This window comes from Pseudomonas sp. DD1 (genome assembly GCF_044510355.1).
GTDB lineage: Bacteria > Pseudomonadota > Gammaproteobacteria > Pseudomonadales > Pseudomonadaceae > Aquipseudomonas > Aquipseudomonas shahriarae.
In genome coordinates, this window is the sequence record NZ_MSAJ01000035.1 from 226,599 (window position 1) to 341,941 (window position 115,343).

General features: G+C 59.0%; 109 protein-coding genes (1 of these 109 only partly in view). 55 read left to right on the plus strand and 54 right to left on the minus strand.

From position 1 onward, the window contains the following. From PSFL_RS22525 to tsaA, 4 genes are all read left to right on the plus strand, one after another. Window positions 1–107, plus strand: partial view of a GNAT family N-acetyltransferase gene (locus tag PSFL_RS22525; RefSeq protein ID WP_315492349.1) — the 3' portion only. It extends 364 nt beyond the left edge of the window; the window shows 107 of its 471 coding nt (coding positions 365–471); the start codon falls outside the window, past its left edge; it ends in the stop codon at window positions 105–107. A 128-nt stretch (window positions 108–235) separates the two neighbouring features. Next, entirely contained in the window at window positions 236–946 is a 711-nt protein-coding gene (locus PSFL_RS22530; RefSeq protein ID WP_057439365.1) for an rRNA pseudouridine synthase, read from the plus strand. A gap of 66 nt (window positions 947–1,012) precedes the next feature. Beyond that, window positions 1,013–1,474, plus strand: a complete 462-nt coding sequence (locus PSFL_RS22535) for a DUF1456 family protein (RefSeq protein WP_057439364.1) — start codon at window positions 1,013–1,015, stop codon at window positions 1,472–1,474. A 3-nt stretch (window positions 1,475–1,477) separates the two neighbouring features. Continuing rightward, window positions 1,478–2,173 (plus strand): tRNA (N6-threonylcarbamoyladenosine(37)-N6)-methyltransferase TrmO, encoded by a 696-nt coding sequence (gene tsaA / locus PSFL_RS22540; RefSeq protein ID WP_115128864.1) that lies wholly within the window; start codon window positions 1,478–1,480, stop codon window positions 2,171–2,173. A gap of 148 nt (window positions 2,174–2,321) precedes the next feature. Here tsaA and fpr read toward each other — a convergent pair whose 3' ends face one another. After that, window positions 2,322–3,101 (minus strand): ferredoxin-NADP reductase, encoded by a 780-nt coding sequence (gene fpr, locus PSFL_RS22545; protein ID WP_003172178.1) that lies wholly within the window; start codon window positions 3,099–3,101, stop codon window positions 2,322–2,324. A gap of 126 nt (window positions 3,102–3,227) precedes the next feature. Between fpr and PSFL_RS22550 the strand changes: the two genes are divergently transcribed. Beyond that, window positions 3,228–4,154 carry a LysR family transcriptional regulator gene (locus tag PSFL_RS22550; protein ID WP_032858383.1) on the plus strand — a complete coding sequence of 309 codons (927 nt, stop codon included), beginning with the start codon at window positions 3,228–3,230 and terminating at the stop codon, window positions 4,152–4,154. Here the strand turns inward: PSFL_RS22550 and PSFL_RS22555 are convergent. The 3 genes from PSFL_RS22555 to PSFL_RS22565 all read right to left on the minus strand — a co-directional run bounded on the left by PSFL_RS22555 (window position 4,151) and on the right by PSFL_RS22565 (window position 6,112). Continuing rightward, complete coding sequence (locus PSFL_RS22555; protein WP_169959843.1) at window positions 4,151–4,519, minus strand: diacylglycerol kinase; 369 nt, start codon at window positions 4,517–4,519, stop codon at window positions 4,151–4,153. The genes PSFL_RS22550 and PSFL_RS22555 overlap by 4 nt on opposite strands. Before the next feature lie 72 nt (window positions 4,520–4,591). After that, entirely contained in the window at window positions 4,592–5,239 is a 648-nt protein-coding gene (erdR, locus tag PSFL_RS22560; protein WP_057439361.1) for a response regulator transcription factor ErdR, read from the minus strand. Between the two features lie 162 nt (window positions 5,240–5,401). Further along, window positions 5,402–6,112 carry a tRNA-uridine aminocarboxypropyltransferase gene (locus PSFL_RS22565; protein ID WP_057439360.1) on the minus strand — a complete coding sequence of 237 codons (711 nt, stop codon included), beginning with the start codon at window positions 6,110–6,112 and terminating at the stop codon, window positions 5,402–5,404. Between the two features lie 192 nt (window positions 6,113–6,304). On the opposite strand from PSFL_RS22565, the gene PSFL_RS22570 reads away from it, so the two are divergent. Together PSFL_RS22570 and PSFL_RS22575 are read left to right on the plus strand one after the other, a co-directional pair. Then, a complete protein-coding gene (locus tag PSFL_RS22570) occupies window positions 6,305–6,739 on the plus strand; it encodes a PA3611 family quorum-sensing-regulated virulence factor (protein ID WP_057439359.1) in 435 nt (144 codons plus the stop codon). A gap of 355 nt (window positions 6,740–7,094) precedes the next feature. Further along, a complete protein-coding gene (locus PSFL_RS22575; RefSeq protein WP_057439358.1) occupies window positions 7,095–8,207 on the plus strand; it encodes a TIGR00730 family Rossman fold protein in 1,113 nt (370 codons plus the stop codon). 107 nt (window positions 8,208–8,314) lie between these two features. Here PSFL_RS22575 and recX read toward each other — a convergent pair whose 3' ends face one another. The 23 genes from recX to PSFL_RS22690 form a co-directional block, all read right to left on the minus strand. Further along, window positions 8,315–8,782 carry a recombination regulator RecX gene (gene recX, locus PSFL_RS22580; protein WP_057439357.1) on the minus strand — a complete coding sequence of 156 codons (468 nt, stop codon included), beginning with the start codon at window positions 8,780–8,782 and terminating at the stop codon, window positions 8,315–8,317. A gap of 8 nt (window positions 8,783–8,790) precedes the next feature. Beyond that, window positions 8,791–9,849 carry a recombinase RecA gene (recA, locus tag PSFL_RS22585; protein ID WP_029295312.1) on the minus strand — a complete coding sequence of 353 codons (1,059 nt, stop codon included), beginning with the start codon at window positions 9,847–9,849 and terminating at the stop codon, window positions 8,791–8,793. Between the two features lie 83 nt (window positions 9,850–9,932). Then, window positions 9,933–10,433, minus strand: a complete 501-nt coding sequence (locus PSFL_RS22590; RefSeq protein ID WP_397470497.1) for a CinA family protein — start codon at window positions 10,431–10,433, stop codon at window positions 9,933–9,935. A gap of 81 nt (window positions 10,434–10,514) precedes the next feature. Beyond that, window positions 10,515–11,018 (minus strand): lysis system i-spanin subunit Rz, encoded by a 504-nt coding sequence (locus tag PSFL_RS22595; protein ID WP_057958627.1) that lies wholly within the window; start codon window positions 11,016–11,018, stop codon window positions 10,515–10,517. Continuing rightward, a complete protein-coding gene (locus PSFL_RS22600; RefSeq protein ID WP_397470498.1) occupies window positions 11,009–11,560 on the minus strand; it encodes a glycoside hydrolase family 19 protein in 552 nt (183 codons plus the stop codon). The genes PSFL_RS22595 and PSFL_RS22600 overlap by 10 nt, the downstream gene beginning before the upstream one ends. Window positions 11,561–11,577: 17 nt before the next feature. Next, complete coding sequence (locus PSFL_RS22605) at window positions 11,578–12,588, minus strand: contractile injection system protein, VgrG/Pvc8 family (RefSeq protein ID WP_057439356.1); 1,011 nt, start codon at window positions 12,586–12,588, stop codon at window positions 11,578–11,580. A 9-nt stretch (window positions 12,589–12,597) separates the two neighbouring features. Continuing rightward, entirely contained in the window at window positions 12,598–12,810 is a 213-nt protein-coding gene (locus PSFL_RS22610; RefSeq protein ID WP_057439355.1) for a tail protein X, read from the minus strand. Further along, window positions 12,803–13,186, minus strand: coding sequence for a phage tail protein (locus PSFL_RS22615; RefSeq protein WP_115128871.1), 384 nt, complete (start codon window positions 13,184–13,186; stop codon window positions 12,803–12,805). Before PSFL_RS22615 ends, PSFL_RS22610 begins: the two co-directional genes overlap by 8 nt. Further along, window positions 13,186–14,550 (minus strand): tail tape measure protein, encoded by a 1,365-nt coding sequence (locus PSFL_RS22620; RefSeq protein WP_397470499.1) that lies wholly within the window; start codon window positions 14,548–14,550, stop codon window positions 13,186–13,188. Before PSFL_RS22620 ends, PSFL_RS22615 begins: the two co-directional genes overlap by 1 nt. Window positions 14,551–14,678: 128 nt before the next feature. Beyond that, complete coding sequence (locus tag PSFL_RS22625) at window positions 14,679–15,245, minus strand: phage tail assembly protein (protein WP_057958624.1); 567 nt, start codon at window positions 15,243–15,245, stop codon at window positions 14,679–14,681. Between the two features lie 169 nt (window positions 15,246–15,414). Continuing rightward, complete coding sequence (locus PSFL_RS22630; protein ID WP_120734072.1) at window positions 15,415–15,921, minus strand: phage major tail tube protein; 507 nt, start codon at window positions 15,919–15,921, stop codon at window positions 15,415–15,417. Beyond that, the gene (locus PSFL_RS22635) at window positions 15,921–17,087 is read right to left on the minus strand and encodes a hypothetical protein (RefSeq protein WP_057439351.1); all 1,167 of its coding nucleotides are present in this window, start codon (window positions 17,085–17,087) and stop codon (window positions 15,921–15,923) included. Before PSFL_RS22635 ends, PSFL_RS22630 begins: the two co-directional genes overlap by 1 nt. A gap of 2 nt (window positions 17,088–17,089) precedes the next feature. Further along, window positions 17,090–17,293, minus strand: coding sequence for a hypothetical protein (locus PSFL_RS22640; protein WP_057444703.1), 204 nt, complete (start codon window positions 17,291–17,293; stop codon window positions 17,090–17,092). 92 nt (window positions 17,294–17,385) lie between these two features. Further along, the gene (locus PSFL_RS22645) at window positions 17,386–17,655 is read right to left on the minus strand and encodes a hypothetical protein (RefSeq protein ID WP_057439350.1); all 270 of its coding nucleotides are present in this window, start codon (window positions 17,653–17,655) and stop codon (window positions 17,386–17,388) included. A gap of 2 nt (window positions 17,656–17,657) precedes the next feature. After that, complete coding sequence (locus PSFL_RS22650) at window positions 17,658–18,503, minus strand: hypothetical protein (RefSeq protein WP_057958620.1); 846 nt, start codon at window positions 18,501–18,503, stop codon at window positions 17,658–17,660. 39 nt (window positions 18,504–18,542) lie between these two features. Next, window positions 18,543–19,073, minus strand: coding sequence for a phage tail protein (locus PSFL_RS22655; protein ID WP_397470500.1), 531 nt, complete (start codon window positions 19,071–19,073; stop codon window positions 18,543–18,545). Next, window positions 19,070–19,708 (minus strand): phage tail protein I, encoded by a 639-nt coding sequence (locus tag PSFL_RS22660; protein ID WP_397470501.1) that lies wholly within the window; start codon window positions 19,706–19,708, stop codon window positions 19,070–19,072. Before PSFL_RS22660 ends, PSFL_RS22655 begins: the two co-directional genes overlap by 4 nt. Next, window positions 19,705–20,700: a baseplate J/gp47 family protein gene (locus PSFL_RS22665; RefSeq protein WP_057439348.1), complete on the minus strand. Its 996-nt coding sequence runs from the start codon at window positions 20,698–20,700 to the stop codon at window positions 19,705–19,707. The genes PSFL_RS22660 and PSFL_RS22665 overlap by 4 nt, the downstream gene beginning before the upstream one ends. Next, entirely contained in the window at window positions 20,697–21,029 is a 333-nt protein-coding gene (locus PSFL_RS22670; protein ID WP_038442971.1) for a phage baseplate protein, read from the minus strand. The genes PSFL_RS22665 and PSFL_RS22670 overlap by 4 nt, the downstream gene beginning before the upstream one ends. Before the next feature lie 9 nt (window positions 21,030–21,038). Further along, a complete protein-coding gene (locus PSFL_RS22675; protein ID WP_057958617.1) occupies window positions 21,039–21,650 on the minus strand; it encodes a phage baseplate assembly protein V in 612 nt (203 codons plus the stop codon). A gap of 4 nt (window positions 21,651–21,654) precedes the next feature. Next, complete coding sequence (locus tag PSFL_RS22680) at window positions 21,655–22,167, minus strand: hypothetical protein (protein WP_170060129.1); 513 nt, start codon at window positions 22,165–22,167, stop codon at window positions 21,655–21,657. 21 nt (window positions 22,168–22,188) lie between these two features. Beyond that, a complete protein-coding gene (locus tag PSFL_RS22685; protein ID WP_057439345.1) occupies window positions 22,189–22,533 on the minus strand; it encodes a phage holin family protein in 345 nt (114 codons plus the stop codon). 599 nt (window positions 22,534–23,132) lie between these two features. After that, window positions 23,133–23,861: an XRE family transcriptional regulator gene (locus tag PSFL_RS22690; protein WP_081044189.1), complete on the minus strand. Its 729-nt coding sequence runs from the start codon at window positions 23,859–23,861 to the stop codon at window positions 23,133–23,135. 188 nt (window positions 23,862–24,049) lie between these two features. Between PSFL_RS22690 and PSFL_RS22695 the strand changes: the two genes are divergently transcribed. The 13 genes from PSFL_RS22695 to gmtX all read left to right on the plus strand — a co-directional run bounded on the left by PSFL_RS22695 (window position 24,050) and on the right by gmtX (window position 42,335). Continuing rightward, complete coding sequence (locus tag PSFL_RS22695; protein WP_397470525.1) at window positions 24,050–24,775, plus strand: zeta toxin family protein; 726 nt, start codon at window positions 24,050–24,052, stop codon at window positions 24,773–24,775. Then, window positions 24,775–24,942, plus strand: coding sequence for a hypothetical protein (locus PSFL_RS22700; protein ID WP_169864438.1), 168 nt, complete (start codon window positions 24,775–24,777; stop codon window positions 24,940–24,942). Before PSFL_RS22695 ends, PSFL_RS22700 begins: the two co-directional genes overlap by 1 nt. Window positions 24,943–25,158: 216 nt before the next feature. Beyond that, window positions 25,159–27,750 (plus strand): DNA mismatch repair protein MutS, encoded by a 2,592-nt coding sequence (mutS, locus tag PSFL_RS22705; protein ID WP_169959697.1) that lies wholly within the window; start codon window positions 25,159–25,161, stop codon window positions 27,748–27,750. Between the two features lie 142 nt (window positions 27,751–27,892). Beyond that, window positions 27,893–28,216 (plus strand): ferredoxin FdxA, encoded by a 324-nt coding sequence (gene fdxA / locus PSFL_RS22710; RefSeq protein ID WP_003222178.1) that lies wholly within the window; start codon window positions 27,893–27,895, stop codon window positions 28,214–28,216. Window positions 28,217–28,762: 546 nt separating this feature from the next. After that, window positions 28,763–29,335, plus strand: a complete 573-nt coding sequence (locus tag PSFL_RS22715) for a hypothetical protein (protein WP_397470502.1) — start codon at window positions 28,763–28,765, stop codon at window positions 29,333–29,335. A gap of 507 nt (window positions 29,336–29,842) precedes the next feature. After that, entirely contained in the window at window positions 29,843–30,412 is a 570-nt protein-coding gene (locus PSFL_RS22720; protein WP_397470503.1) for a hypothetical protein, read from the plus strand. Window positions 30,413–32,086: 1,674 nt separating this feature from the next. Beyond that, window positions 32,087–33,283: a class I SAM-dependent DNA methyltransferase gene (locus tag PSFL_RS22725; protein ID WP_397470504.1), complete on the plus strand. Its 1,197-nt coding sequence runs from the start codon at window positions 32,087–32,089 to the stop codon at window positions 33,281–33,283. Beyond that, window positions 33,280–34,995: a restriction endonuclease subunit S gene (locus tag PSFL_RS22730; RefSeq protein WP_397470505.1), complete on the plus strand. Its 1,716-nt coding sequence runs from the start codon at window positions 33,280–33,282 to the stop codon at window positions 34,993–34,995. The genes PSFL_RS22725 and PSFL_RS22730 overlap by 4 nt, the downstream gene beginning before the upstream one ends. Next, window positions 34,985–36,553, plus strand: coding sequence for an AAA family ATPase (locus tag PSFL_RS22735; protein WP_397470506.1), 1,569 nt, complete (start codon window positions 34,985–34,987; stop codon window positions 36,551–36,553). Before PSFL_RS22730 ends, PSFL_RS22735 begins: the two co-directional genes overlap by 11 nt. Beyond that, the gene (locus PSFL_RS22740) at window positions 36,550–37,356 is read left to right on the plus strand and encodes a hypothetical protein (protein ID WP_397470507.1); all 807 of its coding nucleotides are present in this window, start codon (window positions 36,550–36,552) and stop codon (window positions 37,354–37,356) included. Before PSFL_RS22735 ends, PSFL_RS22740 begins: the two co-directional genes overlap by 4 nt. A gap of 308 nt (window positions 37,357–37,664) precedes the next feature. Further along, complete coding sequence (gene gmtY / locus PSFL_RS22745; protein ID WP_397470508.1) at window positions 37,665–39,065, plus strand: gamma-mobile-trio recombinase GmtY; 1,401 nt, start codon at window positions 37,665–37,667, stop codon at window positions 39,063–39,065. Between the two features lie 9 nt (window positions 39,066–39,074). Next, a complete protein-coding gene (locus PSFL_RS22750; protein WP_397470509.1) occupies window positions 39,075–41,651 on the plus strand; it encodes a VPA1269 family protein in 2,577 nt (858 codons plus the stop codon). 21 nt (window positions 41,652–41,672) lie between these two features. Continuing rightward, window positions 41,673–42,335, plus strand: coding sequence for a gamma-mobile-trio protein GmtX (gmtX, locus tag PSFL_RS22755; protein WP_397470510.1), 663 nt, complete (start codon window positions 41,673–41,675; stop codon window positions 42,333–42,335). Window positions 42,336–43,052: 717 nt separating this feature from the next. Here the strand turns inward: gmtX and apbC are convergent. Further along, the gene (gene apbC, locus PSFL_RS22760) at window positions 43,053–44,147 is read right to left on the minus strand and encodes an iron-sulfur cluster carrier protein ApbC (protein WP_057958615.1); all 1,095 of its coding nucleotides are present in this window, start codon (window positions 44,145–44,147) and stop codon (window positions 43,053–43,055) included. 171 nt (window positions 44,148–44,318) lie between these two features. Here apbC and metG point away from each other — a divergent pair, with 171 nt between their 5' ends. From metG to PSFL_RS22800, 8 genes are all read left to right on the plus strand, one after another. Beyond that, window positions 44,319–46,370 carry a methionine--tRNA ligase gene (gene metG, locus PSFL_RS22765; protein ID WP_115128891.1) on the plus strand — a complete coding sequence of 684 codons (2,052 nt, stop codon included), beginning with the start codon at window positions 44,319–44,321 and terminating at the stop codon, window positions 46,368–46,370. Between the two features lie 105 nt (window positions 46,371–46,475). Then, entirely contained in the window at window positions 46,476–47,027 is a 552-nt protein-coding gene (locus PSFL_RS22770) for an Rnf-Nqr domain containing protein (RefSeq protein ID WP_115128892.1), read from the plus strand. Next, a complete protein-coding gene (rsxB, locus tag PSFL_RS22775) occupies window positions 47,024–48,232 on the plus strand; it encodes an electron transport complex subunit RsxB (protein ID WP_397470511.1) in 1,209 nt (402 codons plus the stop codon). Before PSFL_RS22770 ends, rsxB begins: the two co-directional genes overlap by 4 nt. Beyond that, on the plus strand, window positions 48,219–49,184 hold the full coding sequence (locus PSFL_RS22780) for an RnfABCDGE type electron transport complex subunit D (protein ID WP_390897833.1): 966 nt from the start codon (window positions 48,219–48,221) through the stop codon (window positions 49,182–49,184). The genes rsxB and PSFL_RS22780 overlap by 14 nt, the downstream gene beginning before the upstream one ends. After that, window positions 49,181–49,786: an RnfABCDGE type electron transport complex subunit G gene (locus PSFL_RS22785; protein WP_115128895.1), complete on the plus strand. Its 606-nt coding sequence runs from the start codon at window positions 49,181–49,183 to the stop codon at window positions 49,784–49,786. The genes PSFL_RS22780 and PSFL_RS22785 overlap by 4 nt, the downstream gene beginning before the upstream one ends. Continuing rightward, window positions 49,779–50,282 (plus strand): Rnf-Nqr domain containing protein, encoded by a 504-nt coding sequence (locus PSFL_RS22790; RefSeq protein WP_397470512.1) that lies wholly within the window; start codon window positions 49,779–49,781, stop codon window positions 50,280–50,282. Before PSFL_RS22785 ends, PSFL_RS22790 begins: the two co-directional genes overlap by 8 nt. Window positions 50,283–50,298: 16 nt before the next feature. Then, complete coding sequence (nth, locus tag PSFL_RS22795) at window positions 50,299–50,937, plus strand: endonuclease III (RefSeq protein WP_397470513.1); 639 nt, start codon at window positions 50,299–50,301, stop codon at window positions 50,935–50,937. Between the two features lie 107 nt (window positions 50,938–51,044). Continuing rightward, window positions 51,045–51,227 (plus strand): PA3496 family putative envelope integrity protein, encoded by a 183-nt coding sequence (locus PSFL_RS22800; RefSeq protein ID WP_057439336.1) that lies wholly within the window; start codon window positions 51,045–51,047, stop codon window positions 51,225–51,227. Between the two features lie 61 nt (window positions 51,228–51,288). Here the strand turns inward: PSFL_RS22800 and PSFL_RS22805 are convergent, their stop codons facing one another. The 3 genes from PSFL_RS22805 to PSFL_RS22815 form a co-directional block, all read right to left on the minus strand. After that, on the minus strand, window positions 51,289–51,921 hold the full coding sequence (locus tag PSFL_RS22805; RefSeq protein WP_032858436.1) for a response regulator transcription factor: 633 nt from the start codon (window positions 51,919–51,921) through the stop codon (window positions 51,289–51,291). A 628-nt stretch (window positions 51,922–52,549) separates the two neighbouring features. Then, a complete protein-coding gene (locus tag PSFL_RS22810; RefSeq protein ID WP_029295244.1) occupies window positions 52,550–53,767 on the minus strand; it encodes an argininosuccinate synthase in 1,218 nt (405 codons plus the stop codon). 129 nt (window positions 53,768–53,896) lie between these two features. Then, a complete protein-coding gene (locus PSFL_RS22815; RefSeq protein ID WP_057439335.1) occupies window positions 53,897–54,805 on the minus strand; it encodes an OmpA family protein in 909 nt (302 codons plus the stop codon). A gap of 156 nt (window positions 54,806–54,961) precedes the next feature. On the opposite strand from PSFL_RS22815, the gene pyrC reads away from it, so the two are divergent. Next, entirely contained in the window at window positions 54,962–56,008 is a 1,047-nt protein-coding gene (gene pyrC / locus PSFL_RS22820) for a dihydroorotase (protein WP_120734085.1), read from the plus strand. Then, complete coding sequence (rnt, locus tag PSFL_RS22825) at window positions 56,005–56,676, plus strand: ribonuclease T (RefSeq protein WP_057958607.1); 672 nt, start codon at window positions 56,005–56,007, stop codon at window positions 56,674–56,676. Before pyrC ends, rnt begins: the two co-directional genes overlap by 4 nt. Before the next feature lie 71 nt (window positions 56,677–56,747). On the opposite strand, the gene PSFL_RS22830 is transcribed toward rnt, so the two are convergent. After that, window positions 56,748–57,350 carry a peroxiredoxin gene (locus PSFL_RS22830; protein WP_003172097.1) on the minus strand — a complete coding sequence of 201 codons (603 nt, stop codon included), beginning with the start codon at window positions 57,348–57,350 and terminating at the stop codon, window positions 56,748–56,750. A gap of 235 nt (window positions 57,351–57,585) precedes the next feature. Between PSFL_RS22830 and PSFL_RS22835 the strand changes: the two genes are divergently transcribed. Together PSFL_RS22835 and bfr are read left to right on the plus strand one after the other, a co-directional pair. Further along, entirely contained in the window at window positions 57,586–57,804 is a 219-nt protein-coding gene (locus PSFL_RS22835; protein ID WP_057958606.1) for a bacterioferritin-associated ferredoxin, read from the plus strand. A 201-nt stretch (window positions 57,805–58,005) separates the two neighbouring features. Next, complete coding sequence (gene bfr, locus PSFL_RS22840) at window positions 58,006–58,476, plus strand: bacterioferritin (protein WP_057439332.1); 471 nt, start codon at window positions 58,006–58,008, stop codon at window positions 58,474–58,476. Between the two features lie 66 nt (window positions 58,477–58,542). Here the strand turns inward: bfr and grxD are convergent, their stop codons facing one another. Beyond that, on the minus strand, window positions 58,543–58,881 hold the full coding sequence (gene grxD, locus PSFL_RS22845; protein ID WP_032858447.1) for a Grx4 family monothiol glutaredoxin: 339 nt from the start codon (window positions 58,879–58,881) through the stop codon (window positions 58,543–58,545). Window positions 58,882–58,984: 103 nt separating this feature from the next. Then, complete coding sequence (locus PSFL_RS22850) at window positions 58,985–61,093, minus strand: molybdopterin oxidoreductase family protein (protein ID WP_216311867.1); 2,109 nt, start codon at window positions 61,091–61,093, stop codon at window positions 58,985–58,987. A 435-nt stretch (window positions 61,094–61,528) separates the two neighbouring features. Between PSFL_RS22850 and argF the strand changes: the two genes are divergently transcribed. After that, the gene (gene argF / locus PSFL_RS22855) at window positions 61,529–62,449 is read left to right on the plus strand and encodes an ornithine carbamoyltransferase (RefSeq protein WP_115128901.1); all 921 of its coding nucleotides are present in this window, start codon (window positions 61,529–61,531) and stop codon (window positions 62,447–62,449) included. Beyond that, window positions 62,446–63,555 carry an ATP-binding cassette domain-containing protein gene (locus PSFL_RS22860; protein ID WP_057439331.1) on the plus strand — a complete coding sequence of 370 codons (1,110 nt, stop codon included), beginning with the start codon at window positions 62,446–62,448 and terminating at the stop codon, window positions 63,553–63,555. The genes argF and PSFL_RS22860 overlap by 4 nt, the downstream gene beginning before the upstream one ends. A gap of 159 nt (window positions 63,556–63,714) precedes the next feature. Here PSFL_RS22860 and ybaK read toward each other — a convergent pair whose 3' ends face one another. Beyond that, a complete protein-coding gene (gene ybaK / locus PSFL_RS22865; RefSeq protein ID WP_057438370.1) occupies window positions 63,715–64,185 on the minus strand; it encodes a Cys-tRNA(Pro) deacylase in 471 nt (156 codons plus the stop codon). A gap of 371 nt (window positions 64,186–64,556) precedes the next feature. On the opposite strand from ybaK, the gene PSFL_RS22870 reads away from it, so the two are divergent. The 11 genes from PSFL_RS22870 (at window position 64,557) to PSFL_RS22920 (ending at window position 77,021) form a co-directional block, all read left to right on the plus strand. Then, window positions 64,557–65,411 (plus strand): MIP/aquaporin family protein, encoded by an 855-nt coding sequence (locus PSFL_RS22870; protein WP_057444414.1) that lies wholly within the window; start codon window positions 64,557–64,559, stop codon window positions 65,409–65,411. A gap of 78 nt (window positions 65,412–65,489) precedes the next feature. Beyond that, on the plus strand, window positions 65,490–66,995 hold the full coding sequence (glpK, locus tag PSFL_RS22875; protein ID WP_057438368.1) for a glycerol kinase GlpK: 1,506 nt from the start codon (window positions 65,490–65,492) through the stop codon (window positions 66,993–66,995). A gap of 95 nt (window positions 66,996–67,090) precedes the next feature. Continuing rightward, window positions 67,091–67,846: a DeoR/GlpR family transcriptional regulator gene (locus PSFL_RS22880; protein ID WP_057438366.1), complete on the plus strand. Its 756-nt coding sequence runs from the start codon at window positions 67,091–67,093 to the stop codon at window positions 67,844–67,846. A gap of 232 nt (window positions 67,847–68,078) precedes the next feature. Beyond that, window positions 68,079–69,617, plus strand: coding sequence for a glycerol-3-phosphate dehydrogenase (gene glpD, locus PSFL_RS22885; RefSeq protein ID WP_057438364.1), 1,539 nt, complete (start codon window positions 68,079–68,081; stop codon window positions 69,615–69,617). Window positions 69,618–69,994: 377 nt separating this feature from the next. Beyond that, window positions 69,995–70,927, plus strand: coding sequence for a glutamate/aspartate ABC transporter substrate-binding protein (locus PSFL_RS22890; RefSeq protein WP_029295166.1), 933 nt, complete (start codon window positions 69,995–69,997; stop codon window positions 70,925–70,927). 195 nt (window positions 70,928–71,122) lie between these two features. Then, window positions 71,123–71,869, plus strand: coding sequence for an amino acid ABC transporter permease (locus PSFL_RS22895; RefSeq protein WP_057438362.1), 747 nt, complete (start codon window positions 71,123–71,125; stop codon window positions 71,867–71,869). Further along, window positions 71,869–72,540: an amino acid ABC transporter permease gene (locus PSFL_RS22900; protein WP_057438361.1), complete on the plus strand. Its 672-nt coding sequence runs from the start codon at window positions 71,869–71,871 to the stop codon at window positions 72,538–72,540. The genes PSFL_RS22895 and PSFL_RS22900 overlap by 1 nt, the downstream gene beginning before the upstream one ends. After that, window positions 72,537–73,271, plus strand: a complete 735-nt coding sequence (locus PSFL_RS22905) for an amino acid ABC transporter ATP-binding protein (RefSeq protein ID WP_057438360.1) — start codon at window positions 72,537–72,539, stop codon at window positions 73,269–73,271. The genes PSFL_RS22900 and PSFL_RS22905 overlap by 4 nt, the downstream gene beginning before the upstream one ends. Window positions 73,272–73,433: 162 nt before the next feature. Continuing rightward, window positions 73,434–75,335, plus strand: a complete 1,902-nt coding sequence (locus PSFL_RS22910) for a sensor histidine kinase (protein WP_115128904.1) — start codon at window positions 73,434–73,436, stop codon at window positions 75,333–75,335. Beyond that, window positions 75,332–76,672 carry a sigma-54 dependent transcriptional regulator gene (locus PSFL_RS22915; RefSeq protein WP_057438358.1) on the plus strand — a complete coding sequence of 447 codons (1,341 nt, stop codon included), beginning with the start codon at window positions 75,332–75,334 and terminating at the stop codon, window positions 76,670–76,672. Before PSFL_RS22910 ends, PSFL_RS22915 begins: the two co-directional genes overlap by 4 nt. A 10-nt stretch (window positions 76,673–76,682) precedes the next feature. Further along, window positions 76,683–77,021 carry a GlpM family protein gene (locus PSFL_RS22920; RefSeq protein ID WP_057438356.1) on the plus strand — a complete coding sequence of 113 codons (339 nt, stop codon included), beginning with the start codon at window positions 76,683–76,685 and terminating at the stop codon, window positions 77,019–77,021. A 927-nt stretch (window positions 77,022–77,948) separates the two neighbouring features. Here the strand turns inward: PSFL_RS22920 and PSFL_RS22925 are convergent. The 6 genes from PSFL_RS22925 to PSFL_RS22950 form a co-directional block, all read right to left on the minus strand. Beyond that, complete coding sequence (locus PSFL_RS22925) at window positions 77,949–79,346, minus strand: sigma-54 dependent transcriptional regulator (protein ID WP_057958591.1); 1,398 nt, start codon at window positions 79,344–79,346, stop codon at window positions 77,949–77,951. After that, the gene (locus PSFL_RS22930) at window positions 79,336–81,114 is read right to left on the minus strand and encodes a HAMP domain-containing sensor histidine kinase (RefSeq protein ID WP_057438354.1); all 1,779 of its coding nucleotides are present in this window, start codon (window positions 81,112–81,114) and stop codon (window positions 79,336–79,338) included. The genes PSFL_RS22925 and PSFL_RS22930 overlap by 11 nt, the downstream gene beginning before the upstream one ends. Continuing rightward, window positions 81,111–82,238 (minus strand): GNAT family N-acetyltransferase, encoded by a 1,128-nt coding sequence (locus PSFL_RS22935; protein WP_200659055.1) that lies wholly within the window; start codon window positions 82,236–82,238, stop codon window positions 81,111–81,113. The genes PSFL_RS22930 and PSFL_RS22935 overlap by 4 nt, the downstream gene beginning before the upstream one ends. 84 nt (window positions 82,239–82,322) lie before the next feature. Beyond that, entirely contained in the window at window positions 82,323–83,204 is an 882-nt protein-coding gene (locus PSFL_RS22940; protein WP_170044110.1) for a carboxylesterase, read from the minus strand. After that, window positions 83,201–84,595, minus strand: a complete 1,395-nt coding sequence (locus tag PSFL_RS22945) for an aspartate aminotransferase family protein (protein ID WP_057438348.1) — start codon at window positions 84,593–84,595, stop codon at window positions 83,201–83,203. Before PSFL_RS22945 ends, PSFL_RS22940 begins: the two co-directional genes overlap by 4 nt. After that, a complete protein-coding gene (locus PSFL_RS22950) occupies window positions 84,588–85,286 on the minus strand; it encodes an MtnX-like HAD-IB family phosphatase (protein ID WP_057438346.1) in 699 nt (232 codons plus the stop codon). The genes PSFL_RS22945 and PSFL_RS22950 overlap by 8 nt, the downstream gene beginning before the upstream one ends. Window positions 85,287–85,516: 230 nt before the next feature. On the opposite strand from PSFL_RS22950, the gene PSFL_RS22955 reads away from it, so the two are divergent. Beyond that, a complete protein-coding gene (locus tag PSFL_RS22955; RefSeq protein ID WP_057438345.1) occupies window positions 85,517–86,281 on the plus strand; it encodes a MipA/OmpV family protein in 765 nt (254 codons plus the stop codon). Between the two features lie 114 nt (window positions 86,282–86,395). On the opposite strand, the gene PSFL_RS22960 is transcribed toward PSFL_RS22955, so the two are convergent. The 5 genes from PSFL_RS22960 to PSFL_RS22980 all read right to left on the minus strand — a co-directional run bounded on the left by PSFL_RS22960 (window position 86,396) and on the right by PSFL_RS22980 (window position 90,022). Next, window positions 86,396–86,809, minus strand: coding sequence for an EamA family transporter (locus PSFL_RS22960; protein WP_057438343.1), 414 nt, complete (start codon window positions 86,807–86,809; stop codon window positions 86,396–86,398). Further along, complete coding sequence (locus PSFL_RS22965) at window positions 86,806–87,186, minus strand: transporter (protein ID WP_057438341.1); 381 nt, start codon at window positions 87,184–87,186, stop codon at window positions 86,806–86,808. The genes PSFL_RS22960 and PSFL_RS22965 overlap by 4 nt, the downstream gene beginning before the upstream one ends. Continuing rightward, entirely contained in the window at window positions 87,183–88,103 is a 921-nt protein-coding gene (locus PSFL_RS22970; RefSeq protein WP_273872451.1) for an arginase, read from the minus strand. Before PSFL_RS22970 ends, PSFL_RS22965 begins: the two co-directional genes overlap by 4 nt. Before the next feature lie 184 nt (window positions 88,104–88,287). Beyond that, window positions 88,288–88,941 (minus strand): DsbA family oxidoreductase, encoded by a 654-nt coding sequence (locus PSFL_RS22975; protein ID WP_057438339.1) that lies wholly within the window; start codon window positions 88,939–88,941, stop codon window positions 88,288–88,290. A gap of 61 nt (window positions 88,942–89,002) precedes the next feature. Then, a complete protein-coding gene (locus PSFL_RS22980; RefSeq protein WP_170044108.1) occupies window positions 89,003–90,022 on the minus strand; it encodes an alpha/beta fold hydrolase in 1,020 nt (339 codons plus the stop codon). Window positions 90,023–90,204: 182 nt separating this feature from the next. Here PSFL_RS22980 and metR point away from each other — a divergent pair, with 182 nt between their 5' ends. Then, a complete protein-coding gene (gene metR, locus PSFL_RS22985) occupies window positions 90,205–91,122 on the plus strand; it encodes a transcriptional regulator MetR (protein ID WP_032859924.1) in 918 nt (305 codons plus the stop codon). A 4-nt stretch (window positions 91,123–91,126) separates the two neighbouring features. Here metR and PSFL_RS22990 read toward each other — a convergent pair whose 3' ends face one another. The 3 genes from PSFL_RS22990 to PSFL_RS23000 all read right to left on the minus strand — a co-directional run bounded on the left by PSFL_RS22990 (window position 91,127) and on the right by PSFL_RS23000 (window position 93,716). Continuing rightward, on the minus strand, window positions 91,127–91,765 hold the full coding sequence (locus PSFL_RS22990; RefSeq protein WP_057438335.1) for a LysE family translocator: 639 nt from the start codon (window positions 91,763–91,765) through the stop codon (window positions 91,127–91,129). 25 nt (window positions 91,766–91,790) lie between these two features. Further along, on the minus strand, window positions 91,791–92,204 hold the full coding sequence (locus PSFL_RS22995) for an NUDIX domain-containing protein (RefSeq protein WP_057438333.1): 414 nt from the start codon (window positions 92,202–92,204) through the stop codon (window positions 91,791–91,793). A gap of 165 nt (window positions 92,205–92,369) precedes the next feature. Continuing rightward, window positions 92,370–93,716, minus strand: coding sequence for an HD domain-containing phosphohydrolase (locus PSFL_RS23000; protein ID WP_057438331.1), 1,347 nt, complete (start codon window positions 93,714–93,716; stop codon window positions 92,370–92,372). Between the two features lie 252 nt (window positions 93,717–93,968). Between PSFL_RS23000 and PSFL_RS23005 the strand changes: the two genes are divergently transcribed. The 4 genes from PSFL_RS23005 (at window position 93,969) to PSFL_RS23020 (ending at window position 100,053) form a co-directional block, all read left to right on the plus strand. After that, complete coding sequence (locus PSFL_RS23005) at window positions 93,969–95,843, plus strand: bifunctional diguanylate cyclase/phosphodiesterase (RefSeq protein WP_057444419.1); 1,875 nt, start codon at window positions 93,969–93,971, stop codon at window positions 95,841–95,843. A 63-nt stretch (window positions 95,844–95,906) separates the two neighbouring features. Beyond that, complete coding sequence (locus tag PSFL_RS23010) at window positions 95,907–96,848, plus strand: cytochrome-c peroxidase (protein WP_181818304.1); 942 nt, start codon at window positions 95,907–95,909, stop codon at window positions 96,846–96,848. After that, window positions 96,845–98,650, plus strand: a complete 1,806-nt coding sequence (locus PSFL_RS23015) for a DAHL domain-containing protein (protein ID WP_273879172.1) — start codon at window positions 96,845–96,847, stop codon at window positions 98,648–98,650. Before PSFL_RS23010 ends, PSFL_RS23015 begins: the two co-directional genes overlap by 4 nt. 2 nt (window positions 98,651–98,652) lie before the next feature. Then, a complete protein-coding gene (locus PSFL_RS23020) occupies window positions 98,653–100,053 on the plus strand; it encodes an ATP-binding protein (protein ID WP_397470514.1) in 1,401 nt (466 codons plus the stop codon). Window positions 100,054–100,065: 12 nt separating this feature from the next. On the opposite strand, the gene PSFL_RS23025 is transcribed toward PSFL_RS23020, so the two are convergent. Further along, complete coding sequence (locus PSFL_RS23025) at window positions 100,066–100,338, minus strand: type B 50S ribosomal protein L31 (RefSeq protein ID WP_057958577.1); 273 nt, start codon at window positions 100,336–100,338, stop codon at window positions 100,066–100,068. 233 nt (window positions 100,339–100,571) lie between these two features. On the opposite strand from PSFL_RS23025, the gene PSFL_RS23030 reads away from it, so the two are divergent. Both PSFL_RS23030 and PSFL_RS23035 read left to right on the plus strand, forming a co-directional pair. Then, complete coding sequence (locus PSFL_RS23030) at window positions 100,572–102,191, plus strand: FMN-binding glutamate synthase family protein (RefSeq protein ID WP_057438323.1); 1,620 nt, start codon at window positions 100,572–100,574, stop codon at window positions 102,189–102,191. A 12-nt stretch (window positions 102,192–102,203) separates the two neighbouring features. Continuing rightward, the gene (locus PSFL_RS23035; protein ID WP_057438320.1) at window positions 102,204–102,488 is read left to right on the plus strand and encodes a putative quinol monooxygenase; all 285 of its coding nucleotides are present in this window, start codon (window positions 102,204–102,206) and stop codon (window positions 102,486–102,488) included. A gap of 4 nt (window positions 102,489–102,492) precedes the next feature. On the opposite strand, the gene PSFL_RS23040 is transcribed toward PSFL_RS23035, so the two are convergent. Genes PSFL_RS23040 through PSFL_RS23050 form a run of 3 tightly spaced genes read right to left on the minus strand, consistent with a single transcriptional unit; the run spans window position 102,493 to window position 105,387 of the window. Beyond that, window positions 102,493–104,082, minus strand: a complete 1,590-nt coding sequence (locus PSFL_RS23040) for a glycosyltransferase family 39 protein (RefSeq protein WP_397470515.1) — start codon at window positions 104,080–104,082, stop codon at window positions 102,493–102,495. After that, window positions 104,069–105,016, minus strand: coding sequence for a glycosyltransferase family 2 protein (locus PSFL_RS23045; protein ID WP_397470516.1), 948 nt, complete (start codon window positions 105,014–105,016; stop codon window positions 104,069–104,071). Before PSFL_RS23045 ends, PSFL_RS23040 begins: the two co-directional genes overlap by 14 nt. Then, window positions 105,013–105,387: a GtrA family protein gene (locus tag PSFL_RS23050; RefSeq protein ID WP_115128917.1), complete on the minus strand. Its 375-nt coding sequence runs from the start codon at window positions 105,385–105,387 to the stop codon at window positions 105,013–105,015. Before PSFL_RS23050 ends, PSFL_RS23045 begins: the two co-directional genes overlap by 4 nt. A 262-nt stretch (window positions 105,388–105,649) precedes the next feature. Between PSFL_RS23050 and PSFL_RS23055 the strand changes: the two genes are divergently transcribed. After that, a complete protein-coding gene (locus PSFL_RS23055) occupies window positions 105,650–106,786 on the plus strand; it encodes an OpgC domain-containing protein (RefSeq protein ID WP_115128918.1) in 1,137 nt (378 codons plus the stop codon). A 62-nt stretch (window positions 106,787–106,848) separates the two neighbouring features. After that, window positions 106,849–113,337, plus strand: coding sequence for an NEL-type E3 ubiquitin ligase domain-containing protein (locus PSFL_RS23060; RefSeq protein WP_397470517.1), 6,489 nt, complete (start codon window positions 106,849–106,851; stop codon window positions 113,335–113,337). Between the two features lie 51 nt (window positions 113,338–113,388). On the opposite strand, the gene PSFL_RS23065 is transcribed toward PSFL_RS23060, so the two are convergent. Continuing rightward, the gene (locus PSFL_RS23065; protein WP_057958570.1) at window positions 113,389–114,807 is read right to left on the minus strand and encodes an amino acid permease; all 1,419 of its coding nucleotides are present in this window, start codon (window positions 114,805–114,807) and stop codon (window positions 113,389–113,391) included. Between the last annotated feature and the right edge of the window lie 536 nt (window positions 114,808–115,343).

A 115,343-nucleotide genomic window follows, 5' to 3' on the forward strand; every position in this document is an offset into this window, starting at 1 on the left:
AGCAGGGTTTTGAAGTGATCGGGCGCACCGAGCATGACGGCATGGGCCAGCCCTATCCGTTGCTGCATATGCGTTTGCGCCAGGTGCAGCAAACACGCAGCGGCTGACACAGCCCAAATCAAATGTTGGCGCTGGCTTGCCTGCGCCCACAAAAAGCAACTGCGGCGAAATGGGGCCGGGATTAACCGGCGCCAGGCAGGTACAATAGCTGCCCCCTTTTGTTACGGCCCTTGTCATGACTGACCCCATACGCCTCTCCAAACGCCTTATCGAACTGGTCGGTTGCTCCCGTCGGGAGGCCGAGCTGTTCATCGAAGGCGGCTGGGTCTCGGTAGATGGCGAAGTGATTGATGAGCCACAGTTCAAGGTCACGACACAAAAAGTCGAACTTGATCCCGAGGCCAAGGCCACGGCTCCAGAGCCTGTGACTATCCTGTTTCATGCACCGGTTGGTGTGGATGTCGACAGCGCGATGCAGTCCCTGAGCGCCGAAACCCTGTCTGAAGAGCACCGCTTCAGCAAGCGCCCGCTCAAGGGCCACTTTCTGCGCCTGACCGCCAGCGCCGACCTGCAGGCCAAGGCCAGCGGCCTGTTGGTGTTTACCCAGGACTGGAAGATCCTGCGCAAGCTGACGGCCGATGCCGCCAAGATCGAGCAGGAGTATGTGGTTGAGGTCTCCGGCGACGTGGCAGAGCATGGCCTGAACCGCCTCGCCCATGGCCTGATGTACAAAGGCAAGGAATTGCCTGCGGTCAAAGCCAGCTGGCAGAACGAGAACCGCCTGCGCTTTGCCCTGAAAAACCCGCAGCCCGGCATCATCGCCCTGTTCTGCGAAGCCATTGGCCTGAAGGTTGTGGCCATTCGCCGCATCCGCATTGGCGGCGTGTCCATCGGCAAGGTGCCGGTCGGCCAATGGCGCTACATGTCCGGCAAGGAAAAGTTCTAAGCCACCCTATTTCTCGAGATCGCCCGCCCGGGCGATGTCTACAGTCGAATACCAGGATTGCCCACCATGATTCACAACGACGTACTGCGCAGCGTGCGCTACATGCTCGACATCAGCGACAACAAGATGGTCGAGATCATCAAGATCGGCGGCATGGAAGTGTCCAAGGACGACCTGCTGACCTACCTCAAGAAAGACGAGGAAGAAGGCTTTGTGTTCTGCCCCGACGAAGTCATGGCGCACTTCCTCGATGGCCTGGTGATCTTCAAGCGCGGCAAGGACGAAAGCCGTCCCCCGCAGCCGATCGAAACCCCGGTGACCAACAACATCATCCTCAAGAAGCTGCGCGTGGCCTTCGAGCTCAAGGAAGACGACATGCACGCCATCCTCAAGGCGGCCGAGTTCCCGGTGTCCAAGCCGGAATTGAGCGCACTGTTCCGCAAGTTCGGCCACACCAACTATCGCCCGTGCGGCGACCAGTTGCTGCGTAACTTCCTCAAGGGCCTGACCCTGCGGGTTCGCGCGTAAGCTATGAATTACAACGTCTCACCCGTAGGTTTCGTGCGCTCCTGCTTCAAGGAGAAGTTCGCCATCCCGCGCCAACCCCAACTGGCGCCCGCCGCCAGGGGCGTGCTGGAGCTGGTGGCGCCGTTCGACCAGGGTGAGGCCGTACAGGGCCTGGAGCAGGTCAGCCATGTGTGGCTGCTGTTCCTGTTTCATCAGGCCCTGGAAGACAAGCCGCGCTTGAAAGTGCGCCCGCCGCGCCTGGGTGGCAACACGTCCATGGGCGTATTTGCCACCCGCGCGACCCATCGCCCCAATGGCATCGGCCAGTCGGTGGTGAAGCTGGACAAGGTGGAGCCGGGCCGGCTGTGGATTTCCGGGATCGACTTGCTCGATGGCACGCCGGTCTTGGATATCAAGCCGTATGTGCCCTATGCCGACATCATCGACACGGCCACCAACCGCATCGCAAGCAGCGCGCCACAGCTGATTCCCGTGCAGTGGCTGAAGACCGCGCTGCACCAGGCACAAGGCCACGCCCAGCGCCTTGGCGAGCCGTTGGTGGAGCTGATTGAGCAGTGCCTGGCACAGGACCCCCGGCCGGCGTATCAGACGCCAGGGCCGGAGCGCGAATATGGTGTGCGGTTCTGGGATGTGGACGTGCGTTGGCACTATCCCGAGACTGGGGTGATTTGCGTGCTTGAAGTGGTTGCGGCCGAATAAACGCCAAAAACAAATATGGGAGCTGGCCGGTGTGAGAGCTGGCTTGCCTGCGATATAGGCACCTCGGTGTATCAGCTACACCACGGTGATGCCATCGCAGGCAAGCCAGCTCCCCCACCGGGCAGCTCCCACATTTTTATAGTCGCGCTTACTTCTCGACGAACGCACGCTCGATCAAGTAGTCACCCGGCTCACGCATGCGTGGCGAAACCTTCAGACCGAAGCTGTTCAGCACTTCGCTGGTCTCGTCGAGCATGCTCGGGCTACCGCACAGCATGGCGCGGTCGTCTTCAGGATTGATCGGCGGCAGGCCGATATCACTGAACAGCTTACCGCTGCGCATCAGGTCGGTGAGGCGGCCTTCGTTTTCGAACGGCTCACGGGTCACGGTCGGGTAGTAGATCAACTTTTCACGCAGCGCCTCGCCGAAGAACTCGTTCTGCGGCAGGTGCTCGGTGATGAACTCGCGGTAGGCGACTTCGTTGACGTAACGCACGCCGTGGCACAGGATCACTTTTTCGAAGCGCTCGTAGGTTTCCGGGTCCTGGATCACGCTCATAAAGGGCGCGAGGCCCGTACCGGTGCTGAGCAGGTACAGGTGTTTGCCCGGCTTCAAATCGTCCAGCACCAGGGTGCCCGTCGGTTTTTTGCTGATGATGATCTCGTCGCCTTCCTTCAAGTGCTGCAATTGGGAAGTCAGCGGGCCATCCGGAACCTTGATGCTGAAGAACTCCAGATGCTCTTCCCAGTTCGGGCTGGCGATGGAGTAAGCGCGCATGAGCGGGCGGCCATTGGGCTGTTGCAGGCCGATCATCACGAACTGACCGTTCTCAAAGCGCAGGCCCGGGTCGCGGGTGCACTTGAAGCTGAACAGAGTGTCGTTCCAGTGATGAACACTGAGGACACGCTCGTGGTTCATGTTGCTCATGTACGGGGAACTCCTGGAAATGGGTCAGCGCCAAAAATGATAGGTGCGCAATTGCACAGTATTCTAATGGCGGCGACAATATCTGTTAACTGGATTATTAAGATAAGGGTTATCGGTTATATAGATATGCGATTTACTCTCCGTCAACTGCAAGTCTTCGTCGCCGTCGCCCAGCAGGAAAGCGTGTCTCGCGCTGCTGGCCTTCTGGCCTTATCTCAATCCGCCGCCAGCACCTCGATCACCGAGCTGGAGCGCCAATCCAGCTGCCAATTGTTCGACCGCGCCGGTAAACGCCTGAGCCTCAATGCCCTGGGTCATCAATTGCTGCCCCAGGCGGTGGCGCTGCTGGACCAGGCCAAGGAAATCGAAGACCTGCTCAACGGCAAGTCCGGCTTCGGCTCCCTGGCGGTCGGCGCCACCCTGACCATCGGCAATTACCTGGCGACGCTACTGATCGGCAGCTTCATGCAGCAGCATCCCGAGAGCCAAGTGAAGCTGCATGTACAGAACACTGCACATATCGTGCATCAGGTCGCGCATTACGAAATTGATCTGGGTCTAATCGAGGGTGACTGCAGCCACCCGGACATCGAGGTGCAAACCTGGGTCGAGGATGAACTGGTGGTGTTCTGCGCGCCCCAGCACCCCCTGGCCCTGCGCGGGCAGGCGACCATGGAGCAGTTGACCCATGAAGCCTGGATCCTGCGGGAACAGGGCTCCGGGACGCGCCTGACGTTTGATCAGGCTATGCGCCATCATCGCAGCGCGCTGAATATTCGCCTGGAGCTGGAGCACACCGAGGCGATCAAGCGCGCAGTGGAGTCAGGATTGGGGATTGGTTGCATTTCCCGGCTGGCACTACGGGATGCGTTCCGGCGCGGCAGCCTGGTGCCGGTGGAGACCCCGGACCTGGACCTGGCCCGGCAGTTCTACTTTATCTGGCATAAACAGAAGTACCAGACCTCGGCCATGCGCGAATTCCTCGAGCTGTGCCGCGCCTTTACCGCCGGGGTGCAGCGCAGTGACGAGATCGTGCTGCCGAATATCGCCTAGATCAGGATGACTGCCCACACCACGGTGATCATGGTCAGCGCCACGAATTGCGCGGCGCTGCCCATGTCCTTGGCGTTTTTCGACAGCGGGTGGCGATCCAGGGAAATCCGATCAATCGCCGCCTCCACGGCCGAGTTGAGCAACTCGACAATCAGCGCCAGCAGGCACACGGCAATCAACAGTGCGCGCTCTACGCGGCTGACCGTGAGGAAGAAGCTCAACGGAATCAAGATCACGTTGAGCAGGACCAACTGGCGAAAGGCCGCCTCGCCGGTGAAAGCCGCACGCAAACCATCCAGGGAATAGCCCCCGGCGTTGAAGATACGTTTGATACCGGTTTGACCCTTGAACGGCGACATAGGCAGGCAACTGAGCAAAAAATGATGGAAGGAAGCTAGAGCACGTCAAGTCAAAAAAGCGTGAACAGCACCGCTCTATTAATGGGAAATTGACTCAAGCTGTTGCAAGAGCAGCGCCGCCTGGGTGCGGGTGCGCACGCCCAGCTTACGGAAAATCGCGGTGACGTGCGCCTTGATGGTCGCCTCGGATACGCTCAGCTCATAGGCGATCTGCTTGTTCAGCAAGCCTTCGCAGACCATGGTCAGCACACGAAACTGCTGGGGCGTCAGGCTGGCGAGCCCTTCCTGGGCGGCCTTGGCTTCGGCAGACACGTTGATTTCTTCAAATGCCTGGGGCGGCCATGAGACATCACCGTCCAGCACCGTACGCACCGCAGCTCGAATCTGCTCCATGGAACTGGACTTGGGGATAAAGCCACTGGCCCCGAACTCACGGGAGCGCACTACCACGTCTGCCTCTTCCTGGGCCGACACCATCACCACCGGAATCTGCGGATATTGCCCGCGCAACAGTACCAGGCCGGAAAACCCGTAGGCGCCGGGCATGTTCAGGTCCAGCAGCACCAGATCCCAATCAGTCTTGTCAGTGAGCTGGGTTTCCAGTTCAGCGATGCTGCCCACTTCAACCAGGCGTACATCCACGCCCAGCTCCAGCGTAACCGCCTGGTGCAGCGCGCTACGGAACAGCGGATGGTCATCGGCAATCAGGATTTCGTATGTGGCCATTTATTAAATGATCCTGTTTTTTATGGGAGTACCGATGGGTTCGGTGCTCACCAACGTACGAGGTGCCAGCCAGCGGCTGTCACGAACAGTTACGCTTGATGGCATTTTAGCCGCCTCAGGCGATGCAGTGCCATCATGCAAATGTCATCTGGCCGCGAAGTCCTACAGATAAGGTGCAAGACGGGTATGGACACTGTCCGTCGGATCCAGCGCTAACTGGAACTTGGCCGCCAGGTAATGGGTACTGAAAACATCCAGGTAGGCGTCCAGCACTTCGCTGGCCTGCTGGTCCTCGGCCAATTCCAGGCACAAGGCAGCCACTTCGGCAGTGCAGAAATGATCATCGCGCTTGGAGCGGCGCAACTTGTAGCGCGATAACTGCTCCGGTTCCAGGCTCAGTACCGGCAGGTGCTCCAGATACGGGCTCTTGCGGAACATCTTGCGCGCTTCGCTCCAGGTGCCATCCAGCAGGATAAACAATGGACGCTTGCCATCCGCCACCTTGACCTCGCTGACCACCCGCTGCGGCGCTACAAACTCGCCGGGGAAGACGATATAGGGCTGCCATTGCGGGTCGGCCAGCAGCGCCAGCAGCTCAGGTTCGACGGCCGTGCGCGCCCAGGGAAAAGCACTTGTATCGTCGATTACATCCGCTATCAGCCAACCGGTATTACTCGGTTTCATCGGTTCCACGTCATGCATCAACAGGCACATGGCCGACCTGGCCTGGACCTTGGGGCGCCACGCACACAAGCAGTATTCGGGGATGACCCGGCATCTGGGGCAACGTTCGGCACGCGAGCCGCGTGCGACAAAGGGGCTGACGGCACGGGCCAGGCGTTGGGTACGCAGACGGAAGACCGCATGACTCATAGCGGGTGCCGTTGTGAAACGATGAAAATCGACACGGGCAAAACTCGGGGCAGCAAAAGTGCCGGCAGTTTACCAGAGCCGCCCAACCAATACGCCTGGCCGTCGCGGCGACAGGTCACCTATAATCCCGCGCCACTGAACGCATAGCGCAGTGACGGGTCTATGGACCAGTAACCGAATCAGGAGAGTTTCATGCTGCGTCTTATGTTGCGTCTTGCCGCCCCGACCGTCGCCCTGGCGCTGGTATTACCCGTCGGCGCCCAGGCAGCCTCCCTGGTGGAGCTGCAAATGAACAAGAAACTGCAAAGCGTCGCGGCAGAAAGCAACAAGGACCTGCCCAGGGAAATTGATGAACAAACCCTGGAAGTGGCCTACACCGTCGAAGGCATGCAACTGATTGACCACCTGAGCGTCCTGCCAGAACGCGCCGAACAGATGCGCGCCAACCCCAAGGCCGTGTATTTCCAGCTGGGACAGAGCGTCTGCCTGAACAAAGGTTATCGCGAGTTGATGGCCAAGGGCGCGGTGATGCGCTACGAAATCACCGAAAACAAGACCAACCGCCCGGTGGCGTCGGTCAAGTTCGTCGAAGCGGATTGCCCGGCTCCGGCCAAGAAGAAAAAGTAAGTCCCTCCCCAAGCGCCAACATGGCCCCTGTTGAGCTGTGCAGCAGCCCTGAAACCTGAGTTGTCGGCCTATCTGCCAGACCTCAGGGGGGCTGCTACGCAGCCCAACGGAAGACAAGCCTCCTCGCCACAGCCCTTCCTGCAAAACCTTGATCAATCCCTATTAAGTTATTGCCAGACAAGACTTTAGGGGCTCATGATCGAGCCATCCGGTAACATTTCCAGGGCAAAAAAGGTTGCCCTCGCGCGACTTGCAGTGCAAAGGTTTTTAATCACAAGGAACATACAGAGCCTGTTTCGTCGCCGTCAGCAGCCTGCAATAAGACGCCGGGGCTCTGTAACGAAGGAGAAGCTGAATGCCTGATCAACCGAATGACCTGCTGAATCGTCATTTTCCAGGAAACGGGACCGACCTCGCCCAGCAGGTCGAAGCGCAACTCAACCTGATTGCCCCCAGTAGCCCGAATATTTCGCTGTATCGCGACATGATCCTCACCGTGCTGCGCATGGCCCAGGACGACCGTGACCGCTGGAACGCCAAGATCACCTTGAAAGCAATCAATGAACTGGACCACGCGTTTCGTGTGCTCGAACAGTTCAAAAGCCGCCGCAAGGTCACCGTCTTCGGTTCGGCCCGCACCCCAGTGGAAAGCCCCCTCTACGCCCTGGCCCGCGAAGTGGGCGCGGCCCTGGCCCGTTCGGACCTGATGGTCATCACCGGCGGCGGCGGCGGCATCATGGCTGCCGCCCACGAAGGCGCCGGACTGGCCCACAGCCTGGGGTTCAATATCACCCTGCCCTTTGAACAGCATGCCAACCCGACCATTGATGGCACGGAAAACCTGCTGTCGTTCCACTTCTTCTTTACCCGCAAGCTGTTTTTCGTCAAGGAAGCCGATGGGTTGGTGCTGTGCCCGGGTGGCTTCGGCACCCTGGATGAAGCCTTGGAAGTCTTGACCCTGATCCAGACCGGCAAGAGCCCGCTGGTTCCAGTAGTACTGCTGGACGAGCCCGGCGGTGGATTCTGGCAAGGCGCCCTGGACTTTATTCGCAGCCAACTGGAGGCCAACCGCTACATCTTGCCCACCGACCTCAAGCTGGTGCGCCTGGTGCATAGCGCCGAAGAGGCAGTGAACGAAATCAACCAGTTCTACGCGAACTTCCACTCCACCCGCTGGTTGAAACGCCAGTTTGTGGTGCGCATGAACCACCCTCTCAGCGAGCGTGCGTTGGCGCATATACAGACGGCATTCGCTGACCTGCGGCTGAGTGATGACTTCCAGCAATTGGCCTATGGGGGCGAAGAGCACGATGAAGCGCACTTCAGCCACCTGACGCGACTGGTGTTCAACTTCACCGGGCGTAATCAGGGGCGGTTGCGGGAGTTGGTGGATTACATCAACTTGCCGGAGAACTGGGCCCAAGCCCAGGGTAAAACACAGCAACGCGTAGCGCCGGAACCGGCGTGAGGCCGTAAAACGCAAAAAAGGCCCGCTATTTTCATAGCGGGCCTTTTGTTTTAGTGCTGTTTTAGGTGGGAGCTGTCGAGCCCCTTTGATCGCCGCTTGCCGAAGAATCAGTCGTCCAGATCTCGACCGCTCAACAAGCGGCTGATCATCTCCATTGAAAACCCGCGATAGCTCAAAAAGCGCCCTTGCTTGGCACGCTCACGGGCATCAATCGGCAGATGGCCGGCAAACTTGCGACGCCAGGTGTCTTCCAGTTGCGTTTGCCAACTGATGCCACACTCACGCAACGCCAGTTCAATATCGGCGCGCTGCAAGCCCCGCTGACTCAGTTCCTCGCGAATCCGCGCAGGGCCGTAGCCCGAGCGTGCCCGGTAGGAAACAAAACTTTCGAGATAACGGGCTTCGGAAAGCAGCCCCTCTTCCGTCAAGCGGTCGAGGGCTGTTTCGATCATTTCGGGAGGGGCGCCACGCTGACGCAGTTTACGCGTCAGCTCGACACGACCGTGCTCGCGTCGTGCGAGCAGGTCCATTGCCGTACGCCGTACGGCAACCAGCGTATCGAGTACAACTGTCATCGTTGGACTCAGATATCAGCGTCGGCTTCTGCCATGTCATCAACAGGTTCGCGGTTGGCTGCTGCCTTGACGTCTGGCGCCGGGGTCAGCAGCTTGTCGCGGATCTGCTTCTCGAGGGTCGCCGCGATATCCGGGTTGTCCTGCAGGAACTTGGCCGAGTTGGCCTTGCCCTGACCGATCTTGCTACCGTTGTAGGCATACCAGGCACCGGACTTCTCGACAAAGCCGTGCAGCACGCCCAGGTCGATCATCTCGCCGTTCAGGTAAATACCTTTGCCGTAGAGGATCTGGAACTCAGCCTGACGGAATGGCGGAGCCACCTTGTTCTTCACAACCTTGACGCGGGTTTCGCTACCGACAACCTCGTCACCTTCCTTCACCGCGCCGGTACGGCGGATGTCCAGACGGACCGAAGCGTAGAACTTCAGCGCGTTACCACCGGTGGTGGTTTCCGGGCTGCCGAACATCACGCCGATCTTCATCCGAATCTGGTTGATGAAGATCACCAGGCAGTTGGCGTTCTTGATGTTACCGGTGATTTTACGCAGCGCCTGAGACATCAGACGGGCTTGCAGGCCGACGTGCATGTCGCCCATTTCGCCTTCGATTTCAGCCTTTGGTACCAGGGCTGCCACGGAGTCGACCACGATCACGTCGATGGCGTTGGAGCGCACCAGCATGTCGGTGATTTCCAGGGCTTGCTCGCCGGTATCCGGCTGCGAAACCAGCAGGTCGTCGACATTGACGCCCAGCTTGCCAGCATATTCAGGATCCAGGGCGTGCTCGGCATCGACGAACGCACAGGTGGCGCCCATTTTTTGTGCCTGGGCAATCACCGACAGGGTCAGGGTGGTTTTACCAGAAGACTCCGGACCGTAGATTTCAACGATACGGCCTTTTGGCAGGCCGCCAATGCCGAGCGCGATGTCCAGACCCAGAGAGCCAGTGGAAATAGCCGGGATCGCCTGACGGTCGTGATCGCCCATACGCATTACGGCACCCTTGCCGAATTGACGTTCGATCTGACCCAGGGCCGCAGCCAAGGCTTTCTTCTTGTTGTCGTCCATTAAAGTCCTCACGTAATCAATAAGGCCTGACGGCCAACACCTGTATAAGTAGACAGTATTGTTCCATAAAGATCGGGGATCGCCTACCCCTGATTTTCTATTTCTGCTGCAGCTCGTCGCAACAGCCCCTCTAATGCGGCTTTTACCGTTTGTCGGCGGACCTCGTTGCGGTTGCCGGGGAAGTGCTGGCACTCAGCCGTAACCTCGTCACCGACACCCCAGGCCAGCCAGACAGTACCCACCGGTTTGTCCAGCGAGCCGCCATCGGGGCCCGCCACGCCGCTGACCGCCACCGCAAACCGCGCCAGGCTTTTTTCCTGGGCGCCCCGGGCCATGGCCTCGACCACTTCACGGCTCACCGCGCCGACCTTGGGAAACAACCCTTCCGGCACATTGAGCTGACGGGTCTTCTGGCGATTGGAATAGGTCACATACCCGGCCTCGAACCAGGCCGAACTCCCCGGAATACGGGTGATGGCTTCGGCGATGCCGCCACCGGTGCAGGATTCGGCGGTGGTGACGTGGGCATTGAGCACCTGCAAACGTCGGCCAAGTTCGGCGGCGAGTTGGGTAATTTCCTTCACGGTCGTCTCCAGGAAAGTGCGGGGGTTTGCCTACCCTACAGGAGCCCATCGGCCACGCAAGCAGCAGACGGCTTCAACAGATTACCGGGTGATGGCACTTACATACGCCTGGCAGGCCCGCAACGCGATCAGTCCGTTATCGCCGGCATCGGTGATGCCGATAATTCGTTGAGCATGCGCCGGGTCAAGTCGACCTCGCGGGGCTCCATGAACCACGCTGCCGGCGGCGGTGGCCGGCATTGCGCGGCCATTGGCGGGGTCGGTGGCGTCGAGAAGGACTGACAAGCGCACATCAGCAGTGGCCAACCGATCGCGCAGATAAACCTGGTGACGCTGTGCATCGCTCAACTCCCGCGTGTGTTGTTGATCGCTGGCGTGAAGCTGTTGCTCCAACGCCCGACGCCTGTCCTGTTCGGCCCGGTATTGGCCCTGTGCTTCCTGGCTTTGCCGGTTGAGCAGGGCTGAATGCCGTGCGGCCTGGCGCTCAAAGGCCAGGCCATGACGCCAGGCCTGGACCTGCCAACTGGCTGCCGCCGAGATAGCCATCAGCAGGGCAACCGCCCATATGCGCCCGCTCAACGGCATAACACCGCCCTCGCCTTTTCCCACAGATGTTGGCGGTGCTCCAGTCCGTTGAGGCCACCATTGATACGGCGGGTGATGGTGGTGAATTGGTCCTGGTCGGCCAATTCATTCAAGCCATTGCTGTGCCAGAACCAGGCGGCGGATTCGGCCGCCCATTGCGGCTGCTCCAGCAGTTCGGGGAAATGCAGCAAACGTTCATCGCCAAACAGCGCCCGGCTGCAGGCCAGGTAATTGCGCCGCCCGGTAATCTGGATCAAGCCGCGGCCCCGGTACTTCTGGCCGTCACCGTCGGCGTCGGGAGTGTTGCCCAGGCGTGCAGCCAAGGCGCCCGTGTCGTATTTGCTCAGGTAGTGCTCGCCGCCCAGTTCACGCACGTAACGCAGCTCACCGGACTCGTGCCCGACCTGGGCGATAAAAGCCGCCATCCGCTTAGGCCCGGTGATGTGTCGATGGAGCATGGCGGCGTTCAGCGCCAGAATAAAAACGCCCGCTTGGGCGCGGGCGTTAGGCAGGATCTGTTGCAACTGCTTCAGCGTGATCATCCTTGATCTCCAACCATTTAAGAGGCCAATCCACGGGCCATGATCGAACTGCGATACCCCGTCGTCGTGTCGCCTACATGGGTCACCTTGTCAATCGACCAGCGCCCCTGCATATAGCCCGGCCAAGTTTCATCCAGCAACAACAGGCCTTCGGCGGACAGCAACGGGTTACCAGGGCAGTCGATGGTGATGCTCAAACCTTCACGCCCCACCCGGCGCAACTCGCCCTGTGCCACTGAGCGCGCTTCGGTTTCACTCTGGCACCGTTGGCGCAACGTCTTGAACGGCGCGATCCCCACCTCGACCACGCGCTGGCGAGAGGCCGCGGCATCCCACCAACTGACACGGCACCCCTGGTATTTGGCCCGCGCATTTTCATCAACCCGGGCACTGATAAACGCCTGCTCGCCGGGACGGTTGTCATGGGTCACCGACAGCCGCACATCCGGCAGTTGCTGGCCCGAGAGCGACTTGACCTGGCCGCTTTCCGCCAGCACATACAGCTCGTTGACCGGCTTGGTCACCGCGTTGTAACGCCCGGCCAGGCGGGTGATAAAGCCCATGTCCGTCTCGTTGGACTGGTCGATATGATCAATCGCAATCCCATCCAGCGACGGCGCCACCCTGGGCGAAAACCCATGCCGCGTCGCCAGTTGGCGAAACAGCGCACCGAGGGTCGTGGGCCCATGGCTGGCGGAACGGCGCTGGCGGTAGCCACTCTGGTCCATCACGCTGAACGGCGCCGCCGTGGCCACGATCACCAGGCGCATGGGAAACAGGTAAGGCGTGCGCTGGGTAATCACAAACTCGCCTTTTTCCACCAGCCCCGACTCGCGGTAACCCACGCGCAAACCGATCTTGGCGCCCAGGCTCGGCAGGCCTTCCAGGCCCTCGATATTGATGGTCAGTTCGAGGCGGTCGGATTCGATCCCCGCCGCGTCGGTGTGCTTCCACTGCATCAGCCGTGGGTTGATCAAGGCCGCGTTGGCGCCATAAATCTCCACGACCGGGGTAAATCCCATTGCCATGTTGCCTCCTTAATCCCAGGCCGAAACCGGCTTTGCAACACCCGGTTGCGCGTCCATCTCGGGCACGATTACCCCGATGCCCGCCGGCAACACTGGGCCATACTCGGCAAGCCCGGGGTTCAAGCGCCAGAGGGTTTCTTCGGCCGCGTCATCGCACCGCCCCAGCTCACGGTAGAGCAGGAGGTTGACCGAATCACCGGCAATACTTCGGACTCTACGCATTGATAAATTCCTCCAGCACCAGCGTCCACTTGATCACCATGGCAGTGCCGTCATCAATCACGCTGGCCTGGTTTTCCGTGACCGCCGTAATGCGCCACAACCCCCAATTGCGGCCGATGCCATCGACCAGCGGCAGCGGTGCCCGTGCATCCTGCAAGGCGCGCAATTGGTCCAGGCGCTGCATGCCGACGGCCGCCATGGCGGTTCCATTGAAGGTCAGTTTTTCCAGCTTCTGACCGTTCTGTCGCGACTGGGGCTTGCTGGCAATAATCTCCAGGTCGCCCCAGCCACCATCACTGCTGCGCTGGAGCGCGGAATAGGCGAACCCTCGGGACAGCCCGAAAATAAAGTCGCCCAACACCATCTGCTGTCGCATCAATCACCTCCGTCGGTCAGTGCCGCATTGCGCCGAACCGCCAGTGAATCGCTGAGCATCGGCACGCATTGGTTTTGCAGGCTTTGCAGGACCCGGTCGACCACCTGCTGGGCGTCGGCAGGGTTGACGCCGGTGATCTGGATGCTCGGCGCCAGGGTGACCTGGACGTTGTCCGAGCGGGCGCTGTTGAGCTCTTTGCTCACGGCATCGGGCGATGGCAGGCGATCACTGGGGCCGAACAATTTTTCACCGAACCAACTACCGCCCTCGCCGCCCAACAGGCCACCGATAACGCCGCCCACCGCAGTGCCCACGCCAGGGAATACCAGGGTGCCAAGGGCCGCCCCGGCAGAAGCGCCGGCCCATGCGGCACCGGCGGTACCGAGGCCGCTGCCGACGGCTCGCATGTTGCCGCTGCGCACGCCCCGGACGACGTTGATGGCCGCCTCGGCGGAGCGCAATGGCGTCAACCTGCGCACGCCTATAGACCCCAGCCGGCTCAGGGTTGGGACCAGGCGGGAGGCTGGGGCCTTGCGCAGGCCGAGGGCTGATGCACTCTTTAATAGCAACGCCTTGCCTGTGTTCAACGCACGGGTAGAAACCCTTCGCAGGCTAGCGCTTACCGAAGTCACCCGCGCCAGGAACCCCGTTTTCAGGCCGTCAAACACCTTGCCTGCGCGCTCGCCCAGGCTTCTCATGATTGCCATGGGCCCAGTGGCGCTCCTGCCGGTCCCTGAGGTTTTTCTCGGCATCGGTGGGCTTGTGCGGCCAGTGCCGTTTTGCCTCACCGTTTTTCGTGACCCTTTGGGCCCGTAACGAGCCCGCCCGGTCAAGGGTTCGCTGGCGCCTGGGCAGCAGCAGTCCTTGCTATCGTCCCGGAACAATTTCCCGACGTAGGGCAACTTGCCCAGCGTTGCATCGACTACCTTGCCCGATACCCGGCTCTTGACCGTATCAAGCAAGCTTTCACCCACCCATTTGGAGCTCTTGCTCAACCAGGACTCAGTCGCCGAGGCCTTGTCTTCGGACGCAGCTTGCGGCGCACTGGTCATGGCTTCAGCGACCGTGCCGCCCAGCGGCCCACCCGTGATAAACAGGGTGCCATTAAGGGTTTCCAGGCTCTCGCGCAGGCGCACCTGTTCCTCGGTCAACGCGTGGATATGCAGGCTGGCGTTGGCCAGGGCCAGGCTCAGCTCAGACGGCGGCTCGGTTGCGCCGCCCACACTGGAGGCGCCAACCAGACTTTCGTCCTGTGCTTCAAGCAGGCCCGGCAGTTGCAAGGCGCCACTTTCGGCCAGTGCGGGAAAGGTCATCCAGCGTTTGTCTTCGTCGGCGAGCTTGAGCGTATATCGAGGGTCTTGCATCTCGCTCTACTCCTATTTGACGCCAAGGCGATTGATCGCGATGTCGTAGCGGCGCAATGCTTTTGCGGCATCCCATTCGAGGATTTCCGCTTCGTTTACCGAGTAAACCAGCGGTACAACGTCGAGGATTACTTCGATGTCGCGCTGCGAAAGAAGTCCGCCGGTTTGTTTAAAAAATCGTCAATGCGCTCCTGCAATTCCGTCCAATCAGGCACCGTCAGGCCGTCCAGATCGGGGATCATCAGGCCGGTGCAGTGCGAGGTGATGAACTCGGCGCGCTCTTTGTTGGTGGCGAGTTTTTTCATCACTTTGGTGGCACGCAGGGCAGGCATTTCCAGGGTGACGCTGGTCAATACGCGGCCGGCCACTTCCAGTGGCAGCAGCAGTTGCACTTGCTCGCCGGGCTCGGTGGAACCTTCCAGAAAGAACGAAGCCGGGCGCGTCGACAGGTCGTGCACGTACTGGACGATGCTCACGTAGTCCGGGCGCTTGAGTTGGTCGAGTTCCTTTTCCGAGAGGCCGGTGGCCAGTTTGGCCAGCTCGAAGAACTGGTCGTCCTCATCGTCGCCCGCACGGGCCAGGGCCTGTTTTTGTGGGGCGTAGAACAAGGGTTTGAGTTGGATCTGCTCGATCGTCGCACCGCTGTCGGCGGTGATGGGCGCCAGCAGGATATGCAGGGGTGGCTTCCAGGCCATGGGCGAAATTCCTTGATGAACAATGTTGAACACGTGGACACGGTCAATGTGGAATCTGGCTTGCCTGCGATCGCGCTGTGTCAGCAGCCTCATTTGTCACTGGTAGACCGCTATCGCAGGCAAGCCAGCTCCCACACTGGCCGTGCCTATTTCCGATTTGTGGAAGGGCTTACGGCATCAACACCGCACGCCGGGCATCGCCGAGGATGTCGACGCCGTTGAGTACGAACTTCTGGGTGCGCACGTCGATGTCGATCACCGGCACGCCGTTGTCCAGGCGATGGTAGGTGCGGCAGGACAGATCCAGGGTGGTGGTGGCCTTTTCGCCCATCTTCAGCTTGGCTTCCTCCAGGGATTTGAGCTTGCCGCCGACGGTGTGGTAGGTGAAGTAGGTCTTGCCGTCCTGGTCCTGGCCCGCTTCGCGCACGTTGAGCAGGATGTCTTCGCCCAGGCGCACGCCCAGGGCCAGCATGATTTCGGGACCGGCGCCTTGCAGCACCAGCTTGGCGTTCAGCACCTTGGCGCTCTTGGCCATTTCTTCGGCGATAAAGCGCCCGCCGGACATGGGCTCCATCTCGAACTCGATCTTCGGCGGGCTGAATTCCTCAACGGTCGCCGACAGCGGCAGGCCCTGGAGGGTGGCCGCAATGGCCTGTCTGACTCGGTTGGTAAACATTAGAGAACGTCCTCCAGGAATTGCTCGATGATTTCATCGCGGGCATTGAGTTGATAAACCATGTGTTCGTTCGGCGCGTAGCGGCCGTAGTCGATCACGATGAACCAGGTGCCGTTCTTGTACTTCTCGACACTGTTGAGTTCCGGGTGCAGGTACACGCTGCCACCAGGGATGGTTTCGTCGGCCACCAGGGTTTGCAGCCAGTCGTTGATGCGCTTGACCTCCTGGTCCATGAACGACTTGGTCAGGTTGTGCGCCATGGCTTTCTGCCCGGCCTTGACCAGCTTGCGGCTGATGGCGTCTTCCAGGCCGACATAGCTGATGAACTTGCCGGTGATGGAGCGGTTACCCAGCAGCGAGAAGCCGCCGAGGATGGTGCGCGCGTAGTAGCTCACGCCGTAACGGTTGAGCAGGTCGCCTTCGGTGGAGGTATCGAGGATGTTGTACTCGACCACGCGGGACACGTCTTCGGCGAAGGTCACCTGGTTGCCCGGGCTTTCCCATTGCTTGACCTTGGCCAATGCGGCGATGGCCAGGGACGACGGCGCGAGGAATACGTTTTTCTTCGCCGCCTTGGAGTACACCGACGGCATGTTGTGCACCAGCAAGCAGCGGTCGAAACCCAGGTCGGCACCACCCAGCTCGCCGCTGTAGGTCACTTGGTCGGCGACACTGGCGTCTTTGCCGTCCAGCACCACACGGGCCTTGATGCGCTTGCCGAACGCGGCAAATTCACCGGCCACCGCCTTGGTCCCGGTAAAGCCCGGGGCGCCGATGATGGTCAGGTCTTCGGGGACGCTGCTCAGCGCCGCGAGGCCCAGTTTGCGACCGGTTACCGGCTCGTTGCCGCCGATCACGTTGTTGAGGGTATCGGCCGGGGTCGCGCCCTCTTCGACGATCACCACATACACCGGCACCTTGACCACTTTGAGGATCTGGTACACCGCATGAAACAACGTGCCCGACTCGGCGCCGGTCGGGTCCAGCAGCGCCTGGGCGGTGAAGCTGTTGATGCGAAACGGGGCGTTTTTCGGGATCGACAGGTGCGCATTGGGCGCGGTGCCGACCAGACCGATCACGTTGTCACCCAGGCCACCCATGGCCTCGGGGGATTCGCTGGCATTGACGGTGATGCCGTTATGCTCGAAGTTCAAAACCTCAGCCATGATTATTCAGCCTTCTTGGTGACGGCCTTCTTGGCCGGTGGGGTGTCTTGGGCGGCAGCCAGCACGCTGGTCAATTCCAGGCGGCCGGCGGTGCGCAGGGCGGTTGCTTCGACGTCCAGCAGGTCCAGTTCCTGGCCGACGGCGGACCAGTGGCCACCTCCGGTGGGGAATGGGATGAGGACGGTGTAGGTTTGGCGGTTGGCCATGGGGGGACTCCAGAAATGCGAAAGCCCCAGCGATGGGGCTTTCTTGGATGCGAAAAAAAACCGCTTTCGCGGTGTTTATGATTGCTGCCGGATTACTCACCTGGCAGTGGGTAACGAGCCTTGATTTCGGCGACTTTAGCCCGCCATGCGTTCTCCTTAGCCTCGGTTTGATCGTACTGCCACTCCATATAGAGCGGGTCCGAATCTGTTCGGTAAGCCAGGCGCCGATTGAAAGCTATATCAGCGGCCTGTTCGACCTGCAAAGCGGCGTCGACTTCGGCTTTAGAAAACCCCATCTCAAGCAACTGCTCTACAGTCACATTGTAGAAAGTCTGATCTTTATTTCTGAATTCTTTAATCATCATCAAACTCCAGCAGCCACGACGTTGCCAACATTACTCAGCAAATTAGACAGACTTCCTCCGGAGTCCTTTACCAAACCAGTCACAAGGTGCGACCAAGTTTTATTTCCTGTAATCGACGAGGCAAATACCGACAACAACATCGTAGCGCCGGCCAACTCAGCAAATTTCGTTGAAAACTCCGCATCCACAACGGAGGACGTAAGCTCCACCTTATAGTTAGCAGAGTACCCGGAGTAAAAAACGTTTACCGCACCCAACGTCAGCTTACTCCCCGAGAAGGTAACCGAGCCCTGCACGGAAGCGGCCGGACCATGTGCGCGATGAAACAGAGACGAAGCAAAGGAATACCAACCAGACGTTCCTGCTTTTAATACAGTCGGCATAACAACATCAACGAATCGAAAGTAGACACTGCCACCCTCGAGCGACAAGAAGTGAATATTTGAGCTACCAGCCATATATTCGCCAACCTTCGGAGAAAAAACCGGGTTACTCCCTGAACCATACCTCATGAAAACCAGCTTATTCGCGATTGACCAGTAAGGGGTTTGCTCAGTAGGAGCCGCATACTCATGCGTCTGAGCTGCCTTCAGGTAAATCGTTACATAAGGGGTAATATTAGATCGCCCCATCGCCTCTTTAATAGATTTGAGCGGGGCCTCCACCGATCCCAAGGCCAGATCGCTACCACCTACCGCATCGACATAAAATGACCGGGACATTTCAGGAATTGCACGAACCGCCGCCAAAACAGAAGCATCTATTTCAGCGACCTTCCCATTTATCGCACTGGTTAACTTATTTGCAGCCGCGACCAAACTAGTGATCGTAGTTTCCATACTCATATTCAACTCCCTATATTGCTTATCTTATGAATCAGCTCGTCACTTGGCTTCCAGAGCCATGACTCGAAATAGCACACCAACATGCCGAGCCATATTGTCAACGCTGGCCGTGGCAAGCTCTGCAATCTCCTCGGTCAACAACACATTCAAGTTCTCACTCCCCACCACAATCGTCACGCTATCCGCCGGCAACGGCGAAATATCCAACGTAAACTTCTGCAGCACCCGAGCAGCCGCCGCCTTATACGTCAGCAACTGCCCCGCCACCGAATACACGGCCAACAACGTCCCACTGGCGAGATAAAACCCAAACTCGCCAATCTCATACTCGCCATCGCCATCAAACAGCGCGGCCATGCGCAGTTGGCGCTGGCCCAGGTCTTCGTAGTCCACAATCGCCACCCGCTGGCGCTCATTGCGCAGGGCGGTTTCGTTGCCGCTGGGGTTGTAGCGGCCGGTGCCGGCGGCGATGTGGGTGATTTCGCCTTTCAAGCCTTGGTTCTTTGCCTGCAGCACTTCATCCAATCCCTTGGAGGTGAAGCGCACCAGGCGCGTGATGTCATCGGTCATGGCTGCGCCCTGAGGTCGTAGTCGTTAATGGTGTAGTGCTGGGCCACGCCCGCACTGTTAAGCCTTGAACTGAGCATCAGTTCCGGCAGCGCGCCCCACAGCGACAACTCGCCGTCGCTCAACGCCCGGTGGGCGGCGCCGGTCATCGGCAGCCCACCGTGCACTTCATGCACCAGGGTGATGGTGGCCAGGTCGCGCTCGCTCTTGGCCGCGTTGATACGGCGGATCAAGCGGTTGTGGTCGCCACTGGACCAACTGCGCCCGATGATCGCCTGCACGTCGAAGGTGTAGGGCTGGGCCTGCGGGCGCTGTTGGTACCAGGCCAGAATATTGGGGGTAAACCCCAGGGATTCGACCGCGTGGCTCAACGCCTTGGGCGTGCCGGCCTGGCGCTGGATTTGCCAGGACAGCGCCACCGTGAGGCGTTTTTCGGTTTCGTCGGCAGAGGCATTCCACTCACTGACGCCACGGTCGGCGGCCAGGTAAGGCAGGAACGGCGCAGGCGTTTGCAGCGGGTTCATCAGCGCCGGGAAGGACGGGACGACCCGTTCGAGCAGTCGACCAAAGCCCAGGTCCAAAGCCTTCTCCAGCGGTGAGCTGTTGGCAGGCAACAGGCTGGGAGATTGTTCAGTCATAAGCTGCGCACCTCCACCTCGACACCCGTGCAGTACGGGGCCTGGAACGCCGTGGTGATGATCGGCGCCAGCGGCTCGAGAATCTCCAGCTGCGCCGCCCCGGCGGTGTGGATGGTGTAGTCGATCCAGCTCGGGTCCACGCGCCCTTCCAGGCAGTGACAGGACTCGGCATAGGTCTGCAGCAACTGCTGGGCCGCCACTTGTGTCAGCCCCGAGTCCGGGCCGGCGTTGATCTTGGCCACCACGCGGATCTTGTACGGCACGATCTGCGCGCCCTGCACCGTGACCCAATCGGTTTCCGGGCGTACATCGGGCCGGGCGAAATGGCGCCGCACCCCTTCAAGCAAATCCGCCGACGGCGTGCCATTGCCGGTGCGGGACAGCACGGTGACCATGACTTGCCCAGGCGCGGTGCGCCGGGCGTTGCCGTCCTTGACCTGGGCGGCATAGCCATCCGGGTCGAAGGTATAGCTGACCGTCACCACCCCCGCAGCCGTACCGTGGACTTTCACCGCCGGCCGCTCGCCGAGGGTAAAGACCTCGCGCCGATACTGCATGCGCGAACCGGCAGCCGGTGCGTGGGGGGCCAGGTAGTAACGCAGACGGGCATCATCATCGCTTTCCAGGGTCGGCGGCACGGGCGGGAATGCCGCCGGGTCGCCGGGGTCGAGCACCTGGCGCTCCAGGCCCATATCGGCCAGGCGCGCATCCAGGTTGCTGCCGGTGGCCCACCACGCCAGCATCTGCTGGATGCGCGCGTTGTACTTACGCTCATGGGTTTGCAGGCGCACACAAAACGCTTCCAGGGCCAGGGTCAGCAACTCGCTTTCGTTATCCAGGCTGACCTTGAGCTTGGCCGCGCTTTGCGGGGCGCGGGCGGCGACATAGTCGACGACAAACGCCTTGAACTGCGCCAACAGCGGCTCGAACTCGTCGACGGCGATCAGGTCGGGCGGCGCCAATTGGTTCTGCCCGGGGATCAACATGCTCATGTCACCACCTCGAAGGATTGCTTGCGGTTTTTCCAGGTGCCGGCAAACCGCAGCAACAGGCCAGCGCCCTGGCGATTGGCGACGATGACTTGCGGAACAAAATCGGCGATGCCGTTCTGTGGGTTGTAAAAAGCCTGGGCAGCGTGGCTTTGGGCGAGGATCAACAGGTCGTCGCCCAGGTTCTGCCCCAGCAGTTGCGGGATCAGCGAACCGTACAGCGGGCGTTTCTGCCGTGTGCCCAAAGGTGTGGTCAGGGCCCGGGTGGCGCGCTGGACAAATTGCGGCCAGTCGTCCACCACGGCTCCGGTGTTTCTCTCTATTCCGATCATGGCAAATCCTTATGCCGTGCTGATAACTCGACCCTGGTGGTCCACCACCGGGCCACTCAAGTGAACGCCGGACGCATCCAGCAGCAGGCCGACTGCACCGACCTGCACGCTGATGTTTGCGGCGGTCATGACCAAACGGGCAGCGCCCAGACTCATTTCCACCTGCTCGCGAGAGCCAGTGAATGCCGTGGGGCCGTTGCTCCAATCCAGCACATGACCGGCGGCGTCGTAGGCGCTTTGCGTGCCGTCCGGGTAACGCCGGCTCGTCAGGCTGGCGACACTGGACAGCGGCGGGAAGCGATCACTGTTCAGGCCAAACAGCGCCACCGACTGCCCCCCGCCCTCGCCGCCGCCGTAGTTGAGCAGCAGGCATTGCTCCCCCACCGTGGGGATCCGCGTTTCGGTCTGCGCCCCGGCGCTGGGGTTGAAAAAGCGAATCGCCGGGGTCAGCAACTCGCCATGCCTGACCTTGCAGGTGTTGCTGGCCGCGTCGACCTCCTGGCACACGCCGATCCGGCAAAAGCTCTCGGCCCGCCGATAGAGGTCTTCAAGCTGGGTTTCCATCTGCGCCAGGCGCTCGACGATGGGCGCCAATTGCAGGCGTAACAGTGCGTCGAACATGGGGCTACTCCTGCAGGGGCCGGTATTGATCGGGGTCGTCGATATTCGACACCTCCCAGGTGCGGGCAAACAGCGGCTTGCCCATAGGGTCGTCAAGCAGCGGCGGGCCGATGTAGAGGGTTTGGTTGAAGGACACGGTCCAACTGTCGTACTGGGTGTCGGCCCCCGCCAGGGTCGATGGCAGCGCGACAATGTTGACTGGCACATCGCACTGGGCCGCCGGCAACTGCCAACGGTTATCCAGCACCAGGTCCATCAGCCGGCTCGCCAGGTCACAGGCGTCAAAAGCTTGCGCGCCTTCGGCGGCCATGACCTTGAGCGAGATCGACAACACATGGGCCTTGCGTCCTTCAAGGGAACGTACGCCCGGGCCATTACGCTCGACTGTGATTGCCACGGCGGTTTCATCCGCCGCCAGGATGCCCGGCGGGCTGCCCACCCGTAACGCCGGGAACGCCGTACGCAGGGCCTGGCCGATGGCTATTGGCAGTTGTGACGGTTTTTCAATGAGGGTCATGGTGTGGCTTCCTTGCAACGATCACTTTGAGTCCGGGGGCGAACCGGGCGGCTCATTCACCCCGATGCGCTTGGCGGCCCAGCGCTCGTAGAGGCCGATGGCGACGTCGGCACCCGCCATGGCGGTCAGGCAGCCGAGGGCGCCCGCCGTCCAGATCGACATGCCGGCGGCGTACAGCAGCATCAACGCCGACACCCCGCACACCATGCACGCCCCGGAACGCAGGGCCAGGCGGCGGACCAGCGACCAACCGCGGGCACCCTCCTTGTCGGCGCGCCACATCTCCCCGGACACGCCGCCGATCAGGGCCAGAATAATCACCAGCCAGATAGGCATTTCTGCCAACGCTTGCTGCTCGTTTGTCATGTCACGCCTCCTGGAATGCGTAAAACCGGCAGGTGGCCGGTGCTTTGATAAATAGATGGATGGGTGTGTCGGTAGGCATTCCAAAAAGCCCGGTAGCCCGGGCTTTTCAGTAATGCGGTCCTTGGATCTTTCGGCGCTACTGGCGCGGTACGGATCTTTCCTCGATGTTTTTCCGACCACGATCCCTGTCTGCCGGATAACTGCTTGTGGTGCTTTACGCTGCACACCCGGGTCAGTTGCCAACCCTCTGAACCGTCAAGGCCGGTTCATCGCTGCCTGTTGTAAACCGTGAAACTAAAGAGCGTCGGCATCCTTGCCGGTATTGCCTGGCGTCCTTGCCATCACTCGGTGGCGTCCATGCCAGTGTTGCGTGCCTTCCTTGTCTTCCTTGGCAGCATCCTTGCCGCCTCCACCAGACCTTGTTGGCTGGCTTGAGATGGAGAATATGCATGTATGCATATACAGTCAATGCACAAATGCATTTATTTTTACTCGGATAATGCATTGGCGCATAAACCCCTTGAGTGGTGGGCCCTGGGCGGTTTTCCATAGGCGAAAAAAAGCCCGCTCTCAGGCGGGCTGTTTCTTACAGAGAAGGGTTAGCGGGCGTACATGCCCCACCAGAAAACGTGACCGAGGATGCTGATCTGCTCTTCCTGGATATCCTGGAAGCTGTAGTCCTCATCCGGGTGCTCATCACGATTGAAACTGCGCAGGCGGATCCCCGAAGGCAGACGATAGAGCTGTTTGACCCGCAATTGACCGTTGTGATTGATGGCATACAAGTCGCCATCGACGATATCGCCGATCCCGCTCTTGCCGGCATTCACCCCCACCGTGGCGCCATCACGCAACACCGGCAGCATGCTGTTGCCGCGTACCGTCACACACTTGGCCTGGTCGAACTGCACACCGTTATGCCGCAGGCTGCGCTTACCAAAACGCAGGCTGGCCTTCTCGCTTTCCTCGATGACGAATCTTCCTGATCCAGCAGCCAATTCAACCTCGCGCAAAAAGGGGATCGACACCTCGTCATCATTAACGGGCGTGTCGTCGTCCCACAGGCTTATATCCTTGAGCTCCGAATGCATCGGGTCGCGCTCATCCTGCCACGCCGACCCCGCGCGCCCGCGCAACTGGTCGGTGCTCACCCGGAAGTAATCGGCGATACGCGAGATGTGCTTGTCCGACGGATCAACGATCTTGCCGCTGAGAATCCGTGACAGAGTGGATTGAGGCACGCCAGTACGCCGGTGAAGCTCCGTGGGGGAGATCCCGTCGCGATCGAGCAGCTCTCTTAAGACGATTGAAACGTTGCGTTTTTGCATAACGGGGATAGTGACGGGAGTTTTTGGGGTTGGCAAATGCTAATTTGCATATTTTGTGCATGGGGTATGTGGATGTACTGGCCGTTTGTGAACTGCGAAGCACGGACCTTGCATGTTAACCTTGCCGCCATCGCAAAAAATGCAGAGTCAGTTTGATGGAGAACGGTGCAGACCCAAGCGATCAACTGATGACGCCGAACGAGAGACGAATCTCGGACGACGCCTTGAGCTTTGCTCGTTCAAACAAGAAATCCATCGCCAAACGCCTGACCGATAAGAATATTTATCTACCAGAGGAAGCTCCGGTCTCCGTCTATATGGCGGGCTCACCTGGTGCCGGAAAAACCGAGGCATCAATTGCCTTGGTAAATCTGTTTGCCGATAGCCAGATCCTGCGAATTGATCCTGATGAACTGCGTGGCGAATTCGCGGCCTATACAGGCGCAAACTCATGGTTGTTTCAACGCGGCGTTTCGATTCTCGTTGAAAAAATCGTGGACTTTGCAATGGACCAACAGCAGTCATTTCTACTCGACGGCACATTCTCGAACATTGAGGTCGCCAGAAGAAACGTAGAGCGCTCCTTGAAAAAGGGAAGATTCGTCCAGATATTGTATGTCTACCAAGATCCAATGCTTGCGTGGGGTTTCGTAAAAGCCCGCGAGGCCGCTGAAGGAAGAAAAATTCGCAAAGAACACTTCATCGAGCAGTACTTCGCTGCACGTGACGTGGTCAACGCACTTAAGCTAGAGTACGGAAGCGATATTCATGTGGATTTGCTGCTCAAGCATATCGACAACTCGGGTCGGCTCTACAAAGCTGGCGTCGAAAAAATTGACTACCATATCCCTGAGCGACACTCGCGGGCTGACCTAAAAGCCAGGCTCGAACTACCACCATCGGGAGCGCAATAATGATTTCGATCAAGCTGGGCTTGTCCAAAGGTGCGAAAAGCCCCTTTGCTGACTTTATTCGTAACGCAAAATCGGATCAAAAAAAGCGCGTCTACAGCCAGGTGCTAATCGAAGCCACCAAGCAGCAGAATCTCGTCATGATGCAGGCAGAGGCAAAGCGAACCTGACGTCTATCCCGCCTATGGACAAAAGCCCGGCCCAGTGTCGGGCTTTTTATTGGTCACACCATTTAAGTAAATGGGTCATCTCTTTTTACGTTTGACCTAGCCGTTTGCAACCTGCGAACGGCCGACCTTGCATGTTAACCTTGCCGCCATCGCAAAAAATGCTGGGCCAAGCGCCCCCTTTGCCCCATCACTTTCAACGAATTTGCCTACTATCCAATGAGTAAAAACACCTCCGATCTGTCCTCCCACACCCCAATGATGCAGCAGTACTGGCGCCTGAAAAACCAGCACCCTGATCAGTTGATGTTCTATCGCATGGGCGACTTCTACGAGATCTTCTATGAAGACGCGAAGAAGGCCGCCAAGCTGCTGGATATCACCCTGACCGCGCGCGGGCAGTCGGCTGGGCAGGCGATTCCGATGTGCGGGATTCCTTATCATTCGTTGGAAGGTTATCTGGCCAAGCTGGTCAAGCTCGGTGAGTCGGTGGTGATCTGTGAGCAGATCGGCGACCCGGCGACCAGCAAGGGGCCGGTGGAGCGTCAGGTGGTGCGCATCATTACCCCGGGGACGGTGAGTGATGAGGCGCTGTTGGATGAGCGGCGGGACAACCTGATCGCGGCGGTGCTGGGGGACGAGCGATTGTTCGGCCTGGCGGTGCTGGATATCACCAGTGGCAACTTCACGGTCCTGGAAATCAAGGGCTGGGAGAACCTGCTGGCGGAGTTGGAGCGCATCAATCCGGTGGAGCTGATGATCCCGGATGATTGGCCAAAGGATCTGCCGGCGGAAAAACGCCGTGGGGCCAAGCGCCGTGCGCCGTGGGATTTTGAGCGCGATTCGGCGCTGAAAAGTCTGTGCCAGCAGTTCTCCGTACAGGATCTGAAGGGTTTTGGTTGCGAGACCCTGACCCTGGCCATCGGCGCCGCCGGTTGCCTGCTCAATTACGCCAAGGAAACCCAGCGCACCGCCCTGCCGCATTTGCGCAGCCTGCGCCATGAGCGCCTGGACGATACGGTGGTGCTCGATGGCGCCAGCCGGCGCAATCTGGAGCTGGACACCAACCTGGCCGGCGGGCGCGACAATACCCTGCAGTCGGTGGTGGACCGTTGCCAGACCGCCATGGGCAGCCGTCTGCTGACCCGTTGGCTGAACCGTCCGCTGCGCGACTTGACCGTATTGCAGGCGCGCCAGTCGTCCATTACCTGCCTGCTGGACGGCTACCGCTTTGAAAAGCTGCAACCGCAGCTCAAGGAAATCGGTGATATCGAGCGGATTCTTGCGCGGATCGGCCTGCGTAACGCCCGCCCGCGTGACCTGGCGCGCCTGCGTGACGCACTGGGTGTGCTGCCCGAGTTGCAACAGGCGATGACCGAACTGGACGCGCCGCACCTGCAACAACTTGCTGTCACGGCCGGCACCTACCCGGAACTGGCTGCGCTGCTGGAAAAAGCCATTATCGACAACCCGCCCGCGATCATCCGCGACGGCGGCGTGCTTAAGACCGGTTACGACAGCGAGCTGGATGAGCTGCAAGCCTTGAGCGAGAACGCCGGGCAGTTCCTGATCGACCTGGAAGCCCGCGAAAAAGCCCGCACCGGCCTGGCCAACCTGAAGGTCGGCTACAACCGTGTGCACGGCTACTTCATTGAGTTGCCAAGCAAGCAGGCCGAGCAGGCACCTATTGATTATCAGCGTCGCCAGACCCTTAAAGGTGCCGAGCGCTTTATCACCCCTGAGCTCAAAGAATTCGAAGACAAGGCGCTGTCGGCCAAGAGCCGCGCCCTGGCCCGGGAAAAAATGCTCTATGAAGCCCTGCTCGAAGACCTGATCGGCAAGCTGGCACCGCTGCAGGACACCGCTGCGGCCCTGGCCGAGCTGGATGTGTTGAGCAACCTTGCCGAGCGCGCCCTGAACCTTGACCTGAACTGCCCGCGTTTTGTCAGCGAGCCGTGCATGCGCATCGTCCAGGGTCGCCACCCGGTGGTGGAGCAAGTGCTGACCACGCCGTTCGTGGCCAACGATCTGTCGCTAGACGACGATACCCGCATGCTGGTGATCACCGGTCCGAACATGGGCGGTAAATCCACCTATATGCGCCAGACCGCCTTGATCGTGCTGCTGGCGCATATCGGCAGCTTTGTGCCGGCGGCCAGTTGCGAGCTGTCCCTGGTGGACCGCATCTTCACCCGGATCGGTTCCAGCGATGACCTGGCCGGCGGCCGTTCGACCTTTATGGTGGAAATGAGCGAAACCGCCAATATCCTGCACAACGCCAGCGACCGCAGCCTGGTGCTAATGGACGAAGTGGGGCGCGGCACCAGTACCTTCGACGGCCTGTCCCTGGCCTGGGCTGCTGCCGAGCGCCTGGCCCACCTGCGGGCCTACACGCTGTTCGCCACCCACTATTTCGAACTGACCGTGCTGCCGGAAAGCGAGCCGTTGGTGGCTAACGTGCATCTCAATGCCACCGAGCACAACGAGCGCATCGTGTTCCTGCACCATGTGCTGCCAGGGCCGGCCAGCCAGAGTTACGGCCTGGCCGTGGCCCAGTTGGCCGGTGTGCCGAACGATGTGATCCTGCGCGCCCGCGAACACCTCAGCCGCCTGGAAACCACCGCCCTGCCCCACGAAACCGTGGTTGCAAGCCCAGCCAAGGCCACCAGCAAACCGGGTGTGCCCATGCAGAGCGATATGTTCGCCAGCCTGCCCCACCCGGTACTGGATGAGTTGGCAAAGCTTGACCTGGACGACTTGACTCCACGAAAAGCGTTGGAATTGCTCTATGCACTGAAGACACGGGTCTAACGCAGACGCGTGCAAGCTGATAGAATCTCGCGCGGTTTGGGATGCTGCGGGCTTTTAGCCTGGCCTGCAGACTATCGCTCCCAAACCTCGCGAGCCCTGCCAGAAGGGGTTTCGCTGCCGCCGCCTGAGGAGAAAACTAGAAATGACCTTCGTCGTCACCGACAACTGCATCAAGTGCAAGTACACCGACTGCGTAGAAGTGTGTCCGGTGGACTGCTTTTACGAAGGCCCGAACTTCCTGGTAATCCACCCGGATGAGTGCATTGACTGCGCCCTGTGTGAGCCAGAATGCCCGGCCGTTGCGATTTTCTCCGAGGATGAAGTACCGGAGGACATGCAGGAATTTATTCAGTTGAACGTCGAGCTGGCGGAAATCTGGCCCAACATCACTGAGAAGAAAGAATCGCTTCCAGATGCGGAAGAGTGGGATGGCGTTAAAGGCAAGATCAAAGACCTCGAACGCTAACAGCGTCGCGCCCCTCTAAAAGGCCCCTTGCGTTATTCCCCCCACCGGGAAATACATAGTTAGGGCTTTTTTGGCATTTACCGCATAAATACCCCTCTTCGAGGGGTATTTTTTTGTTCGCAAATATGAAAGCTATACCATGATTAAGCATGGCATGTAGGCGCGATTCAAAGTTTAGACAATCCAATACCATTTCGCCCTGTCTGGTTTGAAAGCGCCTCCTGGTGGAGACGCCTTAAAGATCAAAGATCTCCGAGTCATTCCTGAGGCCAGCACCAACCGTTCAAGTCCGATGCCGAACCCAGCTCCTTCTCGATAGGCACCGCCGCCGACAACTTGTTGTTGTGCGCCCAATTCGGGGCCACGCCAGATGACTGGCAGAGGGCGCTGAAGGGAGCGTTTGAGCAACTGGCTCAAGATATTCCTCAAAGCAATACCGTATTGGAGGATCGTAAAGCTGGTTTACTTTCAAGGTCACGGTGATGAACCTTGACGACGATAAGCCCAGCCTTGCCATTCCGCCCCAAGTTTAAGGGAAAAACGACGATGCCCACCCAGCCTATTGAGCTTATCCAGCGAGTGATCGCGCTTTCGCAGCATGAAGCGGCACACTGGATTATTGCGGTTGCATTGGGTTTTGAGGCGCAAGAAATCAAGCTGGAAATCCAATCCCTAGAAGCCCATAGGGGTAAGGCCAATACTACTTTTTATGCGCGCCTCGACACGATGGAAGAGATGCGTGATGTGGTGCGGCGGCGAGCACTGATTAAGCTAGCGGGAGCGATGGGCGAAGCCTTAGATCGTGGACAACAGAACGTTAATGCCCAAGCAGCACATCTAATCCTTGAGAGTGGAGAAACAGGCGCAGGCGAGGATTATGCAGTAGCACGTGAGCTTACAGTGTTGCTCCACAATTCGAAGCCGATCAGCGACGGCTCTTCGTCAAGAGATTTGCTGATCGAGCTTCTGACTGATGCATTGACTTTGGTCACACTCAACATGAAACCAGTATGTGACCTAGCAGACGCGTTGACCCAAAAGGTTACGGCTGGGAAGGGGGTGGGAGAGGTCAGCAAAGATGAGATCCATCAGCTTCAGCTCTACTGCCAATTGCGATAGGAAATCCTTAGCGTACGATTTTTTCCGAATTCTCTAGCCCCCCCTTCTGAACGTGACAAAGGCACATGGCCATGTCTAGAATGGGTGCTTTTATGGCACCCTTGAGCAAGACAATGACCGATGTTGTGAGCTATCCGAAAGACGACCTGCGGCGCATGCTGTCTGTGCGGCTGCAATTGACTCTGTGCCCGACGCAACCTTGGTAAAAGTTGTAGCCAGGACTGGTCTTGATAAAAAAACGGTTACCAATTTGATCGCGCAAGCAGGCGAACAGGCTGGGGTCAAAATAATCAAGACAGGACCGGTTTACACTCTGGAAGATTGGGGACCGGTTTTTAAGCGAAGCGGCGCAAAAATGGCTTTGATAGGCGCCTTTAACGCACCTAAAATCAAGCCGTAGCAACCACTATGGTAAGTCCGGTAATGCACGATAGCTGGGTTTCAAGGCATAGTTAAAAATCGGTAACGACTGAGAACTTTGCCGCTATTATTTTTTTAGAGGGAACTATGAAAAGTAAGCAATTAGAATATGGTTTAGAGCTTGATCCAAATGCCTGCTATAAGATGGAGTCTATCCATAATCAATCAAAAGAAAATTTCGAATCAGTAGTTAATTGGTTGTATCTTGGCGCTGATCTTTATGATAGTGGATATGCCAAGATAGGGTTAACTATGGGAGACCTTAGGACTAGGTCATCCAGCTCAGCGAATCCAAACTTTTATATATTCTGCGCTTTTAAATGCAAGAGCAATATAACAAAATCTGAAATTAATGAAATAGAGAAAAATACTTTAAAACATCTTGAAAGAGTGTTCACCTACGATAACGGGTCTACTAAACGTGCATCGCACGCTGACTCAGGTCGAATGTCAGAATGTTTTTATCACATAGATTTTATTGAGGTATTTACTGAGTTTCACAACTATCTGTATGACCATTACGCCAATTACTTCAATCGTGCTGGTTTTGAATCATATCCAGATGTTTATGAGGGCGAATATTTATTTTGCCAATTCACTGATCGTATATCACTGGATGAAACTAATAGATACATCAGAATGCTTCTTCAAAATTAATCTGTGTTTATATATTTTTTGTAAAAACATACCGCCGTACTTCACGCAGTTCGGCGGTACTAGGGCGTGAATTTAGCGGCCACGAAATAATAGGGGTCGGCATGTCACCCAAAAATATGCTTTTCACCACTCTTGCTGCCGCACATTGATTGTTACAATATTGGTAGTTGGAATTCCAATGTATCTGGAGCATCGAACGTATAACGCAGGCCATCCATTTATCAATGGTAGAGAAACCGGTAACGTTTGGTGCATTTCCTGCTGAAAATCTAGCTAAACGTGTCGAGATTCTTAGCACATCCCCAGGTTCGGATGGAAAAGCCAAAGCTATTGCAATGCTTACTTATGAGGATGGGCGTCGGGAAGAATGCACACTCAGAATGGTGCTTGGACCAGTTAGCGGAGGTGTAAACGTCACTGCCCAGAGCCGCATTTGCAAGCCGGCAACTACCAATTGACCTGGATCGTTGTTAGGGGGGATTTAGATATTGCGTCGATTATCCTTATTATTGATTACATGCAGACACCTTGGCGCGACGTGCCGAAAGATAAGGGAATAGTTTGCTGCATACCACCGACCCTTGATTGTTATCCCCCCCATAATAGGATGCTATAGTTAGGTCATTTTGAGATCGGCACAATATAAATACCCCTCACCGAGGGATATTTTTTTATTACAAAATACGAGATCTATACCTTGGTTCTGCATAGGTAGCAGAAGTTAACATCTAGAATGACAATGCGGTGGTACACCCCAGGTCTGTAGGATTCGGAGTGGTAAAACGCAAGTGCAAAGTGGCACTTAGCGCTTCAAGAAGTGCTCGGCTATCTGCTGCTTGTGTCTGATAAACAGATGGAGTCGATGCCGTAAATTATTGCCGCTTTGCACCTCACCAGTCAGATCGGACGCTGCGGGGCAATCACACCGACCTTGAAGCTGACTTTGCCGCGATTGTCGCCAGAGCCTTAGTCGGAGTCGTATTGACACGATCCCTATCAACCCAAGCGCGTGCAAAAATCGCTCACAGATCTCTAGGGAACGGCTGGTCCCACTGTAAATTTTGTGCGGGTCGAGCTAAACATCCTCGTGCTTGAGGGGAATGGTGTGGAAAATCGCCTAGAAACCAGCTTCATCGCCTAAATAAGCGCCGGGGTGAATAGGATTTCTGCACCTTCAGACCATAAAAAACCTGCGCCCATTTGGATGTCTGTCTGCTCAGTGAAAGAGATTACCTGAGCTGCTATCAGGCTTATCCTTGTTTGCAATTTATGATAATGGCATGATATCTGCAATAATTGAACGCTCGCGATCAGCGCCCTGCGACCGACTGATCTGGTTCTCCAATTGGGTATTTCGCATAGCCGGATGCTCGGGCCTCCGGGCCACCGACCTACAAAGGATGCTGCTTCTTGACTAACTCCTCCTCCGCGTTAGTGTCTCGACTTTGGAGGCTATGTAGCCTACTCCGAAAAGATGGAGTTACCTATCCCCAATATGTTACCGAGCTAAGCTACCTAATTTTTTTAAAGCTGGCCTCCGAGCTCGCAGGAGATACCTTAGACATACCTTCGGGTTACGACTGGCAGAGTCTATTGGCACAACCAGATGAATTACTACTCGACCGATATCGGGCTACGTTGTCTCTACTCGGAAAATCGAAAAAAAGTCGCGCAATGCAAGCGGTGTTCTCTGGAGCGCACACCGTAGTAAGAGAATCAAGCACGCTCAGACGACTGATTGAAGCAATCGACGAATCAGGATGGCATTCTGACGAAAGAGACACATTTGGAGATGCATACGAAGGCTTATTACAAAAAAATGCGGAAGAAACGAAGAGGGGTGCCGGCCAGTACTTTACGCCTCGATCTCTAGTTAATGCGATTGTGGAGATATTGGACCCAAAACCTAGTGAGATCATACAAGATCCAGCGGCGGGTACTGGGGGTTTTCTAATTGCTGCTAATCGCGCAATAAAAGATAAATACAGTTCATTATCATCGAGCAAGCAACGCTTTCAAAGTAAACTTGCTCTAAGAGGCGTTGAAAACGTCCATGATACATATCGATTGCTCTGTATGAACTTATACCTTCATAACATCGAAGCAGATCATATTTTTATGGGAGATACTCTCTCACACCTTGGTGAAGATGGATCCCTCAAGAACGCTGATATAATTTTGTCAAACCCGCCATTCGGCCCCTCCGGTAGCACGCCAACCCGAACCGATTTACCAATTACAAACAAATCAACAAACTTTCAGCTTCCGTTTGTTGAACACTGCATGAACGCGTTAGCTCCAGGAGGAAGGGCTGCTGTAATTGTTCCAGATAACATACTGTTCGAGGGTGGACGTGGCAGAGAGCTTCGTCGGGAGCTAATGCGGAACTTTGAACTTCATACAATTCTTCGCCTTCCAACTCGTATTTTTTACGCTCAAGGTGTAAGGACAAATGTACTATTTTTTTCGCGCCCACTAACACAGCCCAATATAGACGCGACGAAAGACGTGTGGTTTTACGACTTAAGGTCGCAATCTGACTCAGCTCTAAATTCGGCGGCATTCGAAAACGGATTACGTGAATTTGTCACTGCCTATGGAACTGATCCTAATGGGGGTTCTGCTAGGATTGATGGAACGGACAATGGAAAATTTCGTTGTTTTAGCCGAGAATACATTGCTGAAAGAGATGATGACTTGTACATCGCTTGGTTAAGTGATGACGAAAATAGCGAAAACGAACTAGAGCTAGCGGCACCAGATATAGTTGCAGAGGTGGTCGAGCGCCATCTAATATCAGCTCTTAGCGAAATAAGAGCTTTAATGAGCGAGCTCTGTGAGGACGGTTTGACCACGGATGAAGAGCCATGAATCTACCAAGTGACTGGGTAACTTGTAAGTTTGAAGACTTGCTGGCAGCAGAACCCAACGCATTGGCGGACGGTCCATTTGGGAGCGCCCTAAAATCGTCTGACTATACTGAAACCGGATGTCGTGTAATTCGTCTAAATAACGTCGGTGTTGGTGTTTTTTTAGGCGAGAATAAAGCATTTATTGAAATGCAGCGGATTGCGGATCTTAAACGCCATGAAGCAAAACCTGGTGATTTAATTACAGCAGCACTTGGCGACCCTCTTGGAAGAACCTGCCAAGTCCCCATTGATATCGGTCCGGCTATTGTGAAAGCGGACTGTTTTCGATCTAGACTTCACAAACGAATTGATTCTGAACTAATAAAATTCTGGCTCAATAGCAACATTCTCGCACGCTATTTCGACGAAAATAGCAAAGGTGTAGGGCGAGTAAGAATCACGCTTTCGGTCCTTCGCAATGCAATAATTCCACTGCCTCCCGAGAAAGAACAGAAAAGGCTGGTAATCAAGCTTCGTTCAATACTGGATCGGTCTGCAATTGCCAAATCTGAGGCCCAGCGCGCATCAACGGCTGCAACTGCGTTGAAAGTTAGCGGATTAAGATCGGGAGTAACAGGTCTACTTACGAATAAGTGGCGTGATAAAGAACCGTCCGTTGAGACCGCTGCACAATTGCTAGCACGGGTCGCACCGCCTCAGCAGGCACGCGGAGGCCGCCAAGCGACTGAAGTTAAAATGTTAGGGGTCGCAGGAATTGCAGTTAACACTCCTGACATTGAGATTCCAGAAGGTTGGTCATGGACACCACTATATTTGGTAGCAAGACAGGAGACAGGCCACACCCCAAGCCGTCAACATCCTGAATACTGGGATGGCGATATTGGATGGCTAGGCATTAAGGATGCCCGCATTCATCACGGCTCGGTTATAAATAAAACCATCCAAAAAATCACTTCCGCAGGACTTGCAGGCTCCTCCGCGCGAATTCTGCCTGCTGGCACTGTGTGCCTTTCGAGAACGGCATCTGTTGGCTATGTGACAATACTCGGCACCCCCATGGCAACAAGCCAGGACTTTGTTACTTGGACATGTACGCCGGCCCTACTACCAGAATACCTCATGTACGCGCTGATGGCCGAAGGTAAATCCATAAGGCGCTTTGGTCGAGGATCCACCCACACTACCATTTATTTCCCTGAGCTTCGGGCGCTAAACATAGCGTTACCTCCCATTCGAGAGCAAAACGAAATTGTCGCCAGACTCAACCGCTTGCTTCAACACGCAGACAACCTAAAAAAACAAGCAGATCGTTCGATAAAAGCTGCGGAGGACTTGGCATCTAAATCCATTACACATGCGATGTCAGGCAAATTCAGTGTGTCATCAAGCGACAACTCCGAAGTAACCGCACTATTACGTACTATCTCGGAAGAGCGTGAAGCTACAGGGAAAAGGAGGAAGAAGATGGAAATTACGGAGGCTTCATTGAACAATCACGCTACGGAGTTAAGCTCAGGAAGTAACTTAAGGGAAGAAAAAGCGCTTACGCTTCGTAGCATCGTGCTTAAGGTAGGGGGAACGATCTCACCCAAAGCTCTTTGGAAACGCACGGATTTAACCATTGAGGAGTTTTATCGTTGCTTACGTGATGAAGTCAATGCGGGCCAGATTCACGAATCAGAAGATAAGGAGCATCTTCATGCGCATTGATTATTTGGCCGTCCGCAACTTCAAAAATTTAACTGACATTTCGCTAGATTTTGACACGACAAGATTGGAGACAGTCATAATCGGCCAAAATGGCACCGGAAAATCGAACGTACTTGAAGCGCTTGCAACAATATTCAGAGATTTAGACGACCCCAAACGAGAAACAGAATTTTCTTATATCGTTGTCTATCAATGTAAGAAGCATGTTGTAAGAATTGATCATAGACATTCAGACTCTGAAAAAATTGAAGTTACGATTGACGGATCACCAAGTACCATTAATGTTATTCGCCGAAAAGACAGCGAGTACCTCCCCAATCATGTTTTTGGCTACTACTCTGGCGAATCTAACCGTTTCAGAGATATATTCGATCTTCCTCAGCGGCGATACTATGACGCAGCTATAGAGGCTGGCGCCGAAGAGCATATAGATCCACTTAAATCCGAGATTCGACGCCTATTCTACGTTCGAGAACGCTATGGAGCATTAGCACTTCTCACGTACTTTGCTTTTGCAAAGACAGACGCACAAGAATTTTTGAGACAGCATTTAGGGGTTGATCGATTTGATTCAGCCTTGCTTACGTTACGTCAAACAACCTGGGGGAAACGTAAACCAACAGGAGAAATGCTGGAAAAGTCTGACCCTCGCTTTTGGCATGCAAGAGGAATTGTAAGGAAACTTCTTGATGGGCTTTGGAAGCAATCATTAGCTCCCATAAGACATAAAGCCACCGTACGAGAGAATTACCGTAGCCAAGGCTCTAGTGAAGAACAACTATTTATTTACTTAAAAGACGAAGCTTCATTAATTTCATTAGCAGAACCGTTTGGTGATGAGCAGTCTTTCTTTGCCTATCTTGAGACTCTAGATCTTTCTGATCTGATTCGAGATATACGTATTTGGGTTGAGCGCGAAGGGGCGACTACGGCTGTACCATTTCATGAAATAAGTGATGGAGAGAAGCAGTTACTGAGTGTGCTTGGCATGATGCGATTTGCGGCCCACCACGAGTCGCTATTTTTGCTAGACGAGCCCGACACTCATCTAAACCCCGCTTGGAAATGGAACTATCTTTCTTTTATCAAACAAGTAGCTGGAAAGAACGAAAATTGCCATGTAATTATGACAAGCCACGATCCTCTTACAATAGCGGGGCTTGAGAAATCACAAGTCCAAATACTTTATCGAGATCAAAATGGCACTGTCAGCTCTGGCCAACCTCAAGTAGATCCCAAGGGGCTCGGAGTAGCTGGCGTGCTTCGTCAGATTTTCGGGATGCCAACTACGCTAGATCCAGAGACGCAGGAGCTTGTAGACGAGCGGAATACGCTTCTTTCAGCCCAAGGCCGTAGCAGTGACGATGAGATTCGACTGCACGAGCTAAATAACCAGCTGGATGCATTCGGCTTGTCCTATCAAAGTACAGATCCCAGTTACGATGATTATTTACGGCAACTACATAGAACAGATCGAAAAAAAGATCGTATCTATACGCCAGAAGAGATAGAAGCCCAAAACTTATTCATGCAAAGGATTGTGGAGAGCATTCGGTGAAATACATAATATTTCCGATAACATCAATAGACCCAAACTGGCAAGTCAAAGCCAATAACGCTAGCGTTACAGCCTCGCAAAAAAATGGAAAAGATCGTGATGAATATATTTCCGGTCGGAATAGTGTTTGGGCGGAGTTGAAGCCAACGCTTGAGCTATTGTCAGATGGAAAGTGTTGGTACACCGAAGCTAGAGATAAGGTTTCCTATTGGCAAGTTGATCACTATCGTCCGAAAAGCATCTACCCCTGGCTAGCTTTTGATTGGCGGAACATGCGTCTAACAGGAGGTATACCTAACGTATCAAAGCTCAACCATTTCCCACTAATCGATGAAAGTAAAAGGGCATCCATTACCAATACGTCCATTGCTCATGAATCTCCAATACTTTTAGATCCGACTGAGCTTAACGATGTAAAGCTTATAACCTTTACCGCATCAGGAGAGGCGACTTGTGCTAAGCCAGACGATGCTACAGCAACATTAAGAGTTTGCACGACAGTTAGATTCACATCAATAAACAGCGAAAAGCTTTGTGCGGCACGACGGGAAAAATGGCGTACTTGCGAGCGAAAGCTGAAGGCTTTGCGAAAAATACTTGAAGAGAAACGGCAGCAGCAGAATATTGATGCAGTCGGGCATTTGGATGAGCTCTGTCGAGACCTTGAAGATCTATATGATGATAGAGCAGAGTTCACCGCCACTGCTTGGGCCTGTGCGCAGGAGCTAGATGCGACAACGATAGTTACACTTGCCAAACAATTAGCTGGTAGAGCTACCGCCGACACCGCATCAGCGATATAACATGTATATCCTAACTACAGGACTACGGTGGAGAAGTTCGCGATACAAACAATTTTTATGCATCGATTAGGATGCAATGCTCCACCTAATGGCTCATACCTAGCGAGCTTCATCACGCACCGCTATATTCATATCGGCACGTCTGACGGACTACGTCCGCAGCCTTTGTTATTTTTGGTTTATTAGCTAACCTATACTAAGTGCATCGCGACAGCACCCTCATAGTGGAGAATGAAGCGCATCAGATTGCTGTGAATGGGCACGATAGGGCGCTTTGACCAGAAAATTGCAAAAATTGAGCTGCCTACATGTTTCTGACAGTTAAAGCTCGCGTCTACGCAGACACAACGGGCGTCTACACCGAACTTCCAGCATTGCTGACGCCCAACGGGGTGTTAGAGTCATTGCTCGATTATTGTCTTTACCGCAGCCATGATCGAAGCCGGACTTGGATGCTGAAGTTGACGCGCTCTGTGCGGATGTTTCTCGAATATCTACAAACCAATCCCGCAGAGTGCGATACCTATCGGCTATTCCAGAATTTCGCTCAACGACTCTATACCGGAACGTTCGACCGTGAGACAGGCCTCGACCCAAGCGGATTATGCTGGGCTCCGCGATCGCCGCAGGATGCCTCGCACATCATCACCCACCTGACTGACTTCTTCGACTGGCTATGCGAGATGTGCCCCGACGCTGCAAGGTTGAACCCACGCTATGCAGGTGGTGCCTTCGACCGACAGACCGACGAGGCTGCGTACCAATACCGGCGGAGCAAGGCATTCCTTGGACACACTTGGGCGGCGAACGCGTCACCCACCGAGAGAGGGCACCGTGTGCGAGGTCGACGCCTTCCCAAGGTTGAAAAGAGCGAACCGCCTGCCTTCCCGGAGCAGCGCTTCGAAGAGCTGTTGGTCAAGGGGTTCGGCACACCAGGACGCTGCGATTATCGAGGCATGCTTATCACATTGCTGCTACACGGTGCGGGCTTCCGTGAGTCGGAACCTTTTCATCTCTACATCCCTGACGTGTTCCCGGATCCCGCCAACACCAACCAGGCCAAGGTTTACATTCACCACCCGAGCTATGGTACCGCGCCTACCGATTGGCGTGATGAGCGGGGGCGACAACGTAAAGGTAACCGAGGGGAATATCTCGCCCACCAGTTCAGCCTTGCCCCCCGCACCGACCTGATGGACCGCCGTCACGCCGGCTGGAAAGGCGGTACGCATGATGGCCCTTACTACAAGCAGGCATACTGGTTCCTGCCGGAGTATGGCGAGTGGTTCTTGCACCTATGGCACCGCTATCTCGAACAGGTCGCTCGCGTCGAGCGCGATCACCCCTTTGCTTTTATCAACCTGCACCGCGAGCCCATCGGCGCGATGTATACGCTCACTCAGTACAACAAGGCGCACGCCGCTGCATGCGAGCGCATTGGCCTCACCGTGGGCAAGGTACACGGAACGACACCACACGGACACCGTCACGCCTACGGCCGGCGACTGCGCGTCGCCGGCGTTGACAAGGAGCTCATCCGCCGCTTTATGCATCACGCCTCGTTGGAAAGCCAAGAACTCTATACACGTGCGAATACCCGCGAAGCCTTGGCGGCGCTCGAAGCTGCCACGCATCGGCTGCGAGGCATATACCAGGATACTCAGCCCATGTCCGGTCTATTGCTGCCAGGCATCGAACTGAACGACTGAGGAGTTCTCATGGCCGAACAGAAGCCAACAAATGCATCAATCACCCCTTCCAGAAAGCTGAAAGGGATGAAGCGAACAGTGGACACTACCCTGGGCTGGGTAGAGCGAGATTATCCAAAGCTCGCCGCCTGGCGAATCGTAGCTGTGGAGTGGTTGAGAGGCGAAACATGCGGAATTGACAAGAAGCTCTCGGCAATTGTGGCCTTTTTTGAACGCTACATCGTCCAGCAAGGATTGCCGCTCGACCCTAAGGTTTTCTTAGCGCGCGAGACGGTTCTGCCCGACTTCTATCGAACGGCATGCCCGGACTCGTCCGACGGTATCAAGTACAACAACTATATCCACGCCTTCCTGCACTTCGTGCTGCTGCACGAATTCAGCGAAGCTGACGTCCATGGCCAACTGTTGGTATCAACGGCACTCCACAACCCCGTCCCCCGGATGACCAAAACAGGTCTGCCAAAACGTGACGAGAGTGTGCATTCTCCTCTGCCCTACGGCTATATGGACGAACTGCGCCAGATGCTCGCGGCTGGCCCGAATTTTAGCGACTGGCAATGGGCACAGAACGCGTTGGGAGGTAAAGCCAATCTGCGCAGAAATGTCTCCTCCGAATGGTTCGAAGTGACCAAGGACCAGATTGACCGGAACGACCCGGACTGTGTGTGGCGCGAGTGTCCGAAGGAGAATGGGACGCGTCTGGAAATGTGGAGCCCAGTCCGCTGGACTGCCCTGCTGATGAAGCTCACGCTGCCGCTGCGCACGTTTCAGGTTCGCATGCTGGACTCGGGCGAAGCAGACACTTGGCGTTACGCGATGGGGAACTGGATATTGAATTCGAGCCAGCTTGCACAGGGCAGTGAACGGAGGCCTCTACAACAGGGGATATTTCGCCGTAGCTATCCGATTGCCGATGGGGCCGCCGTCTCGACCGTACTCTATATCAATACCAACAAGACTGCGGATATAGCCAAGTCCGGTCCCGACAAGGGCTACACCCTGCCATGGTTCGTCGGCGGATCAGTGCATCAGGATATTTTTTATTGGCTGGAGAAGCTGCGAGACTGGCAGGAGAAGTACAACCCCGTATCGCGGCGCACGGCCTGGACGGAGTTAGATGGCCGCTACCTAGATGCGAAGAGCGAGGTGCAACTGGCCGGCTACCCCGATACTTGCTTCCTCTTCCGGATGCGTGAGGCGGATGAGGGCGAACGTCACCTGCCACTAAAGGTAACGACATTATTTCTAAGCTGGTCCCGCCTGTTGGAGGCGTTAGAGATTCGGCTCGCTGAACGAAGCGAAACCCACCGCAACGGTATGCCGATTCGCTTCCTTCCGCCGAAAGAAGAACGAAACCATGGAGGAACGACGCTCTATCCTCTGCACAGTCTGCGAGTCTCCCTCATCACTGCGCTGGCCTTGGAGGGGCAGGTGCCGTTCCCCGTGCTGCAAAAACTCGTCGGCCATAGCCGCCTGGTGATGACCCTTTACTATTTTAAGCCCGGTGCGTCGCACATTAGTGATGCTCTGCTCGGAGCGGCGGAGCGGATGGAGGCAGGTAAGGAGACAAGCATTCAGAACTTCCTACTCGATACCGAACATGACGAACTCCTGCAAAAGGCCATTTGCAACAGCGTTTCCAGCCTTGCCGCCGCCGTCCCACAACATCCGGCTGCGCGCAACCCTCTGGGCTGGATGCCCATGCACCACGGCCTCTGCCTAGTTGGTGGCAACACCAGTGAGGTTGAGGGCAACGGTGCAGTGGGTGGCTGTTACAACGGAGGGCCGATGATTGCCAAGAGCTCTTCGTCAATGAATCCAAAGTATGGGCCCGTCCCAGGCGGCAGCCGAAACTGCGTTCGATGCCGTTGGTTCGTGACCGAGCCGCACCACCTACCCGCGCTGACGGCCCACTTCAACACTCTGGCCTACCACTTCGATGAAGCGCGAAACGCCTGTATCACTCGTGAAAAAGAACTTCAGGACTTGAAAAAGCAGAAAGCAGACGCGGAAGATGCTGGCCAGCCTTTCACTCAACTGGATGCCCACCGGCAGGCCGAGCGAGTGTGGGAGAGCGCCATAAAACGCTTCAGTGACCTTGCCGAAGATCTCGTAGCCTGTTGGCGTATCATCGAACGCTGCAAGGCAGCACTCGAAGTCCCGCAGGGAGACGGTACCCAATTGGTGGCTTCCGGCACTACGCACGAGGTACATGTCGCCTTTGAGGAAACTGAATCGGAATTGCTCCAGCTCGCTGGCGTATGCGAAAACGTCGAGGTTTATCCAGACCTCGAACCCGGCAAGGCGGTGTTCCGCCGCAGCCAATTGCTCGATGCGACGCTCTACCGCGACAACATGCCGCCGATGTTCATGTTGTTAAGCGAACAGGAACAACTGCTTGCCGGCAACGCCTTCATGCGGCGCCTTGCACAGCAGATGAACCCGGCGTTTCCCGCGCTGGGTCAACGCCAAGTAATTCACTTGATGGATGCGGGCATGAGCCTTAGCCAGCACTTCAACATGGATCTCACCACGTTGTTGCCTGCGATAAATCGCGTCCAAAAATTTCCCTCCACGCATGCATAAGGCCTTCGCCGGAGATGAAGAATGAATGGCAAAACGGACATTCATCCGGACGCGGTTCTAGAGGCTTTGCTCACTAAGGGCGGGCGTTCGAATCGGCGCGCAAACCTAGCGAAGATGCACGAGCTTTGCCGCAATCACCATGAGGCCGGCTCCCGAGACTTCTCGCTACCAACCATCGGACGGCTAGTCGAAGGCGACGAAATCATGAAGGGGCGAGCACTCTACAACGCCCAGTCGGCTGATTACCGGGTGCTCATCGAAGCTTGGGGAGCTTATGCCGGCCCCCCCGTACCCAAGCAGCCGAAGTCGCTAGCAAGTCACGAATACCTGATGCGCATCGAAGACCCAGCCATCCGTTCTATCATGCAGGCTGTCATCACCGAGCGTGACAAGCTTAAGGCGCAACTCAACGTTCTTAAGTCCAACACATATGTGACCGTAGACCGTCGCCCTCAGGGCGCAAATATTGCGGCGGCGCCTGGAATGCAGCCGACGGCTGTGCTCGCCATGTCCGCACAACTGACGCCTTCTGAACGCGAAGCCTTACAGAGGGCAATCTCACCGAGCTACCTAGAAGACCGTGGCCTGCGTGAAGGCAGCCACGGCGAGATCGTCAACGAGCGCGGTCGGACAGTGTTCGAGGTGGGCTTTGCCCGTGCGATTCGTAAGGTACTGGGAGACTGACCCCATAAACTTGGCGGGGAGGGGCAAGAGGACCGTGCAATAAATGGGGAGGGTTGCGCAGCTTGCAGCTTATGCCATGAACGAATCGAGTTAATGAGAAAAGCGCCGCCGTTGTGCCGGCGCTTAGAAGCTACGATGTCATACGATGTATTTATACATCGCAAGGCTTTAATACTCAAAAGCCTGCGCCAGTTAGACTTTGTGATCACTCACTCACGAACTATGCACGTTAGGGTATAACTCCTTGATTGGGCCTTTTTGCGTTTTTGCGCGCGGGTCTTTTACTTTTCTGCAGGCAAAAAAAAGGGGCGGTTTGACCCGCCCACATTTTTTCCCTAGTCCCTGTGTTCCTTTTCATCGTCCTGATGAATCGCATCCTGCGAGGTTCCCTGAATCATCGTTCCGTGATGACTGTGTCAATCCGTGGACACAGGGCTGATAGTAGAGACTTCCCAGACAAGTTCAACGGGATCCATTCCCAAGCACACCCCGCCGCCGCTCTCGATCACAAATAAATAAGCGTTATACTTCAATGACATAGAAATATGTCCAGGTGATTCGAGGCATCCAGGTCCGGTTAAAAAACCAAACACTTACGAAAAAGTAAGCGAATGCTTACACCGTCCATTAGGGAAATGCGCACCCGCCCTCCCAAAAGGTTTACGCCAGACAAGAAAAAGCCCCGACAGGGTCGAGGCTTGTCTGCCTTCAGGTCGATCAGTCGTCGCTGACAGTGATGGTCGGCATTGCCTGGGCACCGGCTTCCTGCAAGACAATCCGCGCACCTACATGACGGGCCAGTTCCTGATAGACCATGGCGATCTGCCCATCGGGTTCGGCGGCGACCGTCGGCTTGCCACCATCTGCCTGCTCACGAATGCCCATCGCCAGCGGCAACGAAGCCAGCAGCTCAACGTCATATTGGGTGGCGAGCTTTTCGCCGCCGCCTTCACCGAACAGATGCTCGGCATGGCCGCAGTTGGAGCAGATGTGTACCGCCATGTTCTCCACGACACCCAGCACCGGGATGTTGACCTTGCGGAACATCTCCACGCCTTTGCGCGCATCCAGCAACGCCAGGTCCTGGGGGGTGGTGACAATCACTGCACCGGCCACCGGCACTTTTTGCGCCAGGGTCAGCTGGATATCACCGGTGCCCGGCGGCATGTCGATCACCAGGTAGTCCAGGTTGCCCCAGTCGGTCTGCATCACCAGTTGCATCAAGGCCCCGGAAACCATGGGCCCGCGCCACACCATCGGGGTGTTGTCATCGGTCAGGAACGCCATCGACATCACTTCCACGCCATGGGCCTGGATCGGCACGAACCACTTCTGGTCCTTGATCTTTGGCCGCGAGCCTTCGGCGATGCCAAACATCACGCCCTGGCTGGGACCATAGATATCCGCGTCGAGGATGCCCACCCGCGCGCCTTCACGGGCCAGGGCCAGGGCCAGGTTGGCCGCCGTGGTCGACTTGCCCACGCCGCCCTTGCCGGACGCCACCGCCACCACGTTCTTGACGTTGGCCAGGCCGGGGATCTGTGCCTGGGCCTTATGCGCGGCGATCACACACTGGATGTCGACCTTGGCCGAGCGCACGCCGTCCAGGCCTTCAATGGCCATTTGCAGCATCTGCGCCCAGCCACTCTTGAACAGGCCTGCGGCGTAGCCCAGCTCAAGCTGGACCGTGACCTGATCGCCCTGCACCTCAATGGCCCGGACACAGCCGGCGCTGACCGGGTCCTGGTTCAGGTAGGGGTCGGTGTACTGGCGAAGAACGGCTTCCACCGCTGCGCGATTGACGGCGCTCATGGGCTACTCCCGGAAAAGACAGACTAAAACAGGCGGCTATCCTAACCGTTCCGAGGCGTGAGGGGCATGCTTTCGCGATATTGGAAAACCCTGAAACAGCCTCACGGGGTGAAATAAATTCCCCAGCGCTTTATAGTGGCCGACCTCCGTTTCATCAAGTAGCCGAGCCCCATGTCCGAGCCACGCAAGATCCTCGTCACCAGCGCCCTGCCCTATGCCAATGGTTCCATCCATCTTGGCCATATGCTTGAGTACATCCAGACCGATATGTGGGTGCGCTTCCAGAAGCATCGCGGCAATCAATGCATTTATGTCTGCGCGGACGACGCCCACGGTTCGGCCATCATGTTGCGCGCCGAAAAGGAAGGCATCACCCCGGAACAACTGATCGCCAACGTCCAGGCTGAACATAGCGCCGACTTTGCCGAGTTCCTGGTGGATTTCGACAACTTCCACTCGACCCACGCCGAAGAGAACCGCGAGCTGTCGAGCCAGATCTATCTGAAACTGCGTGATGCCGGGCACATTGCCACCCGCTCGATCACCCAGTATTTCGACCCGGAAAAGAAAATGTTCCTGGCCGACCGCTTCATCAAGGGCACCTGCCCCAAGTGCGGCACCGAAGACCAGTACGGCGATAACTGCGAAAAATGCGGTGCAACCTACGCACCGACCGATCTGAAAGATCCGAAGTCGGCGATCTCGGGCGCCACCCCGGTGCTCAAGGATTCCCAGCACTTCTTCTTCAAGCTCCCGGATTTCCAGGAAATGCTGCAAACCTGGACCCGTAGCGGCACCTTGCAGGACGCCGTGGCAAACAAGATCGCCGAATGGCTGGATGCCGGCCTGCAACAGTGGGATATCTCCCGCGATGCGCCGTATTTCGGCTTCGAGATCCCCGATGAGCCGGGCAAGTACTTCTATGTGTGGCTGGACGCGCCGATTGGCTACATGGCCAGCTTCAAGAACCTCTGCGACCGCACGCCGGAGCTGGACTTCGACGCGTTCTGGGGCAAGGACTCCACCGCCGAGCTGTACCATTTCATCGGCAAGGACATCGTCAACTTCCACGCCCTGTTCTGGCCGGCAATGCTCGAAGGGTCGGGCTACCGCAAGCCGACCGGCATCGCCGTGCACGGCTACCTGACGGTCAACGGCCAGAAGATGTCCAAGTCCCGTGGCACCTTTATCAAGGCGCGCACCTACCTGGACCACCTGTCGCCGGAATACCTGCGCTACTACTACGCATCCAAGCTGGGCCGTGGCGTCGACGACCTGGACCTGAACCTGGAAGACTTCGTGCAGAAGGTCAACTCGGACCTGGTGGGCAAGGTGGTCAACATCGCAAGCCGCTGCGCCGGGTTTATCCACAAGGGCAACGCTGGCGTGATGGTGCCGGTCAACGCCGCACCAGAGCTGACCGACGCCTTCCTGGCGGCCGCGCCAAGCATCGCCGACGCCTATGAAGCCCGCGACTTTGCCCGCGCCATGCGCGAGATCATGGGCCTGGCCGACCGCGCCAACGCCTGGATCGCCGACAAGGCACCGTGGTCGCTGAACAAGCAGGAAGGCAAGCAGGATGAAGTCCAGGCCATCTGCGCCACCGGCATCAACCTGTTCCGCCAGTTGGTGATCTTCCTCAAGCCGGTGCTGCCGTTGCTGGCCGCCGACGCCGAGGCGTTCCTCAACGTTGCACCGTTGACCTGGAATGACCACACCAGCCTGCTCAACAACCATCAGCTCAACGAATTCAAGCCGCTGATGACCCGTATCGACCCGGTCAAGGTGCAGGCCATGACGGATGCTTCCAAGGAAGACCTGACCGCCAGCCAGACCGACACCGGCAACGCCGCCCCAGTGGGCAATGGCGAGCTGGCCAAGGATCCGCTGTCGCCGGAAATCGACTTCGATACCTTTGCCGCCGTGGACCTGCGGGTCGCGCTGATCATCAAGGCAGAAGCCGTGGAAGGCGCCGACAAGCTGTTGCGCCTGACCCTGGATATCGGTGACGAGCAACGCAACGTGTTCTCCGGGATCAAAAGTGCCTACCCGGACCCGTCCAAGCTCGATGGTCGCCTGACCATGATGATCGCCAACCTCAAGCCACGCAAAATGAAGTTCGGCATCTCCGAAGGCATGGTGATGGCAGCCGGCCCTGGCGGCGAGGAAATCTACCTGCTCAGCCCGGACAGCGGCGCCAAGCCTGGCCAGCGCATCAAGTAACCGGAAAACCCTGTCGCGGTGATTGGCCGCGACAGGGCGGTTTGCGCTAGTACCCTCTCCCTGCTTGCCGGATAATCAGGCCCTGTTTGCTTAACCGGCTCGACCATGACCGAACTGCTTGTCGCCCTTCTCTGCGCTGCCCTGATCAGCCAATACCTGCTGCGTGTTGCGCTGCCTGGGGATCCGCCTTTGGAACGACGGCGGGTGCATGCCCTGGGGTTGGCGACTACACTCTTGGTCGCCCTCAGCGGCGCTTTCAGCTACCTGGTTGTTCACTTTGTGTTGCAACCCTTGGCGCTGGACGCTGTATGGCTGTTTGCTTATGTGCCGGTGGCGTTCTTGTTGAGCCAGCCATTGCTGACGGTACTTTCCCGCCGCGTGCCCGCACTGCCCTTCGACGGGTTGTGGCTGCCGCTGCTGGCGAACGCCGGCGTGCTCAGCGTGGTATTCCTGGGCCCTGGCAATACCACCCAACTGATCTATAGCCTGGGCATCGGCCCGGCATTCTGGCTGACCCTCAGCCTGTTCAACGATTTGCGCCAGCGCATAGACCACAACGATATCCCCCAGCCCTTCAAAGGCCTGCCCGTGGACCTGTTCAGTGCCGGGCTGATGGCCGTGGCGTTGCTGGGCTTAAACGCAATGATCAAACCATGAGCCTGATTCAACGTATCGACGCCCTGCTGCCCCAGACCCAATGCGGCAAATGCGGGCACCCTGGTTGCAGACCCTACGCCGAAGGCATCGCCCGGGGTGAGGCTATCAACAAGTGCCCGCCAGGCGGCACGGAAACCATCGCCGAGCTGGCGCAGCTGTTGAACCTGGCGCCCCTGGAGCTGGACAGCACCCGTGGTGAAGCCCCCGCGCAGATTGCCTTTATCCGTGAGGCCGAGTGCATCGGTTGCACCAAGTGCATCCAGGCTTGCCCGGTGGATGCGATTGTCGGCGCGGCCAAGTTGATGCACACCGTGATCGTGGATGAATGCACCGGTTGCGACTTGTGTGTCGCGCCCTGTCCGGTGGACTGCATCGACATGCTGCCCTTGCCGCTGGCCACGGTGCTGCCAATTGTCGCGGGCTATGCCAGCACCGCCGAGGAGCGCCAAGAGCGCGGGACCAAGCGTGATCGCGCCCGCCGCCGCTTCGAGCAACGCAACGCCAGGCTGCAACGCGAGGAAGAGCACAAGCTGGCAGAACGCCTGGCCCGCAGTAAACGCCCGGCCCCCAGCGCAGAGAGCAACGGCGACCCGCTGCAGGCTGCCATCGAGCGCGTGCGCGCGCAAAAAGACGCCGACATCGACGCCGCGCTAAAAAAGGCCAAGATCAACCTGGCGATGAGCCGGGCGCAACTGCATAAATCCCTGAAAGCCTTCGGCCATCCGCCGACCTTTGAGCAACAGTCGCAGTTGATCATCCTGCAACAGCAATTTGAATCCGCCGAACAGGTATTGGCCGCCCTTGAAACCAACGCCCCCGCTGTTGTGATCCCCCAGGCCAATAAAGATCCAGCGCTCAAACGCGCCAAAATCCAGTTGGCCATGCGTCGCGCCGAGCTGAAAAAAGCCCAGGACGCGCTTGCCGATGCCGAACAACTGGCCGCCCTGGGCGCAGCCCTGGCCGACGCTGAACAAGCCTTGCATGCGGCCGAAGAAGCCTCCGAGCAGCCCAGGCCTGATTTGCAACGTGTCGAGAAACGGCCCATCGACAGCCAACTGCGCCAATTGAAGACCGCCCTGGCCTATGCCCGCGCCGACCTGAACAAACTCGAACGCCAGCCCGCCAGCAGTACCAACGCGTTAATGGACGCCAGACAACGCCTGGCTGACGCTCAGCGGTTGGTGGATGAACATGTCGGGGCCTGACGTTGTTGAGCGCCAGCAACAGGCCATGCAGCGCCTGTTGATGGCGGTAACGCCCGGCGTGCTGGTGCTGTTCTGGCTGTATGGCTGGGGCGTGTTGATCAATCTGTTGCTGGCCGGCACCTGTGCCTGGGCCGTCGAAGCCGGGGTGCGCCGGTTGCGCGGCCAGGGCGGTGGCGACCTCAGTGGCCTGGTCAGCGCGGTCCTGCTGGCCCTGGCGCTGCCACCTTACTGCCCGTGGTGGCTATGCGTGGGCGCTGTGAGCAGTGGATTGCTGCTGGGCAAACATCTGTATGGCGGCAAGCAGAACCCCTTCAACCCGGCCATGCTCGGTTATGCGCTGATGCTGCTGGCCTTTCCCCAGCCAATGACCCATTGGCCGGCATCCCACGGCCTGGACCTGCTGGCCGGCCTGCAACAGGTGTTCGGCCTGCACGGCGAGACCGCCGATGCCTGGGCCCGGGCCACGGCGCTGGATACGTTGCGCATCAATAACAGCCTGACCATTGATGAACTGTTTGCCAGCAACCCGGCGTTCGGCCAGATCGGCGGCACAGGCAGCGAGTGGGTAAACCTGGCGTTTCTCGCCGGCGGCGTCTTTTTACTGCAGCAACGGGTATTCAGTTGGCATGCGCCGGTGGGCATGCTCGCCAGCCTGTTTGTCATCAGCCTGCTGGGCTGGAACGGCTCGGGCTCGGACTCCAATGGCTCGCCGCTGTTTCACCTGCTGACCGGGGCCACCATGCTCGGGGCCTTCTTTATCATCACCGAACCGGTGTCGGGCGCGAAAAGTGCGCGGGCACGCTTGCTGTTTGGGGTGGGCGTGGGGCTGCTGACCTACCTGATCCGCACCTGGGGCAGCTACCCGGATGGCGTGGCGTTCGCCGTACTGATGATGAACCTCGCGGTGCCGACCCTGGAGCGCTGGGCACGGCCGCAGGCGGTGAAGGCATGACGCGCACCTGGCAAGCCTTGATCGTGCTGTTGATCGCCGTCGGCGCGGTGGGCCTGACCGTTGGCCTGCAACAGCTGACGACCAAGCCCATTGCCGCGCAGCAGCGTGAGATGCAAAGTCGGGCGTTGCTGGATGTACTGCCCGCTGGCAGTTATGACAATCACCCCCTGGAGCGCCCGCTGGGTATCGCCTCGGAAATGCTGGATAACAGTCAACTGCTGGGTGGTTACCTCGCGACCCTGGCCGGTAAACCCAGCGCCGTCGTGCTGCGCGCGCAGGTCGACGGTTACGGTGGACGTATCCAATTGCTGATTGCCATCGACCACAACGCCAAGCTGCTCGGGGTAAAGACCCTGGCCCACGCAGAAACCCCCACATTGGGCGGACCTATTGGCGAGCCCGGCAATCCCTGGCTTGCCTCGTTCAAAGGGTTGTCGCGGGAAAGTCCGCAGATATGGGCGCTGAAGAAAGACGGTGGCCAGTTCGACCAGATGGCGGGCGCGACCATCACCTCCCGCGCGGTGATTAACGCAACCCATGATGCCTTGCGGTATTTTGACGAACATCGTCAGGCGCTGCTGGAGACTGCCAGCCATGACTAAACCATTCGCCCTTGGCAGCCTGTTGCTGCTGCCTGCGCTGCTGGGTGTCAGCGCCACCCCGGCCGGCGCCGCTGCCTTCTGGGCCCTGTGGGTGCTGATCGTGACGCTGTATGGCTGGAGCTGCGCCTGGGTGCGTAATCGCCTCAGTGGCAATTGGCGGCTGATTGCCAATGTGTTGCTGGCCACCACCTGGGTCAGTTGCGCACACTTGGTGGCCCAGGCCCTGGCCTTTGGCCCGTCTATGGCCCTGGGAGCTTACCTGGGGTTAATTGGCGTGCAATGCGTATTGCTTGAACATGCCGGCCTGTTCGCCGCCAACCAGCGCAGGGCGCAGCTTCAGCTATTCACCGTTGCTACCGGGCTATTGGTTGCAATCACCCTCTCGCGCTTGTTACTCGGCAGCAGCATCGCCACCCTCGCCCCCACAGGGTTTATCCTGCTCGGGTTGTGGCTTGCCGGGTGGCAAGCCTGGACCCAACGCCGCAAACCAAACTGAAGGAACCGCTCGCCCCATGAATGCCGCAAAACGCCTGGAGATCTTTCGTCGGTTTCACGAGGACAACCCAGAACCCAAGACCGAGCTGGCCTACTCGTCGCCGTTCGAGCTGCTGATTGCGGTGATCCTGTCTGCGCAATCGACGGATGTAGGCGTCAACAAGGCCACGGCCAAGCTGTTTCCGGTGGCCAATACTCCAGCGGCGATCCATGCCCTGGGCGTGGAGGGGCTGTCGCAGTACATCAAGACCATTGGCCTGTATAACAGCAAGGCAAAAAACGTCATAGAAACCTGCCGACTGCTGGTCGAGTTGCATGGCGGCGAAGTGCCACAAACCCGGGAAGCACTTGAAGCTTTGCCCGGCGTGGGGCGCAAGACGGCCAATGTGGTGCTCAATACAGCGTTTCGCCAATTGACCATGGCGGTGGACACACATATTTTCCGCGTGAGTAACCGCACAGGGATCGCACCGGGCAAGAATGTGGTGGAGGTGGAGAAAAGACTGATGAAATTTGTGCCAAAGCCTTACCTGCTGGACTCCCACCACTGGTTGATTCTGCACGGCCGTTATGTGTGCCAGGCCCGCAAGCCGCGTTGTGGCAGCTGTCGCATCGAGGATCTGTGTGAATACAAGGAAAAGACGTCTGACGATTGAGCCGTCATTGCTTTTATTGATGAGTCGATTGAAAAAATCTTTTTTACCCGGTGCGCAATTGCCGATATAAGGAGCGCCAACGGCAGTCTTAGCCTGGAGTTAACCTTATGAGCACTGGCAAAGAACAACTGGATGTAGAAGATGACTTTGTGGCAACGGACACTGACGAAGTAGCCGAGGCGCCTGTAGAAGTGGCCAAGACCAATTTGAGCAAACGCCGCACCATCGACAATCTTCTGGAAGAGCGACGCCTGCAAAAACAGTTGGCCGATTACGATTTCGATCTCTAGCCAAACGATCACACAGAAGCCTCCGCCATGGAGGCTTTTCCTGCCTGTTGCTCCCTGCTTCTTAAACCAGGCCGTTGCGCTGAGCGAGCTCGATCAGGTCCACCAGGGACCGGGCATTGAGCTTGAGCAGCAGACGCGTCTTGTAGGTACTCACCGTCTTGTTGCTGAGGAACATGCCGTCGGCGATTTCTTTGTTGGTTTTTCCCTGGGCCAACTGCTGTAGCACCATCATCTCCCGGCCTGAGAGCCGTTCGACCATATCCGCCTCGCTGGTATTGCCCTGGGTGGACCGCACCGAGTTGAGTGCCTGGTTGGGGAAATAGCTGTAGCCAGACAGCACGGCCTTGATTGCGCTCAGCAGCTCGGTAAGGTCCTGCTGCTTGCACACATAGCCCGCCGCCCCCGCCTGCATGCAGCGCATGGAGAAGTGACCGGGAGCCTGGGAGGTCAGCACCAACACCTTGAAGGGTTGCGCCTGCTTTGTGGAAGACAGGCGACAAATAACTTCCAAACCGTCAAGTTTGGGAATTCCAATATCCAGGATGACAATATCCGGCATATGCTCCCGCGCTAGTTGTAACGCGTCGACTCCGTTATCGGTCTCTGCAACGACCTCATAACCATGACGTTCCATTAGCATGCGTACAGCAAGGCGAATGACGGGATGATCATCCACGATCAGCACTTTATTCATGGGCAAGTCCAATTTCGCTGTTCGAATTATTCAGAGCCAGCACAATAGCCTAGTCGTTTCCTCCTTGGCATAGCACTCCCCCCCAAGTAACGACAAGCAGAGACCCAACCCACAAAGTTATGAGAATAGACCTACAAAAAAACGCCTATATGGATGTGCCGGTTATTGTTCAGCCTTTCAGAACTTTCCGTGGGCAAACATATTTTGAGCAAAAAAAGCACCGTTTACCCTAGAAAAGTAAACATGACGCACGCCATTTTCAGGAAATGCCCCTTGCACGGGCCAGACCTGCGTGCCTTGACGCGGCCATTGCCCCTGCAAAAAAGTTCCCTCGGTGCAACAGTCACTAACAACACTTGGAATTATCTGACAGATATTTCCACAAATAAAATAGAACTCCATCTCTTTCCTACTAAACAACCGAATGATTTTAAACACAAACAAGGCTGCATGCCTGAAGCACCAACTTCCCGACACAAAAAAACAAAAGCAAAACTAATAAACAGCAACACCCCAAACACATCGGCAAGACATTAAACACGGATAAACAAAACCCGGACCTCCTGAATGACGGACAAAAAAATGGCCCCTTTTTCAAGGGGCCACTATTTATGTCGCTTCAGGTACTTCAGAACAACTTGCGGCCCTTGTTGGCCGCAATGCGCATGCGCAGTGCGTTGAGCTTGATGAAGCCAGCAGCGTCAGCCTGGTTGTAGGCACCGCCATCTTCTTCAAAGGTCGCGATATTGGCATCGAACAGCGACTCATCGGACTTGCGGCCGGTGACGATCACGTTGCCCTTGTACAGCTTCAGGCGCACCACACCGTTCACATGGACCTGGGAGGCGTCGATCATCTGCTGCAGCATCAGACGCTCAGGGCTCCACCAGTAACCGGTGTAGATCAGGCTGGCGTATTTAGGCATCAGCTCGTCTTTGAGGTGAGCCACTTCACGGTCCAGGGTGATGGACTCGATGGCGCGGTGAGCGCGCAGCATGATGGTGCCGCCCGGGGTTTCGTAGCAGCCACGGGACTTCATCCCCACGTAGCGGTTTTCGACGATGTCCAGACGGCCGATACCGTGCTCGCCACCGATACGGTTGAGGGTCGCCAGTACGGTGGCCGGGGTCATTTCGACGCCGTCCAGCGCGACGATGTCGCCGTTGCGGTAGGTCAGTTCCAGGTACTGCGGCTTGTCAGGAGCGTTCTCCGGGGAGACGGTCCATTTCCACATGTCTTCTTCGTGCTCGGTCCAGGTGTCTTCCAGCACGCCGCCTTCATAGGAGATGTGCAGGAGGTTGGCGTCCATCGAGTACGGGGACTTCTTCTTGCCATGGCGTTCGATCGGGATGGCGTGCTTTTCAGCGTAATCCATCAGTTTTTCACGGGACAGCAGGTCCCATTCACGCCAAGGAGCAATCACTTTCACGCCAGGCTTCAGGGCATAGGCGCCCAGTTCGAAACGCACCTGGTCGTTGCCTTTGCCGGTGGCGCCATGGGAAATGGCGTCAGCGCCGGTTTCGTTGGCGATTTCGATCAGGCGCTTGGCAATCAGCGGACGTGCGATGGAAGTACCCAGCAGGTACTCGCCTTCGTAGACGGTGTTGGCGCGGAACATCGGGAAAACGAAATCGCGGACGAATTCTTCGCGCAGGTCGTCAATGTAGATCTCTTTGACGCCCATGGCTTGCGCCTTGGCTCGTGCAGGTTCGACCTCTTCGCCCTGACCCAGGTCAGCGGTAAAGGTCACCACTTCACAGTTATAAGTATCCTGCAGCCACTTGAGGATCACCGAAGTGTCCAGGCCGCCGGAATACGCGAGAACGACCTTGTTTACGTCGGCCATGCCATCACTCCACGGGGTTTTACGGAAAGGCGTCGATTCTACCGATCAAAACCGTGAAATTACAGGGGCGCGACAGCAAATGAAGATAAAGCGACAGATTATGTCGGGCGAGCGACGAATGGCCGATGCCTACGAGGTCGCCGCCGCATTCGCCGGGGCGGTGGCCTGGGGTGCCGGTTTCTCGGGGGCTGGCACCCGGTCGAGATGGATATTCACCCGCCGGTTCTTCGCCCGGTTGGCCGGGTTGGTATTGGGCACCAGCGGATAGCGCTCGCCGTGGAAGCGCAGGACGATCTGCGATTCGGGAATGCCATTGGCCTTGAAGAAGTCCATCACCGCCAGGCCTCGACGCCGGGACAGGTCGCGATTGGTCAGGCGATTGCCGCTGTTATCCGAATGGCCGTCCAGTTCGATATGGTTGACCGTAGGGTCGGCCTTGATGAACTCAAGCATGACCAACAGCTTGGCCTTGGCCGCCGGGTCGAGGTCGATACCGCCACCCGGAAAGCCGACTTCAGCCTGTTTGACCTGCTCGAAATTCATCGGCAGCAATTTCGCAGTACATAACTGGTAATCGCTGTAGGCCTTGTTGAAGCGCACCGGCAGCAAGCGGATTTCCGAATAGCCGCCATCCCGGGAATAGTGGCGCACAGTCGGGCTGCGGCCATCGAGCAAGCCATTGAACAGGCGCCCGGCCTGGGCCTGGGAGCTGTTGAACAGCACATCGCCGCTGCCCGCACGCACCGCACCGAGGTTGATATCACCGCGCCCCGGCTGCCACGGCGCCGCCGCCGCCAAGAGTGTTGCGGAGCCGACGCCCAGCGCGCTGTTGTAGGCCTTCAAGCGAAATGTCGCCTGCTCGCCGGCCCGGCGCACGAACTCACCCGAACCAAAATCGGCGATCGGCTGGCTCAAGCGGCACTCGAACTTGTCGCCTTCCACCTTCCACTCGATATTTTCCAGGCGCGTCTGGAAGGTCAGGGCCATCGCAGGCAGGCTGGCGAACACGCTGAGCAGGGCTAGATATTGCTGGCGCACGGGCGGCTCCACTGGTTTCTACAACACAACAAGGCGTCATACATCGTTAAGGCATACCCAGGGATATCGGTCGCGCCCTGCAAAACTTGATAGCGAGTGCCTGCAAGAGTCTTTTCCGGTAGCATTCCCACCAGATTGACCCGCCTGGAATCCCCAATGTCCGACCGCCTGACCCTGCTGCGTCCCGACGACTGGCATATTCATCTTCGCGATGGTGCTGCGTTGCCCCAAACCGTGGCTGATGTAGCGCGCACGTTTGGCCGTGCCATCATCATGCCTAACCTGGTACCTCCGGTGCGCAATGCCGCAGAAGCCGACGCCTATCGCCAGCGCATCCTCGCTGCACGACCGGCCGGCAGCCGCTTTGAACCGTTGATGGTGCTCTACCTGACCGACCGCACCCAGCCCGCAGAAATCCGCGAGGCCAAGGCCAGCGGTTACGTGCATGCCGCCAAGCTGTACCCGGCCGGCGCCACGACCAACTCCGACTCCGGCGTGACCAGTATCGACAAGATCCTGCCCGCCATCGAAGCCATGGCCGAAGTGGGCATGCCGCTGCTGATCCACGGTGAAGTCACCCGTGGTGATGTCGATGTGTTCGATCGCGAGAAGATCTTCATCGACGAACACATGCGCCGTGTGGTCGAGCTGTTCCCGACCCTCAAGGTGGTGTTCGAGCACATCACCACTGCCGACGCCGTGCAATTCGTCACCGAGGCTTCGGCCAACGTTGGCGCGACCATCACCGCGCATCACCTGCTGTACAACCGCAACCACATGCTGGTGGGCGGGATCCGGCCGCACTTCTATTGCCTGCCGATCCTCAAGCGCAACACCCACCAGGAGGCACTGCTCGATGCCGCCACCAGTGGCAATGCGAAGTTCTTCCTCGGTACCGACTCGGCCCCCCACGCCCAGCACGCCAAGGAAGCTGCCTGCGGCTGTGCCGGCTGTTACACCGCCTATGCGGCGATCGAGCTGTACGCCGAGGCTTTCGAGGCACGCAACGCCCTGGACAAACTCGAGGCCTTCGCCAGCCTCAATGGCCCGCGCTTCTACGGCCTGCCGGCGAATACCGACCGCATTACCCTGGTCCGTGAAGACTGGACCGCCCCCACCAGCCTGCCATTTGGCGAGCTGACCGTTATCCCGCTGCGCGCCGGTGAAACACTGCGCTGGCGCCTGCTGGAGGAACACACGTGAGTGAAGACCATTACGACGACGAACAGGAACACAGTGGCGGCGGTTCGCGCCACCCGATGGCCGAGCGTTTTCGCGGCTATCTGCCTGTCGTTATCGACGTAGAAACCGGCGGTTTCAATTGCGCCACCGATGCACTGCTGGAAATTGCCGCGACTACCATCGGCATGGACGAACAGGGCTTTGTGTATCCAGAACACACCCATTTCTTCCGCGTCGAGCCTTTTGAAGGTGCCAACATCGAAGCGGCGGCCCTGGAGTTCACCGGAATCAAGCTCGACCATCCGTTGCGCATGGCCGTCAGCGAAGAAGCGGCATTGACCGACATCTTCCGTGGCGTTCGCAAGGCCCTGAAGGCCAACGGCTGCAAACGCGCGATCCTGGTCGGCCACAACAGCAGTTTCGACCTGGGCTTCCTCAACGCCGCCGTGGCGCGCCTGGACATGAAGCGCAACCCGTTCCACCCGTTCTCCAGCTTCGACACCGCGACCCTGGCTGGCCTGGCTTATGGCCAGACCGTACTGGCCAAGGCATGCCAGGCAGCCGGTATCGACTTCGACGGTCGTGAAGCCCACTCGGCTCGCTACGACACCGAGAAGACTGCCGATCTGTTCTGCGGCATCGTCAACCGCTGGAAGCAGATGGGCGGCTGGGAAGATTTCAGCGACTGATCAGGTCGCTAAATCCCACGCATAAAAAAACCGGCCCTCTCAGGCCGGTTTTTTTTTACCACGAATCTGGCTTACAGCTTGCCAGCGTTCTCGGTCAGGTAAGCCGCAACGCCTTCTGGCGAAGCGTTCATGCCTTTGTCGCCTTTTTTCCAGTTGGCTGGGCAGACTTCGCCGTGCTCTTCGTGGAATTGCAGAGCGTCGACCAGGCGGATCAGCTCTTCCATGTTACGGCCCAGCGGCAGGTCGTTGATGATCTGCGAGCGCACAACGCCCTTGTCGTCGATCAGGAACGCGCCACGGAAAGCCACGCCGCCTTCGGACTCAACGTCGTAGGCCTTGGCGATGTCGTGCTTCATGTCGGCAGCCATGGTGTATTTGACTTTGCCGATGCCGCCATCATTGATGGCAGTGTTGCGCCAGGCGTTGTGGGTGAAATGGGAGTCGATGGACACGGCAACCACTTCAACGTTGCGTGCCTTGAAGTCGTCCATACGGTGATCCAGGGCGATCAGCTCGGATGGGCAGACGAAAGTGAAGTCCAGCGGGTAGAAGAACACCAGGCCGTATTTGCCTTTGATGGCTTCAGACAGCTTGAAGCTGTCAACGATTTCGCCATTGCCGAGGACGGCAGGTACGTCGAAATCCGGGGCTTGTTTGCCGACGAGTACGCTCATTGGTTATCTCCTGATGGTAATTGAAGTAAATGGACCGCCCCTGAGTCTGCCGTGAATTGACGACAGGCCTGTGACGCGATCACGCTTCGTAAAGACCGACCATCATACCTGAAAAAAGCCGTTCGTCAGTGAGGGGCCCACGGCGGGCAAAGGTTTGAGAAAGCACTTTGACAATCATTCTCGTTAACATTAAGATCCATCGCACTTAAGCCTTAAACCGCGATGGTTCTCCCTTATGTATGTCTGCCTCTGCACTGGCGTCACCGACGGACAAATCCGCGAAGCGATCTATGAAGGTTGCTGCAGCTACAAGGAAGTGCGTGAAACCACCGGCGTTGCCAGCCAATGTGGCAAATGTGCCTGCCTTGCCAAGCAAGTGGTACGGGAAACCCTGACATCGCTGCAAACAGCCCAGGCCGCGATCCCCTACTCGGCAGAATTTACACACGCCTGAAGTGGCGTGTTTTAAAGAACCGGACTTAGCGTCCGGTTTTTTTATGCCTGTAATTCAAATAGTTAGCGCCAAGACGCGGAACACAAACATTCTTATTCCGATTAATTTTCATTTATTATTCAATAACTTAGGTTTGACACTAGTAGTTGTGCAGCTCAAACTCCGCCTTATATACAACGAATACAGGGCAGGACCCCAATCATGAAAGGCGACATCTCAGTCATCCAGCAACTCAACAAAATCCTTGCCAATGAACTGGTCGCGATCAATCAGTATTTCCTGCATGCACGCATGTATGACGATTGGGGCCTGGAAAAGCTCGGCAAGCGTGAGTACAAAGAGTCGATCAAGGCCATGAAGGACGCAGACGCGCTGATCAAGCGCATCCTGTTCCTCGAAGGCCTGCCGAACGTCCAGGACCTGGGCAAGCTGAACATCGGCGAGCACACCCTGGAAATGCTCAACAGCGATGTGGGCTTCGAGCGCAAGAGCCATGCCGACCTCAAGGCCGCCATTGCACATTGCGAGACCAAGGGCGACTTCGGCAGCCGCGAACTGCTGGAGGATATCCTCGAAGACCAGGAAGAGCATATCGACTGGCTGGAAACCCAGATCGGCCTGATCGACAAAGTGACCCTGGAAAACTACCTGCAATCGCAGATGGGTGAATAACCGCGCCAACAGGCACAAAAAAGCCCCGCTCTCGAATGAGACGCGGGGCTTTTTATTGCGCGCGAATTACGCTTCGGTCTTGGCCGCTGCTTTTTCAGCTGCGTCCTTGATCAGCGCTTGCAGCGAACCATCAGCCGCCATTTCGGTGATGATGTCGCTACCGCCGACCAGCTCACCGGCCACCCAAAGTTGTGGGAAAGTAGGCCAGTTGGCGTACTTCGGCAGGTTGGCGCGGATTTCCGGGTTTTGCAGGATATCGACGTAAGCGAACTTTTCGCCACACTGCATGACGGCCTGGGAGGCCTTCGCGGAGAAGCCGCACTGCGGGGCATTCGGTGCGCCCTTCATGTAAAGCAGAATGGTGTTGTTAGCAATCTGCTCTTTAATCGTTTCGATGATATCCATGGAACACCTCGGCTGGAACTTTGCGACTCACAGGTCGGCACGGTGGCGCATTGTAACGCAAAATCCCAGCGTGGTGCTCGGGCTCCCCGACAGACTCACTGCGTCACGCCGCCGCGACCTGCACCGGCACGCCGTTCAACGCCGCGTTACCTGACAGTTCGTCCAACTGACGCTCATCCGTCAGGTCGTTGGCACTCGCCCCCGGCTGCGCGCTGGCAATACTCATCTGCACACCCGGCCGGTCATGACCCCAGCCGTGGGGCAGGCTGACCACGCCGGGCATCATCTCCAGGCTGGCCAGTACGTGCACCTCGATCATGCCGATCCGCGAACTGACCCGCACGCGCTGGCCGTCACTCAGTTGGCGACTGGCGAGGTCATCCGGGTGCATCAGCAACTGATGCCGCGGCTTGCCCTTCACCAGTCGGTGATAGTTATGCATCCACGAATTGTTGCTGCGCACGTGCCGGCGGCCGATCAGCAGCAACTCATCAACCTTGGGCAACGGCAATGCGGCAAACCGCGCCAGGTCCGCGAGGATCACTGCTGGCGCCGCCTGCACCCGACCATTGGCGGTTTTCAAGCGTCCCGCCAGGTTGGCCTTCAGCGGTCCCAGGTCCAGGCCATGGGGATGCTCGGCCAGCATCGCCACCGACAGCTTGTGCGAGGAAGCATCGCCATAGGCCCCGGCCCGCAGGCCCAGGTCAATCATCTGCGCCGGCGCCAGGGTTGGCTTGAGCGGGTTGCCAGTGCGGGCCGCAAACGCCTGGGCCAGGCCGACAAAAATCTCCCAGTCGTGCAACGCGCCCTCGGGCTTGGGCAGGATCGCCCGGTTGAAGCGCGTGACGTTACGCACCGCAAACATATTGAAGGTGGTGTCGTAGTGATCGTTTTCCAGGGCCGAGGTCGATGGCAGGATCAGGTCGGCATAGCGCGTGGTTTCGTTGATATACAGGTCCACGCTGACCATGAACTCCAGACCGTCCAGGGCCTGCTCCAATTGGCGTCCGTTGGGGGTGGACAACACCGGGTTGCCGGCCACTGTCACCAGCGCACGGATTTGTCCTTCGCCCTCGGTGAGCATTTCTTCGGCCAAGGCCGACACCGGCAGCTCGCCGCTGTATTCGGGACGCCCGGACACCCGGCTCTGCCAACGGTTGAAGTGCCCACCAGACGTGGCGGCCACCAGGTCCACCGCTGGTTCGGTGCACAATGCGCCCCCGACCCGGTCCAGATTACCGGTGACCAGGTTGATCAACTGCACCAGCCAGTGGCAAAGGGTACCGAACGCCTGGGTCGATACCCCCATCCGCCCATAGCAGACCGCCTTGTCTGCCGCCGCAAAATCCCGCGCCAACTGGCGGATCTGCTCGGCCGGCACCGCGCAGTGGGCGCTCATGGCCTCGGCGGTAAAACCTGCGACGGCCCGGCGCACCTCCTCCAGGCCGTCCACCGGCAAGTGGCTGTCGCGGGTCAGGTGCTCACTAAACAATGTGTTGAGTAGCCCGAACAGCAACGCCGCATCCCCGCCGGGGCGCACAAACAGGTGCTGGTCGGCCATGGCCGCCGTTTCACTGCGTCGGGGGTCGACCACCACCACTTTGCCGCCCCGTGCCTGAATGGCCTTCAGACGTTTCTCCACGTCCGGCACGGTCATGATGCTGCCATTGGAGGCCAGTGGATTGCCGCCCAGAATCAACATGAAGTCGGTCTGGTCGATATCCGGGATGGGCAGCAACAGGCCATGGCCGTACATCAGGTGGCTGGTGAGGTGATGGGGCAGTTGGTCTACCGACGTCGCGGAGAAGCGATTGCGCGTCTTCAACTGCCCGAGGAAGTAGTTGCTGTGGGTCATCAAGCCGTAGTTATGCACACTGGGATTGCCCTGGTACACCGCCACCGCATTCTGCCCATGCCGCGCCTGGATCCCCGCCAGCCGTTCGGCCACCAGGGCGAAGGCCTCGTCCCAGGGGATCGGCTGCCACTCGCTGCCCACCCGCAACATCGGCTGGTGCAGGCGGTCGGGATCGTTCTGGATATCTTGTAGGGCCACGGCCTTGGGGCATATATGGCCACGGCTGAAGGTATCCTGGGCGTCCCCTTTGATCGAGGTGATGGCAATGCTGCCATCATCCGAAGTGGTGGTTTCCAGGGTCAGGCCGCAAATGGCTTCGCACAGGTGGCAGGCACGGTGATGGAGAGTCTTGGTCATGGCCAGTCTCTTTATTAGGGCTTTGGCCTGACTATGGGCTGCGCCCAGCGGCGGCACCAGCATCGTTCGCCCCGTGAATCAATGGGCATCAGGCCAGACCATGGGCAAGCATGAGCAAATGTTTCAGAAACCGCCCACACCGCCCCAGAAACCGACGCAACCTGGCCCGGGGCCGCCATCACACATTGCAAAAGGTCGCGGCGCCAGTGTACAAATGACCCGCTGCTGTCCGTAAACAGGCCTCAAAAGTGCAATTCCCGCCCCTTTGAACACCCCTAAAAAACCGTAGCCTATTGGTAAGACGCGACATTTAATGTCAATATCGCGCCTTCCCCTATTTCGTCGCCCCGTGCGGCTTTCGCCGCAGGTCTCGCCCGTTGTCACAATAAACAAGGCTTTGAGTATCTGCGGTCTGTTGCAAAAAGGTAGTTAATGATGAGCGCAAGGCACTTTCTCTCCCTGATGGATTGCACGCCCGAAGAGCTGGTCAGCGTGATCCGTCGAGGCATTGAGCTTAAAGACCTGCGTAATCGCGGCGTACTGTTCGAGCCTTTGAAAAACCGTGTACTCGGGATGATTTTCGAGAAGTCGTCCACCCGTACCCGCCTGTCCTTCGAAGCCGGCATGATCCAGCTCGGCGGCCAGGCGATTTTCCTGTCGCCTCGGGATACCCAACTGGGCCGTGGCGAGCCGATCAGCGATTGCGCCATCGTCATGTCACGCATGCTCGATGCGGTGATGATCCGTACCTTCGCCCACAGCACCCTGACTGAATTTGCCGCCAACTCGCGAGTGCCGGTGATCAACGGGCTGTCCGACGACCTGCATCCGTGCCAGTTGCTCGCCGATATGCAGACGTTCCTCGAACATCGCGGCTCGATCCAGGGCAAGACTGTGGCCTGGATCGGCGATGGCAACAATATGTGCAACAGCTATATAGAAGCGGCGATCCAGTTCGACTTCCACCTGCGCATCGCCTGCCCCGAGGGCTACGAGCCGAGCGCCGAATTCCTGGCCAAGGCCGACGCCCGCGTGCAAATCGTGCGTGACCCGAAAGACGCGGTGATCGGCGCGCACCTGGTGAGCACCGACGTCTGGACCTCCATGGGCCAGGAAGACGAGACCGCCAAGCGCCTGGCCCTGTTCGCGCCTTATCAAGTCACCCGTGAATTGCTCGACCTCGCCGCCCCGGATGCGCTGTTCATGCACTGCCTGCCGGCCCATCGCGGCGAAGAAATCAGCCTCGACCTGTTGGACGACCCGCGCTCCGTCGCCTGGGACCAGGCAGAAAACCGCCTGCATGCGCAGAAGGCCCTGCTGGAATTCCTGGTCCCACCGGCGTATCACCACGCATGAGCCAGCCACTTCTGCTGAACCTGCGCAATCTGGCATGCGGCTATCAGGACCAACGGGTGGTGCAGAATCTCAACCTGCACCTCAACGCTGGAGATATCGGTTGCCTGCTGGGCTCCTCGGGCTGTGGCAAGACCACCACCCTACGGGCGATTGCCGGGTTCGAGCCGGTGCACGAAGGCGAGATCAACCTGGCTGGCGAAGTGATCTCCAGCGCCGGCTTTACCCTGGCCCCGGAGAAGCGTCGCATTGGCATGGTGTTCCAGGACTACGCGCTGTTTCCACATCTGAGCGTGGCCGACAATATCGGCTTCGGCATTCGCAAACACCCGCACAAAGAGCGGGTGGTCGCCGAACTGCTGGAGCTGGTCAACCTGAAGAACCTGGGCAAGCGCTTCCCCCACGAACTGTCCGGTGGCCAACAACAGCGCGTGGCCCTGGCCCGTGCTCTGGCGCCGGAACCGCAATTGCTGTTGCTGGACGAGCCGTTCTCCAACCTCGACGGCGAACTGCGGCGCAAGCTCAGTCATGAAGTGCGCGACATCCTCAAGGCCCGTGGCACCAGTGCGATCCTGGTGACCCATGACCAGGAAGAAGCCTTTGCGGTGAGCGACCATGTCGGCGTGTTCAAGGAAGGCCGCCTGGAGCAGTGGGATACGCCCTACAACCTCTATCACGAACCGCTGACGCCCTACGTCGCGAGTTTTATTGGCCAGGGTTATTTCATCCGTGGCCAATTGAGCACTCCGGAGTCGGTCACTACCGAACTGGGCGAGCTGCGCGGCAATCGTGCCTATACCTGGCCAACCGGCTGCGCGGTGGATGTGTTGCTGCGCCCGGATGACATCGTGTATGCACCGGAAAGCCCGCTGAACGCGCTGATCGTCGGCAAGACCTTCCTGGGTGCCTCGACCCTGTACCGCCTGCAGTTGCCGACCGGCGCCCAGCTGGAGTCGATTTTCCCCAGCCATGCCGATCATCAGGTGGGTGTACACGTGGGGATCCGCGTGGCGGCCGAGCATCTGGTGTTGTTCCAGGCTTCGGGGAGCACGGCGGCGCAGATCCCGCAGGTGGAGTCCGGTGTGCGGCGCTACAGCACCGCCGGCTGAACAAACCGAGTCAAAAAGGTGGAAGCGGGCTTGTGTGGGAGCCGGGCTTGCCCGCGATGCAGGCGCCTCGGGCTGTCAGCTACAGCGAGGTGAGGCTATCGCAGGCAAGCCAGCTCCCACAGAGGCTGGCTCCCACATCTGACTCCACCGCTCTTGAAATCACGCCCGGCCAATCGGCGCAAATTTTCCCTGGGTATGCTCGGCCAACACCGCCGCCGCCAACTCCACTTCCAACCCTCTCCTGCCCGCGCTGACAAAAATTGTCGCAAAAGGCTCTGCGCTCACATCAATGAAGGTGCGCAAGCGCTTCTTCTGCCCCAGAGGGCTGATCCCGCCCAACAAATAACCGGTCGAGCGCTGCGCCGCCGCCGGGTCGGCCATCTCGACTTTCTTTACGCCCGCCGCGTGAGCCAGGGCCTTCAAATCAAGACTTCCGACGACCGGCACCACAGCCACCAATAATTCGCCTTTTTCGCTGCTGGCAAGCAACGTCTTGAACACCTGCGCCGGGTCGAGGCTCAACTTTTCCGCGGCCTCCAGGCCATAGGATGCCGCCTTGGGGTCATGTTCATAACTGTGGATGCGATGTTCGGCGCGAACTTTTTTCAACAAGTCCAATGCAGGTGTCATGGAGGCTCCAGGCTTGGGGAAAACGTGGAAAAACAGACCGCCGATTCTAGGACAAACCCGGGCAAAACGCTCTAGTGCAGGGGGTCGTGCGACGAATCCGCGCAGATCCTGGCCACGCTTGCCGCCAGCCCCGCCGATGGGTTGCCGAGATCATTCATCACGCGAATAGTTTGAAAATGACCGGCCGTTCACTTTCGACCTTTGACAGCGGCGTTTCTTGTCTATATTTTTTCGTTTCCGAATACTGTAAGAATCTATCCACAGTGTCCGAGCAGTAAGCCGTGAGCAGGATGGGGATCCTGACCACGGTGAAAATCGCGCATCGCCCGTTGCGGCACAGCGCCAGACAAGAAAAAAAATCGAGGTTTTCAATGACAACTGCTCTTCAACAGCCTTCACTTTCCAGCCAATGCATGGCCGAGTTCCTCGGCACCGCGCTGCTGATCTTCTTCGGTACCGGTTGCGTCGCTGCGCTCAAGGTCGCGGGTGCCAGCTTTGGCCTGTGGGAAATCAGCATCATCTGGGGGATCGGCGTGAGCATGGCGATCTACCTGAGCGCCGGCATTTCCGGGGCTCATCTCAATCCAGCCGTCAGCATCGCGCTGTGCATCTTTGCCGATTTCGACAAGCGCAAACTGCCCTTCTATATCATCGCCCAGGTTGCCGGCGCCTTTTGCTCCGCCGCGCTGGTCTACACGCTCTACAGCAACCTGTTTTTCGATTACGAACAAACTCACCAGATGGTTCGTGGCTCCGCAGCCAGCCTGGAACTGGCCTCGGTGTTCTCCACCTACCCGCACGCCCTGCTGAATACGGCCCAGGCGTTCCTGGTGGAAATGGTCATCACCGCGATCCTGATGGGCGTGATCATGGCCCTGACCGACGACAATAACGGCTTGCCCCGCGGCCCTCTGGCCCCGCTGTTGATCGGCTTGCTGATCGCCGTGATCGGCAGCGCCATGGGCCCGCTGACCGGGTTTGCGATGAATCCGGCTCGGGATTTCGGCCCCAAGCTGATGACCTTTTTCGCCGGTTGGGGTGAAATGGCTTTCACCGGCGGGCGCGATATTCCTTACTTCCTGATTCCGATCGTTGCACCGATTGTCGGTGCCTGCCTCGGCGCTGCGGCCTATCGCGGGTTGATTGCCCGCCATCTGCCCAACGCCGCAGCTGCTACAACTGATGCAGCCGAAACCGCCACCAGCGGCAACACCCGAACTTCTTGAAAGCGGTAGCCTGAGCCCTTCTGCCCCTTGCGGCCCAGGCTACTTACCCACTCCTTTTTTCCGTCCAAGGCAATCGACATGACCGACACACAGAATAAGAACTACATCATTGCCCTCGATCAGGGCACCACCAGTTCCCGGGCGATCATTTTTGATCGTGACGCCAACGTGGTGTGTACCGCCCAGCGTGAATTCGTCCAGCACTACCCGCAAGCCGGTTGGGTCGAGCATGACCCGATGGAAATCTTCGCCACCCAGAGCGCCGTGATGGTCGAGGCCCTGGCACAAGCCGGCTTGCACCATGACCAGGTCGCCGCCATCGGCATCACCAACCAGCGTGAAACCACCGTGGTCTGGGACAAGGTCACCGGCCGCCCGATCTACAACGCCATCGTCTGGCAGTGCCGGCGCAGCACCGAAATCTGCCAGCAGCTCAAGCGCGACGGCCATGAGCAATACATCAGCGACACCACCGGCCTGGTCACCGACCCGTACTTCTCCGGTACCAAGTTGAAGTGGATCCTCGACAACGTCGAAGGCAGCCGCGAACGCGCGCGCAATGGCGAGCTGCTGTTCGGCACCATCGACAGCTGGCTGATCTGGAAATTTACCGGCGGCAAGACCCACGTCACCGACTACACCAACGCTTCACGTACCATGCTCTTCAACATCCACACCCTGGAGTGGGATGCGAAGATGCTGGAGGTCCTGGACATCCCGCGCGAGATGCTGCCGGAAGTGAAGTCCTCCTCGGAAATCTATGGCCGCACCAAAAGCGGGATTGCCATCGGCGGCATTGCCGGCGACCAGCAAGCCGCCCTGTTCGGCCAGATGTGCGTTGAACCGGGCCAGGCGAAAAACACCTACGGCACCGGTTGCTTCCTGTTGATGAACACCGGCGACAAAGCGGTCAAATCCCAGCACGGCATGCTCACCACCATCGCCTGCGGCCCGCGTGGCGAAGTGGCTTACGCCCTCGAAGGCGCTGTGTTCAACGGTGGTTCCACCGTGCAGTGGCTGCGCGATGAGTTGAAGATCATCAATGACGCCCACGACACTGAATACTTCGCCAACAAGGTCAAAGACAGCAACGGCGTGTACCTGGTACCGGCGTTCACCGGTCTCGGCGCTCCGTACTGGGACCCCTACGCCCGTGGCGCGCTGTTCGGCCTGACCCGTGGCGTACGTGTCGATCACATTATTCGTGCAGCCCTCGAGTCGATTGCCTACCAGACCCGCGACGTGCTCGACGCCATGCAGCAGGACTCCGGCGAACGCCTCAAATCCCTGCGGGTGGACGGCGGCGCAGTGGCCAACAACTTCCTGATGCAGTTCCAGGCCGACATCCTCGGCACCCAGGTCGAGCGCCCGCAAATGCGCGAGACTACGGCGTTGGGCGCTGCCTACCTGGCCGGCCTGGCCTGTGGCTTCTGGGGCAGCCTGGATGAGCTGCGTGGCAAGGCAGTGATCGAACGCGAGTTCGAACCACAACTGGACGAGCCCGCCAAAGAAAAACTCTACGCCGGCTGGAAAAAAGCGGTCAGCCGCACCCGTGACTGGGAACCCCACGAAGGCGCTGAATAAGCCAAGCGTAGGACCCACATCGGGTTGTAACTGGCAGGGAGCAGATTCCTGCGTCATCATGGGCCACTTTTGTATGGCAGCCCACAGGACGCCCAATGAATCTGCCTCCCCGTCAGCAACAAATCCTCGAACTGGTCCGCGAACGCGGCTACGTCAGTATCGAGGAAATGGCGCAGTTGTTCGTTGTTACCCCGCAAACCATCCGCCGCGATATCAATCAGCTGGCCGACGCCAATCTGCTGCGTCGCTACCACGGCGGCGCCGCCTATGACTCCAGTGTCGAAAACACCGAGTACGCCATGCGTGCCGACCAGATGCGCGATGAAAAGCAGCGTATCGGCGAAGCCATTGCCGCACAGATCCCCGATCATGCCTCGCTGTTCATCAATATCGGTACCACCACCGAATCCATTGCCCGGGCGCTGCTCAACCACAGTCACCTGAAGATCATCACCAATAACCTCAACGTCGCCATGATGCTCAGCGCCAAGGACGACTTCGACGTGCTGCTGACCGGCGGCAATGTACGCCGTGACGGCGGCGTGGTGGGCCAGGCCAGCGTGGACTTCATCAACCAGTTCAAGGTCGACTTCGCCCTGGTGGGTATCAGCGGTATCGACGAGGACGGCAGCCTGCTGGACTTCGATTATCAGGAAGTGCGGGTTTCCCAGGCGATCATTGCCAACGCACGCAAGGTGATCCTGGCGGCGGACTCCAGCAAATTCGGGCGCAATGCCATGATTCGCCTGGGGCCGATCAGTTTGATTGATTGCCTGGTCACCGATCAGCAGCCGGTGCCGGCGCTGGTGCAGTTGTTGAGCCAGAACAAGATTCGTCTGGAAGTCGTCTGAGCGACCCCTGAGCTCGCTGGCGCAGGTCCAGGCGCCAGCGATGGCGGCCCAGAGGCTACAACTCTCTTGAGCCAGCATCCGGCTCAATGTTCACAATTTTTCCTTTTCCCGCCCTTCGATGAGTTTTTTCAATCGAAGTCAGCTGGCTGTGCCCGCGTTTATGAGCTACCATTTTCGCAAATGAACATTAATGTTCGAATTCCAATATTAAAAAAGATCGCGAGGCCAGCCGATGACCCCTTCTACCTTGCCTGCTCCACCCCTTGCCGAAGTCTATGATGTTGCCGTGATTGGCGGCGGGATCAATGGTGTAGGCATCGCGGCAGACGCAGCCGGTCGCGGCCTGTCGGTATTCCTTTGCGAAAAGGATGACTTGGCCAGCCACACCTCGTCTGCCAGCAGCAAGCTGATCCATGGCGGCCTGCGCTATCTTGAACATTACGAATTCCGCCTGGTGCGCGAAGCCCTGGCCGAACGCGAAGTGCTACTGGCCAAGGCCCCGCACATCGTCAAGCAGATGCGTTTTGTGTTGCCCCATCGCCCGCACCTGCGTCCGGCCTGGATGATCCGTGCCGGCCTGTTCCTGTACGACCACCTCGGCAAGCGCGAGAAACTTGCAGGCTCCAAAAGCCTGAAGTTCGGCGCCGACAGCCCGCTGAAAAGCGAAATCACCAAGGGCTTCGAATACTCCGATTGCTGGGTCGACGACGCGCGCCTGGTTGTACTCAACGCCATGGCCGCCCGGGAAAAGGGTGCACATATCCACACCCAGACCCGTTGCGTCAGCGCCCGTCGCAGCAAGGGCCTGTGGCACCTGCACCTGGAGCGCGCAGATGGCAGCCTGCTGTCGATCCGCGCCAAGGCTCTGGTGAACGCGGCCGGCCCATGGGTCGCCAAGTTCATCAAGGATGACCTCAAGCTCGATTCGCCGTATGGCATCCGCCTGATCCAGGGCAGCCACCTGATCGTGCCAAAACTGTACGAAGGCGCCCATGCGCACATCCTGCAGAACGAGGATGGGCGTATCGTCTTCACCATTCCGTACCTCAATCACCTGACCATCATCGGCACCACCGACCGTGAGTACACCGGCGACCCCGCGAAAGTGGCGATCACCGAAGGTGAAACGGACTACATGCTCAAGGTGGTCAACGCCCACTTCAAGCAGCAGTTGAGCCGCGACGATATCGTGCACACCTATTCCGGCGTGCGCCCGCTGTGCAACGACGAGTCGGATAACCCGTCGGCCATTACCCGCGACTACACCCTGGCACTGTCCGGCAGCGGCGAAGAAGCGCCGATCCTGTCGGTGTTCGGTGGCAAGCTGACCACTTACCGCAAGCTGGCCGAGTCGGCCCTGGCGCAACTGGCCCCCTACTTCCCGCATATCAAGCCGAGCTGGACCGCCAAGGCCAGCCTGCCCGGCGGTGAAGACATGAGCACGCCAGAAGCCCTGGCCACCGACATTCGCAGCAAGTTCGAGTGGATCCCCAGCGAAATCGCCCGCCGCTGGTCGACCACCTATGGCAGCCGCACCTGGCGCCTGCTCGAAGGCGTGCAATCGCTGGCCGACCTGGGCGAGCACCTGGGTGGCGGCCTGTACACCCGGGAAGTCGACTACCTGTGCGCCGAGGAATGGGCGACCCAGGCCTACGACATCCTGTGGCGGCGCACCAAACTCGGGCTGTTCACCACCCCCGAGGAGCAGGAAAACCTGCAGCGTTATTTGGTCAAGGTCGAACAGAACCGCAGCAAGATCGAAGCAGCCTGATGCATCCAGCCCCTGCGCCGAAAGGCCCAGGGGCTTTTTTATGAACGTCTTGATGTGAAATGCGATCAATGTGGGAGCTGGCTGGCCTGCAACAACGGGCGGTGATCGCCGGCAGCCAATGCCTACAGATTCGGTTTTCCGAACGTGGTAACGCCACCTATTCGGTTTGCCGGATTTAAACACCGGATAAACCTCGTCATATAAAGTTAATCGCCATATAAATCATACAGTTAGATTTTTAATCACAGTCTGGCACGACTCATGCTCTACACTTGGTACGTGTTTGTCTGAGATGCTTCAGGAGCCGTCACAGGCATTCGCTGTATCGAAAGAGCCGTCCAGGCTTCATAAAAAAAACAAATGTCGAGGAAGTATTGATGCGTATCGTTCCCCATATTTTGGGCGCAGCTATCGCTGCTGCTCTGATTAGCACTCCAGTCTTCGCCGCCGAACTGACCGGCACGCTGAAGAAAATCAAAGAGTCGGGCACCATCACCCTGGGCCACCGCGACGCCTCCATTCCGTTTTCCTACATTGCGGATGGTTCGGGCAAACCAGTGGGCTACTCCCACGACATTCAACTGGCCATCGTCAAAGCTGTCGAGAAAGACCTCGGCATGAAGGAAGGCGAGCTGAAGGTCAAATACAACCTGGTCACTTCGCAAACCCGTATCCCGCTGGTGCAGAACGGCACCGTGGACGTTGAGTGTGGTTCCACCACCAACAACGTTGAGCGTCAGCAGCAAGTCGACTTCTCCGTCGGCATCTTCGAAATCGGTACCCGTCTGCTGTCCAAAAAGGACTCGACCTACAAGGATTTCGCTGACCTCAAGGGCAAGAACGTCGTGACCACCGCCGGTACCACGTCCGAGCGCATCCTCAAGTCCATGAACGCTGACAAGCAGATGGGCATGAACGTCATCTCCGCCAAAGACCACGGTGAGTCCTTCCAGATGCTGGAAAGCGGCCGCGCCGTTGCCTTCATGATGGACGATGCGCTGCTGGCCGGTGAAATGGCCAAGGCCAAGAAGCCTACCGACTGGGCCGTGACCGGCACGCCGCAATCCTTCGAAATCTACGGCTGCATGGTTCGCAAAGGCGATGCACCGTTCAAGAAGGCTGTGGATGACGCTATCGTCGCTACCTACAAGTCTGGCGAAATCAACAACATCTACACCAAGTGGTTCAGCTCGCCGATCCCACCAAAAGGCCTGAACCTGATGTTCCCGATGAGCGACGAACTCAAGGCCCTGATCGCCAATCCGACCGACAAAGCAGCCGACGACAAAACGGCTGAAAAAAAGTCCTGATTCCGAACTAACCTTATCTCCTGAGGGAGCCAACCCTCCCTCAGGCGTCTGTTACTACCTGCTGGCATTATTATTTGGAACACTCGACCTGGCGGTTTCCGAGCCGATCGCGTGTGCCTGACGTTCACCGTCAGGCGGGAATGGATCTTCCCCAAGCGGGTGCTTGTACATCGATTGATTTCGGGGGAGACCCTAATGAATTACAACTGGGACTGGGGCGTATTCTTCAAGTCCACCGGCGTGGGCAGCGAGACCTATCTCGACTGGTTCATCTCCGGTTTGGGCTGGACCATCGCCATCGCCGTCGTGGCCTGGATCGTCGCCTTGCTGCTGGGCTCGATACTGGGTGTGATGCGCACGATGCCTAACCGCCTCGTAGCCGGCATCGCCACCTGCTATGTGGAACTGTTTCGTAACGTGCCACTGCTGGTACAGCTGTTCATCTGGTACTTCCTGGTGCCCGACCTGCTGCCGCAAAACCTGCAGGACTGGTACAAACAAGACTTGAACCCGACCACCTCGGCCTACCTGAGCGTTGTCGTGTGCCTGGGCCTGTTCACCGCCGCCCGCGTATGTGAACAAGTGCGTACCGGTATCCAGGCGCTGCCCCGTGGCCAGGAAGCCGCCGCGCGCGCCATGGGCTTCAGCCTGTCGCAGATCTACTGGAACGTGCTGCTGCCCCAGGCCTACCGGATCATCATTCCGCCGCTTACCTCGGAATTCCTCAACGTGTTCAAGAACTCCTCCGTGGCGTCCTTGATCGGCCTGATGGAACTGCTGGCGCAAACCAAGCAGACCGCCGAGTTCTCGGCCAACCTGTTTGAAGCCTTCACCCTGGCCACGCTGATCTACTTCACCCTGAACATGAGCCTGATGCTGCTGATGCGCCTGGTCGAGAAGAAAGTCGCTGTGCCCGGCCTGATTTCCGTGGGGGGCAAATAATGGAATTTGATTTCAGCGGCATTATCCCGGCCATGCCTGGCCTGTGGAACGGCATGGTCATGACCTTGAAGCTGATGGTCATGGGCGTGGTCGGCGGCATCATTCTCGGTACTATCCTGGCCTTGATGCGCCTGTCCTCCAGCAAACTGCTGTCCCGCGTGGCCGGCGCCTATGTGAACTACTTCCGCTCGATCCCGCTGCTGCTGGTGATCACCTGGTTCTACCTGGCAGTGCCGTTCGTGTTGCGCTGGATCACCGGCGAAGACACGCCAATCGGTGCGTTCACCTCCTGCGTCGTGGCCTTCATGATGTTCGAGGCGGCGTACTTCTGCGAAATCGTGCGGGCCGGCGTGCAGTCGATCCCCAAGGGCCAGATGGCTGCGGCACAAGCGATGGGCATGACCTACGGCCAGACCATGCGTCTGATCATCCTGCCCCAGGCGTTCCGCAAGATGACCCCGCTGCTGTTGCAGCAGAGCATCATCCTGTTCCAGGACACCTCGCTGGTCTACACCGTGGGCCTGGTGGATTTCCTCAACTCCGCCCGTTCCAACGGCGACATTATCGGCCGCTCCAATGAGTTCCTGATCTTTGCCGGTGTCGTCTACTTCATCATCAGCTTTGCCGCCTCGCTGCTGGTCAAGCGTCTGCAAAAAAGGTTTGCCGTATGATCTCTATCAAGAACATCAACAAGTGGTATGGCGACTTCCAGGTGCTGACCGATTGCAGCACCGAGGTCAAAAAAGGCGAAGTGATCGTGGTGTGTGGGCCGTCCGGCTCGGGCAAATCCACCCTGATCAAGTGCGTCAACGCCCTGGAACCGTTCCAGAAAGGTGACGTTGTGGTCGATGGCACCTCGATTGCCGACCCGAAGACCAACCTGCCGAAACTGCGCTCGCGCGTAGGCATGGTGTTCCAGCACTTCGAACTGTTCCCGCACATGACCATCACCGAAAACCTGACGGTTGCGCAGATCAAGGTGTTGGGCCGCAGCAAGGCAGAAGCCGAGAAGAAAGGCCTGCAATTGCTGGAGCGTGTAGGTCTGTCGGCACATAAGGACAAGCACCCGGGCCAACTGTCCGGCGGCCAGCAGCAGCGCGTGGCGATTGCCCGTGCTCTGGCAATGGACCCGATCGTCATGCTGTTCGACGAACCGACCTCGGCCCTGGACCCGGAGATGGTCAACGAAGTACTGGACGTGATGGTGCAACTGGCCCAGGAAGGCATGACCATGATGTGCGTGACCCACGAAATGGGTTTCGCCCGCAAAGTGGCCGACCGCGTGATCTTCATGGATGCCGGCAAGATCATCGAAGACTGCCCTAAAGAAGAGTTCTTCGGCGATATCAGCGCCCGTTCCGAACGTGCGCAGCACTTCCTCGAGAAAATCCTGCAGCACTAAGCACAACACAGCGTCCACTGTAGAAACCGGGCCCTGTGGGAGCGGGCTTGCCCACGATTGCGGCATATCAGTCAACCTATCGGTGGCTGACCTACCGTCATCGCGGGCAAGCCCGCCCCCACACCGGTCCAGGCAAGCGCTGGTTGACCCAAGGCATCTGTGATGAAATGCGACCCCACCCTCTATCGCGCCGCACCGCCATCCCTTGCCGTGAAGCCTCGTCTGATTCGCCAGCTGTTCCTGCCGCCCCTGATCATCCTGTTGATGATCGGGCTGGGTTTTATCGGCTTCTGGACCAGCGAGTACTACGGCATCCGGACCCTGGGCGAGAACGGCGAGCGCCAGTTGGAGCTGCATGCGCGCACGGTCGAGAGTGAGATCAGCAAGTACACCTACCTGCCCAGCCTGCTGGAGCTGGAATCCAGCGTCTCCAAATTGCTGGCCGACCCGAACCCGGAACACCGGCAAGCGGTCAACGAATACCTCGAAGGCCTGAACCGGCGCAGCCGCAGTCGGGCGATTTATGTGATGGACACCACCGGCCGCGTGATGGCCACCAGTAACTGGCGCGATGTCGACAGCTACCTCGGTGAAGACCTGTCGTTCCGCGCCTATTTCCAGAATGCCGTACGTGGCCAGCCGGGCCGTTTCTATGGCATCGGCAGCACCAATGGCGAGCCTGGCTACTACTTGGCCCACGGCCTGGAAGAACACGGCAAGATCATTGGTGTCGCAGTGGTCAAGGTGCGCCTCGAAGCGTTGGAAGAACGCTGGCAGCGCGCGCGCCTGGAAGCCTTTGTCAGCGACGAGAACGGCATCATCATCCTCTCCAGCGACCCGGCACGCCGGCTCAAGGCGGTGCGCCCGCTGAGCGACGATACCAAGGAGCGCCTGGCCCGCAGCCTGCAATATTACTGGGCGACCCTCAACGAACTGCAACCCCTGGCCCGCGAACAGCTCGACACTGGCACCGAAAAACTGACCTTCCCGGCCAACAGTGAAGTGGTGGCCGACGACCGGGAAGTCACCTACCTGGCCCAGACCCGGCCCCTGAACGACACACCGTGGAATTTCACCCTGCTCACCCCGCTCAACGACCTGCGCCAGGCCGCGATCAACCAGGGCATCCTCGTTGCGGTGGCCTTTGCCCTGGTGGCGTTCCTGCTGATTGCCTGGAATGAGCGGCGCAAGGTAATCGCCACACGCCTGGCCGCTCGCGAGGCCCTGCAGGAAGCCAACAACCAGCTGGAGCGGCGGATTGCCGAGCGCACCACCGACCTGCGCGCCAGCAACGAACGGCTCAAGGCGCAGATCCGCGAGCGGCGCCAGGCCGAAGAAACCCTGCGCCGGGCCCAGGACGAATTGGTCCAGGCCGGCAAATTAGCGGCCATCGGCCAGATGTCCACCAGCATCGCCCATGAACTGAACCAGCCGCTGGCGGCCCTGCGCACCTTGTCCGGCAATACCGTGCGCTTCCTCGAGCGCGGCGCCCTGGATACTGCCAGCACCAACCTCAAGACCATCAATGAACTGATCGACCGCATGGGACGCATCACCGCCAGCCTGCGCTCGTTTGCCCGGCGGGGTGACGACCAGGGCGAAGCCAGCCTGGGCAAGGCCGTGGATGCGGCATTTCAGGTTCTGGGCAGCCGCCTCGACAGCCTGCCGCTGACCGTACACCGTCAGTTCAGCCAGGCCATGTTGCAGATCGACCAGACGCGCCTGGAGCAAATCCTGGTCAACCTGATCGGCAACGCCCTGGACGCGATGCACGCCCAACCCGCCCCGCAGCTGTGGCTGGAAAGTGACATCAGCGAAGGCAAATACCGCCTGCGGGTGCGGGACAACGGGCATGGCATCGACCCTGAGACCCGCAAACATTTGTTCGAACCCTTTTTCACCACCAAACCCGGCGAGCAAGGCTTGGGCCTGGGCCTGACCCTGTCGGCCAGCCTTGCCGCAGCCACCGGCGGCAACCTGGCCGTCGAGCATCCGGCCGCTGGTGGTACAGCCTTTGTCCTGAGCCTGCCCCTGGCAGGCCATCAACCCGGCGAGTCGATATGAACAGCCAACCCAACACCGAGCTGACCGTGCTGATTGTCGAAGACGATCCCCATGTGTTGCTCGGCTGCCAGCAAGCCCTGGCCCTGGAAGATATTCCCAGCGTCGGCGTGGCCAGCGCTGAAGAGGCACTCAAGCGTGTCGGCGAGAATTTTGCCGGCATTGTGATCAGTGACATCCGCCTGCCCGGCATTGACGGCCTGGAGCTGTTGACCCGTCTCAAGGCCCTGGATAAAAGCCTGCCGGTGGTGCTGATCACCGGCCACGGCGATATTTCCATGGCAGTGGGCGCGATGCGCAACGGTGCCTATGACTTCATGGAGAAACCCTTTTCTCCGGAGCGCCTGGTGGACGTGGTGCGCCGCGCCCTCGAACAGCGTGGCCTGGCCCGGGAAGTCTGGGCGCTGCGCCGGCAACTGGCCGAACGTGACTCCCTGGAAGGCCGGATCATCGGGCGCTCGCCGGCGATGCAGAACCTGCGCGAGTTGATCGCCAACGTCGCCGACACCTCGGCCAACGTGCTGATCGAAGGCGAGACTGGCACCGGCAAAGAGTTGGTCGCCCGCTGTCTGCACGACTTTAGCCGCCGCCACGCCCACCAGTTCGTCGCCCTGAACTGCGGCGGCCTGCCGGAAAACCTGTTTGAGAGCGAGATTTTCGGCCACGAAGCCAACGCCTTTACCGGTGCGGGCAAACGGCGGATCGGCAAGATCGAGCATGCTCACGAAGGCACGCTGTTCCTCGACGAAGTGGAAAGCATGCCGATGAACCTGCAGATCAAACTGCTGCGGGTCTTGCAAGAGCGCACCCTGGAGCGCCTGGGTTCGAACCAGAGCGTGGCGGTGGATTGCCGGGTGATTGCCGCGACCAAGTCCGACCTCGACGACTTGAGCCGCGCCAACCAGTTCCGCAGCGACTTGTACTACCGCCTGAACGTGGTGACCCTGGAACTGCCGCCGCTGCGCGAGCGTCGCGAAGATATCCTGCAGTTGTTCGAACACTTTCTGCAGCAATCATCCCTGCGCTTCGACCGCATCGCCCCGGAGCTGGACAACCAGACCCTGTCCAGCCTGATGAGCCATGACTGGCCCGGCAACGTACGTGAACTGCGCAACGTCGCCGAACGTTTTGCCCTGGGCCTGCCCGCCTTCAAGAAAAGCGGCGCCAGCCCCGACAACCATGGCCTGGCCTTTACCGAAGCGGTGGAAGCCTTTGAACGCAACCTGCTCAGCGACGCCCTGCAACGCAGCGGCGGCAACCTGACCCAGGCCAGCCTGGAACTGGGAATGGCCAAGACCACCCTGTTCGACAAGGTCAAGAAATACGGCCTGAGCCATTAAGGAGTCATGCGTGGATTTAGTCTTCAAGGCCGCCCTCGGAGCGGCGGTGGTGTTGCTCCTGGCGGTGCTGGCCAAAACCAAGAACTATTACATCGCCGGCCTGGTGCCGCTGTTTCCGACTTTTGCACTGATCGCCCACTACATCGTCGGCAAGGGCCGCTCGGTGGACGACCTGAAGACCACCATTGTGTTCGGCATGTGGTCGATCATTCCGTACTTTGTGTACCTGGCGACGCTGTATGTGATGGTCGACCGCATGCGCCTGGAGGCCTCCCTGGCGGTGGCCGCAGTGGCGTGGCTGATGGCGGCGACGGTGCTGGTGAGTGTGTGGATTCGAATTCACGCCTGACACTCCACGGCTCCACTGTGGGAACTGGACCCACTCGGTACCCCCATAAAACCCAGTTGCCTGCATCGCAGCCTCGCTAAAGCTCGACAGCTCCCACATTTGATCCCTGTGATTCCCCAATTCCTTGTGGGAGCTGTCGAGCCCCGGCGAGGCTGCGATGGGATCGACTCGGTACACCTGAAAAACCCAGTTGCCTGCATCGCAGCCTCGCTAAAGCTCGACAGCTCCCACATTTGATCCCTGCGATTCCCCAATCCCTTGTGGGAGCTGTCGAGCCCCAGCGAGGCTGCGATGGGATCGACTCGGTACACCCATAAAACCCAGTTGCCTGCATCGCAGCCTCGCTAAAGCTCGACAGCTCCCACATTTGATCCCTGTGATTCCCCAATCCCTTGTGGGAGCTGTCGAGCCCTGGCGAGGCTGCGATGGGATCGACTCGGTACATCTGCAAAACCCAGCTGCCTGCATCGCAGCCTCGCTAAAGCTCGACAGCTCCCACATTTGATCCCTGTGATTCCCCAATCCCTTGTGGGAGCTGTCGAGCCCCGGCGAGGCTGCGATGGGATCGACTCGGTACACCTGTAAAACCCAGCTGCCTGCATCGCAGCCTCGCTAAAGCTCGACAGCTCCCACATTTGATCCCTGTGATTCCCCAATCCCTTGTGGGAGCTGTCGAGCCCCGGCGAGGCTGCGATGGGATCGACTCGGTACACCCATAAAACCCAGTTGCCTGCATCGCAGCCTCGCTAAAGCTCGACAGCTCCCACATTTGATCCCTGTGATTCCCCGATCCCTTGTGGGAGCTGTCGAGCCCTGGCGAGGCTGCGATGGGATCGACTCGGTACACCTGCAAAACCCTGCTGCCCGCATCGCAGCCTCACTAAAGCTCGACAGCTCCCACATTTGCTTATGTGTGGTTCCCAGGGCTCAGCGTACAATTTTGTCGATCTGGATCCCCAGCTTTTTCAAACGGTACCAGAAGCTGCGTTCGGAGATGCCAATCCGCGACGCCGCAGCCGCCTGTACGCCATTGCTCTCCTGCAAGGCCGCGAGGATGTAGGCTTTTTCCACCTCGGCCAGCGCCGCGTCCAGGTCCTGGGGCACGCCTGGGCCTTCGCTGAGGATTGTCGTCACATCCCGCTCGGTCGGCTGGGACGCGAACAGGTAGGCCGGCAGGTCGATATCTTCAATCACCGGGCTGGAGGCGACGATGGTCGCGCGCTCCACGCAGTTTTGCAGCTCGCGGATGTTCCCCGGCCAGTTGTAGGCGGCCATGGCCTGTAAGGCGTCGGGGCTGAAGCCGGTGATGCGTTTACCGGCGTTGGCACTCAGGCTGCGGGCAAAGTGGCGGGCCAGCGGGGCGATGTCTTCGACGCGCTCGCGCAATGCTGGCAGTGGGATCGGGAACACATTCAGGCGGTAGTAGAGGTCTTCGCGAAACTCCTTGTTCGCCACCGCTTCCAGCAGGTTCTTGTTGGTGGCGGCGATCACCCGCACGTCCACCTTGCGCTCACGCGGGTCGCCGACCGGCTCGATCACCCGTTCCTGCAAGGCGCGCAGGATCTTGGCCTGCAACGCCAGGGGCATATCCCCCACTTCGTCGAGAAACAGCGTGCCCTTGTCGGCCTGCATAAAGCGCCCTACCCGGTCGGCCACGGCGCCGGTAAACGCGCCCTTGCGATGGCCGAACATTTCGCTTTCCAGCAAGCCTTCGGGGATCGCGGCGCAGTTGACCGCCACAAAAGGCTTGTCTGCACGGTTGCCATGCTTGTGAATGGCGCGGGCGACCATTTCTTTGCCGGTGCCGCTTTCGCCGGTCAACAGGATGGTGGCGTTGCTTTCACGCACCGAATCCACCGCCTGCAACACTCGGCGAAACGCCGGGCTTTCCCCGACCAGGCTATCGAACTGGGCATGTTCATCGAGTTCGGCACGCAGCCGTGCGTTGTCGCGCATGATGTCGCGAAACTGCAAGGCCTTGGCCACGGTGATGTCCAGCTCGTCGATATCGAAGGGCTTGGCAATGTAGTCGTAGGCGCCGTTACGCATGGACTGCACGGCATTTTTCACGGTGCTGTAGGCCGTCATCACGATCACCGGCAATTGCGGGTAGCGCACCTTGATCTCAGCCAGCAGTTGCGGGCCGTCCATGCCGGGCATGCGCCAGTCGCTGATCACCAGGTCGATGTCCTCCTGCTCCAGCACCTTGAGCGCATGCAGGCCATTGCCGGCGATAAACACCTGGATATGGTTCTGGCTCAGGGCCGACGACAGCAAATCGCAGAGCTTGGGCTCGTCGTCGACCACCAATATGTTATGTGTCATGACTGTCCTCGTCGTCGCCGTCATCTTCACCGTTGGCCGGAATGTACAGGCTGAAGGTGGCGCCGGCATCTTTCTCGCTGGTGCATTCGATGCTGGCGTCGTGACTCTCCATGATTGAATAGACTTTCGCCAGGCCCAGGCCGGTGCCCGAGGCCTTGGTGGTAACAAAGGGGGTAAAGATCCGCTCGATCATTTCAGGGGGGATGCCCTGGCCGCTATCGCTGATGCTGATCACCGTGTAGTGATCGACACGGCTGATGCTCAAGGTCAGGCGCCCGCCCTGGGGCATGGCGTCGATGGCGTTGAGGATCAGGTTCAGGCACGCCTGCTTGAATTGCTTGGCGTCCACATACAGGGTCGCACCCGGCGCCTGGTCGTCGAGATGGGCGTCGATGGCGTGGCTGGCCAGCTCCGGCGCGCAGAAACCGAGGATTTCTTCCACCAGCGGCCGCGCCGGTTGCTGGCTGCGCAGCGGTTCGCTGGGCTTGGCGAAGTCGAGGAAATCGGTGATCAGGTCATTGATCCGGCTGACTTCGCTGATCACGTATTCCAGGTGGCGCTTGTCGGTCTCCGGCAGGTCCGTGCGACGGTGCAGCAGTTGGGTCGCGGTCTTGATGATGCCCAGCGGGTTGCGGATTTCATGGGCCAGGCCCATCGCCACTTCGCCCAGGGCATGCAGGCGGTCGCGGCGGCGCAGTTGGGCTTCGAGGTGATGCAACTCGCCCAGGCGCTCGGTCATATGGTTGAAGGTACTGCTCAATTGCGCCAGTTCGTCACCGCCGGTGACGGCCACGCGGTGCTGGTAGTTGCCGCTAATCACCGCGCTCACCCCCTGGGACAATTCGCGCAGTGGCCGGGTCAGGTGCCGGGAGACCAGCACACCGGCCCCCAGGGACAAAGCGGAACTGAGCAGGAAGATCAGCACAAACAGATTGCTCTGGTTCACCAGCCCCACCAGGCTGGTGTGGCGCAGCAGGCCGCTGAAGATCACGCCCTGTAACTCGCCGGTGTCATTGAAGATCGGCCAGTACAGGCCACTGTAGTTGCTGGTGAACTGTTCACTGGGCTGCTTGGTGCTGCGCAGCAGGGTTTCCACGGATTTCGGCACGCGGGTCGGGTGGTCTTCAAAACGCTGGGTGGAGAAGATCTCCGAAAAGCCTTCGGTATTGGCCAGGTACAGACGCAAGTCCAGGGAGTGCACCTCGGCGACGCTGGTCAGGAAGCTGCTGTCCAGGTAGGTACCGACCAACAGTTCGTAGTCGACGCCATCCTGGCTGGTCTCGAACGAGGAAATCACGGCCCCGGTGGCCACGCCGCCGACCTGCACGGTTTGCAACACGGCATTGGGAGCGAGGCTGATTTGTTTCACCACATCATCGCCCACGGTGCTGAACATCACCTTGCTGTCACTGCTGCGAATCAGCGTGACCACATCAATATCAGTGGCGCGGGCAATGTCCGCGATCAAACGGTCATGACGCATCGCTTCATGGCTGGAAGGCGGACGCACATACCGCAGGAAGATCTGCGCCACACGGGCGTTGTCGTGCAGGATGTCGCTGACTTCATCCTTGACGATGCGGGTCGACTCTTGCAGCCAGATGCGCACGTTGCTGTCGAAAATCTGCGACAGGGTGGTGGCCGCCAGCTCGGCGGCGATCATGGTCGGGATCACCGTCACCAGCCAGAACGCCAACACCAGCTTGCGCTGCAGGCTCCAGCGGGAAATGGCAAATGGGCGGGCTTTCTGACGGGTTTTGGCGATCATCGGGTTTCGCTTATTGCAGCAGCCATGGCAGGGTCGGATCGGTCCGGGCGAATAAACACTTTTACCAGCTTGAGCAGGGTATCGAGCAGCCGGTTGCGGTGCTGGAAGAACAGCGTATTGCCGGCGAACTCACAGCCCAGGCGTAGCTTACTGGCATATCCGGCCTGCCCGCACTCGTACAACGCAATATTGTGCTCGATGCAATAGTCGACGTTGGTCAGCCAACTGCGAAAGTACAGGTTATGTTCGCGGCTGTGGGCCAGGTCGTGGGCAAAGAACTTGTCGATCAGCCGGTGCTGGTCCAGCAGCACCAGGTTGAACGCCACCAGCTGCCCATCCACCCAGTAAAGTACACAGCGCGCCCGTTGTTCAAGCTGGGCGAGCACCTGGCTGAAATAACCGGCAGGCAGGCGCTCGAATTGCAGGTCGGCGCGAGCCAGCGTGGCTTCGTAGAGGCGCATGATATCCGGCAACACATCATCGACATTGTCCCGCCACTCCACCTGTGGCCCCGGCGCACGCAGCTTGCGCCGCAAATCCTTGCGCGTGGATTTGCCCAGGGAGCCCAGATAGGCATCCACTGAGCCGTAGGGCAGCGGCAGCAACCCGGTAGGCAAACTCGGCATGCTGTGCAGGCCGGCGGTCTTGCAGCTGTCGGCCCAGTCCTGATCCAGGCTCGGCGCGTCCTTGACCGCCAGCAGGCCGATGCCGAATGCATCGGCATCCCGTCGCGCCGCGACCAATAGTTGCTCCAACAGCGCACTGCGGCGCGCAGCGGGCACATGGCTGGCGACACCGGCATGGCATTGCTCGGCCACCGGCGAGCCGATGGCGTACAAGCCCAGGCGCAACGCTCCCGGCCACCAGCGTTCCAGGCGTTGGGTAAAGCGTTTGGCGATGCCCGACACGGTGGTATCGAGGCGATAATGGGTGATGAACGCCGGGGCGACGGCCAGCAGTTGCCCGTCCTCATAGAGGGCCAGGTAGCGCCACTGGAAGTCGTCGATGGCAGCGTTTTCTACGGCGACGTAGTAATCCCAATCCTCCAACGCCAGGGGAAAACAGTCATTCCAGGCACTGCGTTCGATGGCGTGGATGCTCGGGAAGGTGTGTGCGGTGATCACATCGGAATATCCCTGTAAGTGCTCCTGTGGGCGCTGTCTCGCCCCGTGAGGCTGCGATAGCGGTGGCTCAGGCAACATCAATGTTTACTGTGCCGCCGCCAGCGCGGGCTCGCAGAACGAGACATCGCCCATTTTTGAACCGGTGTGTTGCTCGATAAAGTCGGCACTCAACTCGATCACCCGGCGGTATTGCAGGTCGACGGTGATCATGTGATAGCAGTTGTCCAACAGGATCTTGGTCACCGGCCCCCCCAGGTGGCGTTCCACATAGTCGGCGTTCCAGCGGCTGGTGATGTCGTCCTCGATGGAGTGCAGCACCAGCGCCGGGGTCTTGATCGACGGCATGCGTTTCTTCACCACCGCATTCATCCAGTGCAGCTCGCGCACAGTGACGCCTTCCATGGTCAACAACCCGGCCTCGCTGCTCTCGCCCTCTTTCATCTGCCGCTCGACGATGGCCCGCAGGCGTTCGTTCTTGATGCCGTAGGGCGGCTTCTCGGTAAAACGGAACAGGCGCACGCCGAACGGAATACGGATCAGCAACGGCGTGATGAAGGCAAATTTGTTGATGCTCCAGCCGTCGTACTTGAGGGTCGTGGAGTACATCAGCAACCCGGCGACCTGGCCCGGAAACTCCGAGGCCAGGTACATCGACATTACCGCGCCCATGGACAAGCCACCGACAAACACCTGCGCATGGCGCTGCTGCACGCCGACAAAGGTCTTGCGCACGCCCTCGTACCAGTCGCGCCAACCGGTGGCCTGCAGGTCTTCGTTGCCCCCGCAGTGCCCGGCCAGGGTCGGCACATACACGGTGCAGTTGCCCTCCTTGGCCAGGCCCTGGGCGACCCGACGCAACTCGGTCGGGGTGCCGGTCAGGCCGTGGATCAACAAGACCCCGACCGGACCGTTGCCGAGAACGAAGCCGGCGTTGCCTTCGCCGAGATCGATATCGGCCGGGTTCACCGCTTCATCGCTCGGGTCAGCAGTTGCTCCAGCAGCTTCAAGCCCAGGTCGATTTCCGGGTAGCTGATTTCCAGGGACGGTGCCAGGGTGATCACGTTCTTGTAGTAGCCGCCCACATCAAGGATCAGCCCGAGCTTCTGGCCGTCTACCAGCATGTCGCCTTTCATGCCCTCGTCAACCATGTAGTCCAGGGTCGCCTTGTCCGGGGTGAAGCCATCGGGACCGCAGATTTCACAGCGCAGGGCCAGGCCCAGGCCATCGACGTCGCCGATGATCGGGAAGCGCTTTTGCAACTCTTGCAGACCTTCAAGGAAGTATTTGCCCTTGGCCATGACCATCGCGCCGTAGTCGACCTCGCTGGTCATCTTGAACATTTCCAGGCCCACCGCCGTACCCAGCGGGTTGGAGGCGAAGGTGGAGTGGGTGGAACCCGGCGGGAAGATTTTCGGGTTGATCAACTCTTCCTTGGCCCAGATGCCGCCCAGGGGGTTGAGGCCGTTGGTCAGGGCCTTACCGAACACGATCACGTCCGGCTGCACATCGAAGTGCTCGATCGACCACAACTTACCGGTGCGCCAGAAGCCCATCTGGATCTCATCGACCACCATCAGGATGCCGTGCTGGTCGAGCACCTGCTTGAGTTCGCTGTAGAAGTTCATCGGCGGGATCACGTAGCCGCCAGTGCCCTGGATCGGCTCGACGTAGAACGCTGCGTACTCGCTCTGGCCGACTTTCGGGTCCCACACACCGTTGTATTCCGTCTCGAACAGCCGTGCGAACTGCTGCACGCAGTGGCTGCCGTACTCTTCCTTGGTCATGCCCTTGGGACCACGGAAGTGGTACGGGAACGGGATGAAGTTGGCGCGCTCGCCAAAGTGGCCGTAGCGGCGACGGTAGCGATAGCTGGAGGTGATGGACGACGCACCGAGGGTACGCCCGTGGTAACCGCCCTCGAAGGCGAACATCAGGCTCTTGCCGTTGGTGGCGTTACGCACCACCTTCAGCGAGTCCTCGATGGACTGCGAACCGCCGACGTTGAAATGCACCCGACCATCGAGGCCGAATTTTTTCTTGGCATCCACCGCGATCATTTCCGACAGCTCGATCTTGCCCTTGTGCAGGTACTGGCTGGCGATTTGCGGCAGGGTGTCGATCTGCTGTTTCAGCGCATTGTTCAGGCGCGGGTTGGCATAACCGAAGTTGACCGCCGAGTACCACATTTGCAGGTCGAGGTAGGCCTGGTCTTCGGTGTCCCACACGTAGGAGCCTTCGCAACGGCTGAAGATACGCGGCGGGTCGATGTAGTGGACGGTGTCGCCGTAGGAGCAGTATTTGGCTTCTTTATCCAGCAGAACCTGGTCTTCGGCGGTAGCGATACGGATATCAGACATGATGAAAGAGTTCCTGATTTTCGGAAGTGAAATGGGTGGCGTTGGCGGCGATGCCCTGGGGCAGCCTGGCCAGCAAGGCCGGCAGTTCGGCAAAGGTGTCGAAGCGCAGATGGGGGATGGCGTGGGCCTGGCAGTACTGGGCCAGGCTGCCCTTGGCGAAAACAAAATCGGCGGTGGTCGAGACGCACATATCGGACTTGCCGTCGCCGATCACCAACACCCGTTTGTTACGCGGGGTGGACTTGCATTTGCAGTTGCCCGAGGCCGCGCGGCAAGCGTCGCTGGCATGGGGGAAGTCGATGCGCCAGCTGTTCTGGTCAACCTGGCGCAGGCGGTTGGCGATGATCGGCAGCAGGGTCACGTAGTTGCGCGAAAGGATCCGCGCGATGCCTTGCTCGATGCCGTCGCTGACCACTTCAAGGGACGCGCCCAGGCCAAGGACATGGTCGACGAAGTCCGGGAAGTCCGGGTCGATCTCGACGGTGTCGAAATACGCCAGCAGTTCGGCCGGTGTCGCCTTGATCAATGCCAGTTGGCGGCTCAGGCATTCGCGGGAACCGATATGGCCATCCAGCCATTGTTGCTCGATGGTTTCCCACTCGGGGCCGGCGAAGCGTTGGAGAACATTGTCGATGACATCGGTGGGTGTGATGGTCCCATCGAAGTCACACACGATATGCCAGTCATTCATCTGCGTTTACCTTGGAGATGACAGCGCGGATGCGCTTGTACCAGGGTTAGAGCAGGGACTGTGCCAAGTGCACAAAACCCAATGGGGCCGGGCTTCTGCCGCATGTCGCGGTGAAATACCCAGCGCCCAAGCTACAATTTTTGTAGGTCGCTACAAACAACATGAGTGCTTGCGTGGGGCCCTGCGCCTGCGCGTTCATGCGCGCATATTTTGCAAGAGGAGCAAGCAATATGTTCAGGGTGACTTCGCGGGTATTCGCCGGCGTCCTGGGGCTGTGGATGGGTTCGGCAGCAGCGGCCGACATCAGCGGCGAGGTGGGCCTGGGCCTGAGCTATCAGCCACGGGAACCCGCCGCCAGCCGCTATCAGACCGTGCCGGTGCCCTACTTCGACCTGGATTGGGGAGATGTCAGCCTCGATACCGATGACGGCCTGACCTGGAGTGCGCTCAACAGCAATGGCTTGAGTGCCGGGCCGTACCTCAATTACCTGGCGGGACGCACGGCCAACGGGCCGCTGAAGGGCCTGCGGGATGTATCGGACATGGCCGAGGTCGGCGGGTTTATCCAGTACGCGCCAGCAGACTTCTGGCGGGTCTACGCGCAACTGGGACGGGCCGTGGGCGGTGCCCGCGCGCAAAGCGGCGTGCTCGGCAAGCTCGGCGGGGAACTGGGTTACCCGTTGGGCGGCGCAGTGATTGGCAGCACGGGGCTGGTCGCGCATTTTGCCGATGGCCGCCAGACCCAGACGTTTTTCGGGGTGGATGAGCAGGAAGCGGCAGGCTCCGGGATTCGCCCGTACAACGCCAGCGGCGGGTTCCAGAACCTGACACTGACCCAGAGCGTGCAGATTCCCCTGGCGCCCAAATGGTCGTTGCTGGCCAGTGCCAGTTGGGTGCATCTGCTGGGATCAGCGGCGGACAGCAGCATCGTGCGCCAGACCGGCGAGGTGAACCAGGGGCAGGTGCAGACGGCGATCAGCTACACCTTCGATTGATTGTGTGGAAGCGGGCTTGCCCGCGATAGCATCACCGCGGTGTAACTGATACACCACGGCGCCTGCATCGTGGGCAAGCCCGCTCCCATATTTGTCCGTCATTCCAGTCTGGGCTCAGTTTTCTTCGCCCTCGGCCAGCAGTGCAATCCCGCCAATAATCACCACCACGCCCACCCAGTGCAGGAAGCTGATGTGCTCGCCCAGCCCCAACCACGAGCCGAGCAGCACCACCACAAACACCAGCGAACTCAGGGGGAAGGCCAGGGACAGGCTGCTGCGTCGCAGGATCAGCATCCACACAAAGAATGCGCCGATATAGCAGGCGATCGCCGCGAGGATCCCCGGGTTGACCGCCACCGCCGCCAACCATTGCCAATTGAAATCCATCTGGCCAATTTGATCGCCAGCCACCTTGGTAAACAACTGGCCGGCGCTTTCGGTGAGGATCAACAACGCCCATAACACTACGGTGCCCAAGCGCCCATGCAGCCAGCCAACCGGACGGATAGCCATCTCTTGCGAACTCATGATTGTGCTCCTGCTACAGCCACCAACATCACGCCGGCGGTAATCACCATCGTGCCCAGCCAGCGCCGGCGGCTGACGGTTTCGCCCAGTATCACCTTGCCCGCCAACACCACCCCGCAGTAAGCCAGTGCGGCGGCCGGGAACAACAGGCTCAACGGCGCGCGGGACAAGGCTTCAAGCCAGACAAAGAATTCGATGACATAGGCGCCGATGCCCGCCCACAGCAACGGCGCATTAAATACCTGGCCCCAGAAGGCATTCAGGCGAAAGCCGCCTTCGAGTTCGGGCAAGCGGTCCAGGCCCAATTTGAAACACAACTGGCCGATCACATCGAGAACGATGGAAAAGGCCACCAGCAACACGACGGTCAGGGTCACGGGAACAGCTCCTCGAACAGGTTGATCAACGCTTCATTGGTGGTGGCGTTACGCAGCAGGTCATCAGCGCTCCAGCGTGCGGCCGGCGGCTGGTCGGACTTGGCTTCCCAGCGCTTGAAGGCGTTGCTGAACGCAGGCTGGGCAAACTCGCCGCACACGTCGATGCCAAGGATCCGCTTGCTCGCCGCCAACGCACGCAGGGCTTGCAGCAGGTGCGTCAGGCGCATGCCGCCCTGGTCCCAGTTGGTGGCCGCGTCTTCGCTGGCCAGCACGTCCTTGTCGAGGGTGATCCATACCGCCTCGGTGGGCAGGCTGGCGATCATTTGCTCAAGGAATGCAGGCCAGTCGAGCTCAGCGAGGTTGCGCCAGTGCAGGTGGTTTTCCTGTTGTGCATGGCCGGCGCCATCCCCTACCCGACCCCAGACTTTCGACGGCGCGTGCTGCCAGGGAAACAACTGCAAATGCCCGCGCTTCAGGGCGCCAAGATTGCCGCCGCGCAGTTGCGGGTTATGCAGGTCGTCGCTGCATGGGCCGAGGGTGACGATGCGCTGGATCGCCGGCATCTTCAGGGCCTGATTGACCCATGAGCCGCAGTGTCGGCGCGGGGCCAGGCGTACCCAGTCGGGGTGGTTGTCGAAGTGGATCAGGCTGATAGGTTCCTGCACTTCGGCGAGAAAAGCCGGGGTCAGGTGGTGATAGTCGCCGGAGCCGACAAAGAAGATTTCCGGGCGCGCCGTGCTTGGCCGGGGCCGCTGGGCCAGGCGCAGGGCAAAGCGTTTCCAGGTTTTTTCGGTGGACCACAGGCGCAGTTTCGGGCCCAGGTCGAGCAGGTCCAGGCGCGTCGCTTGACCACTGGCCAGACGCCGGGCGATGGGTGCCTGGGCTGTGAGGCTGTGGTCGAGATCAAGAATATTCAAGGTAATGTTTCACCCCCTGGCAGTGCCCAGCCGCTTACCGGCGGGGCTTTAGGGGGGTAATGCAAGGGATGGGCCAGGAACCCATGTGGCTTGCTCGCCAAGGCGGTGAGTCAGTCAAGAGATACTTAGCTGATCTACCGCTTTCGCGAGCAAGCCCGCTCCCACATTTGGTCGGTGGTGTTTGTTAGCTTTTGGCTTCGTTGATGATCTGGCGGATTGCACCGACAAACGCTTCAACCGGCTGCCCACCACTGACCGCGTACTGGTCGTTGAACACGATGGTCGGCACCGAACTCACCCCGCGTGATACCCACAGCTGCTCCTGCTCGCGGACTTCTGCGGCATACTCGTCCGAGGCCAGAACCTCGGCTGCGCGCTTGAGGTCCAGGCCAACGCTCTCGGCAATGATTGCCAACGTGGCGTGGTCGGACGGGTCCTGGCCATCGCTGAAGTAAGCCTTGAACAGCGCTTCCTTGAGGTTGTACTGCAAACCCTCGAGCCCGGCCCAATGCAGCAGGCGATGGGCGTCGAAGGTGTTGTAGATACGGCTTTGGCCATCGGTACGAAACGCAAAGCCCAGGGCGGCGCCCATATCGCGGATGCGCGCGCGGTTGGCCTGGGACTCTTCGGCAGTGGAGCCGTATTTCTCGGTGATGTGCTCGGTGATGTTCTGCCCTTCGGCGGGCATGTTCGGGTTCAGCTCGAAGGGCTGGAAGTGGATCTCGGCCTGCACTTCGGCGCCCAGTTGGTCCAGGGCTTCGGTCAGGCCGCGCAGGCCGATGACGCACCAGGGGCAGGACACGTCGCTGACAAAGTCGATTTTCAGGGAAGTACTCATTCAGGCAACCTCGCAGGCATTACACGCCACAAAGTTCGCACCATACACCTCTACGCGGCCGTCATAAAACCTTGGCGGGGGCCAGGGGCTCAACCTGCGCCCAATGCGCCGCCTCTTCGCGGTGGGCTTGCAGGTACGGCAACACCGCCGCCAGCAACGGCGCCTTGAACGCTTCCTGAAAACGATGGGCCAGACCCGGGATCAGCCGCAACTGGCTGCCCTGGATATGCGCCGCCAGGTGCACACCATGCATCACCGGCAACAACGGGTCGGCCGTGCCATGCACCACCAGGGTCGGCACGCGCAGTTGGTTGAGCAATGGCACCCGGCTCGGTTCGGCAAGGATGGCCATGATCTGGCGCTTCACACCCTCGGGATTGAATGCCCGGTCGTAAGACTGCGCCGCCTGCTGCAGCAACGCCTGGCGATCATCCTCAACCTGAGGGCTGCCCAGGGCGGCCAGCAAGTCGGCCTGCTGCTCCAGGGCCACTTCACGGTTGGGCGCACTGCGCCGCGACAGCAGCTGCACCAGCGCGGCATTCGGCGCGGGCAGGCCTTCGGCGCCGGAGCTGGTCATGATCAGGGTCAGGCTTTCTACGCGCTGCGGCGCCATCGCCGCCAGATGCTGGGCGATCATCCCGCCCATGCTCGCGCCCAGTACATGGAACTGGCGCACCTGCAACGCATCCATCAACCCCAGGGCGTCGTCGGCCATATCGGTCAGGGTGTAGGGCGCAGCCACCGGCAGGCCGAGTTTGTAGCGCAGCACTTCAAAGGTCAGGTTGGCGCTGGCCGGGGCCTGGCGCCAGGTGGACAGGCCAACGTCACGGTTGTCGTAGCGGATCACCCGAAAACCTTGTTGGCACAAGGCGACCACCACTTCGTCCGGCCAGTGGATCAACTGCCCGCCCAGGCCCATCACCAGCAGCAACGCTGGGTCGGAAGCACGGCCGATGCTCTGGTACGCCAGGCTCACCTGGTCCAGGGCGACCCGCTCAGTCGGGACATTGACATCACATCGAGAAGCCGCAAAAGACGGCAGGCCGAACAATAAGGCGGCCAGTAAAAGCAACACGCGCATGAAAAACACCGAAACGCAGAACCCCAGTAGAGCGCGAGTCTGATGAAGTTTGTTCAAGCGCGCTGCCACAGTTACGTGACAGTTTGATGAAGAGTGCCCAGCGGTCATGGTCGACAGAATTGGCAACATGAGACAAACTCACGCTATCCGAACTTGTCACAAATTATCTTCATGGAGAGCCCGTGCTCGAAATCCGTCATCTCAAGACCCTGCACGCTTTGCGCGAAGCCGACAGCCTGGTGGAAGCCGCCGAGCGCCTGCACCTGACCCAGTCGGCACTGTCCCACCAGTTCAAAGAGCTGGAAGAGCGCATGGGCATGCCGCTGTTTGTGCGCAAGACCAAACCGGTACGCTTCACCAGCGCCGGCCTGCGCCTGCTGCAACTGGCGGACGCCACCCTGCCGCTGCTGCGCGGTGCCGAACGGGATATCGCACGCCTGGCCGGCGGCACCGCCGGGCGCCTGCATATGGCGATCGAGTGCCACAGCTGCTTCCAGTGGCTGATGCCGACCATCGACCAGTTCCGCGATGCCTGGCCGGAAGTCGAGCTGGACCTGGCTTCCGGCTTTGCCTTCGCCCCGCTGCCAGCCCTGGCCCGTGGCGACCTGGACCTGGTAGTGACCTCCGACCCGCTGGAGCTGGCGGGCATCACCTATGTGCCGTTGTTCACCTACGAAGCGATGCTCGCCGTGGCCAACCAGCACGCCCTGGCCAATAAGCCGTACATCGTGCCCGAGGATCTGCTCAGCGAAACCCTGATCACCTACCCGGTGGAGCGCGACCGCCTGGACATCTTCACCCGTTTCCTGGAGCCGGCCGACGTCGAGCCGGCCCAGGTCCGTACCTCGGAGCTGACGGTAATGATGATGCAGTTGGTGGCCAGCGGACGCGGCGTGTGTGGCATGCCCCACTGGGCGCTGCACGAGTACAGCTCGCGGGGTTATGTGAAGGCCAAGCGGTTGGGCGAGAAGGGTCTGTTTGCCACGCTGTACGCCGGGATCCGCGCGGATATGCTGGATGCCCCGTACATGCGCGACTTTTTGCTGACGGCCAAGGACACCTCGTTTTCGACCCTGGATGGGGTCAGCGCAGTCCGTTGATTGCTCACGCGCTGCGCCGTTGCTCCAGCATCAGGCGCACCGCCAGGGCGGCCAGCACAAACCCCATGAAATAACGCTGCACCGCCAGCCACGTGGGGTTGTGGATAAACCAGGCGGCGATGCTCGCGGCGCACAGCGAGATCAGCAGGTTGACCACAAAGCTGACGCTGATCTGGGTAAAGCCCAGCATCAGGCTCTGGGTGAAGACCGAACCGTGCTCCGGGGTGATGAACTGCGGGAATACCGACAGGTAGAACACCGCGATTTTCGGGTTCAGGGCGCTGGTCAGAAAGCCCATGGTCACCAGCTTGCGCGGCGAGTCGGCGGGCAGTTGCTGGGCCTCGAACGGCGAACGGGCGCCCGGTCTCACTGCTTGCCAGGCCAGCCATAGCAGGTACAGCGCGCCGGCCCACTTCAGCACTTCATAGGCCACCGGCACCGTGAGAAACACTGCGGTCAACCCGGCAGCCGCGGCGAACAGGTGCACAAAAAAACCTGCGACCACCCCCAATAACGACGTGACCCCGGCCCTGCGGCCCTGGCAGATCGAGCGGGAGATCAGGTAGATCATGTTCGGCCCGGGCGTGAGTACCAGCAGCAGCGAGGCGGCGGCAAAAATCAGCAGTTCATTGAGGGGGATCACGGCTCAGTCCTTTGCGCCCGACAGTTCAGGCAGTAGTGGTCAGCGATGCGCGATAAAACGGCAGGATCAAGTCACGTGTCAAGGGCGCCAGCTGCAGGCCGCCGTCGCCGGCCGGGTCGATCCAGCACACTTCCTCGATCTCGGCAGCGGGCGTTACCGCCACGTCGATACGCACTTCAAACAGCTCGGCCGCCACGGTAAACCCCGGCTCGTTGGCCGCCGGCGCCGAGAAGTGGCCCAGGTAGTGTGCCTGGGCCGAGTCGATACGCAGCCCCAGCTCTTCGTACAGCTCACGCGCCAGGGCCTGCACCGGTTGTTCGCCCGCGTCGATCTTGCCGCCCGGCTGCATGAACGCCTGGGTGCCGCGCTTGCGCACCAGCAGGGTCTGGCCGTCGCTGCCGATCAACAGGGCGGCGGCGATACGGATGGTCTGGGACATGAAATAAACGCCTTGGAGTAAAGGCCGCAAAGGATCACACGACCCTGCGCTGCGCTGCCAGCTTTGTGGCCGTTTTTTTGTGATGACGGGTTTGTTGTGGCGAGCGGGCAAGCCCGCTCGCCACAACAAGGCTGGTTGCCCCCTTGCCACAGGTTGTGTGATTTTTTATTGAGCGGGGAGCGGTTCGTCAGGCTCCTTGATGAACACGCTGTACTTGGCGCCTTCCATGGCTTCAAAGGCGATCAGCTTGTCCACCAGCGGCAGGTTCAGCACCTTGCCAGCGTTGAGCAGCAGCATGCCGTTGTCGGCATTGAGATTGCGCGCCAGGATCATGCCTTCGGCCAATTCCCGCGTGCCGAGCACCTTGACCGTCGGGTCGCCCAGGGTCACGTCGCTGAGGAAGGCCGCACAGGCCTGGACGAAGTCTTCCACCATATCCGGGTCATACAGGCGCCCGGCGTATTTGCGGATGTACAGCAACGCTTCGTCGCTGTTCATCTGCCGCTCCAGAATCAAGCCGCGCTGCAATTCGATAAAGTCCACCGCCAACTTCAGCAAACGCGAGCCAAACGGAATCCCATCGCCCTTGAGGTGGTCGGGGAAACCACTGCCGTCCCAGCGTTCCTGGTGATGGCGGATGATGCGCGCCGCATCCTTCATCGGCTCCAGGGTCATCAGCAGCGATTCGCTTTGGGTCGGGTAGGTGCGATACAGCTCGCGGTCAGTACTGTGCAACAGGTCGGCGGGAGCGATCATCATCCTGTCGGTCCAGCTCAACTTGCCGACGTTGTACAGCGCCGCAGCCATGGTCAGGTCGCGCACACTGGACTCATCCATCGACTGGGCTCGGCAGTACACCCGGATCAGCTCGATCAGTGGGCGGTTGGTCTGTTTTTCCTTGGGCAGGCGCAGGTTGGCCAGCAGGGAAAAGACTTCGGTGCCGGTCACGTAGCTGCGTTTGAGCTCATCGTAGGCCAGGTCAAGCATGTCGGCGGTCTGTTGCAGCTCGCTGGTGCGCGAGAGGACGCGCTTTTCCAGGGTCGCATTGAGCGCCTTGAGTTGATCGTTCTGTTCGCGGGTCAGTTGCTCCAGGCGCAGCCTTTCGCGATCGGAAAACTGATGCTCCAGGGACTGGCGCAGGATCAGGAGCAGTTCATCATCGTTCCACGGCTTGCTGATATAGCGGTGGATCTGCCCCTCGTTGATGGCCTTGATGATCATCGTCAGGTCGGCGTAGCCCGTCAGCAGGATGCGCGACGTCGCCGGGTACAGGCGATGGGTTTCGGCCAGCAACGTCGCCCCGTCCATGGCCGGCATCCGGGCGTCGGTCATGACCAGGTCCACGGGTTGGGCCGCCATGATTTCCAGCGCCTGGGCACCGCTGCCGGCCAGCAAGACGTCATAAGGCTGACCGCGCAGCAGGCGGCGCAGGCTGTTGAGGATCGACTCTTCATCATCGACCAGCAAAACCGTGGGCCTGTAGGGAGAAGTTGTAGCGAGTTGCTCATCCATGGCGACACCTACTCAAACTTGAACTAGATTTAACCCTTGCACCTGCCGTTGACTGCGCGGTGCTTGCCCAGGCAATCAGCGCTCTACATCAAAGGGTGAGCTGCCGTTGATTTGACGCCAACTGGCCGACTAATTCAAGGGAGCCGACTACGCTTGTACATAGAGTCAGCAATTGACTCACTCCTCTCACCCGTTGCGGAAAGGAATCCTTATGCACCCCTCCATGTTGTTGCATGCCGATGGGTCCGGGTCATGAGCCAGCGCCCTAAACATGCAAACCGACGCATTCTGATCGTCGACGATACGGCCTCTATCCATCAGGACTTCCGCAAAATCCTCTGTGCCGAGGCCATCGCTGACCAGACGCTGGAAAGTATCGAGCAAAGCCTGTTCGGTACGGCACCCGCGGTTCACCAGCGCTACACCCTGGACTCCGCCTACCAGGGCCAGGAAGCCCTGGCGTTGGTGAGCCAGGCGCTGGCTGATGGCGCGCCATACGCCTTGGCGTTCATCGACATGCGCATGCCGCCGGGGTGGGATGGCCTGGAGACCATCGAGCAGCTGTGGAACATCGACTCCAACCTGCAAATCGCCCTGTGTACCGCCTATTCCGACTACTCCTTCGAAGCGATTGAAGCGCGCCTGAAGTTCAGCGATCAGTTGCTGATCCTGAAAAAACCCTTCGACCATCTGGAAATCCGTCAGATGGCCAGTGCCCTGACCTGGAAATGGCAGTTGGCACAGGATGCGCTGCTCAAGGTGTCGAACCTGGAGCGCACGATCGAAGAACGGGTCCAGGAACTGCTCAAGGTCTCGCACCTGCTGCAATACGATGCCCTCACCGGCCTGCCCAACAGCACGTTGCTCGGCGACCGACTGACGCAGGCCATTGCCCTGGGCCGGCGCCACGATACTCAACTGGCCGTGATGTTTATTGGTCTGGACCGCTTCAAGCGTATCAACAACGCCCTGGGCCACCCCGTGGGCGATCAAGTGTTGCAACAGGTCGGCGAGGACCTGGCGGCAACGGTCCGCAAATCCGACTCGGTGTTCCGCTATGGCGCCGACGAGTTCGTGATGATCCTCAACGACATTCATCACCCCCAGCAAACCAAAAGCATTGCCGAGAAGGTCCTCAAGGCTCTGGGCCGCACCCGCCATGTGGCGGGCCATGACCTGCGTGTCACTGCCAGCCTTGGCATCAGCATTTACCCCAATGACAGTTTCAACGCCGTGGAGCTGATCAAGAAGGCGGAAACCGCCATGCGTAACGTCAAGGAACAGGGGCCGGACAACTTCAGCTTTTTTATCGAAGACATGAACCTCATCGCGCGCCAGCAGCAGACCCTGGAGGCCGCTATCCGCCTGGCCCTGGAGCGCGATGAGTTCGTCTTGCACTATCAGCCGAAGCTGGACTTGAAGAGTGGGCGGATTGTCGGCGCCGAAGCGTTGATTCGCTGGTTTCAACCGGCTCATGGCTGGGTCTACCCATCGGACTTCATCCCGATGGCCGAAGACAGCGGCCTGATCGTGCCCTTGAGCCAGTGGGTCTTGCGCCAGGCTTGCGAACAGGCGCAACGCTGGCAAGCCCAGGGCCTGGCGCCCATTTGTGTCTCGGTGAACATCTCGGCTATCGACTTCCGTCAGCGCGACTTTGTCAGCAACCTTGCGACCATACTCGAGCAGACAGGGTTGGCGCCCGCCCTGCTGGAGCTGGAGATTACCGAAAGTGTATTGATGCAAAACGTCGAGGACACTATTGCCATCCTGCACGAGATCAAAAAAATGGGGGTGCGGCTGGCCATTGATGACTTCGGCACCGGCTACTCCAGCCTCAGTTACCTGCGGCGCTTTCCCGTCGATGTGCTAAAAATCGACCAGTCGTTTGTTCGTGGCCTGGGCGAGAACACCCAGGACATGCAATTGATCAGTGCCATTATCAGCCTGGGCAAGAGCCTGGACCTCAATATCATTGCCGAGGGCGTGGAGACCGTCGAACAACTGGAGTTCCTCAAGGCCCGGCACTGCGAGGAGGGCCAGGGCTATCTGTTCAGCAAAGCCGTGGCGGCCGAGGATTTTGCCCGGCTGCTGCAAACCGGCCCACATCATCTGATGCCGGATCAATGATTCTCTGCTCACAAGGAATTGAAGTTGAGCAATACATCACCGCGTTACCCGTCGGCATGGGTCATAAGCCTGGTATTCGGCGTATGGCTGGGCGGCTCAACGGCACTCGCAGCGCCACTCGATGAGGCGCTCAAACCGCTGCCTGGAACGCCGGTGCTGGATGCCGCCCGTGTCGAGTTGGGGCGTCGGCTGTTCAATGAAACGCGTCTTTCGATCAATAACACCCTGTCGTGCGCCAGTTGCCATCGCCTGGCCAAAGGCGGCGCGGATGACAAACCCTTCTCCCTGGGCTTCGACGGCAAGCCCGTGGCCCTCAACACGCCCACGGTGTTCAACGCCAGCCTGAACTTCAAACAGTTTTGGAACGCCCGGGCAGACACCCTGGAGGCACAGATCGAACAAGTGGTGACCAGCCCCGTGGAAATGGGTAACACCTGGCCAACCGTGGTCGCGACGCTGTCCGCTGCGCCTGAGTATCAACGCGCATTCACCCAGGCGTACCCCGATGGCGTCACGGCCGCCAACGTGCAGAATGCCCTGGCCACGTACGAACGCACCCTGCTCGCGCCCAATTCACGCTTCGACCAGTACCTGCTGGGCAACACCGACATCCTCAGCTATGACGAAAAACAGGGCTACCTGCGCTTCAAGGAGTACGGTTGTATTGCCTGTCATCAAGGGGTCAACATCGGGGGCAACATGTACCAAAAGTTCGGCGTGCTGGGTGACTACTTCAAGGACCGCGGCAACCCGGTGGACGCGGACCTGGGGCGCTACCTGGTCACCCTGGATGAGGAAGACCGCCATGTGTTCAAAGTGCCCAGCCTGCGTAACGTCGCCGTCACCGCCCCGTACTTTCACGACGCCTCGGCCAAGACCCTGGACGAGGCGATCGACGTGATGTTCAAGTACCAGTTGGGACGCACGCCGTCGGCGGATGACAAGGCCCGGATTGCGCTGTTCCTCAAGACACTGACCGGCGAGTGGGAGGGCAAGCCGCTATGAAGCTGACTCGCCGCGCCAGCCTGGCCCTGCTCGGTTTCGTCACCTTAGTGCTGGCCTCGATCCTGGTTTTTTTGTACATCAAGTCTTCCACCGACCAGAGCAGCAACTACACCCCGTCCCGGGACCTGATCCGCCATATCAAGCAATTGAACGCGCAATGGGACAGCGAGGTGCTCAAGGCGCGGATCGCCCTGACCCACAACTACGACCCGCTGGTCGCGCCGCTCAACGAGATGAACAGCCTCTGGGCCGAACTGGAGGCGCGCGAGCACCTGCACCAGCATGCCGATCCAACCAAATGGCAATGGGAACAGAATAACTATCGAGCGGCGGTCGAGGAAAAAGCGCGGCTGGTGGACCAGTTCAAATCCCATAACGCCTTGCTGCGCAACTCCCTGGCCTTCCTGCCGACCGCCGAGGACGATATCCAGGCGCAGTTCGGACTGCTGGACGACAACAGCCGCCTGCAGTTGCAAGACGTTACCAGCGACACCTACGACTTGTTGCTCAGCAGTCTTGAGTTCGCGCTGGTTGCCAATAATGACAAGGCCGCAGAGATTCTTGTCGGGTTGAACAAACTGGCGATCAACAAAGAACACCTGCCTGAGGATTTCCAGAGCCCTATCGAGCTTCTCAGCAAGCACATTGCCCTGATTCTGCGTGAGCAACCGGTGGTCAACAGTTTGCTTGAGCGCATCGCCGCAATCCCGCTGTCCGAGCACTTGGACGTCATGACCAACCAACTCGACCAGGATCAACGGGTCGCCGAACTGACCGAGCAGAAGTACCACCGTTACCTGCTGGTGTTTTCGACGTTATTGATGCTGGTACTGGTGTACCTGGCTGTTCGCCTGTTACGCAGCTTCGCCGAGATCAACCGGGTCAACCGCGCCCTGCAGGCCGCCAACGAAAGCCTCGAACAACGGGTCGAGGAACGCACCCGGGAACTCAAGGACGCCCAGAGCGAGCTGCTCGACAGCGCCCGCCAGGCCGGCATGGCGGAAATCGCCACGAATGTGCTGCACAACGTCGGCAACGTGCTCAACAGCGTGAATGTGTCCGCCGACCTGGTCACCCGTAAGCTGCGGGCCAGCAAGGCCCTGGGGCTGGGCAAGGCCATGCAGTTGATCAACGAGCATCCCCATGACCTGGGCACCTTCCTGACGGAGGATGACAAGGGCAAAATGTTGCCGGGATACCTCAATCAACTGGTGGACGCGATTGCCATCGAGCAGCAAGGCATGGCCGATGAACTGGTGCAGTTGACCAAGAGCGTCGACCACATCAAGGACATCGTCTCCACCCAGCAGTCCTATGCTGGCGCCTCCAAGCTGCTGGAACCGGTCCATATCAGCGCCCTGGTCGAAGACGCGCTGCGCATGAATTCCGGGGCCTTGAGTCGCCACCATGTCACCGTGGTCAAGGACTATCAGCCGGTCCCCGAGGTCATGGCCGACAAACACCGGTTGCTGTTGATTCTGGTGAACCTGATCAGCAACGCCAAGTACGCCATGTCCAACCTCAGCGACCGGCCACGCCAGATAACCCTGACGGTCCAGGCCGTGGAGGGCGACACCCTGCAGATCAGCGTCAAGGACGAAGGCGAAGGCATCCCCGCAGAGAACATGACGCGGATCTTTACCCATGGTTTTACCACCCGCAAGGAAGGCCACGGCTTCGGCCTGCACAGCTGTGCCCTGGCCGCCATCGAAATGAATGGTCACCTGACCGCACACAGCGATGGGCCCGGCCTGGGGGCCGTGTTTACCCTGCAAATCCCTCTTGAGCGTGCCGAGACCTGACCATGAATCAACCCCCGAACCGGCGCATCCTGCTGATTGACGACACCCCGTCGATCCACGAAGACTTTCGCAAGATCCTCATGCCGCCTATGGAACAGAACGCGGCACTGGACGAAATGGAAAGCGCACTGTTTGGCGAGGCCGCCAAACCCCAGGCCCCACCGTTTGAACTTGACTCGGCCTATGGCGGCCAGGAGGGCCTGCAACTACTGTGTACCGCCATGCAACAAGCACGCCCCTACGCCCTGGCCTTTGTCGACATGCGCATGCCCCAGGGCTGGGACGGCGCACAGACCATGGAAGAACTCTGGAAGGTCGACCCGGACCTGCAAGTGGTGGTGTGTACCGCCTACTCGGATTACTCCTGGGAAGAGTTGCTGTCGCGTCTCAAGGCCCACGACCGGCTGCTGATCCTGAAAAAGCCCTTCGACAATATCGAAGTCCAGCAGATGGCCAATACCCTGGCGGCCAAATGGGACATGGCCCGTCGTGCTCGCCTGAAGACCGGGCACCTGGAGCAGTTGGTAGAACAACGCACCGAGGCACTGACCCTCGCCAGCCAGGCCTTGCAGCAGGAAATCGACGAACGCAAGCAGCTACAAAGCCAGTTGATCCAATCGGAGAAACTGGCCTCCCTGGGGCAGATGGCCGCCGGGGTGGCGCACGAAATCAATAACCCCGTGGGCTTCGTCACCTCCAACCTTGGCACGCTGGAGAGTGACTTCAAACAATTGCAGCGCATGCTCGACGCCTATCAACAGGCTGAGGCAGCCTTGGCGCCCGGTGACTGCCTTGAACAACTGAGCGCCTTGCGCAACGAGTTGGACCTGGACTTCCTCAAAGAGGACATCCCGATCCTGATCCGCGAATGCAAGGACGGCATCGGCCGTGTGACGCAGATCGTCAAAGACCTGAAGAACTTCTCCCGGGTCGATAACGACGAGCAATGGCAATGGGCGAACCTGCAGCAAGGGATCGACTCGACCCTGAACATCGTGGCCAGTGAACTCAAGCACAAGGCGGACGTGATCAAGCACTACCAGCCCCTGCCCGAGATTGAATGCCTGGCCTCACAAATCAACCAGGTGGTGATGAACCTGGTGATCAACGCAGCCCAGGCCATGGGCCCGGAGCGCGGCACGATCACCCTCAGCAATGGGGTCGAGGGCGATCGGGTGTGGCTGGAGGTGGCGGATAACGGCTGCGGGATTGCGCCCCACAGCCTGCAGAAAATCTTCGACCCGTTTTTCACCACCAAGCCGGTGGGCGAAGGCACGGGCCTGGGGCTGTCGCTGTCCTATGGCATCGTCAAGAAACACCACGGAGATATCTCGGTGAGCAGTGAAGTCGGCAGGGGCACCACCTTTCGGGTGGTGCTACCGATTCGGCAGACAGCGGCGTGACGCCTCTGCTGTTCAGGCTTCAGCGGGCTTGGGGCTGGAGCCAAACGAGGCAAACCGCTTGTTGAACCCGGCAATCCGCCCTTCGACCTGAGTCTTGCGCTGCTGCCCGGTGTAGATCGGGTGGGACGCGCTGGACACGTCGAGGGCCATGTAAGGGTAAGTGTTGCCATCGGTGTGTTGGTGGGTGCGATCCGTGTCGACCGTGGAGCCGATCAGGAAAAACACATCGGCGGCAGTATCGTGGAACAGCACGGTGCGGTAGTCGGGGTGAATACCAGCTTTCATAGGGCCTCCGGGGCATCTGGGCAGGATTAATACGTTATACAGTAACGTAAATAATGCACCCAAACGAGAACGTATTGCAATACCAAGAGAGGCTTGGGTTCTCTGCGGTTGCCCCGGCAAGGAACTCGACCGTAAGCTGGGCCCCGTGTTGAACCGTGAAACCGCATAAAGAATAGAACCTTGTAGGAGCAGGCTCCTACAGGTCATAGAGCGTCCGAACCCAAGGAAACCGTATGAGCCTGTCGTTGCTTAGCCGTTATGCATTCTTTGCCGTGTGTGTCATTTTCACCCTCGCCAGCCTCCCCTTTATCCAACACGAATGGCTCTGGCCGATGACCCTGGTGACCGGCGTGCTCAGCCTGATCGGCGTGTTCGACCTGCTGCAAAGCCCCCACGCGGTGCGCCGCAACTACCCGATCCTGGGCAATATCCGCTACCTGGTGGAAGGCATTCGCCCGGAAATCCGCCAGTACCTGCTGGAGTCCGACAGCGACGCCCTGCCCTTCTCCCGGGCCCAGCGTTCGCTGGTGTATTCGCGGGCCAAGAATGAAAGCGCCGACAAACCCTTCGGCACCCTGATCGACGTGTACCAGTCCGGTTTCGAATTTATCGGCCACTCCATGCGCCCGGCCCCGTTGAGCGACCCCAGCGCCTTTCGCGTGGTAGTCGGCGGCCCGCAGTGCACCCAGCCGTACTCGGCGTCGGTGTTCAATATCTCGGCCATGAGCTTTGGCTCGTTGAGCGCCAACGCCATCCGCGCCCTCAACCAGGGCGCCAAGCTCGGCAACTTCGCCCACGACACCGGAGAAGGCAGCATCAGCGCCTACCACCGGGAAAACGGCGGCGACCTGACCTGGGAGCTGGGCAGCGGCTACTTCGGCTGCCGCACCAGCGACGGCCGTTTCGACCCCGAACGCTTTGCCGTGCAGGCGCAAAACCCGCAGGTACGGATGATCGAAATCAAGATGAGCCAGGGCGCCAAGCCCGGCCATGGCGGGATCCTGCCCAAGCACAAGGTGACGAAGGAAATCGCCGAGACCCGTGGCATCATGATGGGCGAAGACTGCATCTCGCCGTCACGCCACAGTGCCTTCTCCACGCCGATTGAGCTGATGCACTTTATTGCCCAGTTGCGTGAATTGTCCGGCGGCAAACCCGTGGGCTTCAAATTCTGCCTGGGCCACCCGTGGGAGTTCATGGGCATCGCCAAGGCCATGCTCGAGACTGGGATCCTGCCGGACTTTATCGTGGTCGACGGCAAGGAAGGCGGCACCGGCGCCGCCCCCGTGGAGTTCACCGACCATATCGGCGTGCCCCTGCGTGAAGGCCTGTTGTTTGTGCACAACACCCTGGTGGGCCTGAACCTGCGGGACAAAATCAAACTGGGCGCCAGCGGCAAGATCGTCAGCGCCTTCGATATCGCCAGCGTCCTGGCCATCGGCGCCGACTGGGCCAACTCGGCCCGGGGCTTTATGTTCGCCATCGGCTGCATCCAGTCGCAGAGCTGCCACACCAACAAATGCCCAACCGGCGTGGCCACCCAGGACCCGTTGCGCCAGCGCGCACTGGTGGTACCGGACAAGGCCCAGCGCGTGTTCAACTTCCACCGCAACACCCTCAAGGCCCTCGCGGAAATGCTCGCGGCGGCCGGCCTGGATCACCCTTCGCAGTTGTCGGCCAAACACCTGGTACGGCGCATGTCGGCCACCGAGATCAAGCTGTTCTCGCAGTTGCATGTGTTCCTCAAGCCAGGGGAACTGCTGACCGGTGAAGTGAACGGCGAGTTTTATTCGCGGATGTGGCAAATGGCGCGGGCCGACAGTTTCGAGCCCCATGAAGTAGAAGCGGCTTAAAGGACAAATGTTGTGTTGAAAGTGATCGCCGAAGACTTTATCAAACCCGAACACCTGGAAACCGTGCGCCCCTGGTACGCCGAACTGGTGGAAAAAACCCGCCAGGAACCGCTGTGCATCGCCTACGACTTGTTCGTCGACCAGAAAGACCCGGGGCACTTTGTGTTTATCGAGCAATGGCCCGACCAGGCCGCGCTGGATGCCCACTGCCAGACCGAACACTTCACCCGGCTGGTGCCGCAGATCAACGCGTATCAGGCCAAGCCTTGCCGGGTGTTGTTGATGGATGGGTTTTAATCCCTCATTGAAGAGGCGGTTTCTGGCAGCCACTCGCCAACGGGCAAATAGCCATAAGCTGGGCTTTTTCCTTACCTACCCTATAGGTGCCAAGCAACTGCCAATGGGCAGGAAGCTTTCGCGTGAGGGTGCCACGGTCCTGGGCATCAATCAGCCAAAGTCGGCCTGAGGCCGTTGTGAGCGATTCCAGGTCATCGACATAGATCTGATCGGCCTTGTCTTGAATCAGTGTGGAAATCTGATACCCGTTGGGACGCCCTGATGTGCCATCCGCGTTTATTGGTGTGTACTGCATCGCAGGACGTTCGTTCTTGAGGTAATAGATCATGGACAAGTGCATGAAAGGCTCCAGCACCAACACCCCGTCTCCCGGCTGCGAAGTATGGTCAACATAATCGGCCAGCGCGCCCAGCTGATTGTTTTCATAACACCACGTACACGTCTTGTTATACACATGCCACAAACCATTCAACTCAAGCAGAATAACCGCTGACAAACCGATGACGAACGCCGACTTACTTCGTGTCGACACGCCCTCCAGTGCCATTGCAATGACGAGAGGCAACGCCAGCCCGGCAAATAAAAAATAACGTGGATACAGCAGCGGCCAAAACAATGACACCAGCATGATCGCCGCTATCGGGCACCATACATACACAACAAGAAGTGCATTATTTTTTCGCTCACTTGCATCCCACAGACAAATAAATACGGACGCGATCCACACCACCAAGGCCAGGCCATAACCCCCCCAGACAGGCACCTGCTGACCTTCACTGAAGTTCAGAAAAAACCAAGTCAGCTCGACCAATTCCTTAATACCCGGCTGGGCGATCCAGTCCAACCTCGAATACGTCAATTGATTTAGCAGGCTGGGCAACCAGGGTAAAAAACAAATCACAATCAAACCATTGGCCAGCCACCAACTACGACTCCACAGGTACTTATATTTTATCTGTCGAGACGTTGCCAGAAGCGAAATATAGGCCCAATGGGACAATAGGCATAAAGCCGCGAAATAGTGCGTATAAAGCCCTGCCACCATCAGCAGGATGTACAGGGCGAGCGGAACTTTACTCTGCGGACGGTCAAGCCAGTAGATAAATGCAATCGTCGCGCCCAGCATCAAAGCCCCCAGGAACGAGTACATACGGACTTCCTGGCTGTAGCGAACGGCCGCCGGAAAGATCGCCAATAATATGCTTGCCAGCATTGCCGCACGTCGAGGGAGCAACAGGTGCGACAACCAGATCCCCAGCGCCACCGAAACAACCCCAAAAAACACACTCAGACTGCGGGCGGCAAAAGCGCCATTACCGAACACCTTGATCCACTCATGTAACATCAGATAGTACAGTGGCGGATGAACATCACGGGCCGTATGAAACAGAATTTCAGAAGGCGGCTTCATACTCAGCAGCAGGCTGAAAGCCTCATCAAGCCATATACCGGTTTCAGCCAACTCGGCAAACCGCACCCCCACGGAAACCAACAACACAAAAAAATAGAACGCTATAAGAGCCAGGGAAATATCAATTTTTGTTCGCTTCGAGTTATCAGCAACGCCCATAGCCACCCCGTCAAATTGACTCATCTGGCGTCTCCTGGTTCTTCACTACATTGGCGACTACATACCGCGGCCTATGCTTGGCTTCCATATAGATCCGCCCTACATACTCCCCCAATATGCCAATCCCGATCAGTTGCACACCGCCTAAAAACAGAATCGCCGTCATCAGCGACGGATACCCCGGCACCTCATTGCCAAACAGTAATTTGGCGATGATCAGATACCCCGCGTACCCCAGCGCCAATAACGAAATACCGGCACCGATGTAACTCCATAACCGCAAGGGCAAGGTGCTGAACGAAGTGATGCCCTCCAGCGCCAGGTTCCACAGTTTCCAGGCATTGAACTTGCTGTGGCCGACCACCCGGCAAACCCGGTCATATTCGACGATAGCCACGGTGAACCCGGCCCAGGACAGTACGCCCTTCATGAACAGTTGCTGCTCCGGCAACGCCTTGATCACGTCCACCACCTTGCGGTCCATCAGGCGGAAGTCGCCGACGTTTTCTTCGATATGGGTGTAGGCGATGCGATTGAGCAGGTGATAGAACATCGAGGCACTGTGGCGTTTGAGGTAGCCATCGCTGGAGCGATCACGACGCTTGGCCAGGACCACATCGGCGCCCTCCTTCCATTTCTCGATCAGGCGCGCGACCACTTCAACCGGGTCTTGCAAGTCGACGTCCATGGGCACCACCGCCTCACCGCTAGCGTACTCCAGGCCGGCAAACAGTGCCGGCTCCTTGCCAAAATTGCGGGAAAAGTTGATCAACACCACATTGCTATCGGCCAACGCGATATCCCTGGCGATATCAGCCGTGCGGTCGGTGCTGCCGTCATTGATAAACACGATCTCGACTTCGTGATCCTGCAACGACGGCTCCTGGCGTACGGCCCGGTAAAACAGGTGTGTCGCCTGCTGCTCATTGAACAACGGCACGATCAGCGAGAGCCTCATGGGGCGGACCTGCGGAACACCCAGTACTTCGATAGCAGGAAACCGCACACCAGGCTGACCAGGGAAAACACCACCACGGTGACCAGCCCGGGCAAGCGCCAGCGATCCGCCAGCCACCCCACCGCCAGGCTCAAACTGCCCAGGCAGAAGATGAACAGCAGGTAGCGGCCCAGCGAAGCCGCCATACCAAAGGTGAAAGTGGCATTCACAAAAAACGAAAAGGTCGCCGCCACGCAAAAGGCCAGGAAATTGCTGAAGGCCTGGCTCAGATCAAAGGCGGCCCGGAGCACGAAAAACAGCTGCCAGTGGATCACCGTATTGGCGATGCCGATCACCGTGTAGGTGGAGAACCCCATCCATAGTCTGCCCATGCCACCATCGCGCCTCGTTGCCCATCGCCGTCGATGGGCAAGCAAGCCATGCCGACAAAACCTCGTCTACTGTCAGAAATAACAGGTGGGGACGGTTAGACGACCGACGGTATAATCCCATCCCGAAATTGAGACATTCAGTAATACCCATCCTTTGCAATTGCTTACAAATACCGCCAACCTGCGCCCGCCCGATGCGCGGCAGGACCATTGCCGATACTCACGGGTCACTATTTAACCCACTGTTCAAGAGCCCGCAGCCATGCTTAACGGACGCGACCCGCGCATCGACTTTTTTCGAGGCCTGGCGTTGATTTTCATTTTTTGGGATCACGTGCCTCACAACCCCCTTGGTCAGATCACCCTGCGTAACTTCGGCTTCAGCGATGCCGCCGAAGTCTTCGTGTTCCTCGCTGGCTACGCCTCGATACTGGCCTACAGCAAAGTGTTGCAGCGCGAAGGTTTTTGGATGGTCAGCCTGAAAATCCTGCGCCGTACCTGGGTGTTGTATGTGGTGCATATTTTCTTGCTGGCGATGCTGATGGGCATCGTCTTCTTCGCCAACAGCAAGGTAGAGACCCGCGACCTGGTCCAGGAAATGGGCCTCACGCACTTCATCACCAACCCGCAGCAAGCCCTGACCGATGAATTGCTGCTGCGCTTCAAGCCCAACCTGATGGACCCACTGCCGCTGTACATCGTGTTGCTGCTCGGTTTGCCGCTGGTGCTGCCGGTACTTGTGCGCGCGCCCCTGGCGGTGGTGGCGGTGTCGCTGGTGGTGTACCTGCTGGCGCCCAAGTTGGGCTGGAACCTGGCGGCGATTGCCGATGGCGTGTGGTACTTCAACCCGGTGACCTGGCAGTTATTGTTCGTGCTCGGCGGCGCGGCGGCAATCCGCGCCGGGCAGCCCCATGCACCTGAGACCCGGCCGTTGCAGCGACAACCGCTGTTTCTTGCCGCCGCCACCTACACACTGCTGGCCGGCGTGATTACCGTGTCCTGGCGCTGGCCCGAGATCCACGATGAGCTGATGCCCGCCGCCTTGAGCAACCTGCTGTACCCGATCAGCAAGACCGATCTGTCGCCGGTGCGCCTGCTGCACTTCCTCGCCCTGGCCTATGTCACCGCCAAGCTGCTGCCTGGCCGCGCCTGGACACAAAACTGGCTGGCGCAACAAAGCTGCCGCATGGGTCGCTATTCCCTGGAAGTGTTCTGCCTCGGGGTCTTACTGGCGCCGCTGGCGGATATGCTCAACGCCCAGGTCGACGACGCCTGGCCGATGCAGATATTCAGTGCACTGCTGGGCCTGGCGTTGATGGCTGGGCTGGCGGCATGGCTGGAGTTCAACAAGCAACTGGACCAGGCCCGGCGCAGTGATGAGCGCCCCTTAAATAGTTAGCCCCCGAGCCTGGGTGCGGGCTGATTCCATCTACCTTCCACTTATCGTGAAAGGTAGAGCACATGCCGACTCATCAATTACTCAACGGCCTGTCTGGCAATCTGCAATCGAGTACCGCCTGGGCCCAACAACAGGCGCTGGAGCTGATCCAGCGCAACGTTCTCCAGGCCCTCGATGGCCTGGACACCCAGGAAAAACAACGCTTTCTGCAGCTGCAACGCGACGCTCTCGCAGCCCTGGCGGCGGTTGAAACCGAGAAAGAGCGAGTGGTCCGGGCCTTCAAGACAGACGGCCTGATGCAGTTGCGCAATCGGATCGGCGGACGCGACCCGCAGTTGTACCGCTTCGAAACCACCTACCTGGAAAAGGTCGAGCAAGCCTTGCCCTGGGATCGTCAGCCGGGCAGCCACATCCGCGTGCCCCGCCGCTCCGATAGCAATCTGCGCGAAATCGAACACGTCAAGAGCATGACCTTGTGGGAAGCCGCCTGCGTGAATTTCGGCTTTACCTCCGCCATTCGCCAGAACTCCGGCTACAGCCTGGTGGACGCCAGCCGCGTGGTAGGCCCCGATGGCGATCGCAGCCTCAACGCCCGGGCGTTCATCGCCATCGCCCGCGAGCTGGACCTGGGCCACCAGTTGCAAGTAAAGATCAAGGCCACACTCGGCGAGAGCGGCACGCTGCGCCGGTTGATGAGCGAGGCGGCGCTGGCACTGTTGCGGTTCGATGCGCTGGACGCCTGGCGCAACCGTGCCCACAACGGCATGGCCCAGGCGGTATACGACAGCCTCACGGCGTTGATCGAGGGCAACGGGCCGCCCCTGGTCGTCGAGAGCCTGAGCCTGACCTCCGGCGTCACCCCCGTGATTGCCGTGCCCTTTGTGCCCTGGCAGAGTACGATTCCCGTTCCGTTGCTGCTGATCAGAGTGGCCAGCCTCGCGGTGCTGTCCTATTTCCCCTTTCGCCCCGGCGGCGCGTTCCGCTACCACCCCGACGCACGCTCGGCCGAGGCTGATTTTCGCCAGCAGTTGCTCGACAGTCACCAGCAAAGCGACCTCGGCTGGTTTTCCCGCCAATTACCGCTGGTAGGCCTGTCGTTGTTCCGGCCGTTGCTGACCCAGGAACCACGCCCCGAGGGCATGAGCTGGCTGGCCGGGCTTCTGTATGACGGCTTTCACAAAGCCTTCCCGGAACAGACGCTCAACGACATTCATTTCGCCACCGACCCTGCCACCGGCCCCACCGAAACCCTGCTGCAAGCCCTGACTTATCGCCAGATCCAGCGCTGCCAGGCCGATATCGACACCCTCGCCAACACCCGCTCCGAAGCCGACTGGCAAGCGCTCAAGGACGCCACCGCCGCTATCGCCAACGAAGTCCTGCAACTGTTGCTCACCCCCCTGCCCGGTGGGGTCACGGGGATGAATCGGGTCATGCAACTGGCGGTGCTCGGCAGCATGACCTACAGCGTCAGCGCAGGTCTGGATGAGGCCATCAAGGGCGACGCCAGCGGCTTCGCTTCAACCCTGACCGATGTCGCCGATCTGGCCGTCAGCGGGCGCTTGATCAGCGTTGCCGGCAAAGCCCATCGCCAGCGCATGCTCCACTACCTGCAACAGCTGGGTAACCCGCGCAAGGTCACGCGCCCCGACGGCGTGGATGAATTGTGGAAACCCGACGCCCGCCACTACGCCCATGACCAGCAATACCTGCTCGAAGGTAAAAGTGCCGATGCCCTGTGCGTGTTCACCGTACAAGGCAGGCAGTACGTCAAACTGCACCACGAGCGCCAGACCCTGGTGGCCGAGGTCATCCACGACCAGCACAATCAGCGCTACGTGCTCAAGAACAGCCGCAGCACCTACAAGCCTGCGATTGTGTTTGCCCCGCAGTTGCAAGCCTGGACCTTCGACTTGCACCACACCCAAGACCTGTCGGATACGCAGTTGCTGCAACAGATGCTGCACAATGGTTCGTCGATCATCTCCCCGGTCGACCTGGAACGGATGCTGCGCAGCACCGCCACCTCCCGCGCCATCCTGGAAAATGTCTGGCGCGGCGCACCGCCCCCCCTGAACCTGATCGAAGGCGTGCGGCGCCTGCAGGCCGATCAGGTGATCCAGCAGATTATCGAACACTTCCACGAAGCCGGTTATTTGCCCCCCTATGGCGATAGCGTGGTGCTGTGCCTGCTGCCCCAACTGCCCGAGTGGCCCGCCGCAGTCCTGTTGAGCATCAGCGACCCACAACGCTCAGTGATCGAAACCTTTGGCAAGACTGAACAGCGGGTGCCTGGATTGACGACCCTGACAATCGTGCGCAACGAAGACGGCAGTTACCAGGCCGAACGTCATCGCGGCCAGCCGCGCTACCGCGCCGAACCCCTGCTGGACCTGGTCATCAGCCTGCAGCCCGACACCTCGCAACTGGGCCTGACGGAGCAAGCCGATGCCACGCCCGCCCAGCGGATCATGGCAGTGCGCCGTGCCGTTGCAGACCTGGCACGGCGCGAACGCACGGCCTTGTTCGCGGCCCTGGTGAACTACGCCAGTTATGAAAAAAGCGAGCAACTGCCGCCCCCCACTGTCCGGCGTTTCTTGCCGGTCAAGGCAGCAGAGCCCCTGGTGGCCGTCACCCCGCTGCTGAAAAAAATGCGCGACCTCAACAGCCCATTGTCACCGGCACTGCTCCAACGGCTGTTGGAACAGCATCCACTGAGCCCAAGCCAACAACAGGCCTACCTGCGTGGCGGGCTTTTGCCGACGGCCTTTTATGAGTTGCTGGACACTCACCGCACTGCCCTGCGCATCGACGCCGCCATCGACGCGCTGTATCACCCCCGTCAGTTCAACAACGACGCCGACCAATGGGCCAGGGAGTTCGCTTCCGCCTTGATACAGCAACGTCTCAAACGCAGATTCGTCATCACCGAAGTGATCGCTGACACCATCGCCAGCCCTTATGTCTCCAGCGGCCCCGACGACCTCACCGTGGAACTGCGCCACTTCGGCGAAGGCGTCTACGAGGCCTATGACATGCGCAATGCCGGCACGATTGCCGTGTCACCGGCGGTGGACAGCTTCTACCTGGCCATTGGCTCAGTGCTGCAACCCCATGAACGGCAGCTACTCAGCATGAGCAGCGAAACCGATGCCCTGGGCCTGCGCGCTACCCTGGGCGACTACATGAGCAACCAGCGCGGCCCTTCAGGCTTTGTCAGGCTGGCCAACGGTTCGCTGGCGCAGTACGAACACACCCTGTCCTTGCCACACAAACTGCAGCTCGATGCCCTGGGCCTGCTTCCCCTCAGCGGTGACCATTACCTGCCCCTGTTTGGCTCCTGGTATCGGATCATCTATGACAGACGGGTATTCAAGTGGCGGCTCATGCACCCGCAAAAGGTCGGCGTCGACACCCCGACCCTGGAGCACAACGGTGAAGGTGCCTGGCGCCTGTCCAGCGAGAACCCGATGAGCTGGGATGACCACAGCCTGCTCTATCGCCTCGGCAGCGACCACTACGCATTCCCCAAGGATATGGCCACGTCCATTCTCGCCCTGACCGACACCCCGCCCCATGTATTGCGCCAGATACACCGTGGCAATCGGGCATCGCCGCCGCTGCTGGCCGATACGTGCAAGCGCTTGCGCATCGACCAGGAAATCAACCGGTTCATCGAGGCGATGTATGCCCTGCCCAGCAACCCTTTCGCCCGTCCGGACCTGCAATTGCTGGTGATTTCCAGCCTGCCCGGATGGCCCGACACCCACGTGTTGCAGATTGTCGACCGCGATAATCGCGTCACCCACCAATACCCCGAGCACCAGCGGCCCGACAACCAGGTGGTGACGGTCACCGATGCGCAGTTCAAAAGTGCCCGGCTGCTCGAGGCCATCGTGCCCCACGATGACGTTATCGAGGGCCTCCTGGGGCAGGTCCCCAAGACCACCGAGCAGCGTCTGGTCCAACTGGTCACCCGGATCGTCGAATACACCGAACGGGAGCGGGCGCAACTCCTCAAGTCTTTGTACCGACGCAGCGAATCCGGCGGCACCGAGCAAGAGCGGCGTTTCAAGGCCAAGCACCCGGACCTGCCCACCAGCACGGTCAAGGCGATCCTGGGCCAGGCCTCGTCACGGGAGCTCAGACAACTGCATAAGCACAACCAATTGAGCCTGCGCCTGGCGGAGCAGGCGCGCACAAGTGCCCACGACTTGCGCCTGAACCGTGCGTACGAAGGCCTGTATGTGGATGCCTGCGCCAATGCCGACAGCGACCGGATCACCCTGTACCTGCTGCGACTCCTGCCCGCCTGGCCGAAAACCCTGCGTATTGATATTCGCGAATGGGACAACCAGGGACGCTTGCTGGAAACGGCAGGGCATCTGGTGGGGACATCACGCAAGACGATCGCCAGGACCAACCGGGGTTATCAGGCCTATGACCAACAGGGCGAACCGCTGGGCCAGCCATCGAACAGATTGCTGCGGGTCATTCTCAGTACCTTGTCTGCTGCCGAGCAGAGCTTGATTCAGGTTGACACCCAAAGCGGTATCGCCGAGCTGCAGTACCAGCTTGCCGAACTGGCCTTCGCCCGCCGTATTGAAATCAAGGGCCTGCTGGATATCCCACACCTGCAACCCTGGATGCAACCGGCGATGGGTGTTGACCGTTCGTTCCTGGTGTATCCGTTATGGCAACGAATCTGGCCTTTTCGCGGCCCCCGGCCACCGGACCTGGTGGCCAAGGTCCAAGAGCTGTACCCCCATTTCAACAATGACGATGCACGGCGACTGCTGCAGTCATTGAACATGAGCGACCCAGAAAAACTGCTCGAGCTGGAACGCCGCCAGGCGGAGTATCAGGCCATGGATGTGGAGCTGTCGCGCTGGAGTGAAACCCTGTTGCCGACCGACAACGAGCTCAACGATCCCCTGGGCATGAACCGCGGAAGGCGACGCCATATTGCCTACCAACTGCGCAGCGCATGGCGTCAGGAAAACGCTACGTTTTACATCGCCGGGCTATTCAACGTGCCCTCGCTGGAGTTGCAACTGGACGACGAAGGCCTGCCTCCTGCGTCATTCCTGACGGGCACCACCGGCTTCAATCACATTGAATACCTGCGGATTACCGGCAATGCGTTCCCTGCGACAGGGTCGGAGTTTCTTGGCAAGTTCACCCAGCTCAAGGCATTGCGCATTGATTGTCGCCTGACTGAACTGCCTCAGGCGATCACCGACATGACCACACTTACCCACCTTGACCTGAACGACAACGACCTGCACTTGACCCAAGAGTCTGTGCAACGCCTGGCAAGCATGGTCAACCTGCAGAAACTCGATCTGAACGATAATCCGGACCTGACCCTCGTACCGGATGTCAGCCGGATGCTGCAGATGACTACCTTGCACCTGGCCAATACAGGCATCACTCAGTGGCCCATCGGCGCCAGCGCCCTGCCAAGCCTGACAGAACTGCACTTGCAGGCAAACGGGATCACCACCATCCCTGAAGAGGTTTTCACCAACCCATGGCTGCAAACTGCCAATCGCAACACCCTGCTCCATGAAAACCCGTTGTCCGCCGAGACCCTGGCGCGCATCGACACATACCGCCTGGATACCGGCATCCGCCTGGGCGGGCAACTTCGCACACCGGCCCATGCTCCCGTAGCGGCAAACGACCTCGACACCTGGCTGACAGCCGTCGCGGCACAAGACGTGCCCGCCCGCCGAGAGCTGTGGGAACAGTTGAAAGCGAATGAAACCGCCAGGGCCGATGATGTGTTCCGGGTGCTGCGTGACCTGAAGCGGACCCACGCCTATCGCCACACGGCATCGAGGGCGCGCCTGACCGAGCGGGTCTGGACCTTGCTGATCGCCATGGGCGAGTCGACGCAACTGCGCAACGCGGTCTGCCTCAATACCTATGGTTCAGGCAATTGCGGCGACAGCGTCCTGTTGGCATTTACCAACATGGAGCTGCATCACCGGATCCATCAGGCCAAGCAGCAGCCAAGGAGTTACCTGGCCGACAGGGCATTGCTAGAGCTGGCCAAGAGCTGCTTTTACCTGAACCAGCTGGATCACTTTTGCGACCGGTTTATTCTTGAGCGCGAGCAGGCCGGGCTTGAAGTCGACCCCGCCGAGGTCACCGTTTACCTGCGGGACAAACTGGCCCGTGAATTCAACCTGCCGTTTTATCCACTGGCGTTGCTGTACACCGTGGATGATTACGTCACCGACGAGGTGGTCAATGAAGCGCGCAGGAGTCTGCGGGCACTCGGCCAGTCACCGGCGTTGCAGGAAGCAATCTTGATGACCGACTTCTGGATCGAGTATCTGGCCAGCAGCGAGCCGGAAGCGTTTTTCACCGTCAAGGGCACCATCGCTTACAAAGTCGGCGCGCTGAATCAGGAGTTTCCGACCAAGGACTCGGATGAGTATTGGACCCGCCACCAGCAACTGCTCGACGAGGAAACGGCCGAACAGAACCGCCTTGTGCGTCAGTTGACCGAGGGCACGCAACGGACGTTGATGCACGTCTGAAGCGCGACTGGCCTGCCTGTGAAGCAAACAGGCAGGCCAGGGGTCAGGGGATTACGCCGAACGTTGCGCGCCAAGACCGTCCTGGGTCGGCTGCAGCTTGAACACGTAGAACAGCACGGTCAGGAATACCAGGAACACCGGGCCCACATACAGCGCCACGCGGGTATCCGGGAAGTAAGCCATCAGGCCCACCACCAGTACCAGGAACGCCAGGGCCAGGTACGAACTGACCGGGTACAGCCACATGCGGTACTTCAGGGCCTTCTGTTCGGCCGGGCTCAGGCTCTTACGGAACTTGAGCTGGGCCAGCAGGATCATCACCCAGGTCCAGATCGCACCGAAGGTGGCGATGGAGGTGACCCATACGAAGACCTTGTCCGGTACCAGGTAGTTGGCCAACACCCCCAGCAGCAGGGCGAAGATCGACAACAGCAGGGCCTTGCGCGGCACGCCGTTGCTGGAGGTGGTACCGAAGGTCGCCGGGGCCTGGCCGTTCTGCGCCAGGCTGTAGAGCATGCGCCCGGTGCTGAAGATCCCGCCGTTGCACGACGACAGCGCGGCGGTGATCACCACGAAGTTGATGATGCCGGCAGCCGTCTTGATGCCAAGACGCTCGAAGGTCATCACAAACGGGCTGCCCTGGGTGCCGATTTCATTCCACGGGTAGATCGACAGGATCACGAACAACGCACCGACGTAGAACAACAGAATGCGCCAGAACACCGAGCCGATGGCATTGGGGATGGTCTTCTGCGGGTTCTTCGCTTCACCGGCGGTCAGGCCGATCATTTCCACGCCGAGGTAGGCAAACATCACCATCTGCAGGGACATCAACACGCCCTGCACGCCATTGGGCATAAAGCCGCCGTGGGCCCACAGGTTGGAAATCCCCAGCGCCACGCCGTCGTTGCCGAAACCAAAGGCAATGATGCCGACACCGCCGATAACCATGGCAATGATGGTGACGATCTTGATCAGGGCGAACCAGAACTCGAACTCACCGAAGGCTTTTACTGCGATCAGGTTGATCGTGCCCATGCTGATCAGAGCCGCCAGGGCCCAGATCCAGCGCGGCGTATCGGGGAACCACACGCCCATATACACGGCAACGGCGGTGATTTCCGCAACGCAGGTCACCAGCCAGAGGAACCAGTAGTTCCAGCCGGTAAGAAAGCCCGCCAACGGGCCGAGGTAATCCTGGGCATAACGGCTGAAGGAACCGGCCACCGGGTTATGTACGGCCATCTCACCGAGGGCGCGCATGATCACCAGGATCGCCAGACCACCAATGATGTAGGACAACATGATTGCCGGGCCGGCCATCTCGATGGCCTTGGCCGAACCGAGGAACAGACCGACACCGATACAGGCGCCGAGCGCCATCAAGCGAATATGCCGTTCGCCGAGTTCGCGTTTGAGCGGACCGCCTTGAGCGGTCTCGCCATGGGGCAGATGGTTGCCAACAGGCATAGGGGTACAACCTCATTTTGTTATTGGATATGAACCACCGAGTGTCCGGCATCACGGCGGATCGCCACGACGCCCTCCTGCCAGGCTGCCTTTTGGGCAAACCTGCCTGGCCCTAGAAACCGGGCCCGCTCAGCGGGGGTGCAGTATAAAAAGCCATGAGCAGGGCTTTTCACTCAATAAACAGCAAGATTCAGCGAGAACTCTCGGTAAAAGCGCCTTTTACGGAGGAGCATCACCTGGGCAATGTAGGAATTGCCTTCATTAAACGGCGGCGAGTATTGCACAAGGATGGTGCACAGTCATGCCCCTACCTTTGGCGGATTTACCTGTGGGGATGGCTCTAGGACGGGCCTCCCCTGCGGTGTGCTGGCGCGGGGGCTTGTCCCCTTGCCTGAGCACCGCTCGCGGTGTTTGCAGACATTCAGAGGGCTGGCTGTAAACAACGGATATGCACACCTACCCAAACACCAGCACACGAGAGATAGGTAGATCCCCCCGCACCCCGCCACGTGCATTCGGCCAAAATCTCACACTCC

Bases quoted from the DNA above. Each gene is read 5' to 3' on its own strand.
- PSFL_RS22675 (WP_057958617.1), bottom strand. From the start codon at position 21,650: ATGTTCGACGCACTGTTACGCCTGCAATTGGCGCCCATCGTCGAGCGC.
- PSFL_RS23045 (WP_397470516.1), bottom strand. From the start codon at position 105,016: ATGAGGCTCTCGCTGATCGTGCCGTTGTTCAATGAGCAGCAGGCGACA.
- PSFL_RS22835 (WP_057958606.1), top strand. From the start codon at position 57,586: ATGTATGTCTGCCTCTGCACTGGCGTCACCGACGGACAAATCCGCGAA.
- PSFL_RS23030 (WP_057438323.1), top strand. From the start codon at position 100,572: ATGAGCCTGTCGTTGCTTAGCCGTTATGCATTCTTTGCCGTGTGTGTC.
- PSFL_RS22550 (WP_032858383.1), top strand. From the start codon at position 3,228: ATGCGATTTACTCTCCGTCAACTGCAAGTCTTCGTCGCCGTCGCCCAG.
- PSFL_RS22575 (WP_057439358.1), top strand. From the start codon at position 7,095: ATGCCTGATCAACCGAATGACCTGCTGAATCGTCATTTTCCAGGAAAC.
- PSFL_RS22660 (WP_397470501.1), bottom strand. From the start codon at position 19,708: ATGACTGAACAATCTCCCAGCCTGTTGCCTGCCAACAGCTCACCGCTG.
- PSFL_RS22695 (WP_397470525.1), top strand. From the start codon at position 24,050: ATGACGCCGAACGAGAGACGAATCTCGGACGACGCCTTGAGCTTTGCT.
- PSFL_RS22680 (WP_170060129.1), bottom strand. From the start codon at position 22,167: ATGACCCTCATTGAAAAACCGTCACAACTGCCAATAGCCATCGGCCAG.
- gmtY (WP_397470508.1), top strand. From the start codon at position 37,665: ATGTTTCTGACAGTTAAAGCTCGCGTCTACGCAGACACAACGGGCGTC.
- PSFL_RS23050 (WP_115128917.1), bottom strand. From the start codon at position 105,387: ATGGGCAGACTATGGATGGGGTTCTCCACCTACACGGTGATCGGCATC.
- PSFL_RS22950 (WP_057438346.1), bottom strand. From the start codon at position 85,286: ATGAATGACTGGCATATCGTGTGTGACTTCGATGGGACCATCACACCC.
- bfr (WP_057439332.1), top strand. From the start codon at position 58,006: ATGAAAGGCGACATCTCAGTCATCCAGCAACTCAACAAAATCCTTGCC.
- PSFL_RS22995 (WP_057438333.1), bottom strand. From the start codon at position 92,204: ATGTCCCAGACCATCCGTATCGCCGCCGCCCTGTTGATCGGCAGCGAC.
- PSFL_RS22570 (WP_057439359.1), top strand. From the start codon at position 6,305: ATGCTGCGTCTTATGTTGCGTCTTGCCGCCCCGACCGTCGCCCTGGCG.
- PSFL_RS22720 (WP_397470503.1), top strand. From the start codon at position 29,843: ATGAAAAGTAAGCAATTAGAATATGGTTTAGAGCTTGATCCAAATGCC.
- PSFL_RS22625 (WP_057958624.1), bottom strand. From the start codon at position 15,245: ATGGCCTGGAAGCCACCCCTGCATATCCTGCTGGCGCCCATCACCGCC.
- PSFL_RS22830 (WP_003172097.1), bottom strand. From the start codon at position 57,350: ATGAGCGTACTCGTCGGCAAACAAGCCCCGGATTTCGACGTACCTGCC.
- PSFL_RS22620 (WP_397470499.1), bottom strand. From the start codon at position 14,550: ATGCAAGACCCTCGATATACGCTCAAGCTCGCCGACGAAGACAAACGC.
- PSFL_RS22975 (WP_057438339.1), bottom strand. From the start codon at position 88,941: ATGAGTACTTCCCTGAAAATCGACTTTGTCAGCGACGTGTCCTGCCCC.
- fpr (WP_003172178.1), bottom strand. From the start codon at position 3,101: ATGAGCAACATGAACCACGAGCGTGTCCTCAGTGTTCATCACTGGAAC.
- PSFL_RS23060 (WP_397470517.1), top strand. From the start codon at position 106,849: ATGCCGACTCATCAATTACTCAACGGCCTGTCTGGCAATCTGCAATCG.
- PSFL_RS23065 (WP_057958570.1), bottom strand. From the start codon at position 114,807: ATGCCTGTTGGCAACCATCTGCCCCATGGCGAGACCGCTCAAGGCGGT.
- PSFL_RS22895 (WP_057438362.1), top strand. From the start codon at position 71,123: ATGAATTACAACTGGGACTGGGGCGTATTCTTCAAGTCCACCGGCGTG.
- PSFL_RS22810 (WP_029295244.1), bottom strand. From the start codon at position 53,767: ATGGCCGACGTAAACAAGGTCGTTCTCGCGTATTCCGGCGGCCTGGAC.
- PSFL_RS22785 (WP_115128895.1), top strand. From the start codon at position 49,181: ATGACGCGCACCTGGCAAGCCTTGATCGTGCTGTTGATCGCCGTCGGC.
- glpD (WP_057438364.1), top strand. From the start codon at position 68,079: ATGACCCCTTCTACCTTGCCTGCTCCACCCCTTGCCGAAGTCTATGAT.
- PSFL_RS22860 (WP_057439331.1), top strand. From the start codon at position 62,446: ATGAGCCAGCCACTTCTGCTGAACCTGCGCAATCTGGCATGCGGCTAT.
- PSFL_RS22900 (WP_057438361.1), top strand. From the start codon at position 71,869: ATGGAATTTGATTTCAGCGGCATTATCCCGGCCATGCCTGGCCTGTGG.
- pyrC (WP_120734085.1), top strand. From the start codon at position 54,962: ATGTCCGACCGCCTGACCCTGCTGCGTCCCGACGACTGGCATATTCAT.
- PSFL_RS22735 (WP_397470506.1), top strand. From the start codon at position 34,985: ATGCGCATTGATTATTTGGCCGTCCGCAACTTCAAAAATTTAACTGAC.
- PSFL_RS22655 (WP_397470500.1), bottom strand. From the start codon at position 19,073: ATGACCGATGACATCACGCGCCTGGTGCGCTTCACCTCCAAGGGATTG.
- recA (WP_029295312.1), bottom strand. From the start codon at position 9,849: ATGGACGACAACAAGAAGAAAGCCTTGGCTGCGGCCCTGGGTCAGATC.
- PSFL_RS23000 (WP_057438331.1), bottom strand. From the start codon at position 93,716: ATGGATGAGCAACTCGCTACAACTTCTCCCTACAGGCCCACGGTTTTG.
- PSFL_RS22870 (WP_057444414.1), top strand. From the start codon at position 64,557: ATGACAACTGCTCTTCAACAGCCTTCACTTTCCAGCCAATGCATGGCC.
- nth (WP_397470513.1), top strand. From the start codon at position 50,299: ATGAATGCCGCAAAACGCCTGGAGATCTTTCGTCGGTTTCACGAGGAC.
- erdR (WP_057439361.1), bottom strand. From the start codon at position 5,239: ATGGCCACATACGAAATCCTGATTGCCGATGACCATCCGCTGTTCCGT.
- PSFL_RS22925 (WP_057958591.1), bottom strand. From the start codon at position 79,346: ATGACACATAACATATTGGTGGTCGACGACGAGCCCAAGCTCTGCGAT.
- PSFL_RS23055 (WP_115128918.1), top strand. From the start codon at position 105,650: ATGCTTAACGGACGCGACCCGCGCATCGACTTTTTTCGAGGCCTGGCG.
- PSFL_RS22890 (WP_029295166.1), top strand. From the start codon at position 69,995: ATGCGTATCGTTCCCCATATTTTGGGCGCAGCTATCGCTGCTGCTCTG.
- PSFL_RS22780 (WP_390897833.1), top strand. From the start codon at position 48,219: ATGTCGGGGCCTGACGTTGTTGAGCGCCAGCAACAGGCCATGCAGCGC.
- PSFL_RS22610 (WP_057439355.1), bottom strand. From the start codon at position 12,810: ATGCGTAGAGTCCGAAGTATTGCCGGTGATTCGGTCAACCTCCTGCTC.
- PSFL_RS22595 (WP_057958627.1), bottom strand. From the start codon at position 11,018: ATGCCGTTGAGCGGGCGCATATGGGCGGTTGCCCTGCTGATGGCTATC.
- PSFL_RS22615 (WP_115128871.1), bottom strand. From the start codon at position 13,186: ATGCGACAGCAGATGGTGTTGGGCGACTTTATTTTCGGGCTGTCCCGA.
- PSFL_RS22800 (WP_057439336.1), top strand. From the start codon at position 51,045: ATGAGCACTGGCAAAGAACAACTGGATGTAGAAGATGACTTTGTGGCA.
- PSFL_RS22770 (WP_115128892.1), top strand. From the start codon at position 46,476: ATGACCGAACTGCTTGTCGCCCTTCTCTGCGCTGCCCTGATCAGCCAA.
- argF (WP_115128901.1), top strand. From the start codon at position 61,529: ATGAGCGCAAGGCACTTTCTCTCCCTGATGGATTGCACGCCCGAAGAG.
- PSFL_RS23020 (WP_397470514.1), top strand. From the start codon at position 98,653: ATGAATCAACCCCCGAACCGGCGCATCCTGCTGATTGACGACACCCCG.
- PSFL_RS22600 (WP_397470498.1), bottom strand. From the start codon at position 11,560: ATGATCACGCTGAAGCAGTTGCAACAGATCCTGCCTAACGCCCGCGCC.
- PSFL_RS22850 (WP_216311867.1), bottom strand. From the start codon at position 61,093: ATGACCAAGACTCTCCATCACCGTGCCTGCCACCTGTGCGAAGCCATT.
- PSFL_RS22980 (WP_170044108.1), bottom strand. From the start codon at position 90,022: ATGCGCGTGTTGCTTTTACTGGCCGCCTTATTGTTCGGCCTGCCGTCT.
- PSFL_RS22605 (WP_057439356.1), bottom strand. From the start codon at position 12,588: ATGGCAATGGGATTTACCCCGGTCGTGGAGATTTATGGCGCCAACGCG.
- ybaK (WP_057438370.1), bottom strand. From the start codon at position 64,185: ATGACACCTGCATTGGACTTGTTGAAAAAAGTTCGCGCCGAACATCGC.
- PSFL_RS22880 (WP_057438366.1), top strand. From the start codon at position 67,091: ATGAATCTGCCTCCCCGTCAGCAACAAATCCTCGAACTGGTCCGCGAA.
- PSFL_RS22945 (WP_057438348.1), bottom strand. From the start codon at position 84,595: ATGTCTGATATCCGTATCGCTACCGCCGAAGACCAGGTTCTGCTGGAT.
- PSFL_RS22650 (WP_057958620.1), bottom strand. From the start codon at position 18,503: ATGAGTATGGAAACTACGATCACTAGTTTGGTCGCGGCTGCAAATAAG.
- PSFL_RS22955 (WP_057438345.1), top strand. From the start codon at position 85,517: ATGTTCAGGGTGACTTCGCGGGTATTCGCCGGCGTCCTGGGGCTGTGG.
- PSFL_RS22750 (WP_397470509.1), top strand. From the start codon at position 39,075: ATGGCCGAACAGAAGCCAACAAATGCATCAATCACCCCTTCCAGAAAG.
- fdxA (WP_003222178.1), top strand. From the start codon at position 27,893: ATGACCTTCGTCGTCACCGACAACTGCATCAAGTGCAAGTACACCGAC.
- PSFL_RS22685 (WP_057439345.1), bottom strand. From the start codon at position 22,533: ATGACAAACGAGCAGCAAGCGTTGGCAGAAATGCCTATCTGGCTGGTG.
- mutS (WP_169959697.1), top strand. From the start codon at position 25,159: ATGAGTAAAAACACCTCCGATCTGTCCTCCCACACCCCAATGATGCAG.
- PSFL_RS22805 (WP_032858436.1), bottom strand. From the start codon at position 51,921: ATGAATAAAGTGCTGATCGTGGATGATCATCCCGTCATTCGCCTTGCT.
- rsxB (WP_397470511.1), top strand. From the start codon at position 47,024: ATGAGCCTGATTCAACGTATCGACGCCCTGCTGCCCCAGACCCAATGC.
- PSFL_RS23040 (WP_397470515.1), bottom strand. From the start codon at position 104,082: ATGAGTCAATTTGACGGGGTGGCTATGGGCGTTGCTGATAACTCGAAG.
- PSFL_RS23005 (WP_057444419.1), top strand. From the start codon at position 93,969: ATGAGCCAGCGCCCTAAACATGCAAACCGACGCATTCTGATCGTCGAC.
- PSFL_RS23015 (WP_273879172.1), top strand. From the start codon at position 96,845: ATGAAGCTGACTCGCCGCGCCAGCCTGGCCCTGCTCGGTTTCGTCACC.
- PSFL_RS22930 (WP_057438354.1), bottom strand. From the start codon at position 81,114: ATGATCGCCAAAACCCGTCAGAAAGCCCGCCCATTTGCCATTTCCCGC.
- PSFL_RS22960 (WP_057438343.1), bottom strand. From the start codon at position 86,809: ATGAGTTCGCAAGAGATGGCTATCCGTCCGGTTGGCTGGCTGCATGGG.
- tsaA (WP_115128864.1), top strand. From the start codon at position 1,478: ATGAATTACAACGTCTCACCCGTAGGTTTCGTGCGCTCCTGCTTCAAG.
- PSFL_RS22565 (WP_057439360.1), bottom strand. From the start codon at position 6,112: ATGAGTCATGCGGTCTTCCGTCTGCGTACCCAACGCCTGGCCCGTGCC.
- PSFL_RS22725 (WP_397470504.1), top strand. From the start codon at position 32,087: ATGCAAGCGGTGTTCTCTGGAGCGCACACCGTAGTAAGAGAATCAAGC.
- PSFL_RS22790 (WP_397470512.1), top strand. From the start codon at position 49,779: ATGACTAAACCATTCGCCCTTGGCAGCCTGTTGCTGCTGCCTGCGCTG.
- PSFL_RS23025 (WP_057958577.1), bottom strand. From the start codon at position 100,338: ATGAAAGCTGGTATTCACCCCGACTACCGCACCGTGCTGTTCCACGAT.
- PSFL_RS22910 (WP_115128904.1), top strand. From the start codon at position 73,434: ATGAAATGCGACCCCACCCTCTATCGCGCCGCACCGCCATCCCTTGCC.
- PSFL_RS22905 (WP_057438360.1), top strand. From the start codon at position 72,537: ATGATCTCTATCAAGAACATCAACAAGTGGTATGGCGACTTCCAGGTG.
- PSFL_RS22635 (WP_057439351.1), bottom strand. From the start codon at position 17,087: ATGGCTGAGGTTTTGAACTTCGAGCATAACGGCATCACCGTCAATGCC.
- gmtX (WP_397470510.1), top strand. From the start codon at position 41,673: ATGAATGGCAAAACGGACATTCATCCGGACGCGGTTCTAGAGGCTTTG.
- PSFL_RS22915 (WP_057438358.1), top strand. From the start codon at position 75,332: ATGAACAGCCAACCCAACACCGAGCTGACCGTGCTGATTGTCGAAGAC.
- PSFL_RS22670 (WP_038442971.1), bottom strand. From the start codon at position 21,029: ATGATCGGAATAGAGAGAAACACCGGAGCCGTGGTGGACGACTGGCCG.
- PSFL_RS22630 (WP_120734072.1), bottom strand. From the start codon at position 15,921: ATGTTTACCAACCGAGTCAGACAGGCCATTGCGGCCACCCTCCAGGGC.
- PSFL_RS22640 (WP_057444703.1), bottom strand. From the start codon at position 17,293: ATGGCCAACCGCCAAACCTACACCGTCCTCATCCCATTCCCCACCGGA.
- metG (WP_115128891.1), top strand. From the start codon at position 44,319: ATGTCCGAGCCACGCAAGATCCTCGTCACCAGCGCCCTGCCCTATGCC.
- recX (WP_057439357.1), bottom strand. From the start codon at position 8,782: ATGACAGTTGTACTCGATACGCTGGTTGCCGTACGGCGTACGGCAATG.
- PSFL_RS22700 (WP_169864438.1), top strand. From the start codon at position 24,775: ATGATTTCGATCAAGCTGGGCTTGTCCAAAGGTGCGAAAAGCCCCTTT.
- apbC (WP_057958615.1), bottom strand. From the start codon at position 44,147: ATGAGCGCCGTCAATCGCGCAGCGGTGGAAGCCGTTCTTCGCCAGTAC.
- PSFL_RS22690 (WP_081044189.1), bottom strand. From the start codon at position 23,861: ATGCAAAAACGCAACGTTTCAATCGTCTTAAGAGAGCTGCTCGATCGC.
- PSFL_RS22530 (WP_057439365.1), top strand. From the start codon at position 236: ATGACTGACCCCATACGCCTCTCCAAACGCCTTATCGAACTGGTCGGT.
- PSFL_RS22715 (WP_397470502.1), top strand. From the start codon at position 28,763: ATGCCCACCCAGCCTATTGAGCTTATCCAGCGAGTGATCGCGCTTTCG.
- PSFL_RS22535 (WP_057439364.1), top strand. From the start codon at position 1,013: ATGATTCACAACGACGTACTGCGCAGCGTGCGCTACATGCTCGACATC.
- PSFL_RS22730 (WP_397470505.1), top strand. From the start codon at position 33,280: ATGAATCTACCAAGTGACTGGGTAACTTGTAAGTTTGAAGACTTGCTG.
- PSFL_RS22645 (WP_057439350.1), bottom strand. From the start codon at position 17,655: ATGATTAAAGAATTCAGAAATAAAGATCAGACTTTCTACAATGTGACT.
- glpK (WP_057438368.1), top strand. From the start codon at position 65,490: ATGACCGACACACAGAATAAGAACTACATCATTGCCCTCGATCAGGGC.
- grxD (WP_032858447.1), bottom strand. From the start codon at position 58,881: ATGGATATCATCGAAACGATTAAAGAGCAGATTGCTAACAACACCATT.
- PSFL_RS22665 (WP_057439348.1), bottom strand. From the start codon at position 20,700: ATGAGCATGTTGATCCCCGGGCAGAACCAATTGGCGCCGCCCGACCTG.